Origin of the sequence: Bordetella tumulicola, assembly GCF_965138755.1 — a bacterium.
Lineage (GTDB): Bacteria > Pseudomonadota > Gammaproteobacteria > Burkholderiales > Burkholderiaceae_B > Bordetella_A > Bordetella_A tumulicola.
On the sequence record NZ_CBCSFP010000011.1, the window covers coordinates 57507 to 171573 of the forward strand.

100 protein-coding genes, 5 tRNA genes and 4 pseudogenes (2 of these 109 only partly in view) are annotated in these 114067 nt (G+C 60.0%); 64 read left to right on the top strand and 45 right to left on the bottom strand.

Annotation, left to right across the window (positions count from 1 at the left end):
* On the top strand, positions 1-1240 hold the 3' portion of the coding sequence (lpdA, locus tag ACNAZS_RS21475) for a dihydrolipoyl dehydrogenase (protein WP_415792560.1). Its footprint begins 158 nt before the window's first position; 1240 of the gene's 1398 nt are visible here — the last part of the coding sequence; the start codon falls outside the window, past its left edge; its stop codon occupies positions 1238-1240.
* 148 nt (positions 1241-1388) lie between these two features.
* Positions 1389-2039 carry a VOC family protein gene (locus tag ACNAZS_RS21480; protein WP_415792683.1) on the top strand — a complete coding sequence of 217 codons (651 nt, stop codon included), beginning with the start codon at positions 1389-1391 and terminating at the stop codon, positions 2037-2039.
* Positions 2040-2088: 49 nt separating this feature from the next.
* Here ACNAZS_RS21480 and ACNAZS_RS21485 read toward each other — a convergent pair whose 3' ends face one another.
* Genes ACNAZS_RS21485 through ACNAZS_RS21495 form a run of 3 tightly spaced genes read right to left on the bottom strand, consistent with a single transcriptional unit; the run spans position 2089 to position 5287 of the window.
* Positions 2089-3105: a Bug family tripartite tricarboxylate transporter substrate binding protein gene (locus tag ACNAZS_RS21485; protein WP_415792561.1), complete on the bottom strand. Its 1017-nt coding sequence runs from the start codon at positions 3103-3105 to the stop codon at positions 2089-2091.
* A 51-nt stretch (positions 3106-3156) separates the two neighbouring features.
* Positions 3157-4077 carry a hydroxymethylglutaryl-CoA lyase gene (locus ACNAZS_RS21490; protein WP_415792562.1) on the bottom strand — a complete coding sequence of 307 codons (921 nt, stop codon included), beginning with the start codon at positions 4075-4077 and terminating at the stop codon, positions 3157-3159.
* Between the two features lie 13 nt (positions 4078-4090).
* Positions 4091-5287 carry a CaiB/BaiF CoA transferase family protein gene (locus tag ACNAZS_RS21495; protein WP_415792563.1) on the bottom strand — a complete coding sequence of 399 codons (1197 nt, stop codon included), beginning with the start codon at positions 5285-5287 and terminating at the stop codon, positions 4091-4093.
* A gap of 173 nt (positions 5288-5460) precedes the next feature.
* Here ACNAZS_RS21495 and prpR point away from each other — a divergent pair.
* Together prpR and ACNAZS_RS21505 are read left to right on the top strand one after the other, a co-directional pair.
* On the top strand, positions 5461-7324 hold a 1864-nt coding region (gene prpR / locus ACNAZS_RS21500), incomplete at its 3' end, for a propionate catabolism operon regulatory protein PrpR (RefSeq protein ID WP_415792564.1).
* A gap of 1 nt (position 7325) precedes the next feature.
* Positions 7326-7419: pseudogene (locus tag ACNAZS_RS21505) on the top strand (hypothetical protein); the annotation flags it as partial.
* On the opposite strand, the gene ACNAZS_RS21510 reads toward ACNAZS_RS21505, so the two are convergent.
* A complete protein-coding gene (locus ACNAZS_RS21510) occupies positions 7385-8650 on the bottom strand; it encodes an MFS transporter (protein ID WP_415792565.1) in 1266 nt (421 codons plus the stop codon). The pseudogene ACNAZS_RS21505 and the gene ACNAZS_RS21510 sit on opposite strands and share 35 nt — an antisense overlap.
* A 160-nt stretch (positions 8651-8810) precedes the next feature.
* On the bottom strand, positions 8811-10106 hold the full coding sequence (locus ACNAZS_RS21515) for a phospholipase A (RefSeq protein WP_415792566.1): 1296 nt from the start codon (positions 10104-10106) through the stop codon (positions 8811-8813).
* 238 nt (positions 10107-10344) lie between these two features.
* Here ACNAZS_RS21515 and ACNAZS_RS21520 point away from each other — a divergent pair.
* Positions 10345-10421: transfer RNA gene (locus ACNAZS_RS21520), tRNA-Arg, on the top strand.
* A gap of 84 nt (positions 10422-10505) precedes the next feature.
* On the opposite strand, the gene pntB is transcribed toward ACNAZS_RS21520, so the two are convergent.
* From pntB to ACNAZS_RS21550, 6 genes are all read right to left on the bottom strand, one after another.
* Positions 10506-11918 carry a Re/Si-specific NAD(P)(+) transhydrogenase subunit beta gene (pntB, locus tag ACNAZS_RS21525; RefSeq protein ID WP_415792567.1) on the bottom strand — a complete coding sequence of 471 codons (1413 nt, stop codon included), beginning with the start codon at positions 11916-11918 and terminating at the stop codon, positions 10506-10508.
* 24 nt (positions 11919-11942) lie between these two features.
* Entirely contained in the window at positions 11943-13550 is a 1608-nt protein-coding gene (locus ACNAZS_RS21530) for a Re/Si-specific NAD(P)(+) transhydrogenase subunit alpha (RefSeq protein WP_415792568.1), read from the bottom strand.
* A 54-nt stretch (positions 13551-13604) separates the two neighbouring features.
* Positions 13605-15062, bottom strand: a complete 1458-nt coding sequence (locus ACNAZS_RS21535) for a phospholipase D-like domain-containing protein (protein WP_415792569.1) — start codon at positions 15060-15062, stop codon at positions 13605-13607.
* A 312-nt stretch (positions 15063-15374) separates the two neighbouring features.
* Positions 15375-15450 (bottom strand) — tRNA-His (locus ACNAZS_RS21540).
* A gap of 68 nt (positions 15451-15518) precedes the next feature.
* Positions 15519-16607 (bottom strand): flavin reductase, encoded by a 1089-nt coding sequence (locus ACNAZS_RS21545; protein ID WP_415792570.1) that lies wholly within the window; start codon positions 16605-16607, stop codon positions 15519-15521.
* Positions 16608-16751: 144 nt separating this feature from the next.
* Entirely contained in the window at positions 16752-17693 is a 942-nt protein-coding gene (locus ACNAZS_RS21550; protein WP_415792571.1) for a LysR family transcriptional regulator, read from the bottom strand.
* 105 nt (positions 17694-17798) lie between these two features.
* Here ACNAZS_RS21550 and ACNAZS_RS21555 point away from each other — a divergent pair, with 105 nt between their 5' ends.
* From ACNAZS_RS21555 to ACNAZS_RS21605, 11 genes are all read left to right on the top strand, one after another.
* Complete coding sequence (locus tag ACNAZS_RS21555) at positions 17799-19163, top strand: LLM class flavin-dependent oxidoreductase (protein ID WP_415792572.1); 1365 nt, start codon at positions 17799-17801, stop codon at positions 19161-19163.
* Positions 19164-19176: 13 nt separating this feature from the next.
* A complete protein-coding gene (locus tag ACNAZS_RS21560; protein ID WP_415792573.1) occupies positions 19177-20541 on the top strand; it encodes an acyclic terpene utilization AtuA family protein in 1365 nt (454 codons plus the stop codon).
* Between the two features lie 16 nt (positions 20542-20557).
* Positions 20558-20869, top strand: a complete 312-nt coding sequence (locus ACNAZS_RS21565) for a DUF4387 domain-containing protein (RefSeq protein ID WP_415792574.1) — start codon at positions 20558-20560, stop codon at positions 20867-20869.
* 93 nt (positions 20870-20962) lie between these two features.
* Positions 20963-22138, top strand: a complete 1176-nt coding sequence (locus ACNAZS_RS21570; RefSeq protein WP_415792575.1) for an ABC transporter substrate-binding protein — start codon at positions 20963-20965, stop codon at positions 22136-22138.
* Between the two features lie 18 nt (positions 22139-22156).
* Positions 22157-23020, top strand: a complete 864-nt coding sequence (locus ACNAZS_RS21575) for a branched-chain amino acid ABC transporter permease (RefSeq protein WP_415792576.1) — start codon at positions 22157-22159, stop codon at positions 23018-23020.
* Between the two features lie 7 nt (positions 23021-23027).
* Positions 23028-24029 (top strand): branched-chain amino acid ABC transporter permease, encoded by a 1002-nt coding sequence (locus ACNAZS_RS21580; RefSeq protein WP_415792577.1) that lies wholly within the window; start codon positions 23028-23030, stop codon positions 24027-24029.
* Positions 24026-24823, top strand: a complete 798-nt coding sequence (locus ACNAZS_RS21585; protein ID WP_415792578.1) for an ABC transporter ATP-binding protein — start codon at positions 24026-24028, stop codon at positions 24821-24823. The genes ACNAZS_RS21580 and ACNAZS_RS21585 overlap by 4 nt, the downstream gene beginning before the upstream one ends.
* Positions 24810-25523, top strand: coding sequence for an ABC transporter ATP-binding protein (locus ACNAZS_RS21590; RefSeq protein ID WP_415792579.1), 714 nt, complete (start codon positions 24810-24812; stop codon positions 25521-25523). Before ACNAZS_RS21585 ends, ACNAZS_RS21590 begins: the two co-directional genes overlap by 14 nt.
* Before the next feature lie 24 nt (positions 25524-25547).
* Entirely contained in the window at positions 25548-26348 is an 801-nt protein-coding gene (locus tag ACNAZS_RS21595; protein ID WP_415792580.1) for an N-acyl homoserine lactonase family protein, read from the top strand.
* Between the two features lie 63 nt (positions 26349-26411).
* Positions 26412-27815, top strand: coding sequence for an MmgE/PrpD family protein (locus ACNAZS_RS21600; protein WP_415792581.1), 1404 nt, complete (start codon positions 26412-26414; stop codon positions 27813-27815).
* Positions 27816-27844: 29 nt separating this feature from the next.
* A complete protein-coding gene (locus ACNAZS_RS21605) occupies positions 27845-28741 on the top strand; it encodes a LysR family transcriptional regulator (protein WP_415792582.1) in 897 nt (298 codons plus the stop codon).
* 18 nt (positions 28742-28759) lie between these two features.
* On the opposite strand, the gene ACNAZS_RS21610 is transcribed toward ACNAZS_RS21605, so the two are convergent.
* From ACNAZS_RS21610 to ACNAZS_RS21620, 3 genes are read right to left on the bottom strand one after another with little or no spacing between them, the layout of a single operon-like run.
* On the bottom strand, positions 28760-29668 hold the full coding sequence (locus tag ACNAZS_RS21610) for an NAD(P)-dependent oxidoreductase (protein WP_415792583.1): 909 nt from the start codon (positions 29666-29668) through the stop codon (positions 28760-28762).
* Positions 29661-30749, bottom strand: coding sequence for a Bug family tripartite tricarboxylate transporter substrate binding protein (locus ACNAZS_RS21615; RefSeq protein ID WP_415792584.1), 1089 nt, complete (start codon positions 30747-30749; stop codon positions 29661-29663). Before ACNAZS_RS21615 ends, ACNAZS_RS21610 begins: the two co-directional genes overlap by 8 nt.
* Positions 30750-30787: 38 nt before the next feature.
* Entirely contained in the window at positions 30788-32263 is a 1476-nt protein-coding gene (locus ACNAZS_RS21620) for an aldehyde dehydrogenase (protein ID WP_415792585.1), read from the bottom strand.
* A gap of 183 nt (positions 32264-32446) precedes the next feature.
* Between ACNAZS_RS21620 and ACNAZS_RS21625 the strand changes: the two genes are divergently transcribed.
* Complete coding sequence (locus tag ACNAZS_RS21625; RefSeq protein ID WP_415792586.1) at positions 32447-32719, top strand: hypothetical protein; 273 nt, start codon at positions 32447-32449, stop codon at positions 32717-32719.
* A gap of 66 nt (positions 32720-32785) precedes the next feature.
* Here the strand turns inward: ACNAZS_RS21625 and ACNAZS_RS21630 are convergent, their stop codons facing one another.
* The 3 genes from ACNAZS_RS21630 to ypfJ form a co-directional block, all read right to left on the bottom strand.
* Positions 32786-33550, bottom strand: a complete 765-nt coding sequence (locus tag ACNAZS_RS21630; RefSeq protein ID WP_415792587.1) for a DUF1828 domain-containing protein — start codon at positions 33548-33550, stop codon at positions 32786-32788.
* On the bottom strand, positions 33547-34083 hold the full coding sequence (locus ACNAZS_RS21635; protein ID WP_415792588.1) for a hypothetical protein: 537 nt from the start codon (positions 34081-34083) through the stop codon (positions 33547-33549). The genes ACNAZS_RS21630 and ACNAZS_RS21635 overlap by 4 nt, the downstream gene beginning before the upstream one ends.
* Positions 34084-34184: 101 nt before the next feature.
* Positions 34185-35042 carry a KPN_02809 family neutral zinc metallopeptidase gene (gene ypfJ, locus ACNAZS_RS21640; RefSeq protein WP_415792589.1) on the bottom strand — a complete coding sequence of 286 codons (858 nt, stop codon included), beginning with the start codon at positions 35040-35042 and terminating at the stop codon, positions 34185-34187.
* Between the two features lie 43 nt (positions 35043-35085).
* Between ypfJ and ACNAZS_RS21645 the strand changes: the two genes are divergently transcribed.
* The 4 genes from ACNAZS_RS21645 to bamC all read left to right on the top strand — a co-directional run bounded on the left by ACNAZS_RS21645 (position 35086) and on the right by bamC (position 38515).
* The gene (locus tag ACNAZS_RS21645) at positions 35086-35712 is read left to right on the top strand and encodes an L-threonylcarbamoyladenylate synthase (protein ID WP_415792590.1); all 627 of its coding nucleotides are present in this window, start codon (positions 35086-35088) and stop codon (positions 35710-35712) included.
* 26 nt (positions 35713-35738) lie between these two features.
* Positions 35739-36386: a site-2 protease family protein gene (locus ACNAZS_RS21650; protein WP_415792591.1), complete on the top strand. Its 648-nt coding sequence runs from the start codon at positions 35739-35741 to the stop codon at positions 36384-36386.
* A gap of 84 nt (positions 36387-36470) precedes the next feature.
* Positions 36471-37373, top strand: a complete 903-nt coding sequence (dapA, locus tag ACNAZS_RS21655) for a 4-hydroxy-tetrahydrodipicolinate synthase (protein WP_415792592.1) — start codon at positions 36471-36473, stop codon at positions 37371-37373.
* 11 nt (positions 37374-37384) lie between these two features.
* Positions 37385-38515 carry an outer membrane protein assembly factor BamC gene (bamC, locus tag ACNAZS_RS21660; protein WP_415792593.1) on the top strand — a complete coding sequence of 377 codons (1131 nt, stop codon included), beginning with the start codon at positions 37385-37387 and terminating at the stop codon, positions 38513-38515.
* A gap of 103 nt (positions 38516-38618) precedes the next feature.
* On the opposite strand, the gene ACNAZS_RS21665 is transcribed toward bamC, so the two are convergent.
* The 3 genes from ACNAZS_RS21665 to mutS all read right to left on the bottom strand — a co-directional run bounded on the left by ACNAZS_RS21665 (position 38619) and on the right by mutS (position 43013).
* Complete coding sequence (locus ACNAZS_RS21665) at positions 38619-38858, bottom strand: endopeptidase (protein WP_415792594.1); 240 nt, start codon at positions 38856-38858, stop codon at positions 38619-38621.
* Between the two features lie 304 nt (positions 38859-39162).
* Positions 39163-40362 (bottom strand): JmjC domain-containing protein, encoded by a 1200-nt coding sequence (locus ACNAZS_RS21670; RefSeq protein WP_415792595.1) that lies wholly within the window; start codon positions 40360-40362, stop codon positions 39163-39165.
* The gene (gene mutS / locus ACNAZS_RS21675; protein ID WP_415792596.1) at positions 40359-43013 is read right to left on the bottom strand and encodes a DNA mismatch repair protein MutS; all 2655 of its coding nucleotides are present in this window, start codon (positions 43011-43013) and stop codon (positions 40359-40361) included. Before mutS ends, ACNAZS_RS21670 begins: the two co-directional genes overlap by 4 nt.
* A 124-nt stretch (positions 43014-43137) precedes the next feature.
* Between mutS and ACNAZS_RS21680 the strand changes: the two genes are divergently transcribed.
* From ACNAZS_RS21680 to ACNAZS_RS21710, 7 genes and pseudogenes are all read left to right on the top strand, one after another.
* Positions 43138-43410 (top strand): metal/formaldehyde-sensitive transcriptional repressor, encoded by a 273-nt coding sequence (locus ACNAZS_RS21680; RefSeq protein WP_415792597.1) that lies wholly within the window; start codon positions 43138-43140, stop codon positions 43408-43410.
* Between the two features lie 46 nt (positions 43411-43456).
* Positions 43457-44112 (top strand): CDF family Co(II)/Ni(II) efflux transporter DmeF (dmeF, locus tag ACNAZS_RS21685; RefSeq protein WP_415792598.1); only part of this gene is annotated, 656 nt, incomplete at its 3' end.
* A 6-nt stretch (positions 44113-44118) separates the two neighbouring features.
* Positions 44119-44410 (top strand): annotated as a pseudogene (locus ACNAZS_RS21690) (cation transporter); the annotation flags it as partial.
* Between the two features lie 117 nt (positions 44411-44527).
* Positions 44528-45304, top strand: a complete 777-nt coding sequence (locus tag ACNAZS_RS21695; RefSeq protein WP_415792599.1) for an IclR family transcriptional regulator — start codon at positions 44528-44530, stop codon at positions 45302-45304.
* 213 nt (positions 45305-45517) lie between these two features.
* On the top strand, positions 45518-46759 hold the full coding sequence (locus tag ACNAZS_RS21700) for an aromatic ring-hydroxylating dioxygenase subunit alpha (RefSeq protein WP_415792600.1): 1242 nt from the start codon (positions 45518-45520) through the stop codon (positions 46757-46759).
* Positions 46756-47256: an aromatic-ring-hydroxylating dioxygenase subunit beta gene (locus ACNAZS_RS21705; RefSeq protein WP_415792601.1), complete on the top strand. Its 501-nt coding sequence runs from the start codon at positions 46756-46758 to the stop codon at positions 47254-47256. Before ACNAZS_RS21700 ends, ACNAZS_RS21705 begins: the two co-directional genes overlap by 4 nt.
* Entirely contained in the window at positions 47253-47612 is a 360-nt protein-coding gene (locus tag ACNAZS_RS21710; RefSeq protein ID WP_415792602.1) for a non-heme iron oxygenase ferredoxin subunit, read from the top strand. The genes ACNAZS_RS21705 and ACNAZS_RS21710 overlap by 4 nt, the downstream gene beginning before the upstream one ends.
* On the opposite strand, the gene ACNAZS_RS21715 is transcribed toward ACNAZS_RS21710, so the two are convergent.
* The 3 genes from ACNAZS_RS21715 to ACNAZS_RS21725 form a co-directional block, all read right to left on the bottom strand.
* Positions 47609-48853, bottom strand: a complete 1245-nt coding sequence (locus ACNAZS_RS21715; protein WP_415792603.1) for a Zn-dependent hydrolase — start codon at positions 48851-48853, stop codon at positions 47609-47611. The genes ACNAZS_RS21710 and ACNAZS_RS21715 overlap by 4 nt on opposite strands.
* A gap of 212 nt (positions 48854-49065) precedes the next feature.
* Positions 49066-50895 (bottom strand): PhoX family protein, encoded by a 1830-nt coding sequence (locus ACNAZS_RS21720; protein WP_415792604.1) that lies wholly within the window; start codon positions 50893-50895, stop codon positions 49066-49068.
* A 379-nt stretch (positions 50896-51274) separates the two neighbouring features.
* Positions 51275-51829: an NADPH-dependent FMN reductase gene (locus tag ACNAZS_RS21725; RefSeq protein ID WP_415792605.1), complete on the bottom strand. Its 555-nt coding sequence runs from the start codon at positions 51827-51829 to the stop codon at positions 51275-51277.
* A gap of 361 nt (positions 51830-52190) precedes the next feature.
* On the opposite strand from ACNAZS_RS21725, the gene ACNAZS_RS21730 reads away from it, so the two are divergent.
* The 5 genes from ACNAZS_RS21730 to ACNAZS_RS21750 all read left to right on the top strand — a co-directional run bounded on the left by ACNAZS_RS21730 (position 52191) and on the right by ACNAZS_RS21750 (position 57890).
* On the top strand, positions 52191-52745 hold the full coding sequence (locus tag ACNAZS_RS21730; protein WP_415792606.1) for an antibiotic biosynthesis monooxygenase: 555 nt from the start codon (positions 52191-52193) through the stop codon (positions 52743-52745).
* A gap of 148 nt (positions 52746-52893) precedes the next feature.
* Positions 52894-54192, top strand: a complete 1299-nt coding sequence (locus ACNAZS_RS21735) for an imelysin family protein (protein WP_415792607.1) — start codon at positions 52894-52896, stop codon at positions 54190-54192.
* A complete protein-coding gene (locus tag ACNAZS_RS21740) occupies positions 54183-55694 on the top strand; it encodes a di-heme oxidoreductase family protein (protein ID WP_415792684.1) in 1512 nt (503 codons plus the stop codon). Before ACNAZS_RS21735 ends, ACNAZS_RS21740 begins: the two co-directional genes overlap by 10 nt.
* Positions 55695-55714: 20 nt before the next feature.
* A complete protein-coding gene (locus ACNAZS_RS21745; protein WP_415792608.1) occupies positions 55715-56788 on the top strand; it encodes an imelysin family protein in 1074 nt (357 codons plus the stop codon).
* Positions 56778-57890 (top strand): DUF1513 domain-containing protein, encoded by a 1113-nt coding sequence (locus ACNAZS_RS21750; protein WP_415792685.1) that lies wholly within the window; start codon positions 56778-56780, stop codon positions 57888-57890. The genes ACNAZS_RS21745 and ACNAZS_RS21750 overlap by 11 nt, the downstream gene beginning before the upstream one ends.
* 4 nt (positions 57891-57894) lie before the next feature.
* Here the strand turns inward: ACNAZS_RS21750 and ACNAZS_RS21755 are convergent, their stop codons facing one another.
* Entirely contained in the window at positions 57895-58515 is a 621-nt protein-coding gene (locus tag ACNAZS_RS21755) for a TetR/AcrR family transcriptional regulator (RefSeq protein ID WP_415792609.1), read from the bottom strand.
* A 126-nt stretch (positions 58516-58641) separates the two neighbouring features.
* On the opposite strand from ACNAZS_RS21755, the gene ACNAZS_RS21760 reads away from it, so the two are divergent.
* The 3 genes from ACNAZS_RS21760 to ACNAZS_RS21770 all read left to right on the top strand — a co-directional run bounded on the left by ACNAZS_RS21760 (position 58642) and on the right by ACNAZS_RS21770 (position 61970).
* The gene (locus ACNAZS_RS21760; RefSeq protein WP_415792610.1) at positions 58642-59622 is read left to right on the top strand and encodes an NAD-dependent epimerase/dehydratase family protein; all 981 of its coding nucleotides are present in this window, start codon (positions 58642-58644) and stop codon (positions 59620-59622) included.
* 44 nt (positions 59623-59666) lie between these two features.
* The gene (locus ACNAZS_RS21765) at positions 59667-60986 is read left to right on the top strand and encodes a flavin-containing monooxygenase (RefSeq protein ID WP_415792611.1); all 1320 of its coding nucleotides are present in this window, start codon (positions 59667-59669) and stop codon (positions 60984-60986) included.
* Between the two features lie 147 nt (positions 60987-61133).
* Positions 61134-61970 carry a mechanosensitive ion channel family protein gene (locus ACNAZS_RS21770; protein WP_415792612.1) on the top strand — a complete coding sequence of 279 codons (837 nt, stop codon included), beginning with the start codon at positions 61134-61136 and terminating at the stop codon, positions 61968-61970.
* A gap of 138 nt (positions 61971-62108) precedes the next feature.
* Here ACNAZS_RS21770 and ACNAZS_RS21775 read toward each other — a convergent pair whose 3' ends face one another.
* Positions 62109-62870 (bottom strand): IclR family transcriptional regulator, encoded by a 762-nt coding sequence (locus ACNAZS_RS21775; protein ID WP_415792613.1) that lies wholly within the window; start codon positions 62868-62870, stop codon positions 62109-62111.
* Between the two features lie 181 nt (positions 62871-63051).
* On the opposite strand from ACNAZS_RS21775, the gene ACNAZS_RS21780 reads away from it, so the two are divergent.
* Positions 63052-64044 (top strand): Bug family tripartite tricarboxylate transporter substrate binding protein, encoded by a 993-nt coding sequence (locus ACNAZS_RS21780; protein ID WP_415792614.1) that lies wholly within the window; start codon positions 63052-63054, stop codon positions 64042-64044.
* A 119-nt stretch (positions 64045-64163) separates the two neighbouring features.
* Here ACNAZS_RS21780 and ACNAZS_RS21785 read toward each other — a convergent pair whose 3' ends face one another.
* Positions 64164-64946 (bottom strand): RNA methyltransferase, encoded by a 783-nt coding sequence (locus ACNAZS_RS21785; protein ID WP_415792615.1) that lies wholly within the window; start codon positions 64944-64946, stop codon positions 64164-64166.
* Positions 64947-65098: 152 nt separating this feature from the next.
* Here ACNAZS_RS21785 and ACNAZS_RS21790 point away from each other — a divergent pair, with 152 nt between their 5' ends.
* From ACNAZS_RS21790 to ACNAZS_RS21800, 3 genes are all read left to right on the top strand, one after another.
* Positions 65099-65881: an inositol monophosphatase family protein gene (locus tag ACNAZS_RS21790; RefSeq protein WP_415792616.1), complete on the top strand. Its 783-nt coding sequence runs from the start codon at positions 65099-65101 to the stop codon at positions 65879-65881.
* A 181-nt stretch (positions 65882-66062) separates the two neighbouring features.
* A complete protein-coding gene (locus ACNAZS_RS21795) occupies positions 66063-67649 on the top strand; it encodes a TerC family protein (protein ID WP_415792617.1) in 1587 nt (528 codons plus the stop codon).
* Positions 67650-67669: 20 nt separating this feature from the next.
* On the top strand, positions 67670-68536 hold the full coding sequence (locus ACNAZS_RS21800) for an undecaprenyl-diphosphate phosphatase (RefSeq protein WP_415792618.1): 867 nt from the start codon (positions 67670-67672) through the stop codon (positions 68534-68536).
* Positions 68537-68638: 102 nt separating this feature from the next.
* On the opposite strand, the gene ACNAZS_RS21805 is transcribed toward ACNAZS_RS21800, so the two are convergent.
* The 3 genes from ACNAZS_RS21805 to ACNAZS_RS21815 are packed head-to-tail and all read right to left on the bottom strand — an operon-like array spanning position 68639 to position 70696.
* Positions 68639-69409 carry a UDP-2,3-diacylglucosamine diphosphatase gene (locus ACNAZS_RS21805; protein ID WP_415792619.1) on the bottom strand — a complete coding sequence of 257 codons (771 nt, stop codon included), beginning with the start codon at positions 69407-69409 and terminating at the stop codon, positions 68639-68641.
* Entirely contained in the window at positions 69402-70049 is a 648-nt protein-coding gene (locus ACNAZS_RS21810) for a peptidylprolyl isomerase (protein WP_415792620.1), read from the bottom strand. Before ACNAZS_RS21810 ends, ACNAZS_RS21805 begins: the two co-directional genes overlap by 8 nt.
* Positions 70046-70696 (bottom strand): tetratricopeptide repeat protein, encoded by a 651-nt coding sequence (locus tag ACNAZS_RS21815; protein ID WP_415792686.1) that lies wholly within the window; start codon positions 70694-70696, stop codon positions 70046-70048. Before ACNAZS_RS21815 ends, ACNAZS_RS21810 begins: the two co-directional genes overlap by 4 nt.
* Positions 70697-70912: 216 nt before the next feature.
* Between ACNAZS_RS21815 and cysS the strand changes: the two genes are divergently transcribed.
* The 6 genes from cysS to ACNAZS_RS21845 all read left to right on the top strand — a co-directional run bounded on the left by cysS (position 70913) and on the right by ACNAZS_RS21845 (position 76617).
* The gene (gene cysS / locus ACNAZS_RS21820; protein ID WP_415792687.1) at positions 70913-72373 is read left to right on the top strand and encodes a cysteine--tRNA ligase; all 1461 of its coding nucleotides are present in this window, start codon (positions 70913-70915) and stop codon (positions 72371-72373) included.
* Between the two features lie 15 nt (positions 72374-72388).
* Positions 72389-73033, top strand: a complete 645-nt coding sequence (locus ACNAZS_RS21825) for a DNA-3-methyladenine glycosylase family protein (protein WP_415792621.1) — start codon at positions 72389-72391, stop codon at positions 73031-73033.
* Between the two features lie 36 nt (positions 73034-73069).
* Positions 73070-74035 carry an acetyl-CoA carboxylase carboxyltransferase subunit alpha gene (locus ACNAZS_RS21830; protein WP_415792622.1) on the top strand — a complete coding sequence of 322 codons (966 nt, stop codon included), beginning with the start codon at positions 73070-73072 and terminating at the stop codon, positions 74033-74035.
* Positions 74036-74042: 7 nt separating this feature from the next.
* A complete protein-coding gene (gene tilS / locus ACNAZS_RS21835) occupies positions 74043-75050 on the top strand; it encodes a tRNA lysidine(34) synthetase TilS (protein WP_415792623.1) in 1008 nt (335 codons plus the stop codon).
* Positions 75051-75189: 139 nt separating this feature from the next.
* Positions 75190-76455, top strand: a complete 1266-nt coding sequence (locus ACNAZS_RS21840; protein WP_415792624.1) for an aspartate kinase — start codon at positions 75190-75192, stop codon at positions 76453-76455.
* A gap of 69 nt (positions 76456-76524) precedes the next feature.
* Positions 76525-76617: transfer RNA gene (locus ACNAZS_RS21845), tRNA-Ser, on the top strand.
* 125 nt (positions 76618-76742) lie between these two features.
* On the opposite strand, the gene ACNAZS_RS21850 is transcribed toward ACNAZS_RS21845, so the two are convergent.
* The 4 genes from ACNAZS_RS21850 to ACNAZS_RS21865 all read right to left on the bottom strand — a co-directional run bounded on the left by ACNAZS_RS21850 (position 76743) and on the right by ACNAZS_RS21865 (position 80256).
* Positions 76743-77948, bottom strand: coding sequence for an MFS transporter (locus ACNAZS_RS21850; RefSeq protein ID WP_415792625.1), 1206 nt, complete (start codon positions 77946-77948; stop codon positions 76743-76745).
* A gap of 131 nt (positions 77949-78079) precedes the next feature.
* Positions 78080-78580, bottom strand: coding sequence for an arsenate reductase ArsC (locus ACNAZS_RS21855; RefSeq protein ID WP_415792626.1), 501 nt, complete (start codon positions 78578-78580; stop codon positions 78080-78082).
* Positions 78581-78699: 119 nt separating this feature from the next.
* Positions 78700-79026: an ArsR/SmtB family transcription factor gene (locus ACNAZS_RS21860; protein WP_415792627.1), complete on the bottom strand. Its 327-nt coding sequence runs from the start codon at positions 79024-79026 to the stop codon at positions 78700-78702.
* A gap of 18 nt (positions 79027-79044) precedes the next feature.
* On the bottom strand, positions 79045-80256 hold the full coding sequence (locus tag ACNAZS_RS21865; RefSeq protein WP_415792628.1) for a glycosyltransferase family 9 protein: 1212 nt from the start codon (positions 80254-80256) through the stop codon (positions 79045-79047).
* 167 nt (positions 80257-80423) lie between these two features.
* On the opposite strand from ACNAZS_RS21865, the gene ACNAZS_RS21870 reads away from it, so the two are divergent.
* Both ACNAZS_RS21870 and ACNAZS_RS21875 read left to right on the top strand, forming a co-directional pair.
* Positions 80424-80500: transfer RNA gene (locus tag ACNAZS_RS21870), tRNA-Arg, on the top strand.
* A 189-nt stretch (positions 80501-80689) separates the two neighbouring features.
* Positions 80690-81550: a polysaccharide pyruvyl transferase family protein gene (locus ACNAZS_RS21875; RefSeq protein ID WP_415792629.1), complete on the top strand. Its 861-nt coding sequence runs from the start codon at positions 80690-80692 to the stop codon at positions 81548-81550.
* 72 nt (positions 81551-81622) lie between these two features.
* Here ACNAZS_RS21875 and ACNAZS_RS21880 read toward each other — a convergent pair whose 3' ends face one another.
* The gene (locus tag ACNAZS_RS21880; RefSeq protein WP_415792630.1) at positions 81623-82441 is read right to left on the bottom strand and encodes an AraC family transcriptional regulator; all 819 of its coding nucleotides are present in this window, start codon (positions 82439-82441) and stop codon (positions 81623-81625) included.
* Between the two features lie 188 nt (positions 82442-82629).
* On the opposite strand from ACNAZS_RS21880, the gene ACNAZS_RS21885 reads away from it, so the two are divergent.
* The 12 genes from ACNAZS_RS21885 (at position 82630) to ACNAZS_RS21940 (ending at position 93700) form a co-directional block, all read left to right on the top strand.
* Positions 82630-83904 (top strand): MFS transporter, encoded by a 1275-nt coding sequence (locus ACNAZS_RS21885; protein ID WP_415792631.1) that lies wholly within the window; start codon positions 82630-82632, stop codon positions 83902-83904.
* 106 nt (positions 83905-84010) lie between these two features.
* A tRNA-Arg gene (locus ACNAZS_RS21890) sits at positions 84011-84087 on the top strand.
* 153 nt (positions 84088-84240) lie between these two features.
* Positions 84241-85152, top strand: coding sequence for a LysR substrate-binding domain-containing protein (locus ACNAZS_RS21895; protein WP_415792632.1), 912 nt, complete (start codon positions 84241-84243; stop codon positions 85150-85152).
* 314 nt (positions 85153-85466) lie between these two features.
* Positions 85467-86471 (top strand): TRAP transporter substrate-binding protein, encoded by a 1005-nt coding sequence (locus ACNAZS_RS21900; protein WP_415792633.1) that lies wholly within the window; start codon positions 85467-85469, stop codon positions 86469-86471.
* A 140-nt stretch (positions 86472-86611) separates the two neighbouring features.
* Positions 86612-87088, top strand: coding sequence for a TRAP transporter small permease (locus tag ACNAZS_RS21905; RefSeq protein WP_415792634.1), 477 nt, complete (start codon positions 86612-86614; stop codon positions 87086-87088).
* Positions 87081-88358, top strand: a complete 1278-nt coding sequence (locus ACNAZS_RS21910; protein ID WP_415792635.1) for a TRAP transporter large permease — start codon at positions 87081-87083, stop codon at positions 88356-88358. Before ACNAZS_RS21905 ends, ACNAZS_RS21910 begins: the two co-directional genes overlap by 8 nt.
* A 150-nt stretch (positions 88359-88508) precedes the next feature.
* Positions 88509-88934, top strand: coding sequence for a carboxymuconolactone decarboxylase family protein (locus tag ACNAZS_RS21915; RefSeq protein ID WP_415792636.1), 426 nt, complete (start codon positions 88509-88511; stop codon positions 88932-88934).
* Positions 88931-89839, top strand: a complete 909-nt coding sequence (locus ACNAZS_RS21920; protein ID WP_415792637.1) for an NAD(P)-dependent oxidoreductase — start codon at positions 88931-88933, stop codon at positions 89837-89839. Before ACNAZS_RS21915 ends, ACNAZS_RS21920 begins: the two co-directional genes overlap by 4 nt.
* Before the next feature lie 76 nt (positions 89840-89915).
* Complete coding sequence (locus ACNAZS_RS21925) at positions 89916-90893, top strand: Bug family tripartite tricarboxylate transporter substrate binding protein (protein WP_415792638.1); 978 nt, start codon at positions 89916-89918, stop codon at positions 90891-90893.
* A gap of 18 nt (positions 90894-90911) precedes the next feature.
* The gene (locus ACNAZS_RS21930) at positions 90912-91850 is read left to right on the top strand and encodes a ketopantoate reductase family protein (RefSeq protein ID WP_415792639.1); all 939 of its coding nucleotides are present in this window, start codon (positions 90912-90914) and stop codon (positions 91848-91850) included.
* 94 nt (positions 91851-91944) lie between these two features.
* Positions 91945-92682, top strand: a complete 738-nt coding sequence (locus ACNAZS_RS21935; RefSeq protein WP_415792640.1) for a cyclase family protein — start codon at positions 91945-91947, stop codon at positions 92680-92682.
* Positions 92683-92728: 46 nt separating this feature from the next.
* Positions 92729-93700, top strand: a complete 972-nt coding sequence (locus ACNAZS_RS21940; protein WP_415792641.1) for a Bug family tripartite tricarboxylate transporter substrate binding protein — start codon at positions 92729-92731, stop codon at positions 93698-93700.
* A gap of 38 nt (positions 93701-93738) precedes the next feature.
* Here ACNAZS_RS21940 and ACNAZS_RS21945 read toward each other — a convergent pair whose 3' ends face one another.
* The 9 genes and pseudogenes from ACNAZS_RS21945 to ACNAZS_RS21985 all read right to left on the bottom strand — a co-directional run bounded on the left by ACNAZS_RS21945 (position 93739) and on the right by ACNAZS_RS21985 (position 106907).
* Positions 93739-95847 carry a TonB-dependent siderophore receptor gene (locus ACNAZS_RS21945; protein ID WP_415792642.1) on the bottom strand — a complete coding sequence of 703 codons (2109 nt, stop codon included), beginning with the start codon at positions 95845-95847 and terminating at the stop codon, positions 93739-93741.
* 151 nt (positions 95848-95998) lie between these two features.
* The gene (locus ACNAZS_RS21950) at positions 95999-97687 is read right to left on the bottom strand and encodes an AMP-binding protein (protein WP_415792643.1); all 1689 of its coding nucleotides are present in this window, start codon (positions 97685-97687) and stop codon (positions 95999-96001) included.
* Between the two features lie 32 nt (positions 97688-97719).
* Positions 97720-98916 (bottom strand): acetyl-CoA C-acyltransferase, encoded by a 1197-nt coding sequence (locus tag ACNAZS_RS21955; RefSeq protein ID WP_415792645.1) that lies wholly within the window; start codon positions 98914-98916, stop codon positions 97720-97722.
* 40 nt (positions 98917-98956) lie between these two features.
* A pseudogene (locus ACNAZS_RS21960) lies at positions 98957-99469 on the bottom strand (3-hydroxyacyl-CoA dehydrogenase); the annotation flags it as partial.
* Between the two features lies 1 nt (position 99470).
* A pseudogene (locus tag ACNAZS_RS21965) lies at positions 99471-101350 on the bottom strand (3-hydroxyacyl-CoA dehydrogenase/enoyl-CoA hydratase family protein); the annotation flags it as partial.
* Positions 101351-101428: 78 nt separating this feature from the next.
* The gene (locus tag ACNAZS_RS21970) at positions 101429-102718 is read right to left on the bottom strand and encodes an OmpP1/FadL family transporter (protein ID WP_415792646.1); all 1290 of its coding nucleotides are present in this window, start codon (positions 102716-102718) and stop codon (positions 101429-101431) included.
* Between the two features lie 88 nt (positions 102719-102806).
* Positions 102807-104765, bottom strand: coding sequence for a 3-hydroxyacyl-CoA dehydrogenase NAD-binding domain-containing protein (locus tag ACNAZS_RS21975; protein WP_415792647.1), 1959 nt, complete (start codon positions 104763-104765; stop codon positions 102807-102809).
* Positions 104765-106138, bottom strand: a complete 1374-nt coding sequence (locus ACNAZS_RS21980) for an acetyl-CoA C-acetyltransferase (RefSeq protein ID WP_415792648.1) — start codon at positions 106136-106138, stop codon at positions 104765-104767. Before ACNAZS_RS21980 ends, ACNAZS_RS21975 begins: the two co-directional genes overlap by 1 nt.
* A gap of 109 nt (positions 106139-106247) precedes the next feature.
* On the bottom strand, positions 106248-106907 hold the full coding sequence (locus ACNAZS_RS21985) for a TetR/AcrR family transcriptional regulator (RefSeq protein ID WP_415792649.1): 660 nt from the start codon (positions 106905-106907) through the stop codon (positions 106248-106250).
* 258 nt (positions 106908-107165) lie between these two features.
* Between ACNAZS_RS21985 and epsC the strand changes: the two genes are divergently transcribed.
* Positions 107166-108113, top strand: a complete 948-nt coding sequence (epsC, locus tag ACNAZS_RS21990) for a serine O-acetyltransferase EpsC (RefSeq protein WP_415792650.1) — start codon at positions 107166-107168, stop codon at positions 108111-108113.
* Between the two features lie 15 nt (positions 108114-108128).
* The gene (locus tag ACNAZS_RS21995; protein WP_415792651.1) at positions 108129-109001 is read left to right on the top strand and encodes an NAD-dependent protein deacetylase; all 873 of its coding nucleotides are present in this window, start codon (positions 108129-108131) and stop codon (positions 108999-109001) included.
* A gap of 131 nt (positions 109002-109132) precedes the next feature.
* Here ACNAZS_RS21995 and ACNAZS_RS22000 read toward each other — a convergent pair whose 3' ends face one another.
* Positions 109133-109981 carry an inositol monophosphatase family protein gene (locus ACNAZS_RS22000; protein WP_415792652.1) on the bottom strand — a complete coding sequence of 283 codons (849 nt, stop codon included), beginning with the start codon at positions 109979-109981 and terminating at the stop codon, positions 109133-109135.
* Positions 109982-110074: 93 nt separating this feature from the next.
* A complete protein-coding gene (locus ACNAZS_RS22005; RefSeq protein WP_415792653.1) occupies positions 110075-110986 on the bottom strand; it encodes a DUF72 domain-containing protein in 912 nt (303 codons plus the stop codon).
* 150 nt (positions 110987-111136) lie between these two features.
* Here ACNAZS_RS22005 and ACNAZS_RS22010 point away from each other — a divergent pair, with 150 nt between their 5' ends.
* Together ACNAZS_RS22010 and ACNAZS_RS22015 are read left to right on the top strand one after the other, a co-directional pair.
* The gene (locus ACNAZS_RS22010; RefSeq protein ID WP_415792654.1) at positions 111137-113215 is read left to right on the top strand and encodes an ATP-dependent helicase; all 2079 of its coding nucleotides are present in this window, start codon (positions 111137-111139) and stop codon (positions 113213-113215) included.
* 75 nt (positions 113216-113290) lie between these two features.
* Positions 113291-114067: the 5' portion of a magnesium and cobalt transport protein CorA gene (locus tag ACNAZS_RS22015; RefSeq protein ID WP_415792655.1), read on the top strand. It continues 228 nt past the right edge of the window; only the first 777 of its 1005 coding nucleotides appear in the window; its start codon is at positions 113291-113293; its stop codon lies off the right edge, out of view.

Here is a 114067-nt window from a genome sequence, read left to right on the forward strand (position 1 = left end):
GGCGTTGATTCATGCCGCTGGCGAATTCGAGCGGGCACGCGAGTATGCCGACGCGTCGCCACTGGGTATTTCGGTACAAGCGCCAGCCATCGATATCAGCCAGACCGTGGCCTGGAAAGATGGCATCGTCAGCCGATTGACGGGCGGCGTGACAGCCTTGCTCAAGAAAAACGGCGTGCAGCTGGTACGCGGCTGGGCGCGTGTGCTCGACGGTAAAACCGTTGAGGTCGATACCGAACAAGGCGTTCAGCGTATCGAGTGCGAACATCTCCTGTTGGCCGCTGGATCAGAGCCCATGCCGTTGCCATCGATGCCGTTTGGCGGCCGGGTGATTTCGTCGACGCAGGCCTTGTCCCCATCTCGAATTCCCGACCGATTGGTCGTCGTCGGGGGCGGTTATATCGGGCTGGAGCTTGGCACCGTTTATCGCAAATTGGGCGCCGAGGTGACGGTGGTCGAGGCCCAGGATCGCATTTTGCCAACCTACGATGCCGAATTGACCAAGCCGGTGGCCACCGCGTTGACCCGCATGGGGATTGTGCTGTCTCTGGAACGTAAAGTCCTCGGGCTCACGGCGGCCGGAGATGGCGTGCGCGTGCAGGATGCCTCGGGGCTCGAGACGGTGTTGCCGGCAGACCAAGTATTGCTGGCCATTGGGCGTCGGCCCCGTACACAAGGGTGGGGCCTGGAAAGCCTGCACCTGGATCGTGCCGGCAATGCGCTGCGGATTGACGATCAGTGCCGCACCTCAATGCGTAATGTCTGGGCGATTGGCGATATCGCCGGCGAGCCTATGCTGGCACATCGTGCGATGGCGCAAGGCGAAATGGTCGCGGAAGTAGTGGCGGGGCAACGACGTCGTTTTACGCCCGCCGCGATTCCCGCCGTGTGCTTTACCGACCCGGAGATTGTTACCGCCGGACTGGCTCCCCAGCAGGCTCAGGGGGCGGGGCTGGATTGCCTGGTAGGTCTGTTTCCGTTCGCCGCCAATGGTCGTGCCATGACGCTGGAGTCCACCGAGGGGTTTGTACGTGTAGTGGCGCGCCGTGACAATCATCTGATCGTGGGTTGGCAAGCGGTGGGACGTGGCGTATCCGAGCTGTCGGCGGCGTTTGGGCAGTCACTGGAAATGGGTGCGCGGCTGGAAGATGTCGCGGGGTCGATTCATGCGCATCCCACTCTCGGCGAAGCCATACAAGAAGCCGCATTGCGCGCGTTGGGTCACGCCCTGCATATTTAAGGGCATGTCACCCGGCGCGTCGCTTCAGATGATCGTCGACAATGTCGCGGGCACGGTGGGTAATGCCGTCCCGTGGCGCGGTGGGNGGCAGGCCTTGGCCTGCCGCTCGAGGCAGGTTTGGGCGGACGGCGCAACTAAGGGATTTTTCATGCAGTCTTTTCTTGATCATATTGCCGTCGCGGCGGCAGACCTGGATAGCGGCGTTCGTTTTGTTGAACAGGCCTTGGGCGTGACGCTACAGCCCGGCGGACAGCATCCGCGGATGGGCACACACAACAGATTGCTGCGGCTGGGACCCGACATCTATCTGGAAGTCATCGCGGTCGACCCCGATGCAGCCACGCCGCAACGAGCACGCTGGTTTGAACTGGATCAGATCACGCCGCAATCGCCGCCGCGCCTGGCGACGTGGGTTGTGCGCACTGACGATATCATTGCCGCTCAGGCGGCGTGTCCCTGGGACACGGGTCCGATCGAGGCCATGACGCGAGGGGCGTTGGCCTGGCGCATTACGATCCCTGATGATGGCAGTCTGCCGGACGGTGGCGCGACACCGACCTTGATTCAATGGGATGCCACACCGCATCCGGCGACGGTGCTTGAGGATATGGGCTGCCAGCTTCAGGCGCTGGAGGTCTTTCACCCCCATGTCGACCAGATGCGCAGCGCACTGGATACGTTGAATTTTGCCGGCAACGTGCAGCTGCATGCTTTGCCAGCCGGCGCGCCACCGCACTTGTTGGCGCACATTCGTACGCCGCAGGGGCTACGGACGTTGCCGGCTGGTTTTTCGTATTAGGTGTTGCCGGTCTCGCGCAGCACAGCGTTGCACAGATCGGCACACGCGATCACTTGGCTTGGATATTGGCGTTTTTGACGATCGTTTCGTAGGTCTTGAGGTCGGCAGCGATTTGCTTGCCGAATTCCTCCGGCGTATTGCCGGATGCGGTAATGCCTAGCCCGGCCAGTCGCTCTTGCGTGTCGGGCGCATGCACAACCTCATTGATCGCGCCTTGCAACTTGGCGATGATGTCCGTCGGAGTTTTGGCGGGAGCCAGGATCCCGACCCACGAGTTGACGACGAAATCCTTGACGCCGGATTCCGCGGCGGTAGGCACATCGGGGAGCGAGGCGAGTCGTTTGTCCGTGCTGACAATGATCGCTTTGAGTTGCTTGCGTTCGACATAGGGATAGGCACCCGCGACTGCGGTGTACAACAGTGGCAGCGTGCCACCCACGACATCGGCCATGGCCTGACCGCCACCCTTGTAGGGGATGTGCACCAAATTGATTCCCGTACGCTCGCGCAGCAGTTCGCCCGCCAGGTGAGGCGTACTGCCTACCCCGGCGCTGCCATACGACACACCGTTGGGTTGTGTTTTGGAGTAGGCGATCAACTCTTCAAATGTATTGACGGGAAGCTTCGGATTGGCCACGAGGATCAACGCGGCATCGCCGATTTTGCTAACCGGTGCCAGATCTTTCAACGTGTCAAAAGGAATATTCTTGCTCACGTGCGGGTTGATGACCAATGTGCCATCAAAGCCCACGACCAGGGTGTACCCATCCGGTTCGGCCTGGGCCGCCATTTGCGTGCCGATGTTGCCCGAGGCACCCGGCTTGTTGTCGACGATGATTTGCTGGCCCAGTTTTTGACCGAGCTTGTCGGCAACGATGCGAGCCCCCGTATCCGTGACGCCGCCGGGCGAGAACGGCACAATGAGACGGATGGGTTTCGACGGATATTGCGCGGCGGTTTCTGCGGCATGCGTTGCCGGGCTGATGAACGCGAGCGCGGCGCATAGGGGGGCCAGGGCGCGGCGCAGCAGACGCGAATGCATCGAGGCGGGGTGAGAGTGGGGCATGGTCAATGTCTCCTGCTTTATGTTGTTTTGAGTCGTGTTTTATTGGTTGTCTTACAGGGTGCTTCGCTTGGCGTGTTGGCGCCTTAACCAGGCGATACTGCGTCCGCCCAGCGCCTTGCCTAGTTGTGCTTCGGCAAAATCGATCGCCTGCAACAAGCCAGGGATCGAAATGTTTGTTTTGAAACCGCTACGCTCGGCCATCAGTACCAGGTCTTCGGTGGCCGCATTGCCTGCCGCACCGGGGGCAAAGGGACAGCCGCCGATGCCTCCCACGCTGGCATCAAAGCGTCGAACACCTGCCTGTATCGCGGCCCAGGCATTGGCGCTGGCCATGCCGCGCGTGTCATGAAAATGTGCAGCCAGTTTATGCAGGGGCAGTGTCTTGCCCAATGCTTCAAAATGGCTCTTGACCATGCCCGGCGAAGCAGAGCCGATGGTGTCGGCGATGACGATTTCTTGGGCGCCCGCCCGGTTCATGCGCTCGGCCAGATCCACTACGGTTTCCAACCGCGTCGGCCCTTCGAAGGGGCAGTCAAAGGCCACGGCCACGTAGGCGCGCGTACGCAGGCCGAGTTCATGTGCGGCGTGCAGGGTTTCTTCGCAGACGGCCGTCGCACGTGCCAGGTCCATATTGATGTTCTTTTCGTTCATCGTTTGGGTGGCTGACAAGACGACCGCTACTTCGCGCGCGCCGGCAGCGTGTGCGCGTTCCAGGCCCTTTTGATTGGGAACCAGGGCCGACACGCGCAGTTCGGGGTGTTGGCGATTGACGCCGGCAATCACGTCGGCGGCGTCCGCCATTTGCGGGACGGCTTTGGGCGACACAAAACTGGTGGCCTCGATGCTGGCGACGCCCGCTTCGTGCAATAACTGGATCAGTTTCAGTTTGGCCTCGGTCGACACCGGAACCTGCTGGTTTTGCAGGCCATCACGCGGGGCGACATCCGTAATGATCAGGGTATCCGTGGACATGATGGGCTCCTGATCAGGCAATCGCGCCGGCATCGCGCAGGGCGGCGAGGCGTTCGCTGTCGTAGCCGGCCAGCTCGCCCAGTACGCTGTCCGTGTGTTCCCCCAACGTGGGCGGGGCGCTAAAGGTTTCGGGGGACGCGGCAGAGAGTTTGATGGGATTGCCGGGCATCTGGATCGTCTCTCCGGATTTCAGTGGGACGTCTACAACCATGTCGCGTGCGCGCACTTGCGTGTCGTTCAGCGCTTGCTCGAAATTGTTGACGGGGCCGCACGGTATGCGCGCCGCGGACAGTTTCTCCAACCAATATGCCGTGGGCTGTTTGCGGAACTCGGCACTGATCGTGGCGTCAATTTCCGCTTTCGCTGCGAAACGACCGGGTTGCCGGTCGTATTCGGGTTTGCGCAGGCTGGGCTGGTCGATAAATTCCAGAAAACGCTGCCAGAAGGGATCGCCGATGCATGCCACGATGACGTAGCCGTCCTGCGTCGGATAGCTGTTATAAGGCACGTGCACAAAATGGCCGTTGCCGATGCCCTCGGGCACGATGCCCGACATCAGTTGCATGGTCGCCATGTAGTTCAGGAGCGAGATCTGGCAGTCGAGCATCGAGACGTCGACATGCTGACCGCGTCCGGTGCGCGTACGCTCGGCCAGCGCCGCCAGGACCCCCATGGCGCCAAACACGCCACCGCCCAGATCCCCGATCGGAATTCCGCTGCGAGTGGGGCCGGTTTCGGGGGTGCCGGTGATTGACATGCCGCCCCCCATCGCCTGCACGACCTGATCAAAGGCGGGGCGTTTCGTGTTGGGCCCCGTACTGCCAAAGCCCGTGACCGAGCACGTGATAATGCCCGGGTTGATTTCCGACAGCGCGGCATAATCGATGCCCAGTCGTTGTGTGACACCGACGCCGAAGTTATCGAACACCACATCGGCGTTGCGCACCAAGTCTTTAAACACCGCGAGGCCGTCGGCGCTTTTCAGGTCGATGCATACGCTGTGCTTATTACGGTTTAGCGTGAGGTAATAGGCGCCCATGCCGTCGCGGGAATAGTCGGGATCATGTTCCAGCAAGCGGCGCGTGCCCTCGCCACTGACGGGTGGCTCGATTTTGATGGTGCGTGCGCCCATGTCGGCCAGCAGCATGGTGCCGTAGGGGCCCGAGAGCATGTGAGTCAAATCCAGCACGGTAATGTGTTCGAGCGCCAAGGCGAGTCTCCGAGGTATGGCGTAAAACTTCTTATATAGCAAACTACGTGCCAGATGTTCCGGGTTTATAAGTTATTGAATTTAATAGAGGTTTATTTCCTTTGTTTGATATTTTCGTTTCATGAGACATAATTGAAACGTTCTGATGTCTCGCTGAAACGTTATCAACTGCCATGAGCTACCCCAACTCGACTCCCCGCGCCGATTTACCGCGTTTGTGTTTTGTCAGCTACCGAAAGATCCGGGAGTTCGCCATGCCGGTCGTGGCCGAGTACACCGGCCGTGCCCAGATCGAGGTCGTGGATGGCACCTTTGGAGGGGCGCTTGCCATTGCCCAGGATCGACTCGACCGCGGCTTGGTGGATGCGTTTGTCAGTGCCGGGTCTAACGCCAGCATTCTGCGGGCGGGCCTGCAGGCGCCGGTGGCCACGATCCAGTTGGGCGGCTTTGACATTCTGCAGGCCCTGATTCAGGCACGGCGGATCGCGGATCGGGTGGGTGTGGTGATGTACGGGCGCACGATTCCAGAGTTGGACGCCGTGAAAGACCTGCTGAATATCGAGATTGTGCAGCAGGCCTATCAAACGCCCGACGACGCGCGCCAGCGATTCGAGCAACTCCGCCGCGAGAACTTCCAGGTCATCGTGGGCTCCAGTCTGGTGGTCGAGCTGGCGGAGCAGGCCGGTTTGCACGGTTTGCTGGCATATTCGCTGACCAGTGTGCGCAAAGGCATTGACGATGCGATCGAACTGGCCCGGGTTGCGCGTCTGGAGGCCGGCCGCTACGAGCAGCTCAATGGCGTGTTGCATAGCTTGCAAGACGCCGTGCTTGCCGTGGACCGCGAGCATCGCATTATTGCTCTGAATCCGCCGATGCAGCGATTGCTGGAGTTGGATACCGATGCGTTGAAAGAAAAACCGCTGGATCAATTGCGCCCAGAGCTGACACTGCGTGCCACGCTGGACACCGGTCAGCAAGAAAGCGCCGGCTTGCAGCGCTTGGGCGGGAGAGACTGGGTGGTCAACCGTACGGCCATTCGCGAGCGCGGCGTCATTGTGGGGGCGGCGCTCACGCTCTATGACGCAGGCCGTATCCATGAGGCCGACACAAGCCTGCGGGTGCAACAGCGTCGTCGGCAAAACACGGCGAAATACCAGTTTGATGAACTGATCGGCCAAAGCCCGGACTTTTTACGGGCGGTACAGGCCGCGCGCCGTTACGCACAGACCGACTTAACGGTGTTGATCGCGGGCGAGAGCGGTGTGGGCAAAGAGCTCTTTGCACAAGCAATCCATAACGAAAGCCGGCGTGCGGATCGGCCGTTTGTGGCGGTGAACTGCGCCTCTTTCCCCGAGTCCTTGCTGGAAAGCGAGCTGTTTGGCTACGAAGAGGGCGCGTTTACGGGCTCTCGACGTGGCGGTAAACACGGCTTGTTCGAGGCCGCGCATACCGGGACGTTGTTCCTGGATGAAATCGGCGATATGCCATTGCCCTTGCAAAGCCGCCTGCTGCGCGTGCTGCAAGAACGCGAAATCACGCGTGTCGGTGCGACCTCGGCCATCCCCGTTGACGTGCGCATCATCGCTGCCACGCATCAACCGCTGCACGACATGATTGGCCAGCGACGCTTTCGGCAAGACCTGTATTACCGCATTAATACCTTGCGTCTGGCGTTGCCTGCGCTGCGTGACCGGGTCGAGGATATCGGGCCGCTTTTGCAGGCCCTGGTGAGCCGTTGCCTTGAGCGCCTGGGGGCAAACATCGACGGCCACACTGCCGACCTCATTGCGCCGTGGTTGCCGCAAATCAAGCGCTATCGTTGGCCAGGGAATGTACGCGAACTGGAAAACATCAGCGAACGAATCGCCGTGTTTCTATCGCAGTATGCGCATCCCGACGAGATCGATTATCACGCGTTGCGGCATGACTGCCCGGAGCTTTTTAGCGATGCATCGATGGTGGACGCCGATACGGACGGAGCATCATTGCATACGCGTGCCATGCAGGCGCTGGAGGCGTGCGGTGGCAATCGTCAACNGGCGGCGCGCCGCCTGGGCGTCAGTCGCTCGACCCTGTGGCGCTGGATGAACGGTCCGCTCAATGCGCCAGCTTCGGTGTCGCCATCAACGTGAAACCTTGCACGGGCAAGCGCAGCGCAATAACGGCAGCCGCCAGCAAAATAGCCCCCGAGGTACCAAAGGCCACCCAGTGCGTGCCGAAGGTTTCGTAACCCCACCCACCCAGCCAAGAGCTGATCATCGCCCCGACCTGATGGCCCAGATAGGCGCTGCCATACAGCACGCCGACGATGCGCACGCCATAGATGTCAGCCAGAATGGCCGATGACATTGCGATACTGCCTGCCCACACCAGGCCGCCGATGGCGGCCGTGATATAGAGCTCCCAATGAGAGCCGACCACCATGAGCGCAAAAAAACCCAGGCCGCGGATCAAATAAATCACGGCCAAAATTTTTCGTCGTGGCAGCACGTCCGAGAGACGGCCCATCACCAGGGTGCTGAAAATCGCGACTAATCCAATCAAACCGATGCCCAGCGAACTCGTCTTGGCGTCATACCCGTGGTCCATCAGCATGGGCATGCCGTGTGTGCCAAGCAGGTTCATGCTAAAGCCGCAGGCAAAGAGTCCCAGGGTGATCTTCCAGAAGGGCGCCGTGCGGATGGCCTCGCGAAAGCTCAGGCTTTGAGCCGGCGCGGCGCGGCGGTTGCTGGGTTTGGATGCGATATCTTCGGGCCTCAGGTCCGCATGTTCAGGCGCCTGGTCACGAATCACGTATAGCGCAATAGGAACCGTGATCGCCGTAAACACCACCGCAAAGCCCAGCAGCGTCGTTTGCCAACTGGTCGCTTCGATGGCGAAGGTCAGTACCGGGGTCATGATGGCGATCCCGGCCATGGATCCGGTCGACAAAAAGAACAACGCCATGCCGCGTTGTCGTGTGAACCACTGGGTCAATACCGGCGTCAGGGTGACAGGACTGGTAAAGCCCAATCCGATAGACAGCAGCACACCGAAAGAGAAAAAGAAGCTGATCGGGTCGCGCGCATTGACGCTCCAGATGATCGACCCGATCACGATGGCGGTGCCCAGAAGCAAGACAAAACGCGTACTGAAGCGGGCCACCATCATGCCGGCCAGTGGCATGGCCAGTCCGTAACACAGCATGCCGATGGCCACGATGCCCGACAGCAGGCTGCGGCTAAAACCCAAGTCTTGCGCAATGGGCAGAAAAAATGGGCCTACGCCCATGCGCATGCCCACTGTCAGCAAAGTCAGCAGGGTGGCCGCCGCAACGATGTTCCACCCAAAATACCAACTTCCTATCTGTGTCCTGGCCAACATCGTCTCCGTATTCTGTCAGTGGCCCGCCTTAAAGGCGATTAGCCTGAACGGGATTGTCGACGATTTCAGGCAAGCGTGCTTGAAGGCGTACGAATATCGAACTTTTCGAGCGTCGTGGTTCCAGTGGCGAGCCAACAGCAGTTAGCCCGCCATCGCCATGTCAAGGCACCAGTGACAAGCCAATGCGGAATTGCGACTCATTGCGCTGGTTGTAGCCCAACAACGTTTCCCCATACCCGTTGAAATACTGCAGGTGCAAGTAGCCGTTCATATTTAGCCACGTGCGCTTGAGCGGCCAGGCAAAATCGATCTGCGTCGCGCGATGACGGCTCGCGCCCTGGCGATACATGGCGGAGACGACGGCGCCGTTATCTTGCGCCCAGCGTAGATTCCAGTCCACGTTCCCGGCATAGTCCCGGTAGTCCGAGTTCTCGTCCTCGACTGCAAAATAGGCTTTTATCTTGGGTGCGAATGTCAGCGTGCTGCCGCTTGCAAAGCGGTAGTTGAGGGCCGGCTGCACATACGCATCATTGAGTGAACGCGAATCTTCGCCGTCCTTGCCGTTTGACATATGCTCAATCCCGGTATTGAGCCCCACGCGCCACTGTTGGTCATCCGAGCTCCAGATATTCTCGGACAGCCAGAACAGACTAGGATTGAACGTCGTGTCGATGAACGGCATCGAGTCGTCTTCCAGATCCCATAAGGACTGTTGTGTATAGCCAATGTAGAAATTCTGCCCAAAGGTGGGCGCGCGGCCGCTCGTCGGGTTGAACAAGCGATATTTGGCGCTGATCTGAAAGCGCGCCGTGGTGGTGCCACGCGTGCCGATATCAAAGTAGATCGGCTGGTACTCAGAGAGCGCGCCGCGGAACGCATCGAACGCGGTCGGCTGATTTCCCAGGTGCGCAGTGGCCGCCGCGTCAGGCGACGGCCCCCCATCGGGCATTGCGCCGGTCGCGGTGACGGCGGCCACGGGTAGCGGTTCGCCCGTGCTGGCGTCGACCACCGGACTCTGCGCGGGGGTGCTGGCCAGCGTGCCGGTTTCCCGGCCGGTGACATCCAGCGCCATCATGGTGGGCTCGCCCTCGACGGACAGCGCTTGCAGACCCATGGCGTCACGCGGCACCACCGTGCTCCAGGCCACGCGGGCAAAATTGTTCACGGGAACGTTCAGGGGCGCCTGCTCGCTGGCCAGGGTCGCCACGCTGCGGATGACCGAACCGTTTGCGCTGCGCCACTGTACGACTAGTTGATTAGGCGGCCGCCAGTGGGTGGCCACATTTCCATCGTTGAATAGGACAGCCTGGATTTGGACTGTTTCGCCCGGCGCGGCCGAAGGCCGTTCCAGTTGATAGGTAATCCCTGCTGTCGCCGGCATGGCGGCGGCGAGCAAGGTTGCCAAAACCAGGGGGCGTAGCACGGGAGACAACGGGGTAGGGATATCCGGGAACATGATCGAGAAACGATATAACGACGAGGCACTGTAGCATTGCAGCCGCGACCTACTGCAACCGCATGTAAATTGTAAGGGTTGTGTCTTTATTAAAAGGTGTGTTGTGCCTGATTTTGGCCCAGGCGGGGCTGAATCGGCGCGGGCTACTTGCCGACGTGTCCGAAGTGCCGCATGGGCACAGTTCCGATGGCAGACACGCTACAATTGCCGCGCGTTATCATACGCACGGCAAAAGTCCCCGCCCTTAGCTCAGTTGGATAGAGCACTCGCCTTCTAAGCGAGCGGTCACACGTTCGAATCGTGTAGGGCGGACCAGATTTGGCACGGGCTCTTCCCGTAATCGGCGCAGGGGCATTCATCAGCGATGATCGATTACCCCGTTCCGGCTGCGTAAGGGGCCTAGCCCTTCAGCGCCACCAGCACTTCATCGAGCATCTTCTTGGCATCACCAAACAGCATGGCGTTGTTCTCCTTGTAGAACAGCGGATTGTCCACGCCCGCATAACCCGAGGCCATTGAGCGTTTCATCACGATCGAGTTCTTGGCCTTCCAGACTTCAAGGACCGGCATGCCGGCGATCGGGCTGGCGGGATCTTCGGCGGCACTGGGGTTGACGATGTCATTAGCGCCAATGACGATCGCGACGTCGGTGTCGGGGAAATCGTCATTGATCTCGTCCATCTCCATCACGATGTCGTAGGGCACTCTGGCCTCGGCCAGCAAGACGTTCATATGGCCCGGCATGCGGCCCGCAACGGGGTGAATGGCAAAACGAACGTTCACGCCTTTTTCGCGCAGGGTCTGCGTGATCTCGTTCACGGTGTGTTGCGCTTGCGCCACCGCCATGCCGTAGCCCGGCACGATGACGACATTCTTGGCGTCGCGCAACAGATCAGCGGTCTCGGCGGAACTGATCGGCGCCACTTCGCCTTGCGGTTGCGCGGCATCGCTCTTTTTGGCGGGCGTGCCACTGCCCGAGCCAAAACCGCCGGCGATCACGCTGATAAAGTTACGGTTCATCGCCTGGCACATGATGTACGACAGGATGGCGCCCGACGAGCCTACCAGCGCACCCGTGACGATCAGCAGGTCATTGCTCAGCATGAAGCCGGTCGCGGCCGCTGCCCAACCCGAGTAGCTGTTGAGCATGGAGACCACCACGGGCATGTCGGCGCCGCCAATGGCCATGACCATATGTATGCCGAAGAGGAGGGCAATGACGGTCATCACGATCAGCGGCAGCATGCCGGCCTGGACATCGGGGGCCGCCAGAAACTCGCGGCCGAACCAGATCACGACCAGCAGCGCAATGAGATTGAGCCAGTGGCGCGCGGGCAGCAGCAGCGGCTTGCCGCCAATCCGGCCGGCGAGCTTGCCGAACGCGATCAGGGACCCGGAGAACGTGACTGCGCCAATCAGGATGCCGATGTAAATCTCCACCTCGTGGATGATTTTCTCTGCGCCTTGATACTGCATGGTGGGGTCGATGTAGCTGGCAAAACCGACGATGCACGCAGCTAGACCGACCAGGCTGTGCATCAGCGCGACCAGCTCCGGCATCTGCGTCATTTTCACGACTTTGGCGGCATACAGGCCGATACCGCCGCCGACGACCAGGGCGATGACAATCCAGGCGATCCCTGACGGGCTGACGCTTGGGCCAAAGATGGTCGCCAGCACGGCCAGCGCCATGCCGATCATGCCGAACAGATTGCCGCGACGGGAGGTTTCTGGATTAGATAGACCACTCAGACTGAGGATGAATAAGATGGCGGCCCCAAGATAGGCGACCGTGGCGAGGCTTTGGGACATGGAAGGTGTCTCTCTTCTTTGTTGTTATTTGCGGAACATCGCGAGCATGCGACGCGTGACGGCAAAGCCGCCGAACATGTTGATGGCCGTCAGGACAAGGGCAGCAAATGCCAGCCAATGAATCAGGCTATCGGGCCGGTCGTTCACGCCCGCCGTAGGGGGCGCGATCTGCACCAGCGCACCGATGGCAATAATGCTGGAAATGGCATTGGTCACGCTCATTAACGGGGTATGCAGGGCGGGCGTGACGTTCCACACCACCATGTAGCCAATGAAGCACGCCAGGACAAATACCGTAAAGTGTCCGAGGAAGGCCGTCGGGGCATAAGCGCCGATAAACCAAAACGCCACCGCGGCGACCGCGAAAATAATGGCAAGCGTCTTGGCGGGTAAGGGTCCGCTCTTGCCATGGCCATGAGCGCCCTTTTTTTCGGGAGCCGGCATCGCCGGTTTGGCGGCCGGCGCCGGCGCGGCCGTCTTGAGGGGCGGGGCCGGCCAAGTGATGGCACCTTGGTGAACCACGGTCAGCCCCCGGATCGCATCATCGTCCATGTTGATGACGGCTTGCCCGTCTTTGGCCTTGCACAACTCTTCGGTCAGGCGCAGTAGATTCGTCGCATACAGGGTGGACGATTGTTTCGCCAGCCGCGAGGCCAGGTCCGTGTAGCCGACGATGGTGACACCATGGCGCACCACGGCCTCGCCCGGAACCGTCAGTTCGCAGTTGCCGCCCTGTTCGGCAGCCATATCCACGATGACGCTGCCGGGCTTCATCGATTGCACCATCTCGGCGGTGATCAGCTTGGGCGCGGGTTTGCCCGGGATCAGCGCCGTGGTGATGATGATGTCCGCCTCTTTCGCCTGCTGGGCGTACATCTCGCGCTGCGCGGCCTGGAAGCCTTCGCTCATGACTTTGGCATAGCCACCGCCGCCCGCGCCTTCTTCTTCGTAATCAACTTTGACGAACTCGCCGCCTAGCGATTTGACTTGGTCGGCGACCTCGGCACGGGTGTCGTTAGCGCGTACGACCGCGCCCAGGCTGGCCGCTGTACCAATGGCGGCCAAGCCTGCTACACCTGCACCCGCAATAAACACTTTGGCCGGCGGGACTTTGCCCGCTGCCGTGATCTGCCCATTGAAATAGCGTCCAAAAGCGTTCGCCGCCTCGATGACTGCGCGGTAGCCGCTGACGCCCGCCATGGACGTGAGTGCGTCCATTTTCTGGGCGCGCGATAGCGTACGCGGCAGGCAGTCGATGGCGAGCACGGTGGCTTTTTTGGCGGCCAGTCGCTGCATCAGATCCGGATGCTGGGCCGGCCAGACAAAACCGATCAAAATCCCGCCTTCGCGCATCAGGGCGACTTCGTCAAGGCTGGGTGGACGCGTCTTGAGGATAATGTCGGACGTGGCCCAGAGTGCTGTGGCATCCTCAATGATGTCTGCCCCGGCGGCACGGTAGGTCTCGTCGCTGAAGTTGGCCGCGTCGCCCGCGCCGGACTCGACGGCGACCTGGAAACCGAGTTTGATCAGTTTTTCCACCACATCGGGCACCGTCGCGACACGCTTTTCGCCTGGAAAAGTCTCGCGAGGAATACCAATCTGCTGCACGGAAGAAGCCGAGTCTGTCTGCATGCGGAACCTTTGGGAACAGGAGCTACGAATAGGAGAAACTATAAATAGAGAAAGCTACAAATACGGTGACGCGAGCCAAATAACTTTGTTGCGCAGACGCTTGAGAAAGGGCTGTCGATTCAGGTCTTCCAGCGTTACTTGTCGGGCGCCCACGATATGTTCGTCGATGCGAGAGCCGATCCATTGCGCCAAATCGTGATCGTAGACTTCGGTATCCAATTCGAAATTCAGCCGCAGGCTGCGGGGATCCATATTGGATGACCCGATATAAGACCACGCACCGTCGACGGTCATTAATTTGGAATGATCAAAGGGCCCGACGGCGCGCCATACCCGGCAGCCCGTACGTACGATCTGATCCAGTTGGGCCATCATGGCATAGTTGATCAGGCGCAGATTGTTGCGGGCGGGGATCACGACATCGACGGTAATGCCGCGTCGCGCGGCCGTCGCCAACGCAAGAATCAGGGGTTGGTCTGGCAGAAAATAAGGCGACTGAATACGAATGTGTCGCTGGGCCACCGCGAGTGCGCCAAGCAGCATGTTGCGGGTGGCGACCACGGCACGATCGGGCCCCGAAGGAACGCAACGCATGGGGACGCTGCCCACCGCTTGGGAGGCGGGCGCGGGAAACCACGGATCCCCCTTCAGCAATTCGTGCGTGGTGAAATTCCAGTCGTGGGTAAAGACCGCCATCAACTGCGCCACGACGGGGCCTTCCAACTGGAAATGAACATCGCGATTGGTTTTGTCGCCTTCCAGGGCACGCACAAAAGCCGCGCGTACGTTCATGCCTCCGGTAAACCCGAACGTCCCGTCGACGACCAGGACTTTGCGGTGGCTACGCAAATTGGCGTAGGGCATACGCAACACGCCCAGCGGGTTCGTCATGAACAGGGCGACACGCACGCCTGCGCGGTGCAACATGCGCGCGATGGGCGGCCGAGAATATTTACTGCCGATCGCATCGATCAATACGCGCACCTGCACGCCGCGCTCGTGGGCCTCGATCAGGGCTTGCGCCATTTCGCGGCCGATCGGATCGCTATCGAAGATATAGCTTTGCATGGCGATGCAATGGCGCGCCTGACGGATGGCCTGCATCATGGCGGGATAGGCTTCATCGCCACCGGCCAGGGGCCGCACGCTATTGCCGCCTACGACGGAGAATTGGCTGATCTGGTCACCCAGGGTTCGCAGCGAGGCAAATTGCGCGCTGGAATAGGGCACCACATCGTGCAGGGATTCTTGTTCGGGGCTGTGGTAGTTCAGGCGCGCTTCGTCGCGTTGTTGCGACACGCGCGTATGGCGGATGCGGTTGATCCCGGCCACAAAATAAAACATGGCGCCAAACAAGGGGGAAAACAATGCCACCCCTACCCAGCCAATGGCCGCGCGCACGTCTTGTTTCGTCATGGCGGCATGAATAGCAGCACCCGCGCCGGCCACCAAGCTCACCCCGAAAAAAATGTGGGGCCAATATTCTTGCCAAAGCTCGTCGAAGCGGTCCATATAGACTTGGAAAACTCCCTTGTGATGCCATGCGCGCCACGCATAGCGAGTGCGTAAGGATACCAAGCCTCGACGCTGAACGGGCTTAAAGCTTCTACGTTAGATGACGACGGGTAACCGCGCGAGCGATTGAAGGTGGTGACGGTGTGCAATGGCGTGCGCGTTTTCATTTTGTGCGCAGCAACAGAAAGGCTCCGACGCTGCGCCTTTGGCTTGTTGCCGCCCCGAAAGGGGGGCTTTGTCTGGGTGCGATCCGGCAACAAAAAAGCCCCGTTTCTGACCGAAACCGGGGCTGGAATGCGTGCAAGGGAGTGGGGTGGCTGATGGGGCTCGAACCCACGACAACCGGAATCACAATCCGGGACTCTACCAACTGAGCTACAGCCACCACTGTCCTGCAAAGAGGCCGAATGTTAGCACAGAAGAAAATGGTCAGGCAAATCCGTCACGTACCGCTCAGATGCCACGATCCCGGCGGCCCGAATAACCCAATCGCAACGATAACTCGTGGGCGGCTTCGCGCAGGGCGTTGGGAACGGGGCCATCCCAGTCCGGGCTGAGCCGGTCGGATTCGCAGGTGGTGGAGATTGCCAGTGTCATGTTTCCCCGCGCATCATAGACGGGCGCGCTAAAGGCATTGACCGTGATCTTGTGACGTGGGGACGAGGCGGAGCCGACGGCACGCGCGAGCCCGTAGCGTTGGGCGTCGGCCAGGTGTTGAGAAAATTTGCCGTTATCCTGTTGGCCGCTGCGCATCCGCGATTGGAGTTCTTGCTCGATGGCGGTTTGCGTTTGGTCTGGCGGCATGAATGCGGCAAACGCCCGGCCGGTGGCGGATTGGGTCAAGCTGACGACCACCCCGGCTTGCAGGTAAGGACTGACCGGCTGCTTTGAGGGTTCCCAACGTACGATTGTCGCGCCCTGGTTTCCCCAGACTGCCAGGCCGACGGTACGCTGGCCGATGCGTTCACAGATTTCCGGCAAGGCCGCCGTCGCGATGCGCTGTGTTTCTAGCGCCGCCAGTCCGCCGGTTCCGATTTCCGCGTGGCCGACTTCGCCCAGATCGTGGGCATATGTCATCAAGTATTTCCCATCGGCAAAGGCCAGGGAGCGATGGCTGCTGCGGGAAATTTTCTCGACTTGACCGATATAGACGACATGGTCGCCGCCGGGATAGGCGGCGATTTTCACACACTCCAGATGGGCGGCACAGTCTTGAATAATCGGCACTTCTCCCAGCCCCGGCGTAATCGGGACTTCGCGGAACTTGTCGGGGCCGGATTTGGCGAACTGATTCGAGACGTGAATCTGGTGGTCCGCCAGGATATTGACCACAAAGCGTTCGCAATCCCGAAAGACGGGATAACTGCTGGAGGTGGTGGACTGGCTCCACAGAATCAACGGTGGATCGAGTGATACCGAGCTAAAGGAATTCGCGGTGACGCCGAAGGTCTCACCTTGCGCATTGCGTGTGGTAATGACGGTAACGCCGGTAGGAAAGGCGCCTAACGCGCGGCGAAACTCACGGCTATCGAATGGTGTCATGCTGGCATCCTGTCTCAGGGAACGCCCGGGGAAGGTCGATGGTCATTGTCGACCTGATTGTTTTGTCCTGGGCAACGAGACACAGTCTAGGGATGCCGGTACGGGCTCACAAATTGCGTTCCCGTATGGATTTATTCCCAATCATTATGAGTGGGGTGCGTGGGCGAGTTGTTCCCGAAAGTGCTTGCGCAGGTAGTCCTTGAAGGCGACCGCCGCCGTGGAGAGATCGGCCCGACGGGAAATGACACAACCCCAGTGACGGGTGGCGTCCAGATCCGTGACATCAATGAGTGCGCGTCGGGATTGGCCGTCGCGTTGAACCATGGTGCGAGGCAGAAAAGCGACGCAATTGCCGGCGTCAATCATCCCGAGCAGCATGGGCAAGGTCGACGCCGTCGTGGGCTCGAAGGCCAGGCCCAGCTTTGCGAACTCGTCTGTCAGGTGTTTGCGCAGCGACAGGTAGCGGTCCAGAAACATGACGCGATAGGGCGCAATCATAGACAGCGTGACGTTGGGGATCTGGGTGAGTGGGTGCCCGGCGGGCACGACCAGCAGCACCTTTTCTTCGGCCAGTGATTGAAAGCGCAGGCCACGGTGCTTGCTGTCGAGCGCCGTCACGCCGAAATCGGCCGAATCCTGGGCGACGGCCTGCATGACTTGCGCATAGGGCAAGTCACGTAGCACGACGTGGACGTCCGGATAGCGTTCTTGGTAGTCATGAATCAACGGGGGCAGGACCGTGGCCGCCAGCATGGGTGTGCTGGCGATGACGATGCGGTTTCGCTGCGCGACCGCGCTGTGTTGAAAGTGGCGCATGACATCCCGCAGACCAGAAAGCGCCTGCTCGGCGGCGTCTCGCAGACGTACGCCGTCCGGCGTAGGGGCGACCTGGCGCGTCGTTCTTTGCAGCAGCTTGACGTTCAGCTTGTCTTCCAGGCGCTTGATCCGGTTGGTTACGGCCGGCTGAGAAAGATGAAGCTTGCGGGCAGCATCACTAAAGCTGCCTTCCTGGACGACCCAAAGGAAAGTTTCCAGCTCCGACAGGTCCAGTCGCGTCAGTGAGGGACGGTCAATTGATTTATTCATGATGGTTATAGATGTATCACGCGGCGGAAATTGTGCATATCAGCGTTGACACCAATACTGGCTGCACTTCGCACGCTTTCTGAATGATTTCACATCGGACGCACTATGAGCACATCTGAACGGCAAATGGCCCTGGTTGCATTTCTGCAAGCCCAGAATTGTTCCAACTACGTTGGTTCGTGGCGCAACCCGTCGAGCATGACGGACTACCTGACGCCGGAGTACTACCAACGGATTGCGCGTACGCTGGAAGAGGGGCGGTTCGACATGGCCTTCTTTGATGACCGCCTGGCGATGCCGGACATCTACGGTGGCGATCACCTCGAAACGGTTCGTCATGGTGTACGGGCGATCAAACTGGAGCCGACCTCGGTGCTCATGGCAATGGCGATGGCGACGAGCCACCTGGGCCTGGGCGCGACCTATTCGACGACCTACTACGAGCCATTTCATGTCGCTCGTTTATTTGCGACGCTGGATCTGATGACGAAAGGCCGTGTGGCCTGGAACGTGGTGACATCGATGAACAACTCGGAGGCGGCCAACTTTGGGCACACCGAGCATCTTGAGCATGACCTGCGTTATGACCGCGCCGACGAATTCATGGAAGTCGTCATGGGGCACTGGGATACCTGGGAAGACGACATCATTGTCGCCGACAAGGCCGCCAATTTCTTTGCGGACCCGGAGAAGGTGCGTCGCTTGAACCATGAAGGGCGATTCTTTCACTCACGTGGGCCCTTGACCGTGCCCCGTTCGCCGCAGGGCCATCCGGTGATCCTGCAAGCAGGCCAGAGCGGTCGAGGATTGGCCTTTGCCGCGCGTTGGGCAGAAATTGTTTTTGCCAAGTACCCCACCCTGGAAGGAGGCGTCAAGCAATACCAGGCCCTCAAGGAAGGCGTGGTCAAGGCGGGGCGCAATCGCGATGACCTGAAGGTTGCCGCCGAAGTGAAGATCATTGCGGCGGAAACGGAAAGTCTGGCCAACGAAAAGCGCGAGATGATCGCCAGTTTGTCCAAGCCGATTGACGGCCTGACCATGATTGGCGAAACCATGAATATTGACTTTTCCGGTCGCCCATACGATCAGCCCTTTACGGATGAGGAACTGGCTGTCATGTCGTGGCAGAGCCTGCGCGACAAGGTCGTTCAGGTCAGCGGCAAGAAAAACCCCTCGGTGCGGGATTTTGTCGAGGCCTCCGGTCGCGGCACGTTGAACGACGGGCCGGTGTTCTGCGGAACGGGCGAACAAGTGGCGGACATGATGGAGGAGTGGTTCAGCAAGGCCTGCGACGGCTTTGTCTTGTCAGCGACGTCGGTGCCCGGCACCTATGAGGAAATCGTGCGTCTCGTTATCCCCCACTTGCAGAAGCGCGGTCTGGTACGCAAGGAATATGGCGCCAGCACCTTGCGCGGGCACTTGAATCTGCGTCGCCCGCGTGCCGGCGACTGGAAAACCAATAGTCGTTAAGAGGCCACGAGTGATGACAACAGACAGTGTGCGGATGATGTCGGCCAGTGGCATTCTGGGCTATGGATTCCCGGAGGCTTCCATTCAGGCCGCAATGAAACTCAAGCCGCATATGGTGGGGGTGGATGGCGGGTCCAGCGATCCCGGCCCGCATTATCTGGGATCGGGCAAGACGCTCAACTCACGTCTGGCCATGAAACGCGATCTGTCGCTGTTGTTGCGCGCGGCGATCGAGAATGGCATTCCGATGATGGTGGGGACCTGCGGGGGCGCAGGCGGCGAGCCGCATCTGCAGGCCTGCGCCGACATCATTCGAGAGATTGCCCGCGAACACGATTTGCACTTCAAGATGGCGTTGATTCATGCCGAGCAAGAGCCTGAGGTGCTGCGCCAGGCGCTCGAGGAAGGGCGCATTCACCCGCTAGGCAATGCGGCGGACCTGACGGCGACCCAGCTTGATTCGGCCGTTCGTGTGGTGGGAATGATGGGGCCGGAACCCTATCGCAAGGCGCTGGCCGACGGGGCGCAGGTCATTTTGGGTGGGCGCGGTACGGACCCGGCACCGTGGGTAGCGTTGGCGATGCACCATGGCATTCCCGCCGCACCGGCCTGGTACGCGGGAAAAATGCTGGAGTGCGCCTGCAACGCGGCAATCCCCAAGAAGCACGACTGCTTGATGGTGACCGTCGGGCAAGACTATGTCGAGGCCGAGCCCCTGAATCCGGAATTGCGTTGCACGCCGTTATCCGTGGCTGTTCAGGCGTTGCACGAGAACGCCAGCCCCGTGTTGCGCTATGAGCCAGGGGGCGTTGTCGATACCCGGGAATGCCAAATTCAGGCCATCTCTGACCGGCGTGTACGTATTACCGGGATGCAGTGGGAGCCCAAGCCGTACACCGTCAAACTGGAGGGAGCCTGCCGCGCCGGTTTCAGCGCCATCACGTTCGCCGCTACCCGTGATCCCGGGCTCATCGGACAGATCGATAGCTTTTTGGATTTTGTGCGCAGTTCGACATCGGTGAAAGTCGCCGCATTAGGAATCTCTGCCGAAGATTGGCGCCTGGTGCTGCGTGTCTATGGGGCAAAGGGCGTGATGGGCGCATGGGAGCCGAACGCTGATTTTTTGCCTCAAGAAGTCAGCATCATCGCCGAGGTCGTCGCGAAGACACAGGACACCGCGAATGCCGCGCTGTCGTTGGCGCGCGTGACGTTGCTGCATTCGGATTTTCCGGGCCGCATGTGTCGCGAGGGGAACATGGCCTTCCCGTTTTCCCCTTCAGATATCGAGCGTGGCGAGATCTACGAATTTTTCCTGCAACACGTGATGGATGTGTCGGATCCGCTCAGTCTATTTCCCATTGAATACGAAGTCGTTTGATCTGTAGAGAAACAACATGCCCAAGCTTAAAGATATTGCGAAGGCCTGCAAAAGCAAGAACGCAGGACCTTTCGCTGTCACGCTCGACATCATGTTCGACGACGTTGCATTGTTCGAGCGGGTGCGCTCGACCGGCGTGATCAGCGCATCGCTGATCGCGAAGCTGTATGGCGTGCAAGAGTCGGACGTGTTGTTTACCGAGTATCCGCCCGCCATGGCCTGGAAGGCTACGCTGCCCAGGCCCGTCGCGTCCGGCGCGGTGGGTGATGTCGATGTGTATGGCGCTCAGCAACATGCTCCCTTGTTGGATATAGAAATTCCCCTGTAGTGCTGGGCCGACGCTACCCGGTTTACCGGGGTAGTGGAGGGTCCAGCAGGGCTTTGTTGTTTCGAAAACGTGATAAGAATCAGGAGACAAAAAGTGATACGTCTATTAAAAGTACTGCTGCCGGTGGCTGTGATGTTGCCGGGCGCCGTGATGGCGCAAGACACGTTGAAAATCGGGGGGCTCGTGACCCTGTCTGGCGCGGGGGCGGCCTGGGGACAAGCGTTGCTGTATGGCGCCGAACTGGCCGCTGATGATGTGAATGCGCAGGGTGGCCTGGAGGTCAATGGCAAAAAATACAAGGTCGAGATCATCCCCTACGACGACAAGTACCAGGCGGCCGAGGCGGTCACGGCGGCGAACAGGCTGGTCAGCGATGACAAGGTGAAATACATCATCGGCCCGATGGGCTCGGCGCCGGCACTGGCCGTGCAGCCGATTACCGAGCGTGAGAAGGTCATCGTCATGACATTGGGGTTCACCCGCAAGGCGTTGAGTCCTGAAAAGCCTTACTCATTTCGGCCTAATCTGACGACTGAAGAAACGTCGTATCCGATCATCGCCTGGCTGGTCAAGCGCTTTAACCTCAAGAAAGTCGGTGGCTTGTTCCCCAACGATGAGTCCGGCCAGCAGATTGCCGGCGACCTGGCCAAAGCCTACGAGCAAGCGGGCGCCGCACTATCAAGCAAGGAGTTCTTCGAGCGCCAGCGTGTTGATATGGTGCCCTTGTTGACCCGGATGTTAAGTGCGGGTATCGATGCGATTGAACTCGATGGCAACTCGCCCGCCACCGCAGGCATGATCGTCAAACAGGCGCGTGAATTGGGGTTCGAAGGACCTATCGTTCGCAACGGAGGCCCGGCAACACCCGAGATTGTGGCGGTCGCGGGCAAGGCGGCAACCGAGGGCATGATGGTGACGTCGCTGCAAGATCCCGACAATAAAGCGGTCGCGGATTATGCCAAGCGCTATGCGGAAAAGTACAACAAAAAGATGAATGGCTTTAGCCCCGCGTTCTATGACGGCACGCATATGTTGTTCAAGGCCATGCAAAACGCCGGGACCGTGACCGATAGCACCAAGGTGCGCGACGAACTTGAAAAGCTCAACGGCTATGAGGGTATCCAGGGCAAGCTGACCTGGAGCGGAAAAGCGCGCTACGGCATCGACCACCAAGTCGCATCGCCGTTCTTCATTTCTGAGGTGAAAGACGGCCAGGAAGTGACGGTAGCGCGCTGCGACGTCAATCAGTGCGTTGATATCAAAAAATAATTCCGCGGAGCAAATTCCATGTCCAACCTGCTTGCTCAGGCACTGGTCAATGGCGTGATCATCGGCTTGCTTTATATGCTGATGGCGGTGGGCTTCACCCTGGTTTTTGGGGTGATGCGCATCGTGAACTTCGCGCATGGCGAGTTTTATATGGTGGGGGCCTTTGCGACCTATGTCTTGATGGCCCATTGGGAGTTCCCGTTTTTGGTGGCCATGTTGGGGGCGTTCGTGGTGACGATGGCCTTCGGCTGGATCGTCGAGTGGACGGTGCTCAAGCCGTTCAGGCACGATGAGTTGAACGGCATGATTGCCACGATAGGGGTGGCCATGATTCTGCAATCGGTCGCCTTGCTGGTGTTCGGGCCGGATGCGCAGATCATGCCTCAGGTGGCCGAAGGCGTCTATCGCCTGGGGCCGGTCATCATCCCGGCGTCCCGCCTGTACGTGGCCGTGTGTTCCGTGATTGTGTTGGCGGTCTTATATGTCTTTCTCATCCATACCCGGCAGGGCAAGGCGTTGCGAGCCGTGGTCCAGGATATGGAGATCGCCATGGCGCAGGGGATCAAGGCCAAGTTCATGTATCCCCTGGGCTTCAGTCTGGGGGTAGGCTTGGCCGCGATCGCGGGCGCGTTGATGGCGCCGCTCTTTTCCGTGTCGCCCTTCATCGGCAGTACACCGCTGCTCAAGGCGTTCATTGTGGTCATTCTCGGCGGGCTGGGCAGCATTCCGGGGGCGGCGTTGGCCAGCCTGCTGCTAGGGATAACGGAAAGCCTGGCGAGTTCTTTGATCAGTAACAGCCTGGCGGAGATTTTGATTTTCGTTGTGGTGATGGCCATCCTGGTGGCGCGCCCCGCCGGATTGCTGGGCAAATCGGAGGCATGAAATGACCATGAGCAAGACGCTATTGTCGCCGATGCCGCCGTCTGCGGGGGCCATGCTGATCCGCGGCGCTGCCGCGCCCCGAGCACTCGGTCTGCCCGCCTTGGGTGCGCTGGCACTACTGATTTGTATACCGTTTATCTTGAATCAGGCCTTTAGTTATCACCTCGCGATCTTCATTTGTATTAACGCCATTGTGGTGACTTCATTGTCTGTCCTGGCGCGCTCGGGGCAGATTTCGCTATGTCACGGCGCATTGGTGGGCATTGGCGCTTATGCGTCGGTGGCCTGTGTGAAAGGCTTGGGGTTGCCCTTCTTGGTGGGCGTGTTTGCCGCAATGATTGCGGCGGGGGGCGTTGCGTACCTGCTGGGTCGTATCGTCCTGCGCCTGCAGGGAGTGTATTTCGTGCTGGTGACCTTTGCGTTCAGCGAGCTGGTCCGGCTGGTTTTGCTTGAGTGGGGTGATGTGACGGGCGGCGCCAACGGCGTCACCGGTATCCCCGCCGCCAGTATTGCCGGCTACGTGTTTAACGAGAAACCCGCGTTCTATGCCCTGGCGGTCGTCGCGACCATTGGTGCGTTGGTATTTTTCCGGTTCTTCTACGCTTCGCCGGCAGGCGAGGCGGTAGATGCCGTCGGCGAGAACCCCGCGTTGGCCGAGGCAAGCGGTGTGGGCGTGCGTCGTACGCAGTTGTATGCGTTCACGCTGGCGAGTGCCTTTGCGGGCCTGGGCGGCGCGTTATTGGCGCATTACCTGGGTTATATCTCGCCCGAGTCATTCAATATGCATTATTCGATCGCCTTGATCATCATGATGGTGGTCGGTGGACGGCGGTTTCTATTCGGTGGACTGATCGGGGCGTTGGTGATGACACCGCTACCTGAATTTTTCCGAGGTGCAGTCGAGTCGCAGGATATTTTCTACGGTGTGGCATTGATTTTGATACTGCGCTTTATGCCACAAGGCCTAGCCGGCGTGCGTCTGCCGTTCATGAAAAGGAGGCCGGTATGACATCCGCTACCAATCAGCAACCGCTGTTGCAGGTGCGGGGCTTGAGCAAGCGGTTCGGCGGCTTGCACGCCGTCAGCGATTTGTCCCTGGACGTTGGGCACAATGAAGTGGTGGGCTTGATCGGCCCCAACGGTGCGGGCAAGAGTACGGCCTTTAACCTCATCAGTGGCACATTGAGCCCGACAGCAGGTCAAGTGCTATTGGCAGGCGAGGACATCACTGGCAGGGCGCCCAGCACCGTGGTGCGTCGTGGTCTGGCCCGGACGTTTCAGTCTACGTCTGTCTACCCGAACTGCACTGTGATACAGAATTTATTTCGTGGGGCGCTGTCGACCTTGCCGGGGTCGATCTGGACGCAAGTCGTGAGTACACGGGCACGCAAGGCGGCGCTGCGGCGCGTGGCAAGCGACGTTGACGAGGTTCTTGAGTTGACCGGATTGGCCGCCTATCGCGATGTCTTGGCAGGTGGGCTGCCTTATGGTCACCAGAAACTGTTGGGTGTGGCCATAGGCTTTGCGACACAGCCCAAGATCCTGCTGCTGGACGAGCCGGCGGCAGGATTGAACGGCGAGGAGTGCGCGGAACTCGGCCGGTTGCTGCAACGCTTGCAGGCGCATCGAGGGATTTCCGTGCTGTTTGTAGAGCATCATATGGCCGTGGTGATGGCTCTATGCCAGCGCATCTATGTACTCGTGCAGGGGCGCAAGATTGCCGAAGGCACGCCACAGCAGATCCAGTCCGATCCCGCGGTGATCGAAGCCTATCTCGGAGCGCCCGACTATGCCCACGCTTGAAGCGAAGTCCATTTCCGTCAGCTACGCAAGCGTGAAGGCGGTGCACGATGTGTCGTTTCGCGTCGATGAGGGCGAGGTGGTTGCCCTCGTCGGTTCCAACGGAGCGGGTAAGTCCACCATTCTGAAGGCGATGATGGGACTCAAGCAGTTGGCAGGGGGCGACTTATGGTGGCGGGATCATTCCATCGCGCGCATTCCGGCGGCTAATCGCGTCTCCAGTGGCATAGCCCTGTCACCCGAAGGCCGGCGCCTCTTCCCCAGAATGACGGTATTGGACAACCTGGAGGTCGGCGCGCACACCGTGAAAAGTGTCGCCAGCCGCCGCAGAACCCTGGACCTGATCTACGGACTCTTTCCCCGTGTGCATGAGCGGCGTAGCCAGCTCGCGGGGTCGCTATCAGGCGGAGAGCAGCAGATGGTCGCGATCGGCCGGGCGTTGATGGCGCAACCCAAGTTGCTGTTGCTGGATGAGCCCTCGTTGGGACTCGCGCCTAAAGTGATCGCCGAGATTGCCCGAGTGGTCGAAACGTTGAATCGCGAGACCGGGCTATCAATTGTCCTGGTGGAACAGAACGCCAGGCTGGCATTGCGTTTGTCGCATCGTGCCTATGTGCTGGAACGCGGCGAAGTGGTGCGTACGGGCACAGGACAGGAATTACTGGACGACGATTTCGTCAGACAGGCTTATCTGGGTGTGTAAGGGCGCAGGAGGAGGCGTCCCATTATGAGTGAATCGCTACCGATGTACGAAGTGTATGCGCTGCGTTATGCGCGTATGACCCGCCCGGCATCCCATAACTTCATCCTTCACGACGCCCATGATGGGACCGTGGATATGGATTTTTATGTCTGGTTGATCAAAGGGCAGGGCAGAACGATTTTGGTCGATACAGGATTTGGCGAGCGAGGCGCGACGCAGCGTGGTCGTCCGCTAGACTGTTGTCCAATTGACGCGCTCAAGCATTTGGGTATCGAGGCCGGTGAGATTCACGATGTGATCTTGACCCATTTACATTGGGATCATGCGGGCAATCTGGATAAGCTGCCCAATGCCATCTTCCATCTCCAGGAGACAGAGGCGGCGTTCGCGACAGGTCGATGCATGTGCCAGGCTGTGTTACGCAAGCCGTTTTCAGCCGACGATGTCTGCGATTTTGTGCGACGTTTGTACGAGGATCGCGTTGCGTTTCATGATGGAGACGATACGTTGTTTCCCGGGGTCGAGGTCTTGCATATCGGCGGCCACACCAAGGGCCTGCAGGCGGTTCGTGTCCATACGGCGCGCGGCTGGATCGTGCTGGCTTCCGATGCGGCGCACTATTACGACAACGCTACGTTGAAAATCCCGTTTCCGGTCGTGGTGGATGTCGAACAGATGCTGTTCGGCCACCAGCGCCTGCTTAAGCTGGCCGGCTCTGTGAGCCATTTTGTGCCGGGGCATGATCCTCTGGTGCTGCAGCGTTACCCCAATCTCCCTGACGTTCCCGTGCCCATTGCCGTCTTGCACGAGTCTCCGAACGCCTAGTTTCCTGATCAACAGGCGTACCCTCTACGGCTACGCTGCTCCTTACGATGGACGAATCGCATCATGCACGCTGCTTCGAATTTGCGGGCCCCCTCTTCCAGTCTGGCGTTGGGTCTGACGCGCTTTGCGCGCGGCCTGACCCTGGATGCGTTGCCAGACTCAGTACGCGAGAAATCGTTGCTGCACATTATCGATGCGATTGGGCTGGGTATTGCCGCGCATCAGTTTGATTTCTCGGGTCCGGGATTGGCCGGCATACGGGCGGCGGGCGCACCGGGCGAGGCGACGGTGATCGGTGGGGGGGCGGCATTGCAGGCCCGGGATGCGGCCATGGCGAATGGCTATTTGATGCACGGCCTGGATTTTGACGATACGCATCCGGGCGCGATTGTTCATCCGTCGGTGGCGTGTTTACCTGCGGCGTTGGCCCTGGGCGAGACGCTGAATCTGCGCTGGGGCGACGTGTTGGTCGCCTATGTGATCGGTATGGAGGCAGCTATCCGTCTGGGTCGATCGGTCAATGGCGGTTTTCACCATGGTGGATTTCATGCTACCGGCCTGGTGTCGCACTTTAGTTCGGCGCTCGTGGCCGGAAAATTGTTAGGATTGAGTGAAGAGGCGCTAGTGGCCGCTCAGGGGATCGCCGCCAGTACCGCGGCGGGCCTACAGGTTTTTCTGGAAGACGGTGCCTGGACAAAGCGGTTGCATCCGGGGTGGGGAGCATTCTCCGGGATTACCGCAGCGCAGATGGCCAACGCCGGATTTCATGGTCCACGTAGGCCCTATGAGGGAAAATTCGGCTTGTACGAAAGCCACATGCAAGACCGCGCCGATCAGGTGGACGCGGACTCCGTGATTGCGGCGCTGGGCCATGAATGGACGTTGCTGGAAACATCGATCAAGCCCTATCCCGTATGCCATTTCATCCATGGTTGTGCAGAGGCCGCGCTGCGTATTCGCGATCGGATCGGCGAGCATGCCGAGATTCGTGCCATTGAATGCGAATTGCCTGCGGCCACCTTGCCGATTGTGGCGGAACCGGTCCATATCAAATTGAATCCGCGCAGCGACTATGACGCAAAATTCAGTGCGCAGTTTGTCGTGGCGGCGTGCCTGGTACGGGGTCGCTTTACTTTGCATGAATTGCATTCGGACCAATTGACTGCCCCGGATATTTTGGCGTTGGCAGCACGCAGCACATGCCGCGCACAGGAAGAAACCGCTTTTCCCAAATATTTTTCGGGTGCAGTGACCGTGACCATGCAAGACGGCACATCTGTGCATGAGGCGGTGCCGGTGAATTTGGGAAGCGGCGAGCGTGCATTGGGTCAGGCTGATATTGTTCAGAAGTTCACGGCGAACGCCAGTCTGACGTTACCGCCAGTACGGACGGCCTTGATTCTGGATGCGTTCCTGTCGGCCGACGCATCGACACCTGTACGCGATTTGATGAAACTGTTAGGCTGAAGATCTTCATTACAGAAAAAAAACACACTATGGATATGCGCCAACTGCGCTATTTCGTCACGGTTGCGGAGGAGCTTAGTTTTCGGCGCGCCGCCGAACGTCTGCATATCTCGCAGCCCCCATTGTCGCTACACATCAAGACACTGGAGGATGAGATAGGCGTGCAGCTTTTGCACCGCACGCGTCGCGAAGTCAAGCTGACGGAATCGGGACAGGCGTTTCTGCGTGAAACGCGGGTTTTGCTGGACCAGATGCAACTGGCGGTGAACGCCGCGGTGCGTGCGGAACAGTCAGACGTTGGCGTATTGCGAGTCGGATTGGCGACGTCGGCGCTTTTTCATGTGATGTCGCAGGTCAAGCGACTGATCGAGACACGATTTCCGCAAGTGACCTTGTCGATGGTGGATATGGCGTCGGCGGATCAGGTCAAAGAGGTGTCTCTCGGTCTGCTGGATCTGGGGATCGTGCATGCACGATCCGTCCGCTCGGAGGTGCAGCGTCAGTTGATCTATCAGGAGCCCCTGGTTGCTGTATTGCCCAGTCAACATGCATTGGCGCATACGCCCGGCTTTAAGCTCGCCATGCTGGCCGACGAGCCTATGGTGGCGTTGCGACGCGACTGCGGGCCGGCGATCTATGATTCCATCGTGGCCTGTTGTCACGAGGCGGGATTCAGCCCCGACATCAAGCATATCGCACGCAGTCCGTTGACCATTTTTCAAATGGTCAAGTTGGGGCTGGGGGTCTCGATTGCGCCCGCCTCCTATGCCAACACCGGATTTTCCGGTGTGATCTTTCGAGAGTTTCCACAAACCGCGGGTCAAGTCCGCCTGGAGATGATCTGGAGCGACAAACACGCCAGCGATCTGACACGCAGGGTGGTCAGTGATGTGGTGCCGCGTCTGGCAATCGGCACCACACCGTAATCGACACGAGGTCGTTGTTCACACCTGAGCGGGCAAATCCACTTTGACGCGGCCGTCAATCAATTGAATGACGGCAGGGTGGTAGTTCTGCGCAAAACCCGCGTCGCGTGCTTGGCACATGACGTTGTAGGTATACGTGCCGATCCGTGGCACGAATGCGCCTTCTTTTGCCAGATCCAGAGCGAGCGCGCAGTCCTTGATCGCGTAGGTCATGGGAAAGGTTTTTTCCGGGAACGTATCTTTGGCGAGCGACTTCATCCCGTGGTTGCGTAATGCAAAACTGTCAGCGGATCCTTGGGACAGCAAGTCCAACAATTTATCGGCATCCATGCCCGCGCGCCGACCGATCGTGATGGCTTCGGATAGTGCGTTCACTGTCATGAACACCATATAGTTGTTCAGAATCTTGATGATTTGGCCATTGCCGATATCGCCACAATGCAAGACGTCAGAGCCCATGCACTGCAAATAGGGCCGAACGTGCTCGAAATCCGTCTCCGATCCGCCGACGCTGATGAATAGCTTGCCGTCAATGGCGGCCTGTTTGGTGCGGGCGACGGGCGCATCGACGAAATGGACGCCCGCGTCGTTGACGAGCTTGGCCAAGGCGCGTGTGCGCGCGACGTTACTCGTACTCATGTCGACGATCATCGCCGGTTTTCGTGGCGCGGCCAGAATGGCGTTGGCCACGGTTTCCACTTGGTCGATGGACGGCAACGATAGAAAGATGATGTCCGCTTTTCCAGCGACCTCGCCGACATCTTGGGCGACGCTGGCGCCATGAGATGATGCGTCTTGCAGGGCGGCTGCCGAGGTGTCGAAGACGACAACCGGCTTACCACCCTTTTTCAGCAGATTGGCGCACATGGGTCCGCCCATCACGCCCAGTCCAATAAAACCTAATGTGTTGATTTTCTGGTCACTCATGCCTGGCTCCTTCGTTATCAGGTACGGGGGTCTCGTTGCTTGCATTCTTGGTGTTGTCACGTGCTTTGATGATCTTGATGACTTTGTCGTAGGTCTGGTATTCGTTGGCCTGGAACGCGGTGAATTCCTCTGGTGTCGAACCGACGAGCATGAACGAAATAGCGTCCAGCCTGGCTTTGACCTCGGGGTCTTTCAATGCGGTTTTCGTTGCCTCGTAAACCTTTTGAATGGCTTGCTTAGGTGTGCCGGCGGGGGCCCAGATACCGTACCAGCTAGGCATGTCGAATCCCGCGTAGCCTGCCTCGGCGACGGTGGGCACGTCCGGGATGACCGGCACGCGCGTATTGCTGGTCACGGCCAGGACGCGGAGCTTTCCGCTTTTGACATGGGGATAGGCCGATGCCATGGGTTCAGTCATGGCCGTCACTTGTCCGCCGATCAAGTCGATGAGGGCAGGCCCGCCTCCCTTGTAGGGAATGATCTGCATGTTGATGTCCGCCTGATCGTTGACGAGCTCGCAGGCCAGGTGGCCCGCCGCGCCAAAGGCGGCGATGGCCCAGGTCAATTCGCCGGGCTTTTGTTTCGCGGCGGTCACGAGGTCTTTAAGTGTTCGGTACGGACTGTCTTGCCGCACCAGAATCAATTGAGGCTGTGCGCCGATTTCGGTGATGGGCGAGAAATCCTTGAGGGCGTCATAGGTCACGGTGTCCAGCAGCAACGGGTTGGCGACCTGCAGAGACGCATTGAGCAGCAACGTGTAGCCGTCTGGTTTGGATTCCTTGACGTATCGGGCGCCCAGAACGCTGCTGGCTCCTGGTTTGTTCTCGATGATGACAGGTTGGCCCAGTGATTCCTGCAATGATTTTCCCAGGCTGCGCGCGACGGTATCGACGGATCCGCCAGGCGGGAAGGGTACGACCAGGTGGATGGGGCGGGTTGGCCAGGCATCCGTGGTTTGCCCGGCGTGAACAATGCGGCCAATAGGCAGCGTTGCCGCGAGCGCCAGACCTGTCACCGTGGCTTTCAAGAGATGCCTGCGAACTATCGATCGTGGCGGTGCGGCCGGTTTTAGCGTTTTCAAGTTGTCTCCTTTGGACGAGTGGCTTGAGCTCGATTGGCTCAGGTCCGGATAGCGAAGGGGTCGCGGACCTCTTCGGAAAAATCGATCATGACGTTGCGTGTGGTCAGATATTCGCGTAGCCCGGCTTCGCCGCGTTCGCGGCCAATGCCGGATTGTTTAAAGCCGCCGAAGGGGACTTGTGCGGCGATCGCGCGATAGGTGTTCACCCAGACAGAGCCCGCCTGCATGGCGCGAGAAACGCGTAGCGCGCGTCCCAGGTCCCGAGTCCAGAGTCCGGCTGCCAACCCGTAGCGAGTGCCATTGGCAATGCGGATGGCTTCGTCTTCGGTGTCAAAGGGAATGACGGCCAACACCGGGCCGAAGATTTCTTCCTGAGCCAAGTGGCTGTCGGGAGCGACATTCGCAAAAATAGTGGGTTCTATGAAATAGCCGGACTCAAGACCGCTGCCTTGTGCGCGTTTGCCCCCGGTCATCAGTTGGGCGCCCGCTTGGGTCGCCGCCTCGATGGTGGCCAGGATCCGGTCAAATTGCGGCTTGTTGGCCACGGTGCCCATCTCGGTGCCGGTGTCGAGCGGATTGCCCATGTTGATGCCGCGTGCGCGTTCGATCAGGGGCGTCAACACTTGTTCGAGGACATTGCGTTGGACCAGTAGTCGCGAACCGGCCACGCATGTCTGGCCCGTTGCGCCAAAGATGCCGGCCAGGGCGCCGACAACCGCCTTCTTTAAATCTGCGTCGTCAAAAATGATGTTGGGAGACTTTCCGCCCAATTCGAGCTTGACGGGGGTCAAGCGGCGGCCCGCGAGCGAAGCGATTTCCGCACCCACGCCCGGGCTGCCGGTAAAGCTGATCAGCGAGACGTCGGGGTGATTCACCAGCGCCCGGCCCGTATCGGCGCCCCCCGTAACCACGTTGAATACGCCGTCAGGAAAGCCCGCGGCATGCACGAGTTGGGCGAATTCCAGCGTCGATGCCGAGGCATGTTCACTGGGCTTGACGACGACGCAATTGCCCGCGGCGAACGCGGGCGCCAATTTATTGGCCAGTAACGCCAGCGGGGAATTCCAGGCCGTGATCAGCGCGACGACGCCATAGGGTTCCAGACTGAGATAGTCCAGCGTATCGGGCTGATCCAGTGGGATCTGCTGTCCGTATAGTTTGTCCGCATAGCCCGCGTAATAACGTAGCTGGCGACCTACCCATATCATCTGCGGGCGGGTTTCGCGTACGATTTTGCCGTTATCTGTAGTTTCAATACGAGAAATCCGATCGGCATTTTGCTCGATGAGTTCCGCCAGGCGCAGCATGAGCTGGGCACGTTTGATGCCAGGGGTGGCGCGCCATGTCGTGTCAAAGGCTTGTTGCGCAGCGGTGACGGCGAGCGCGACGTCCTGTTCGCAGGCGTCGGGAATTTCGGCCCATGCATCGCCGGTATAGGGGTTGTAGGTCGGAAACGTGCGGCCCTGACTGGGCGGTACGTTTTGGCCATTGATGAACAAGTCATAGTGCTGCATCCGGGTTGTCTCCACCTTGAGGCATGAATCAAGTCATGCACCAAGTGTGGAATCACCCGTCGGAGGCGTCCAATACCGAATTACGATTTCTGTGATAGCAAAGGGTTGATACAGCTCCTGTTACAAAACTTATCGGGCTTGTCACGATATGCAGGGTATGCTGGCCTTAGAGAGGGCCTTCGAGTGCATCAGAACAATTCGGTTTATAAGGGATATCGGTTGACCGCCAAAGTCATCCGGGGCGTCCAAGACAACGCGGCAAACGGGTCGGGTTCACCTGTCTTTACTGCATCGGTATTTGTGGTGCAGGCTGACTCAGTCCAGGAAACCGGTGATGAATATGCGGTACCCACTTTTGCGGAGGGCAGTTTTGTATTCAGTCCGCGCGAAGCCGTCCATCAGGCGATCAGTCATGGACGCGCTATCGTCGATGCCCTGACTGGAGTGGAAGGATAGGGTTTGCGTGGTCGAGTGCCGGATTTGGCGGCCTGTCTTGGCCGCATATCTTAGTTAGCGAAATCCTTAGTTAGCGAAGATCTCGCTCCAACTGCGAGCCTTGCCTAGCGGCCGGACGATGGCCGATTGCTCCAGGATGGAGACGGCCTTGTTGAATTCCTCGGCGGCGGCGCCGTCTTCGAGGATCACCAGCCGACTATTTTCAGCGTCGACCATTTTGACATCCGACATCTTGCCGTGGGTTTGATAGACCTGCGTCCAGTCGATTTTCTTGCCTGCCTTGAGGGCGATTGGCTCGATAAAGGTCAGGGATGCTCCGGCAGCACTGCGTACGGCATAAGCAAACTCGGCCGTGTGGCCGCTGCTGCTGCTGGCTTTGGCGCCTTGCATCAGGCGGTCGGCGCCAACCGCTTCGGCCAGGGTGCGGCCAACTTCCGCGCGAAATCGCAACCGGCTGAATTTCGGCATCCACTGTCCGCATTGAAAGGTGAGGGCCGTAGTGAGCTTGATGGCATCCCACAGGGCATCCTGCAATTGCGCCAGCGGGCCCGAGGCGGTGATGGCGCCGCTATGGTCGAAGCCGGCAACGCTGAGGCCCGGCGTTTGATTCAATTGATCCAGGCGTTTGGCGTTGAGATCAACACCATAGGTCGCGGCGTGCATCGCGGCTTCGCCGGCATCGGTCAGAAAGAACGATTCGTCGTCGGGATGCGCGATGAGGAAGGAGGCATGTTGGCCGTCCAGTCCCATGGCAACGGGAGTGATCGCGCGTATGGCGCGTTCACCGGCGGGCACGATAGTCCAGCCGGCAGGGGGTAAAAACGCGGTCATATGAGAAATTCGATTTGGCGTCCCTTCAGGGGATGGGCAAAGCCTCCCGCCAGGGTCAGGTTAGCGCGTTGGAGAAAATAAGGAATCAAGGAGGCAATGTCGTTTAACGCGGTCTCGAGCGGCTCGGCGTAGCCTTCGCCCTCGTGGTGCCACTGATGCAAATGGGTGCGATGATTCAGCACGTTGCGATAGAACGGGAGGTCCTTGCCGGCCAGGTTCGTGTGGTAGGCATCGTTGGTATCGACGCCCAGTACACGGTGCGGTCCGACGAACAGGCTGGCCGAGCATGCCTCGGTCACCGTCATGATGGCTTGACCATGAACGGCAGTGCGTGCCGGGCGATACAGTGCGCGAAAAATGATGTCGTCGCGTGTCTCGCCGCGCAGACGGCAGGACGAGACGTACTCCATCCATTGGGCTTGTCCGGGCGACGGGCGAGGCGCCCAGGTCACCGCTTTGGCGGTTTCCTTGGGCTCTGCCAGGATTTCGCGGACTTCCGCCGGGGTAATGAGGGGGGCTTGCTTAGTGGCCATGCACCGGTAGTGGCTGTGTTGTTCAGATGGCGCGCCAACGTGGCGCACCAAGAGGGCCGTAATATTACAAGAACATGGCGATCCCGGCAGGCTGTGGGGGGTTAGAGGCTCTTACTCGAGAACGTATCGCATTGACGCAGGTCGCCGCTGTCCAGGCCGCGCTTGAACCACGTCACGCGTTGTGCCGACGAGCCATGCGTAAAGGCATCCGGCACTACGTGGCCCTGGCTTTTCTTTTGTAGTGTGTCGTCGCCAATGGCCGTGGCCGCGTTCAGGCCTTCTTCGATATCACCTTCTTCGAGGATGTTGCGCGCCTGGTCTGCCTGGCGCGCCCACAGGCCCGCGAAGCAGTCCGCCTGGAGTTCCATGCGTACCGACAAGGCATTGGCCTGGCCGGGGTTGCGTTGACGCAGTTGGTCGACCTGATCGGAAATTCCCAACAGGTGTTGGACGTGATGGCCGACTTCGTGGGCGATCACGTAGGCTTGGGCAAAGTCACCCGGCGCGTTCAATTGACGTGTCATTTCGTCGAAAAAACTTAAATCGATATAGACTTTGCTATCGCCGGGACAATAGAACGGCCCCATGGCGGCTTGGCCGGTGCCGCAGGCGGTTGGTGTTGCTCCCCGGAACAGGACCATTTTTGGGGCGACGTATTGGCGATTGAGGTTTTGCTGGAAAATCGTGCTCCAGACATCCTCTGTCTCGCCCAGGACTTTGGCGACAAAGCGGGTTTGCGGGTCGTCCGCAGGAGGCTGCGTTGAGGTTTGTTGTTGTTGGACTGGCGCTGTGCCGTCGGCCATTTGCAGTACGACCGAAGGATCTACCCCAAAATAAATGGCGACCAGAGCCAGTACGATAGTGCCGATACCGATAGAGCCGCGGCGCCCTCCGAAACGGGGGCCGCTCGAACGGCGATCTTCGATATTTTTACTTTCCCGCGAATCGTCCATGCGCATGTTGTTTCTCCTGAGCGAGCGCTAAGGATGCTAGGATAAACCTATGGCACTATTTTTATCTATTCATCCTGACAATCCGCAACCGCGCCTGCTCAAGCAGGCCGCGCAGTGGCTCAATGAAGGCGGGCTGGTGGCGGTACCTACCGACTCTAGCTATGCAGTGGTTGCCCACCTTGATGACAAGACGGCGGCCGATGCACTGCGCCGGTTGCGCGGGTTGGATGAGCGTCACCATTTGACACTCTTATGTCGTGATCTGGCGGAAATTGGCCATTTTGCGCGCGTTGACAACCGCCAGTACCGGCTGCTCAAGGTCGCGACACCCGGTCCCTGGACTTTCATTCTCGAGGCGACGCGCGAAGTGCCACGCCGGGTCTCTCACCCGTCTCGCAAAACCATCGGTATCCGGGTGCCGGAGCACGCCGTGACGCTGGCCTTGCTGGAGCAGGTCGGTGCGCCGTTGCTATCGACGACGCTGATTCCCCAGGATGAAGACGAGGCGCTCAACGATGCCGAGGAAATTCGCGAGCGTTACGCCCACGAATTGGCCGCGGTCATCGACGCGGGCGCCTGCTTGCAATCTCCGACCACGGTCATTGATTTGACCGGCGACGAGCCCACTGTGCTGCGCCGTGGCCGGGGTGACCCCGCTACGCTGGGCCTGGCCTGATCTAGATAGCTCAAACACGGCGCCTCATGTCCGATCTTATTCAGTCTCTCGCGATCTACGCGATTCCCGTCATTTTTGCGATCACCCTGCACGAAGCCGCCCACGGTTACGTGGCGCGGATGTTCGGTGACCCCACGGCCGAGCAGGCCGGTCGCATTACGCTGAACCCCATACGGCACATTGATCCCGTTGGCACCATTCTGGTTCCGGTCGCGATCCTGCTGATGTCCAAGTTGATGGGCGGGCCGGGTATGTTGTTTGGTTGGGCCAAACCGGTGCCCGTTGATTTCGGGCGTCTGCGCCGGCCCAAGCAGGACATGCTATGGGTCGCCCTGGCCGGTCCCGCCGCCAATTTGTTGATGGCCATTTTGTGGGTCATCTCCATGCGCCTGTTCCTGGCCGCCGGTATTGAGGAAGGTTATTGGTATCAGGTAGGTATGGCGGGCATCAACGTCAATCTGGTACTGATGGCACTGAATCTGTTGCCTATCCTGCCGCTGGATGGCGGGCGCGTCGTATTCAGTCTGCTGCCCAATCGCTGGGCGTGGCAATACGGGCGGATAGAGCCCTACGGATTATTGATCGTGGTGGTGCTGCTGGCCACGGATGTGCTATGGACGCTGATGCGGCCTTTCATGGAATTGGGGACGGCTGTCGTATCTTGGTTCTTGTAATTGCCAATATTCCGGTAAACTCAACGGTTCGATTGATCCAGTTTCTTGTCCGGGGCATACCGCCCCGGGTCCGGAGCCCTTTTCATGGCATCCCCCGATTCCTCAATGATTACTTTTCAGGGCAGTATGGTGGCGCTGGCCACCCCTATGCAGCCCGATGGCAGCCTGGATTACCCGGCGTATCGGTCCCTGATCGATTGGCACGTTGCCGAAGGGACTAGCGCGCTGGTCGTGGTCGGCACCACGGGCGAGTCACCCACCGTGTCGATGGAAGAGCACGCCGAATTGATCCGGGTCGCCGTAGAGCACGCGGCCGGTCGCATCCCGGTGATCGCGGGCGTGGGGGCAAACTCCACCGACGAGGCGATTCATCTGGCCCGGCACGCCAAACGCGTGGGCGCGCAGGCGGGCCTGTCGGTCGTGCCGTACTACAACAAGCCATCTCAGGAAGGGCTCTACCAGCATTTTCGCGCCATTATCGAGGCGGTTGACCTGCCGACGGTGCTGTACAACGTGCCGGGCCGTACCGTGGCTGACATGAGTAACGAAACGGTGCTGCGTTTGGCGCAAATCCCGGGCATCATCGGCATCAAGGACGCCACCGGCGATATCGGCCGCGGGGCGTTGTTGCTGCGCGAGGCGCCTGCTGATTTTCAGATATTCAGCGGGGATGATCCCACGGCGGCCGCGCTCATTCTGCTGGGCGCGCGAGGCAATATTTCCGTGACTGCCAATGTCGCTCCCCGGCTCATGAATGATCTCTGTACCGCTGCCCTGGCGGGCGATGTACCCAAGGTGCGTGAACTTAACGCATACCTGGCTCGTCTTAACAAAGCCTTGTTTGTCGAGGCCAATCCTATTCCTGTGAAATGGGCGCTTGCCCAGATGGGCCGTACTGCGTTGGGTTACCGGTTACCGCTGGTAGCGCTTGGCGCGCAGCATCATGATACGGTTCGCCTCGCACTCCAGGAAACGGGTCTGCTCTAAATTAAGTGAGGATGCGTATGAACCAACGTCATGCCGCTGCGTCGGCATTGATGGCTCTGGCATTGCTGGCGGGTTGCAGCGATGTGAATGAATTTCTCGGCAACGAAGATTCGGTCGACTACAAAAGCACGCGACGCGGCGAGCCGCTGAGCATTCCCCCCGATTTGACTCAAGCGTCTAGCGATCCCCGTTATCGTGCCCCCTCATCGGGCAGCACGACATTTTCGGAGTATCAACAGCAGGGTCAGCAGCAGGTGGCAAGCTCGTCGCAGACCAGCAACGTGCTGCCACAGCGCGACGACATGCGTGTCGAGCGTGATGGGGATTTGCGCTGGCTGGTGGTTGATCGCGCTCCCGAAGACGTCTTCCCCAAAGTCGTCGACTTCTGGACAGATACGGGCTTTAGCGTCGCGACCAATGACCCCAAGGCGGGCCTGATCGTGACCAATTGGGCGGAAAACCGCGCCAAAATCCCCGAAAGCTGGCTACGTCAGGCGCTGGGTGCCGTGCTGGACTCGGTGTGGGATAGCGGCGAACGCGAGAAGTTCCGAACGCGTCTCGAGCGCGTCAATGGACGCACCGAGATTTATATCTCGCATGAGCAAATGCTCGAGAAGCGCGTTGGGGCTGACGAGGGTCAGGTTCAGTGGGAGCACGGCAAAGAAGACCCAGGTCTGAATGCCGCGATGCTGGCTCGCCTGATGGTGTATCTGGGTACCGACGTCGACAGTGCCCGCAAGCTCGTGGCACAGGCCGAGGCTTCGCCTCAGTCGCCGGTGATTCAACAGGACGTGCGCGCCGATGGTGCCATGCTCATCGTTGACGAGTCGTTTGATCGCGCTTGGCGCCGCGTGGGCGTTGCCCTGGACTCGGGTGGCTTCGCTGTCGATGATCGCGATCGCTCCGCAGGTGACTATTTCGTGCGCTATGTGGATACGGATACCGGCGCTCAGCAAGAGGAACCGGGCTTTTTCAGCCGGATGTTCTCGGGCGACAAACCGGCCCAGGCGACGCAATACCGCGTCCATCTGTCCGAATCCGGTGGACAAACCCAGGTCACGGTGCTTAATGCCAACGGTCAGCGTGATAGCAGTTCGACGGCACAGCGCATGTTGGGCGTCCTGAAGGACAAGATGCTCTGATTTCCAGAAGCGTCATCTGCAAATAAAAAGGGCTGCGACATTTGTCGCAGCCCTTTTTATTTGCCCCTGGGGCATGGCGCCCCAGGGGACTGATCGAATGCTATTACGATCCCGGCGTCGTGCTACCGCCCGGAGCGGGCGTGCCCGACTCGGGAGCCGGCGCAGGCGTGCTGGAGCTATCAGGCATCGTCGGTGCAGGCGTAGGCTCGGTGGGAGCCGGGGTAGCCGGTGCCGGCGTCGAGGTCGAGGGCTCGGAGCCCGGTGCTGCGGTGTCTTCTTTCTTGTCGCAAGCGGTCAGCGCGACGGCGAGTACCGAAGCAAGAATCAAGGTTTTGCTGATCATATTCAGACTCCTGTGAAATGACGATGATGCGGACCCTACTGGGAAACCAGAATCCCATTAGGGGAAACCAGTAGTCAGGCTACAGGAATCAGGCTGCCACTTGAGTGTGAAAATTAAAGCGGTAGCATCTAAAACGTAACAATCCTTACTAATACGTGTAGGATATTTCTTGATGTGTCAAAAATGCCGGCGCCTTGGTTTTACGAACGAAACGGATACGATTTGATGTTGGTCTGGCGCAAAAGCAGGCCCTTTACTCTGTACGGCAGTGCCGTTCGTTAAACGGCCTGTTTTGATCGGGGCTTTACCGCTGGTTGGGCCGGTAATGCAGCCAACCTGCGTCCAGCCAATCTGTCAGGCACTCGCGGGTCTCGTCATCGAGTCGGCGGCAGCGAGAATCACCACATTGCAATCGACGGTCATCGGCCAGAGCGCGTAACGCAGGATGTGCGACGACGGTAGCGGTTTCGCCATTGATGAATAGTTGCCGGCCGCGATACAGCATGCGAGTGCGGCGATCCAGTTCCAGGTAGCCGTTCTCGGGCCAGTCCGTGACCAGGTCGACGATATCGTCTGCCGAGGGATCAAAGACGCTCAGATTACTTGGCTCGGTCAGCCAGCATCCCAGAAAGCGCGATGCGAGTGCGTCATCGAAACGTACTTTGGCCAATGTGTCCAGCGTGGCTTGCACCAATCCGTCGGGTAATGCGGCGGGCGTTTTCACGGCGGGTTGACCGGGGTCGCGATAGACGGCGTCCAGTCGCGGGCCGGGCAGCGCGGGTTCGCCGTAGGGGCCGCCGAGCAGGCCCACGCGCGCCATGGCTTGGTCGGCCGCAGCCTCGAGCAGTCCGCGGGCCAGGATGGCTTGCGTCGGTGCACGAAAGCCAATCGAGATCGTCATGCAGTCGCCGCCAATGGCAATGCCGTCATGCGCCACTTGGGGCGGCAGATACAGCATGTCGCCGGGTTCAAGAATAACGTCCTCTTCGGGGGTGAAGTTCTCGAGGATTTTCAGGGGCAGGCCGGCCTGCAGGGTCAGGTCTTTTTGGCGACCATATCGCCAGCGACGACGTCCTGATGCCTGTAGCAAAAACACATCGTAGCTGTCGAAATGCGGACCTACGCCACCGCCGTCCGAGGCCACGCTGATCATCACATCGTCCAGGCGCGCGTCGGGGATAAATCGAAACGCCTGCAAGAGCGCTGAGGCGGCATCGTCGTGCAGATCGACGCTTTGCACCAGCAGCGTCCAGTCGGGCTCGGCAACTTTGGGCAGACGGGCAAAGGGCCCGTCCTCCATTTGCCACACGCCCTGTTCACGCCAGATCAGGCGAGATTGCACATCGTCGCGACGAGACAGTTTCTTGACATTGGCAATGCTGATCGGTGGCTTGAAATGGGGAATAGCCTGGCGTATCAGCAGTGGTTTGCGCTGCCAATAGCGACGCATAAAGTCAGACGCGCTGAGGCCGCCCAGCAGGGTCAAGGGTTCGTCGATATTCATGGCAGGCAGGCTTTCAGGCGATAAAGAGCTTCCAACGCTTCGCGCGGCGTCAGGCTGTCGGGGTCAATATGGGTAAGTTCGTCGCGCAGGGTATCCAGGGCGGCCGAGGTTTCGGATTGGTCGCTCGCTGCGCTGGCTTGCGCATCGGCATCGAGCGCGGCTGCAAATAGACCCAGTTGCGGTGTGGGGGCACCCTGCGCTTCCAGGCGCTCGAGTTCACGCGAGGCGTGGCGGATGACAGCGGCGGGGATCCCTGCACGCTGTGCGACTTGTATTCCATAGCTGCGGCTGGCGGGGCCCTCGTGGACTTCGTGCAAAAACACGATGCCGCCAGCCGATTCGGCCGCGGCCAAGTGCACGTTAGCGGCGGTGGGCTGCTCGGCGGGTAAACGTGTCAATTCAAAGTAATGCGTCGCAAATAGCGTCAGCGCCTGGTTGTGCGTGATCAGACGCAGGGCGATGGCCCAGGCAAGCGCCAGACCGTCATAGGTCGATGTGCCTCGGCCGATCTCGTCCATGAGAACCAAACTGTGCGGTGTGCTCGCCGCCAATATCGCAGCTGCCTCCGTCATTTCCATCATGAAGGTCGAACGCCCGCCCGCCAGATCGTCAGCCGCGCCGATACGCGTAAAGATGCGGTCCAGTTTGCCGATCGTGGCGCGTTGCGCGGGAACAAAGCTACCTGTGCGCGCCAACAGCGCAATCAAGGCTATCTGTCGCATATAGGTCGATTTACCGCCCATGTTGGGACCGGTAATCAACAGCATGCGACGCGTCGCATTCAGCGAGCAACTATTGGGCGTAAAGCGCTCAATCGTGTGCTCGACGACGGGATGACGGCCGGCCTCGATGTCGATATCCGCTTGTTCGGTGAGTTCGGGGGCGACCCAGCCGTGGCGACGCGCATGCTCGGCCAGCGCGGCCAGCGTATCCAGTTCGGCCAAGGCGCCAGCACAATCCGACAGCGGGCGTACGTATTCAGCCAGCACGTCCAGGATTTGCTCGTATAGCCATTTTTCGCGTGCAAGCGAGCGATCTTGCGCCGACAACACCTTGTCTTCCCATGATTTCAGTTCGGGCGTGATGTAGCGCTCGGCATTTTTGAGGGTTTGACGGCGACGGTAATCTTCGGGCACTTTGTCCACTTGGCCCTTGGTGACCTCAATGTAGAAACCATGCACGCGATTGAATTCGACGCGCAGATTACTGATGCCGGTGCGTTCGCGTTCGCGGGCTTCAAGCTGCACGAGAAAGTCGCCGCCATCGGCGGCCAGCGCCCGCAACTCATCCAGATCTGCATCAAAGCCCGTGGCGATCACGCCGCCATCGCGTATCGCGACGGCGGGCTCTTGGGCAATGGCTCGACCGAGCAGGTCCGCGATTTCAGGCGGCAGCGACAAATACGCGGCCAGATCCGCCAGACGCGGTGTACCTGCCATGGGGAGGATCAATTCGCGCAACGCGGGCAGGGCAGCCAATGCGTCTCGCAGGCTGGCCAGTTCGCGAGGGCGCACCGATCGCAGGGCCAAACGTGAGGCAATGCGTTCGACGTCTGGGAAAGCGTCCAGGGCGTCGCGTAGGGTCTCCAGCAAGTCTGCCGCACCGAAGGTTTGTGCGACATCCGGCTGGCCGGCCAGCAGGGCGGTGATGGCCTGTTGCCGTGCTTGTGCCGGCGCGTTGTCGCGCAGTGGATGATGCAGCCAGCGCCGCAGCAGGCGACTGCCCATCGGCGTTTGGCAAGCGTCGAGTAACGAAAACAGAGTGGGCGATTCCTCGCCGCTCAGTGTTTGCGTGAGTTCCAGATTGCGGCGCGTGACGGGGTCCATCAGCACATACTGGCCGGGCCGGTCGACTGCGATACTTTGCACATGCGCCAGTGCCTGCGATTGTGTGCGTGCGGCATAGCGCAGCAACGCACCGGCGGCGCAAATGGCCGCGGGCATGTCGTCCACATCAAAGCCCGACAAGGTATCGGTCTTGAAATGGGCCAATAGATGGGCGCGTGCGCCATCGCTTTCAAAATGCCAATCGGGGACGCGCGTGCGTGCGCCATCGAACGCCAGTGGCAGCTCGGCGCTGTCGGCGTAGACCAATTCGGCGGGGGCGACACGATGCAGTTCGGATTCGATCTGGGCGGGGGCGCATTCGGTCACGCGGAACTCGCCGCTCGCCAGATTCAGCCAGGCCAGGCCCGCCCGCTGATTACGCGCCTTGCCGCTAATGCATACCGCCGCGAGCGCACGATCGGCCTTGGCGGGCAGCAGGGCCTCGTCGGTCAGCGTGCCCGGGGTCACGATGCGCACGATGCGACGCTCGACCGGACCCTTGGCGGCGGCCGGGTCACCGATCTGCTCGCAGATAGCGACGGATTCGCCTTGGGCGACCAGGCGTGCCAGGTATTGCTCCATGGCGTGCACGGGCAGACCCGCCATCGGAATGGGGGTGCCGTTCGATGTGCCTCGCTTGGTCAGTGTCAGGCCCAACAAGCGAGCCCCGCGTTCGGCGTCTTCGTAGAACATCTCATAGAAGTCGCCCATACGATAAAACAGCAGCAAGGGCCCCGCCTCGGCTTTAAGGCGAAGATATTGCTGCATCATCGGGGTGTGGCCGGGCAGTGCGTCGGCGGCGGATTTTTTTGTGGCGGAACTCATGCCGTCATTGTATCGGGAGGGCGAGCGGGTGTGGCGTCGGTAGCGTTTTTAGTCTTGCAGTACGCAGGATTTGAGGGCCGCACTATAATATAGTCCCCTAGGTTATATTTGATTGCTCATTGCCATGGCCCATACCTCCCGCCAGAAAGACAAACTGATCGCCCGTGTGCGCCGTATCAAGGGGCAGTTGGAGGGTATCGAGCGCGCTTTGGAGGCAGACGCGGCATGTGTTGAAGTGCTGCGTCAAATAGCGTCCGTCCGCGGCGCGGTCGGCGGGCTGACGGCGCAGATGATGGAAGACCATCTGCGCGAGCATGTCCTGGTTGCGGAAACGGATAAGGAGCGCCATCAAGGGGGCGAGGACATGATCGAGGTCATTCGGGCCTACATGAAATGAATCGGTTGCTCGCTGGCAGTTTTTTCGAGATACCAGGAACGCCCTGATGACAACTTACAACCCTTCGACCCCCAGTCACGATCACTTCTTTCTTGGCAGCGATCACCAGCGTAATGAGCGCAAGGTGTGGCTGGTGATCATCCTGACGGCCAGCATGATGCTGGTCGAAATCATTGCCGGCACTATCTATGGCTCGATGGCGCTGGTTGCCGACGGCTGGCATATGTCCACCCATGCCGGCGCACTGCTGATTACGGTGCTGGCGTATCGCTTCGCACGCCGAAATGCCCGCAACCCGCGTTTCACCTTTGGTACGGGAAAGCTTGGCGATTTGGCCGGTTTTGCCAGTGCGGTGTTGCTGGCCTTGATTGCATTGCTGATTGGTTGGGAGAGTCTGGTTCGCCTGACTCAGCCTATCCATATTGACTTCGAGCAGGCGATTGCTGTGGCGGCCGTGGGGCTGGTCGTCAATCTGGCCTGCGCCTGGCTATTGAGAGACGACCACGCGCATCATGGTCATCATCACCATCATGGTCACGACCATCACCACCACAGTCACCATGAAGACCATCATGCGCCAGGCAAAGGCCGTGACAACAACCTGCGCGCGGCTTACTTGCATGTGCTGGCTGATGCGCTGACTTCCGTTCTGGCGATCGTCGCGTTGCTGCTGGGTAGGAGCTATGGCTGGTCGTGGGGGGGNGGNCNCGCGCTGGTGATCGCCCGGTGGTCATGGGGTCTGATCCGGGATTCGGGTAGCGTGCTGCTCGATGCGGGTGACGAGGGGCAGGAGGTGCAGCAAGAGATTCGGGAGGCGATAGCGCGCACGGGAAGCCAAGTTACGGATCTGCATGTCTGGCAGGTTGGCCCCGGTCATTTCGCGGCGATTATCGCGTTGATCGCCGAGGGACCCCAGGAGCCAGCGGATTACAAGGCGCTGCTCGCGCATATTCATGAACTGTCGCATGTCACCGTCGAAGTGCAGCATGGGGCAGCATGAGCATCGGCACGACGTCGAGAACCTGGCCTAGGTGAATCAACCGCGATGGCGTGACGCTGTGATCGCCCTTCCGGTATCATCGCCACGACAATCTCCTAACCGCAGGACGACATCAACGTGGCAGAGCAGAAACCGGTTTCACGCCGTCAAGGGATTCAGTCCGTAGAGATTGGCCTGCGTGTGCTGGCCGCGCTGGCCGCGCAGGACGGGCCTGCTGCGCTCGGGGTGGTTGCCAAGGCTTGCGGTCTGTCTTCGTCGCAAACGCATCGGTATTTGGCCAGCTTGGTGACAACCGGCATGGCGGTCCAGCGTCAGGATTCCGGACGATATGACTTGGGCGATGGCGCGCTGCGGTTGGGGTTGGCCGCGCTATCGCGTACCGATCCGTTTAATAGGGCAAATGAGTCGATCACGGCTTTCGTCCGGGATACTGGGCGAACGGTGTTGTTAGCCGCGTTGGCGCCTACGGGCCCGGTCATTGTGCGCCTTGCGATGGGGTCGCCGCCTGTGATCACCTCTTTAATGGCCGGGTCTCCATTGCCTTTGTTGCGCTCCGCGACGGGGCACGTGTTTCTGGCGTTTCGACCAGAAAGCGTGACGCGCGAAATGGCTCGGCACGAACTCAAGGCCGTTCGCGGCTTGAAAGCGGTTGACGTCAAACGGATCAAGCAGCAAGTCAGAGCAGAGGGCTATGCCTCGGTGAGTGGTTCCTTGATTCCCGGTCTGCGGGCGGCGGCGTTGCCGATTTTTGATATGCAGGGCGAGGCGCTGTTTGTCGCGACGCTGATCGCCAACGAGGCCTTCGAGCCTGATCATGATGCTGCGTTGCGAACGCAGTTGGCGCACGTGTGCCGGCAAATCAGCGATGCCATCGGTGGCCAAGTCCCTGTGTAGTTTCACCGTCTGATTTTCTTTTCTTGCGTGGCACGGTCGCCAACCATGGCGACGCGGCATTGCTTTGCCCATGGATATGATCTATCGTTTTTTGAATGCATATTATGCAATTCATTTGACATTGAGGAATATCGGAAATACAGTGATCTGCTTGGAGACATGCCGTTCGATGAGGCGGTATTCACGCGATCAATCACCGACAGAGGGGCTGCTATGACTGCCTTGTCGTACCCCGCGCAGGCCCGGGCCTGGCCGGCTGACGCCGATGCCGCCGTGCCTTATTGGGTGTATTCGGATCCCGCCATCTATCAGGCGGAATTGCAAAAAATCTGGTACGGACCACATTGGCTTTATGTCGGGCTGGAGTGTGAAATTCCTGACGTCGGCGACTGGAAAACCACGACACTGGGCGAGCGGCCGGTCGTGATGGTGCGTAGCGCAGAAAATGAGATTTCCGTGGTGGAAAATCGCTGTGCGCATCGTGGCGTGAAGTTCTGCCAGTCCCGGTTCGGGCACTCGGAGGAACTGGTCTGTCCGTATCATCAATGGTCCTACGCCTTGAATGGCGACTTGCAAGGGGTGCCGTTTCGTCGGGGCGTGCGGCGCCAGGGAGGCATGCCGGCGGATTTTGATCTGGGCGCCAACGGCCTGAGCAAGCTGCGCGTAGAAGCCGTCAACGGCGTGGTGTGGGCAACATTTTCCGCCGACACGCCCTCGTTTCGCGAATACCTGGGCGAGCGTTTCTGGAAGCACTACACGCGGGTCTATGACGGTCGCAAGCTGCAAGTGCTGGGGTACAACCGCCAGCACATCCCGGGTAATTGGAAGCTGATGCAGGAGAACATCAAGGACCCGTATCACGCGGGTTTGCTGCATGTGTTCTTCGCGACTTTCGGTTTGTTCCGCGCGGATCAAAAATCCGCCGTGGATATGGACGACACGGGACGCCACGGTATTTTGATCAGTCGAAAGGGCGAGCAGCAGGCCAACGATGTCACCGGGGACATGCGCAATTTCCAGGGTGACTTGGCCTTGGCTGATCCGCGCATTCTGGACGTCGTGCAAGAATTCCCCGGCGAAGAGACTGTCGGTATGATCACCGTTTTTCCGAGCGTGATCCTGCAGCAGCAGGTGAATTCGCTGACGACCCGTCAAATCGTGCCCAAGGGGCCTGGTGCTTTCGATTTTCATTGGACGCACTGGTGCTATGCCGACGACACACCGGAAATGCGCTTGCGTCGCACGCGTCAGGCCAATATGTTCGGGCCGGCCGGCTTCGTGTCGGCCGATGATGGCGAGGTGATCGAGATGACGCAGCAGGGCGCGTCGGGGTCGCCCGAGGCGAATATGATTCTGCAGATGGGCGGGCGTGACATCATGCCCACCGATCATCAGGTGACGGAGACCGCCGTCCGAGGCATGTATCGATATTGGCGAGAGGTGATGGGCCTATGACGACGAGCCCTCAAGCGCCGGTTTCCATGATGCCGATCACGCGTGATGCCGTACGCGATTTTTTCGATGACTACTATGCGGCGCTGGACGATGTCAGGTTGCACGACTGGCCGGATTTTTTTACGGCGTCCTGCATATATCGCGTGATCCCGCGCGAGAACTATGAACGTGGCTATCCGCTCTGTACGATGCAGGCCGAGAGTCGCGGCATGTTGCAAGACCGTGTTACCGGCCTGACGCGCACACAGATGTACGCGCCGCGTTACTACCGGCGTTTTCCGACGGCGCCTCGCATCGTGGCCGAGACGGATAACGGGGTGCGTGCGCGGCATAGCCTGCTCATCATCCAGACATTGCTGGATAAGCAATCCGACGTTGTGCTGGCCGGCGTTTGTCATGACCACATTGTGGTGGACGAAGGCCGGCTACGGCTGGCCGAACGCATTGTCGTATTCGATTCCGAAATGATCCCCAACAGCCTGGTGTATCCCGCATGACACACGCTACCCATCTATTCCCACTGACCTGGATACCGACGACGGTGACGCCCGCCGATCTGGAAACCTATGGCGCTGCGCCTGCCGATGTGGGGGGCGTGCGCGTGGCGCTTTATGCGGTCGATGATCAGTTTTACGCCACCGCGGATCTCTGCACGCATGGGCACGGCAGCCTTTCCGAAGGATTTCTGGACGGAGAAATCGTCGAGTGCCCGCTGCATCAGGGCTTGTTCAATGTGAAGACGGGGGAGGCCGTCGGCGCACCGTGTACGGTCGCCGTGAAAACCTACCCCGTCAAATTACAAGACGGGGCGTTGCATGTTGCCCTGCGGTTGGATGACGACGACGCCTCTTAAAGCACCCGGTCCAGCCGTTTGACGGTCTCGTACATGACTTCGACGCCGATGGCTGCCTGCTCGGGCTCCAGCCATTCCTCGGGCGTGTGGCTGCGACCATCCAGGCAGGGGACAAAGATCATGCCGAAAGGACCGAGGTGGGAGACAAACATGCCGTCATGTCCGGCGCCGCTGGGTAGCGAGCAAAATGATTTGCCCAGCGCTTGAGCGGTCTCGGCGATCACTTGTTGCACGGTATTGGCGCACGGCGTGGCCGGTACATGGCTCACGACTTCGGTATCGATTGTCAGGCCGAGTTGTTCGAACTCAGGAGCTAATCGCGTGACGAGATCGTCGCAAAAGGTCGCAACCGCGGCCTCGTCTGCGCTACGGCATTCCAGGAGCAATTCCACATAGGCCGGCACGGCGTTGGCGGCATTGGGACGAATGCGCTCGACCCGACCGATCGTGGCGACTAGCGGCATATCGGGTGTGCTGGCGGCGAGGGCGGCCCGATATGCGCCATCGATCAGGCGGGCGGCGCCGACCAGGGCATCGGCGCGATCGCGCATCGGGGTTTGACCCGCGTGGTCGGCGCGTCCTGTCACGGCGACGCGCGTGCGGCGAATCGCGGCAATGCCCGTCACCACGCCGATATCCAATTGGCGCGTTTCCAGCGTTTTGCCTTGCTCGATGTGGAGTTCCAGAAATCCCGCGATGCTGTTCGGGCCGCGTCGGGCGGCGTCGAGTTGATCGGGATCGCCGCCCACGCCGCGCAATGCCTCGCCCAGCGTCGTGCCGTCCGCGCGGGTGGCTGCCAACATGGTGTCGTCGAGCTTGCCGGCCAGTGCACGGCTGCCGATGCATGACAGGCCGAATTCGCTGGGTTCCTCGGCGAGAAAGTCGATGACCTCAAGGTTGTGTTCCAGCTGTTCGCCGCATTCTTGCAGAGACTGCGCCACTTCCAGTGCCGCGATGACGCCCAGGATGCCGTCAAAGCGGCCGCCCGACGGGACGCTGTCGGAGTGCGATCCGAGCAAAATCGGTGGGAGCGACGGGTTGCGGCCGGCGAGACGACCGATGAGGTTACCGCCGGTGTCGATACTGACGGTCAAGCCGGCCTGCTCGAATTGCTCTGCCAGCCACTGGCGACCGTCGAGAAATGTGGGTGTGAAAGAACGGCGTGTCCAGGGGCGGTCGGGCTCGGTCTTGGTCGCGAGTGTGGTCAGGCGCGACCATAGGCGTTCGGCGTTGGTACTCATGGGTATCTCTAAAATAAAAAGGGTGCGTTGGCACCCTTGGGGTCTTGAATCACTGGCAATAATGAAAGGTTACTGCGTTCTTGGGCCAGGCTGCTCGGGGGTCCGTCGATTTGATTTTTGTGCAGGCATTTATTTCGTAATCGGACCACGCAAAAAAGGGATGGCGCCTCGCGGCGCCATCCCTTTTGACCTGCTATCGCGAGCGTGTTGGCTTAGGCGCCGACAGGCTTGCCGTCTTGGCGACGTACCACGATCGTGGCCGAGCGGGCGTCGCCGCCTTCCGGACGCACGGTGTTCCACGCCATATTGGGGTGCTGAATGTTGATAAAGAATGCGGTCAAGTCCGGCGAGTAAGCAATACCGGTGATTTCGCAGCCGCCAGGGCCTACCAGGAAGCGCTTGGATTCACCCGTTTCTTGGTCAACGTAGTACATGGAGTTGTTGCCGAACCCGGTAGCGCCCGAGTCGGTTTGAACCCACAGGCGGCCCTTGGGGTCAATGCGCAGACCGTCGGGGCTGGAGAACGTGTCGCCGTTGATGTTGCCGGTGACGTTCTCGGGTTGACCTTCGGATTCGGCATGACCCGCCAACAGCAGCATTTCCCATTGGAACGTCGTGGCCAGCGCGGAGTCGCCGGACTCTTGCCAACGGACGATATGACCGTGCGAGTTGTTGATGCGGGGGTTGGCGGCGCTGGTGCGCTTGCGGCTGCTGTTGTTGGTCAGCGTGCAGTAAACGCGCTTGTCCACCCCGACAGTGACCCATTCCGGACGATCCATCAGGGTGCCGCCAGCGACGCGTGCAGCGGCTTTGGTGTTGATGAGTACGTCGGATTGCGTCTTGAAGTCAATGATCGACGATTCGGGCAAGGTGCCCGGGGCAACCTGCGTGAAGTTGCCCGGATCGACGGCGCCGACGGTCAGGCCGTTTTTGCCCGCGGTCAGTTCAACCCAGTTACCCGAGCCGTCATCGTTGAAGCGAGCGACGTACAACGTGCCTTCGTCCAACAGGCTGCTGTTGTTGGCACGGTTGGCGGGGTCGTAGGACTTGCTGGGAATGAACTTGTAAATGCAACCCGGCGTGCCATCATCGCCCATATAGAAGGCGACACGGTTGTCGTCGTTCAGCATGTAGGCGGTGTTTTCGTGGTCGAAACGGCCCATGGCGGTACGTTTGACCGCCGTGGCGTTGGGCGCGTAGGGGTCGATCTCGACGATCCAGCCGTAGCCTTCTTCGGCTTGGGTCGGGTCCCAGTAGTTGTCGGTCGTTTCTTCGCAAGTCAGGTACGTGCCCCAGGGGGTCGGGCCGCTTGCACAGTTGTTCAGTGTGCCGACGACGGTCGAGCCAACCTTGGCGGCAGCGGGGCCGCTGACGTTGTAGACGGTGTTGCCGGAGTAACGCTTGTTGTAGCTCGAATTCGTGTTGACCGACCACTTGCCATCGTCCGAACGCACGATTTCGATGACGGATACACCGACGTTCGACAGGTTGGTCTTGGTGGGCTCAGTGTCCAGGTTCAGCGTGGCGCCGTCGACGTTTTCGTGGTTGAGAACCAGCAAACCGCCCTTGTTCGGGTCTACGCCTTCCAGGGGATAGAAGTGCATTCCGTCGTGTTGACCGCCAGCCTGCGTTTCCGTGACGGGATAGGATTGGGGGGCGCCGGTATAGCCTATCGAGCCGATGGCGCATTTGTCGCCAGCCGAATAGAGGACTTCAACCAGGTAGCCTTCAGGCACCGTGACGGTATCCGCGGTGATCAAATCGTCCAGGGGCTTGAAGGTGACGTCGTATCGGGTGTCGGGTGTTTCGCCGCCGCTACCATTATCGTTGTCGCTGTCGTCATCATCATCGTCACTGCTACTGCCACAGGCGGCCAGCGAGCCACCGAACACGGACAGTAACGACAAACCAATACTGTTCCTCAATAACGTGCGGCGAGCCGGGTTGGCCGCAACGATATCCTCAAGCATCTGACCCGGGACGATGATTTCGCCACGTGCGTCGCGGCTCGGGGCACGCAATTTATCTGTCAAGTACGACATGTAGACCTCGTAGAGTGTGATTTGTTTCTTCAGGGAAACGTCAGGAACGGACGAGAGACTACGGGGGGAGTGTGACGGACGTATTGCGATCGACGAAAAACTTGTGCGGAAGGGCTTAAAAATCGCTAGCTGACACGATCAACGTGATGGAGACAGCCGTCGCCTGGCGAATCTGCTTGTTGAGCATTTCTTTACCAGGCCTTGTAAGTGATTGCAGTGCAAGGACTTTTCGTGCTTGTCCGAAAACTATTCAAGGGGTTGTCCACATTGAACGTGGATAAGCTTGGGGGAGCGATAGTTTATTGTTCTGCCATGTGATGGGAGGGCAAAGCGCATCGCTTTGCCCTCCATCGATATCCCGGCCGGTGGCGTTGCGGTATCAAGCCGCCAATTTATTTACCCAGGCGAGGTAACCGTCGAGCCAACCTTGCAGGAACTTGCGCGTGCCTTCGTTGGTGATGGTGTATTGATCGTCAATGAGTCCATCGGTGGTTTGCAGGAAAACCTCGGGGGTGGTGAACACGCTGACGCCTTCGGCGGCGAGGATGTTGCGCAGATGCTGTTGGGCCATGGCGGTGCCGGCCGCACTGGGCGACGTGCCAACGATGCCGCCGGTTTTACCGACCCACGAGTTTTGTCCCCAGGGACGCGAACCCCAATCGATGGCGTTTTTCAGTGCTGCGGGGATAGAGCGGTTGTGCTCGGGCGTGACGAACAACAGGCCGTCGGCATCTGCGATCAACGCCTTCATCTTGGCGGCGGGCGCCGGCAGGTTGGTTTCCTGGTCTTGGTTGTACAGCGGAATATCGCCCAGGCTGGCGTATTCGAACTGAACATTATCAGGGATCAATTTTTCCAGGGCACGGGCTAGGCGCAGATTGATAGATTCGGCCCGAAGGCTGCCCACGAATACGGCGATTTTGGTGTTGCTCATTGCACATGCTCCAGGGTAAGGGGAGCGCCTAGTGTAGGCCTGAGATTTGGCGGCCTCAAGACAGATATGGATCGGCGGCGATGGCTGAGGCTCATATATAAATAAAAGAACAATATAGGGCGGCGCGTCTGGTGGGGCAGTGGTGTTTGGAATATGGAATGCACCGCAATGGTGCATTTATGCTTCGGATTTGCCCGTAGACGGAGCAAGTCGGTGCTGCGCCAGCGTGATTTCCCAGCCAATGTGACGGACTTACGGCGTCGCAGTCGGGCGAAACTCGAGTTGGCATGCTGTTTGCTAGGGTAATTACTAAGAGGCCGGATGGATGCATACCGACCCGCACGCAGCAAGGAGTTTTCGTATGTCCGCTCATGTTCCCGCCCCTGTCACCATGCTTGTGACGCGCCACATATCACCCGAACGTTATGGGGATTTTCTGAATTGGATGCGGCAGGGGGAAATCCTGGCCGCCGGTTTTCCGGGGTTCCTGGGCTCAGGCGTATTGCAGCCGCCCGAGGGCGGGGACCAATATCAGATTGTGCTGCGTTTCGATGATGCGGCAAGCCTGGCCCGCTGGGAAAATTCATTACCCCGCCGGATGTGGCTCGAGCGGGGCGCCAGCCTGGTACACGCCAGTCGTATTCATCGTGTCAGTGGAATGGATGCCTGGTTTGGGTCCGCGCGTAGCGCGCCGCCTCGTTGGAAACAAGCCATCAGTATTTGGCTGGCGTATTTTCCGATGCTGCTGCTATTCAGTGTGTTGTTGAATGAGGAGTTGAGCACCTTGCCCGTATTTTGGCGGGTGTTTGTCACGACGGTTTGCATGACGCCGGTGCTGTCGTTCATTTGTATTCCGGTCATTACCCGCTTGCTACGAGGATGGTTGCAGCCCGCGGCTCGAGGGATGTCGCGATGACCTGTCAATTCTTACAGGTTCAGGAGAAAATTCTGACACTTGACTGAACCTTAAACGAAAATTGTTTACACTTACGCAGATCCTGTTCGAAAACAAAAAAGGCGCGGCCAAGCGGGGCGCGCCTTTTTCAACAATGGAGATTGTTCCGATGCGTAAGGTGCTTTACGGCATGCTGCTGGTGGCTGCGTTGACGGGAGGCGCCGCCCAGGCGGCGGCTGAGCCCAAGGCGGTGGTAACGACCTATTCCGATATCGCGTTAGCCGGCTACGAAGACTCGCTTGTCTCTGCCAAGGCATTGCGCACTGCCATTGATGCGTTGATCGCGAAACCCGGCACCGAGACGCTGCAAGCCGCGCGCACCGCATGGCTGGCGGCCCGGGTGCCTTATCAGCAAACCGAGGCCTTCCGTTTCGGCAATCCGATTGTGGATGACTGGGAGGGCAGCGTAAACGCCTGGCCGTTGGACGAGGGTCTGATTGATTACGTGGACGCGTCCTACGGGTCGGACAGTGACCAAAATGCGTTTTACGCCGTCAACGTGATTGCCAACGCCAAGCTGTCGGTGGGTGGCAAAACGATCGACGCCACCACGATCACTCCCGAGCTGTTGGCCGAAAATCTGCACGAAGCCGACGGCAACGAGGCTAACGTGGCGACGGGCTACCATGCCATTGAGTTTTTGCTGTGGGGTCAGGATTTGAATGGCACGGGGGCCGCACCCGCCGACCGCACAGGGTCGCCGCAGGAACGCCACTCGGGCAATCGTCCACATACTGATTTTGATCCGGCCCAGTGCACGGGCGGAAACTGCGAACGTCGTATCCAGTATCTGCAGGCCGTAACGGATCTGCTGATTTCCGATCTGGAGGAGATGGTCGACAATTGGAAATCTGACGGAGAGGCGCGCAAGGCGGTCGAAAGCGACCCCAAGGCGGGACTGGTTGCCATGATGACGGGCCTGGGCAGCCTGTCGTATGGCGAGTTGGCGGGCGAGCGCATGAAGCTCGGTCTGATGCTGAACGACCCCGAAGAAGAGCACGATTGCTTCTCCGACAACACGCACAATTCGCATTACTACAACCAGATCGGTATTCGCAACGTCTATCTGGGCGACTACCAGCGCACGGACGGCAAGACCGTCTCGGGCGCGAGCGTGTCCGACCTGATCAGGGCGCGGGATCCCAAGCTGGATACCGAAATGCGCGGCAAGCTCGACGCGACCGTGGCGGCGATGCAGGCAATGCGCGACCGTGCAGACAAGGTCGAAACCTATGACCAGATGATTGCGCCGGGTAACACCGAGGGCAACGCCATCGTGCAAGCCGCGATTGACGCCCTGATCGATCAGACTCGTAGTCTGGAGCGCGTGATTGCCACGCTGGAGCTCGGTGACGTGGCGCTTGAAGGCTCGGATAGTCTGGACAAACCGGAAGCCGTATTTCAGTGAGCAAGATCGTTGTCGTATTAGCGGCGCTGGCAGCGGCCAGCGCCGTTGCCGCCTCTGGCGGACGGGATGACCTGACCGATGAGGATCGCGTCCGGGTGGCCAAGGTCACGGCGCCGACCAAGGACTTTTCGGGTCCGGAGGCGTTCGAGACCTTGCCCGCAGGGGCGGGCACGACGCGCAAGCTGATCAATGCCGACATTTTTTCGCATCCTTCGGCCAACCTGACTTTCGAGGGGCGTCAGCAATTCCTGGTGGGCAATGGCTTGTTCCGCAAAGACTGGGTCTCGTCCCCGTCGTCGACGCAGGCGTCAGACGGTTTGGGTCCCATGTTTAATGCGCGTTCGTGTCAGGGCTGCCATACCAAAGACGGTCGTGGCACGGTGCCGGGTTTTGATCCGCTGGAGCGTGGCGATACCGTGGCGCTGTTGCTGCGCTTGTCGGTGCCGCCCGATACGGACGAGCAGCGCCAGCAGTTGGCCTCGGGCCATTTGCCGTTGGTGCCCGAACCCGTCTACGGTTTGCAGCTACAAAATTTCTCGGTGGCCGGCGTCCCGAGCGAAGGCCGCCTGGAAATCGATTATGCCCCGGTGACGGTGCAGCTCAACGGTGGCGAGAGCGCTACCCTGATGAAACCCACCTATCGCATCGAGGATCTGGGTTACGGACCGATGCGCGAGGATGTGCAGATATCGCCACGCATTGCGCAACCCATGATCGGGCTGGGCCTGCTCGAGGCCATACACCCGGCCGATATTTTGGCCAATGCGAATGCCGATCACGGCGATGGAATCAGCGGCCGGCCGAATTGGGTGCATGACCTGCGCACGGGCAAGCGCACATTGGGTCGGTTTAACTGGAAGGCCAGTCAGCCAACGGTCGAGCAGCAAAGTGCCGCGGCGTTCTCCAACGACATGGGCTTGTCGAACCCATTGTTTCCGGCGCATGACGGTGAGTGTACGCAGGCGCAGCCTGGCTGCCAGAATAAGCCGCACGGTGCCCAGCCGCATCTGGGCGAACACGAGGTCCCGGCCGAATTGATGGATTTCGTGACAACGTATTCGGTCAATTTGGCGGTGCCACAGCGACGCGACGTGAGCGACGCTCGGGTGCTGGCGGGCAAAAAGCTTTTCTATCAGGCAAATTGTGTCGCCTGCCACGTGCCCAAATACGTGACGCGACGCGACGCTGCCCGCCAAGAGCACCGCTTCCAGTTGATCTGGCCCTATACCGACATGTTGTTGCACGATATGGGTGAGGGTCTGGCGGACAAGGTGTCCGAGCATGACGCCAGCGGTAGCGAATGGCGTACTCCGCCGTTGTGGGGCATCGGCCTGACGCGCACCGTGAATCCGAATGCCACCTGGTTGCACGATGGCCGTGCGCGTTCGCTGTTAGAGGCCGTCTTGTGGCATGGTGGCGAGGCCCAGGCTGCGCGAGATCGTGTGGTGGCGATGACGCCCGACGAGCGTGCGGATTTGATTCGATTCCTGGAGTCGCTGTAAGCGATCGACGAGGAGTAAAGATGTTGAAAGCGAAATACGTGTGGTCGGCAGCGATGGTGATGCTGGCGCCCTGGTCTGCCTTGGCCCAACTGCCCACGGATCTGGGGCAGCGCCTGGCCGAGGGCTACGCACGCCCGGCCTTCACTAAGCTGGCGGAGCAGGCGACCCAACTGGAGCAGGCGTTAACGACCTGGTGCCGCAGCGAGGGCCAGGCAGACTCGATGCCGGTCCGGCAAGCCTTTGCCAGCACGGTGCAAGCGTGGGCGGGCGTCGAGTTTTTGCGCTTTGGCCCGCTGGTCCAGGGCAACCGTTACGAAAAGATGGCGTTCTGGCCGGATACGCGTAGCGTCATGCAGCGGCAGTTGCGTGCCTTGTTGGCCACCGAGGATCCTGCCGTGGTGGCGCCTGGGGCATTGGCGTCGCGTAGTGTCGCCACGCAGGGCCTTCCGGCGCTGGAGTATGTGTTGTATGACAAACCCGGCCTCTTGAAATCGCCTTCGGGTAAGGGCTCGACTTATGCCTGCAGCTACGCCGTCGCTGTGGCGGCCAACGTCGTGGCCGTGTCTGGCGAACTGAAGCAGGCATGGAGCGCGCAGGGCGAGTATGGCAAGCACTTTACCGCGCCGTCGCCAGACAACGACTTGTATCGCAGCCAGCAAGAGGTGGCTGGCGAGGCGATCAAGGCGCTGTCCACCGGTTTGCAGTTCGCGCGTGACGTCAAGCTATTACCCGTGCTGGGCGATGCCATGCCGGCTGCGCGCGCGTCGCGCGCGGCATTTTGGCGTAGCGAAATGACGATTCCCACCTTGATCGCCGGCGTGAAAGGGATGCGTGCGTTTTATGACGCCGGTGGCTATCGTTATCCCGATGGCGACGAGTGGATTGGGTCGTCCCTGACGGGCGAGCTGGATCGCGCGGCAGGGGCGCTGGAACAAGAGGACCAGCCGTTGAAACAGGCATTGTCCACCGAGGCAGGGTGGCAGCGACTGACATTGACGGGGCTGATCCTTAAAAATGCCAAAGATATCGTTGACCAGAATTTTGCGCCCGCCATGGGCGTGACGATAGGATTCAATGCGCTTGATGGAGATTGATCGCCGCCGCTTCTTGACGCTGGCCGCATTGGCCGGTTTGTCCCCGGCAGTGCTGCGCGCCGCGCCGCATTTGTCAGAGGACGATGGGCCGTTGTATTTGGCCGCGCGTCGCGCCAACGGTCGCTACGAGGCCGTGGTGCTGAATGCGCAAGGGCGAGCCCAACAGGTCATCCCCATGCCGGATCGTGGCCACAGTTTTGCGCTGGATCCGGCGCGGGGGCGTGCTGTGGCGTTTGGCCGTCAGCCAGGGTTTTTTGCGGTGGCCTTTCGCATTGATGGTTCCCAACCTCCGGTCGCGTTGCAGGCAGCGGATGGACGTCATTTTTTTGGGCATGGCGTGTTCTTGCCCGATGGCCAGCGCATGATCGCCACGGAGAACGACTACGAAGCCGGTCACGGCGTGTTGGGGATTTATGATGCTTCGCCAGGGGGCGATTACCGTCGCATCGGTGAGTTCGAGACGGGAGGCATTGGCCCGCACGAGGTGGTGTTGATGCCGGATGGCAAAACCCTGTGCGTGGCCAATGGCGGCATTCTGACGCATCCGGACTACGGCAAGCTGGCGTTGAATCTGGACACCATGCAGCCGTCGTTGGCCTATATCGATGCGACAAGTGGCCGATTGCTTGAGCGCGTCACGCTGTCGTCGCAATGGCATCGCCTGTCGATTCGTCATTCGGTGTTGGCGGCCGATGGCGCTGTATGGTTTGGTTGCCAGCATATGGGGCCGGCCAGCGAGCAACCGCCGCTGGTGGGACGACATCGCCGGGGACACGAGCCCGAGTTGTTTGCCGGCCCGAGAGACGTGCTGCGCAACTGCCGCAATTACATCGGTTCGGTATCGGCAGATTCGGCAGGGCGGGTGATCGCGACGAGCAGTCCGGTGGGTAATCAGGTGATCTATTGGGATGCAGATAGTGGTCGCTCGCTGGGGGTGACCCATTTGGCGGATGGTTGCGGCGTCGCGCCCCTGGGGCCGTCACGTTTCCTGATCAATAGCGGAATGGGAGCGCTCGTGCAAACGGGCCCCGATGCCCCCGTGCAATCCATTCTGGCGCCGTCGTCCAGCCTATCCTGGGATAATCACTTTCGCCGTTTGTAATGCGTCATCGGTAGGGCCGCGCCTGCAGCCCCCCGATCAGGGTGTGTACCATTTTGGCGGCGAGGCGACGACGTGCGGCAGGGCTGCTGCCCTTTTCCGCTCTGTACCAGATCAGCGACCATTGCAGTCCTCCCAACGCGGTTTTGACGGCAATGGAAGCGTCCACATCGGCCAGTGAGTGATCGGCCTTGGCGGCGTTCATTTGTCGCTTGAATAGCTGCTCGAAACGATCGCGGCTATCGATCAGTTCATCCAGGACCTGGCGCTGCGTCGGCGTCAGCGCGCCAAAACGGTGTAGCTGCACGCCCTGTATTACCACGCTTTCGTACGCGTGGTGTTCGAGCAATGCCATCGCATGCGCCATCAGCATGGCCTCCAGTACGGCCATGCCATTGCCGCGTGTGTGCAGCGCGGGCTCGACCGCGTCAAACAACAGCGACATCCCGTGACGATGCACATCGAAAAACAAGTCGATCTTTGACGCGTAGTAGTGGTAGATGCGGCCCTTGGTGGCACCCATGCGACGCGCGACATCGTCCAGCGTCGTGGCGTGGAAGCCTTGTTCCATGAAGCATTCCGCGGCAGTCCGCAGGATTTCCTGAGTAGATATAGCTCGGCGTTGCATAACAGTCTCGACGGTGCCCGAACGGGTGACTCCAGTTTACCCGCGCGGGGGCGGGATGCTTGATATCCCTGCTTGCACAAAATTAACATACTCAGTAGGATGTTTTTAATCAAAAACAGGAGATACATGATGCGCGTGCTGGTGACCGGAGCGGCAGGCTTTCTGGGGACGAGGCTCACGCTCCAGTTGCTGGCGGCGGGGCAGTTGACCGTGGGCGAGGGCGCGCCCCAGCGTATTACCGAGTTGCTATTGGCGGATCGGCAGGCGGTGACCTTGCCGCCGCATGGCGGTGTGCCCGTGCGCGTCGTACAGGGGGATCTGTCCGATCATGTCTTTGCTCGCGACTTGGCCGCGCAGGGATGCGATTCGATCTTTCATCTGGCGGCGAGCCTGACCTTCGAGGCCGAACAAGATCATGCGCGCGCCTACGCGATCAACGTAGAGGCGGTCCGTCATTTAATCGAGGGAGCCGCTCGCCCGCCACGCTTTGTTTTTGCCAGTTCGATTGCCGTGTTTGGGGGCGCGTTGCCCGATATCGTCGATGACACTGTGCGGGCGGAGCCTGATACGACCTATGGCACACACAAAGCCGTGGTGGAGTTGATGCTGGCCAATTACAGCCGCAAGGGAGCCGCCGATGGTCGCGCGCTGCGACTGCCTATTGTCTTGATCCGACGCGGCGTCGCCAGCCCCGTCGTGTCGGACCGTGTGGCGGCCATCGTGCGCGAGTCGCTGGCGGGCAATGAGGTGGTGTGCGGTTTGGCACCTGACACCCGCATTCCGGTGGCGTCGGTCGGTGCTGTTGCGCGGGCGTTAATTCAACTGCACGATGCGCCGGCGGCCAGCTTGCCTCACGCGCGGGCCATGAATTTTCCTGCCCTGACCGTCAGCGTGGCGGACATGGTGGACAGCGTACCTACTCATGTCGGTGCGGCCGCTGCGGGACCCATTCGCTATCAAGCTGACCCGGCGTTGCAACGCATCGTCGATAGCTGGCCCAAGGTCTTTATATCAAAACATGCGACGTCAATGGGGCTGAGTGCCGATGCGGATTTTGATGCCATTGTTCGGCAGTATCTGGCCGATACGCCTGCAGCCGCGCATTGAGCGCGATGTGCTGAACCTTCGTTGCTCCCCGATAGGTGAAGTTGATGAACGCATCTCGTCATGACGTTTTGCCCGTATGTATTATTGGTGCCGGTTCCTCAGGCGTGACGGTCGCCAAAGCGTTCAAAGCAAAAGGCATCCCGTTTGAGTGCTTTGAGATAGGTTCGAACGTGGGCGGCATGTGGCGGTACGAGAACGACAATGGTTTGTCGTCGGCCTACCGCAGTTTGCATATCGATACCAGCCGCCAGAACCTGGGTTACCCCGACTTTCCCATACCGGATACGTACCCGGACTTTCTCTCTCACACAGAGGTGCTGCAGTACCTCGAAGCCTACGCGGATCATTTTGGTGTACGGCCGCATATTCAATTCAACACGCGTGTGGACCGGATTGAACCCACCGATGACGGCAGTTGGACGGTGACATTACAGGGCGGAACGATCCGGCGGTATCGCGCGGTGGTCGCGGCCAATGGACACTTGTGGGACCCGCGCTGGGCCGAGTTTGAGGGGCAGTTCAACGGTGAGCAGATGCACTCGCACCACTACCGCACGGCTGAGCCGTTTAAGGGCAAGCGCGTGCTAATTGTGGGGATAGGCAATTCGGCCGTGGACGTCACGGTGGATTTGTGCAAAACCGCCGATGCCACTTTCCTGTCGACGCGCCGTAGCGCCTGGGTCATGCCGAAATACATTATGGGCCGACCCCTGGATCGCTGGCTGGGTTTTTTTGCAGGCCGCTTGCGTCTGCCTACACCCGTCGCGCGCACGATCGTGAAATGGCTGGCGTATGGCGTCACCGGCGACCAGGCCCGATTTGGGATCCCGAAGCCAGAACATCCTGTCTGGCGTGAGCACGCGACGTTGAGTCAGGAGTTGATCCCTTATTGTGGTCACGGCTGGATCAAGGTCAAACCCAATATCACTAAGCTCGAGGGTGATACCGTGGTGTTTGATGACGGCTCGCGCGAAGCGATCGATGTGATTATTCATGCGACGGGCTACAAGACAAGCTTTCCCTTTTTGTCGCCAGATATTTTCTCGGTGAATACAGGACGCGTGAATTTATATCGCCGTATGCTGGTGCCGGATTATCCGGGGCTATTTATGCTGGGGCTGGTGCAACCCATTGGGCCCACCATTCCGTTGGTGGAGTTGCAGGGGCGGTGGCTGGCGTCGGTGTTGGCCAACGAAACCATGTTGCCAAATCGTGCCGTCATGCAGCAAGAGATCACGGCGCACCATCATCATCAGGCGAGTCGCTATCTCGACGCCGCGCGATACGCGCTGGAAGTGGACGCACGGGCGTATCGCAAGCAGTTGGTCGGTGATATGGCTCGCAAAGCGTCGCTGGCCTCGTGATGTCCCGACGTGTTGCCGAGATCACCGGAGACAAAAATCCCCCAGCGACACTGGGCATCGTCATGGGGATTTGATACAGTTCTCGACTAGCCAACCCCCGAGTGCACGGGTAACGTGGCGCGCTTTGATCAACACGCTAGGAACGACATGCAAGAGTATTTGGTGAATCTCGAGGCCCTGATGCCACGCCTGACCGAGGCCGCGATCAATATCGCCATGGCCTTGGCGATATTGATTATCGGTTGGTGGATATCGTCATTGCTGGGTGCTTGGGTGCGCCGCGCGGCGACGCGCTCGCCGCGTATCGATGCCACGATTGTGCCGATGTTTCATAGCGTGGTGGTGTGGGCCGTCCGCATTTTTACGGTGATCGCGGTATTGGCGCGTTTTGGCGTCCAGACCGCCAGTTTGATTGCCGTCCTGGGCGCGGCCGGTTTGGCGGTCGGGTTGGCGTTGCAAAATACCCTGCAAAATATCGCCGCCGGCATCATGCTGTTGATCTTGCGTCCGCTACGCACCGGTGAATATGTGGCGCTGAGCAGTGGCGCCGAAGGCACGGTTGAGGAAGTCGGCTTGTTCTTGTGCCGTCTGGTGCAGGTCGACGGCATTCATATTACGCTGCCCAATAGCGTGGTCTGGGGCGCGACCATCACGAATTACAGCCGCAACGTGACGCGTCGTCTGGATATCCCTGTCACGATCCATTATTCGGATGACCTCAATGGGGCACTGGAGAACCTGGCCAAGGTGGCCGCGGCACACCCCATGGTGCTTAAAGACCCGGCACCGTTGATCAAGGTCAGCGAGTACACGGATACTGGCACGGTGATCAACGTGCGCATCTGGTGCGCCGCCGCGCAATACTGGGATCTGCGCTGGGATATGTTCCATCAGATTCGCCAGGCCTTGGCGGCGTCTGGCTTCAAGGCGCCGATCCCGGTACGCGAAATCCAGGGTCAACCCAAAGACGCAAGCGCGGCCTGACCAAGTGACATCCGAAGACACGGGCGCGGACTGCTATTAGAGGCCGCTCAACGAAACAAGAGTAGCCTCATCACACGCCGCCCAAAGAAACAGGAGCGGCTTCATCAGTCGCCGCTCGACGAAACAAACGCGGCTCGATCAGGCGCCGCGTAATGACAGGCTGGCGAGTTCGGCGTGGATCCAGCTTGCGATTTCTCGTTGTCGAAGCGCAGGCATGCGGTCAATGATGGCGGTCACGCTGATCGCCAGCATGGGGTTGCCCTGAGGGTCGAGCAGTGCGCAGCCCACTCCTAGCGCTCCGCGTACGGCGTGATTGCCGACGACGGCATATCCGCGAGAGCGGGTATTCTCGATCAGGCGGAGCATTTCGTGCGGCGTCATCCCACCGTATTCGTCCAGGTACTCCGAATTGCGTTCGACGATGCCGTGCGCCACTGGATTCGGCAGGGCTGCGAGTATCGCCATGCCGCCCGAGCCCACGCCAAGCGGTTGCCGCTTGCCAGCATAAGTCGCCAGGATCTGAACGGGATAGCTGCCTATTTCGCGATGCAGGCTGACCGAATTGTCGCCATCGCGCACCACCAGAAACACCGCGTCGCCGGTGCGTTCCGCCAGTCGTTTCAGGCTGGGCAATGCCTGGCTGACACGCGGGTCGGGTGTGGGCGCATTAGGCCGGGTTGCCCATTGCGCCTGGTATTTCTTGGTGCCGGGAACGGGCAAGACCAGGCCAGCGTCCAGCAGGGCGGCCAGCAATCGGTAGATCGTCGGACGCTGAATAGCGGTCAATCGGGCAATGTCCGTGATGCTGAGGCCGGTCGAGCCATGGTCGCGCAGGGCGGCTAATACGGCCAGCCCGCGACGCAGGGTGCGCGGACCAGAAGAACTCTCTGAAATCGACATACAACGCTCAAAAATAACAATAACGAAAGGCCGGGTTTGCGGTTTGTCAGCATAAGGGTAGCAAACACAGTGTCCGTCCTGTGGACTTTACCTTGGCCGGCGTGTGGCTGCTAGTGGTAAATTGTGGCGGCATTACAGACCATAACGTCCGTTGAACGGACACTCTCACAGGAGACCCGACATGATCAAAGGTCAAAAGCCCCGTTTTATTCGCCATGCCGCGTCGCTACTTGCCGGTGCCCTGGGTTCTATGGCGATCGCCGCCAGCGCCCAAGCCGCCTACCCAGACAAGCCCGTGCACATCGTGGTTGGTTTTTCGGCGGGGGGCACTACCGATGTGATCGCTCGCATCATGGCTAAAGAATTGACTCAAGCGTTAGGTGAGTCCTTCGTCGTTGAAAATAAGCCCGGTGCGGGCAGCAACATTGCCACCGACTATGTAAAGCGCGCAAAGCCCGATGGCTACACGCTGCTCTTCGTCGCGGTGACCAGCACCATCAACCAAACGCTGTACCGGAACGTTTCATTCGACTTGACCAAGGACTTTGACGCCATCGCCCTGGGCGCCAAAGTGCCGAATATCCTGGTCGTGAACCCCAATGTACCGGTCAAGTCGGTGCAAGAGCTGGTTGATTACGCCAAGGCAAATCCGGGCAAATTGGCGTTTGCTTCCTCGGGCAGCGGCACGTCTATTCATATGGCCGGCGAGCTGTTCAAAATGCGTACCGGCCTGGATCTGTTGCACGTCCCGTACAAGGGCAGCGCACCGGCTGTGACCGATTTGATCGGTGGCCAAGTGCAGCTCATGTTCGACAACATGCCGGCGTCATGGCCGCATGTGAAGGCTGGCAAACTGAGAGCCTTGGCCGTCACTACCGCCCAGCGTTCGCCGTCGGCCCCCGATCTGCCCACGATGCAGGAACTGGGTTACGACAAATTTGACGTGTCGTCGTGGTTTGGCTTGATTGCGCCGGCCGGCACGCCGCCCGAAGTCATCGAGAAACTCAACGCCGTCATGGTCAAGGCGCAAGACAACCCCGAAGTGAAAGCAGCTTTTGCGGGCCTTGGGGCTGTGGGTGAAAAAACCACGCCTGAAGAGTTTGGCGCGTTCATCAAGTCGGAAATCGAAAGCTGGGCACCGGTGGTCAAAGCCTCGGGCGCACAAGTCGATTAATCTCCGTGACTGATAAGCCACACCTCGACGGGGGTGGCGCTTAAGTCATCAGGCGGGCCATATTTATGGCCCGCCTGATTGTTTTGAGAAGGTGGCATGATCGCCACTCGCGTGACGGACTATTTATTCTGCGCCGCGGTCTTGCGCAGCATGGCCGTACATACTCCACGCAGCATGTCGACTTCGTCCCGACTGAGCCCGCTGCGGCCGAACAGGTGCCGCATGCGGGGCATCAGTTTTTTGGGATGCGCCGGATCCAGGAATTCGACCTGGATCAGCGCTTGTTCCCAATGGGCCAGGAAGGCCTGCACGGCGTCACTGGTAGCGAGTGCCGAGCCTGGATCGGGCTGTTGCGCGGTCGAGACGGGGAGCAGGGCTGTCCCTTGCTCGATCAGTAAGGCATAGCGCAGTTCCCAAGCGGCGAGTTGCAGCGCCTGGGCGACATTTAGCGAGCTGTATTCGGGGTTGGCGGGGATGTGGCAGATGCGTTGGCACAGGGCAATCTGGGTGTTGGTCAGCCCGGCGCGCTCCGTCCCCAGGACCACGGCCGTGCAGCCGGATCCGGGGCTGGCAAGGTGGTCGCGGGCCAGTTCGGCGGCTTGCCGGATATCGCAAGGAGGAGGACCCAGGTCTCGCACTCGTGCCGTCAGGGCGAATGCCAAGGTGACGGGGGCGAGGGCTTCTTCGAGCGTATTGCAGATCCGGGCTCGTTCGAGGACGTCCACCGCGCCACTGGCCAGCGCCACCGCCTCGGGCTGTGTGGTCATGTCCGGATAGCGAGGGTCGACCAGGACCAGATCCTGGAACCCCATCGTCTTGATGGCGCGCGCCGCCGACCCGACATTTCCGGGGTGGCTGGGCTGTACCATGATGAACTGAACGCGTGAAAATGCTTGAGTCATTTAAAATACCCGGTTTGGCCTAGTGCCATCCTGATTTTTCGGGGTCCGCTGCGCAATTGCAGCAGGGCCACCCATGTGATCGCTCAGGGGCGTTTTCTGGTACAAAACCCCAGACATCCCCTTTGCGTCTTACTGCATACGTACGGAATTTTATGCACCCGATGCTCAATATCGCCATCAAGGCGGCCCGGCGTGCCGGCACCATCATTAATCGTGCCAGCCTGGACTTGGAACGAATCAGCGTAGCTCGAAAGGGGCCGCGCGATTATGTCACGGATGTCGACCGTGCCGCCGAGGAGTCCATCGTCGAAACGCTGCACGCCGCCTATCCCGACCACGCGATCCTGGGTGAGGAGTTCGGTCTGCAGGGCCCTGAACAAGCCGAGTTCCAGTGGATTATCGATCCCCTGGACGGCACGACCAATTTTATCCATGGTTTGCCTAACTACGCCGTCTCGATTGCTCTGACGCAGCGTGGCCAGGTGACGCAGGCCGTGGTTTATGATCCGTCTCGCAACGAGTTGTATACCGCCAGTCGCGGTAGCGGCACGTTTCTGAACGACCGTCGCGTGCGCGTGTCGGGCCGTATACGCTACGCCGAGGCCTTGTTGGGCGCCCACTGGCCCCGTTCGGGCGAGGGAGATACCAACGGTGGCCGTTTTGCCCAAATGACGGAAAACTGCAGCGGCGTGCGCCGCTTGGGGTCGACCGTGCTGGATCTGGCCTATGTCGCGTCAGGTCGTCTGGACGGTTTTTGTGGACTTAAGCTCAAGTCCTGGGATCTGGCCGCCGGCAGCCTGCTGGTCCAGGAGGCCGGTGGACTGGTCGCGGATCTCGACGGCGAGCAAGGCTGGATGGACACCGGCAATGTCCTGGCCGCGAGCCCCAAGATCTTTACGCAGATGCTGGCGGCCCTGCAACCCAAGCAGGGCTAGCCGTTTTCCAGAGCGTGTGGGGCATGTTTTGGCGATGACGCCAACGTGCTGCTTCGCACGCCGCTCGGCGCTGTCGCTGGGGCCTTAGACGCGCCATTTGTGACGCATTTGTCTGTATGTTGCCGGCAAGTGACGCCATTTCCCTGTACGATTGGCAGTTCCGTAATTTTTGGAGCTTTCGATGGAGTGGCTGCAGGATCCTGCCGCGTGGGTCGGCCTGCTTACCCTGGTCGTTCTTGAAATCGTCCTGGGGATTGATAACCTCATTTTCATTGCCATCCTGGCGGACAAGTTGCCTCCGGCGCAGCGCGAGCGCGCGCGCATCGTCGGCCTGTCCCTGGCGCTGCTCATGCGTCTGGGTCTGTTGTCGGTCATGTCATGGCTGGTCACACTGACGGCACCTCTGTTTTCTATTGGGCCACTGACCTTTTCGGGACGGGACCTGATCCTGATGATGGGGGGACTGTTCCTGTTGTTCAAGGGGACACTCGAGCTACACGAACGCATCGAAGGCAAGATCGAGCATGCATCGGGACCACGTGTATATGCCAGCTTTTGGGTTATCGTGACCCAGATCGTCGTGCTGGATGCGGTGTTCTCGCTGGATTCAGTAATTACTGCCGTGGGGATGGTGGATCATTTGGCCATCATGATGATAGCGGTGACCATCGCTATCGGCATCATGCTACTAGCCTCCAAACCGCTGACCCGATTCGTCAATGCACACCCGACCGTGGTCGTGTTGTGCCTGGGTTTTTTGCTGATGATCGGCTTTTCGCTGCTGGCCGAAAGTTTCGGCTTCAAGGTGCCCAAGGGCTATCTCTATGCGGCCATTGGTTTCTCCGTCGCCATCGAGGCGCTCAATCAGGTGGCGCGTCGCAATATATTGCGATTGGACGCGACCCGTCCGATGCGTGACCGCACGGCCGGGGCGGTGCTGCGCATGTTGGGCAAGCGCCCGCCTGCCGACGGGGACGATACGATGACGCTTGGCCCGGATCAGCCCGCTGTGCAGCCCTTCGGCGTCGAAGAGCGCAACATGGTGAGTGGGGTGTTGACACTGGCCGAGCGTCCGATTCAGTCGATCATGACGCCGCGCACCGATGTGTCGTGGATCAATATCGACGACGATGCGCAGACGATCCGTGCCCAGTTGACCGAGGCGCCACACAGCTTTTTTCCGGTGTGCCGAGGTTCGCTGGACGAGGTGATCGGCATCGGGCGCGCCAAGGACCTGGTGGCAGACTTGATCACCGACCGCAGCATTCGTCGTGACCGGCTACGTGATCCGATCATTGTCCACGAGTCCATTGGTATCCTGCGCTTGATGGATACACTGAAACGCTCGCGTGGCCAATTGGTGCTGGTGGCCGATGAGTTTGGCGCGATCGAAGGCCTGGTGACCCCAATCGACGTTTTCGAGGCGATCGCCGGTGAGTTTCCGGACGAGGACGAGTCGCCCGATATCACCCCGCTCGAAGACGATATATGGCGCATCGATGGCGCTGCCGACCTACATCATGTCGAGCAAGTGCTGGAAACCGAAAATTTGCTCGACGACTCGCAAGACTATTCCACGTTGGCGGGCTATTTATTGGCGCGTTTTGGCCATCTGCCCCAACCGGGTGATAGTTGTGACTACGAAGACGCGCACTACCGCTTCCATTTCGAGGTCTTGGCGCTCGATGGGCGTCGTATCTCCTCAGTGCGCGTTAAGCGTGTTTCATTGGTTCCGTCCGAAGACGAGTCCGACGGCGACAATCATTAACCTTTCTTTTTGCTCATACTGTGACCGATAGTACGCTACACCTGATCAAGGCATTCTTCCTCGGCATCATCGAGGGGTTGACCGAATTTATCCCCGTGTCCAGTACGGGGCATCTGATTATCTTCGGTGACTGGATCAGCTTCAGCTCGAGCACGGGCAAGGTATTCGAGGTGGTGATTCAGCTGGGGTCCATCCTGGCGGTGATGTGGGTATTTCGTGCGCGGCTGTGGCAATTGATCCGCGGTACGTTGACCGGCGTACCGACCGAGATGGCCTTTACTCGGAACCTTCTAGTGGCCTTTATTCCGGCCGCCGTCATCGGTGCGATTTTCATCAAGTCCATCAAGCAGGTGTTTTATCATCCGGGCGTCGTTGCCGTGACATTGGTGCTGGGCGGCCTGATCATGTTGTGGGTCGAGCGCAAGACGCACGAGACACCCGGAGACACGCCGGGGGCAGCAGACGACACGGCGTCGGACGAGCGCGCCTCGGCCCGCACGCTGGAGCAGATTACGTGGAAGCAGGCGCTGGGTGTCGGCGTGGCGCAGTGCGTGGCGATGATTCCGGGTACGTCCCGTTCGGGCGCGACGATTATTGGCGGCATGATTGCCGGTATCCAGCGCAAGACGGCGACAGAGTTTTCGTTTTTTCTCGCGATGCCGACGATGCTGGGTGCAGCGGCTTACGACCTGTACCGAAATATCGATTTGTTGAGCCAGCACGATTTGTCCGCCATCGCCGTGGGCTTTTTGGCGGCGTTTCTCAGCGCATTGGTGGTGGTGCGGGCCGTATTGCGCTTTGTGTCAAACCACACGTATCGCGTGTTTGCGTGGTATCGGATTGCGTTAGGGATTGTGGTGGCCGTTTGGCTATCCCTGTTCGCGTAGGCGTCGTCTCAGGTTTCTGGGCGAACGTAAAAACCAAGCACACGTAAAAAAAGCCGGATCGTAATCCGGCTTTTTTTATTGTGCCGACACGACGGACGGCGATCAGGCGTTATCCAGATCGTAGGGAGTCAGTCCGTCGCGGTCGATGATCAGCCAGCCGCCACGGGGCGGGTTGGCGTGATCGCACTCCCAGTCGGGCAATACCCAACGTTCGCAGCGGCGTCCATCGATTTCGAGGACATGCCGGGCGGGGCGATGCGTGTGACCGTGCACGAGAATATTGACCTCTGCCGTCCGAAAAGCCGCTTCGACAGCTTGTGCATTGACGTCCATGATTTCGGCGGACTTCATCTGGTTCGCCGATTGGCTTTCTCCGCGCGCTTGTTGTGCCATGGTCATGCGCTCCGGGATGCTCTTGGCCAGGAATTCTGCCTGCCACCGAGGGTCGCGAACCATCGTCCGAAACTGCTGATAAGCCGTATCGTCCGTACAGTACTCGTCGCCGTGGGTCAGCAGAATGCGGCCGTAGTCCGTCTCCAGCAGTGCAGGTTCAGACAGTAGGTGTGCGCCGAGTGCGTGAGCCAGATCCGTGCCGATCAGGAAATCGCGGTTGCCTCGTCCTAGCCACAGTGGAATGCGCGCAGCGGTACGCTTGAGTCCCTGCAAGGCCGTGGCCAGCCAGGGCGGCGCCACCTGGACGACGTCGTCGCCGATCCAGGCATCAAAGATATCGCCCGGCAAGAGCAGGGCGGCGGCCTCGTCGGCTGCCGCATCCAGAAAGCCCAGAAACGCCTCTGCCGTGGCCGGCGTGGCCGGCCCCAGATGGATATCCGAAGCTAGCCAGACCGGGCCCTGCAACTTGACCTTATTCAATGATTTCGGCCTTCTCGATGATCACGTCTTCAGTGGGGACGTTTTGGTGAAAACCGCTGTTGCCGGTTTTCACTCCCTTGATTTTTTCGACCACGTCGATGCCGTCGGTGACTTCGCCGAACACGGCGTAGCCCCAGCCGTTGGGCGTGGGAGCGGTGAAGTTCAAGAAGTCGTTATTGCCCACATTGATAAAGAACTGGGCAGTCGCCGAGTGCGGATCGCTCGTGCGGGCCATGGCCACGGTGTATTTGTCGTTCTTCAGGCCGTTGTTGGCTTCGTTTTCGATGGGAGCCTGGGTGGGTTTTTGCTTGAGGCCGGCTTCGAAGCCGCCGCCCTGGATCATGAAACCATCGATGACGCGATGGAAAACGGTGCCGTTATAGAAACCGCTCTTGACGTAGCCGAGGAAATTTTCCACTGTCTTGGGCGCTTTTTCCGCATTCAGCGTGATGACGATGTCGCCCTGGTTGGTTTGTAGCTTGACGCGAGGATTGGTGCTCATGGTTTTAGTACCTTCTGTCGTAGAGGGGGTGGATGGGGTTGCGGGCTGAGCGCCGGCAGTGACCGGCACGATCGTGGCCAGGGCAACGCTGCAGGCTGCCAAGCGCAGCAAATGAAGGGGAGAGTAGCGCGAAATCATGGGTGTTGTTTTTCCTTTAGCATGTTTTCGATTTCACGTGCCTTGGTGTCCATGCCAGGCACGCCTTCTTTCGCGGCGTCGCGGTACGTACGTAATGCCATCATGAGCTGAATATCGCCCATGTTGGCCCGCGCAGCCGGATAGTCGGGATTGGCGCGCAACGCCATTTCGAGTGCGTCGTGCGCTTGATCCAGGTCGCCCTGCTGCGCGTACAACGCAGCCAGATTGTTCCAGGGTTCGGGCAATTCTGGAAATTGTGTCGTCATTTCGGTGTAAATATCCACGGCCTCGGTCGTGCGGCCCAGTGCCGCCAGCGCCCGCGCGTGCTGGAACATGAGTTGCACGTCAGTGCCGCGCTGCCCCTCGATCTCGGCCTGGCGTTTCTCGATCATCGACAAGGCTTGCTCAGCGTGGCCATCATTGAGGAGTCGTTCAATATGACTGGTAATCTGCGAGGGCGTGGGATCCAGGCGGGTATCCACACCGGGCTTGAGCGCTTCGAGCAGATTGGCCAGGCCTTTCCAGCCGCCCTCGGGGCGGGGGGGATCCAGTTTTGTGCGTGTCTGGGTGTCGTTGTAGGGCAGATCACCACTACCGCCCATCGCCTGACCCAGGGCAGCGCCGCTTGGCAAGGCAACCAGTACCATGACCAACAATGTCGTACGAGAAAGGCGATTAAAGGTCACGAAGGCATCCGTTTAAAAATGGACCGCGTTGCGCGCGTAACGAGGCCGCTTGCTATACTTGACGACCGCCATTTTAGCCCCGGTTGCGTTCGTGGCTGATCCGCCGATGTTTCTGGCACCGGTGTGGACCGACCCGCGGGACTGACACCGCAAATTATCGAGGCCCATTCAAGCGTCATGCTGCACATCTACAACACGTTATCGCGTACGAAAGAACCTTTCCAGCCGGCTCAGCCGGGCCAGGTGCGCATGTATGTCTGTGGCATGACCGTGTACGACTATTGTCACCTGGGCCACGCGCGCATGCTGGTCGCTTTCGACGTCGTGCAGCGCTGGCTGCGCAGCAGTGGTCTGACGGTCGATTATGTACGCAATATTACCGACATCGACGACAAAATCATCCGCCGCGCGGTGCAGACCCAACGTCGCATTGGCGAGGTCACCGAATACTACATCGCCGCCATGCATGCGGATGAGCGCGCCCTGGGGGTGCAATCGCCCGATCGCGAACCGCGCGCCACACAGTACGTGGGCGAGATGCTGGACATCATCGGCAAGCTCGAGCAAAACGGCCTGGCCTATCGAGCCGACGATGGCGATGTGAACTACGCCGTGCGAGGTTTTGAGGGTTATGGAAAATTGTCGGGCAAGGCATTGGATGATCTGCGCGCCGGCGAGCGCGTAGCTGTCGGTTCGGCCAAGCGCGACCCGCTCGATTTCGTCCTCTGGAAATCCGCAAAGGCCGATGAACCCGAGGACACGAAATGGCCGTCGCCTTATGGCCTGGGTCGTCCCGGCTGGCACATCGAATGTTCCGCGATGAGCAAAGCCCTGCTGGGTTTGCCCCTGGACATCCACGGGGGCGGTCCCGATCTGAAATTTCCGCATCACGAAAACGAAATCGCTCAAACCGAAGGCGCATTTGGCGGCACCCTTGCCAACATCTGGATGCACTGCGGCCCGCTGATGGTCGACTCGGACAAGATGTCCAAGTCCCTGGGCAATTTCCGCACCATCCGGCAGACCATTGCGCAAGGCGAGCCCGCGGCCGATCAGGCGGATTACGCCATCAACCCGCGTGAAGCCGAGATGTTGCGCTTTTTTATCGTGCGCAATCACTATCGCAGCCCGCAAAACTACGCACCGGACAATCTGATCGATGCGCAAAATGCGCTGGATCGCCTGTACCAGGCTTTGCTGAATGTGGCGCCCGACGACAGTCCTGTCGACTGGGAGTCCCCGCAGGCACAGGCCTTCAAGGCCGCGATGGACGACGATTTCAACACTTCGGGGGCGCTTGCCGCCTTGTTCGATCTGGCCTCAGATGCCAACCGCACGCGCAGCACGCACAGTGCCGGTCAGCTCAAAGCGCTGGGCGCCGTGCTGGGGCTGTTGCAACAAGACCCGGCCAGCTACTTTCAGTGCGCCACCCGTTATTCGATGGCCAGTATGAGTCAGGCAGACGCGGCTGCCGACGCGCTGAGCGCCGAGCAAATCGACGCACTGATCGCAGCCCGGGCCGCCGCCAAAGTGGCGCGTGATTACGCCGAGGCTGACCGCATCCGCACGCAGCTACGCGAGGCCGGCATCGAGCTCGATGACAAATCCGGTGGTATCACGCAATGGCGTCGCGCCTGAGGAGCCCCCACTGTCATGTCTACTGCTGATATCGCCATTGCCAAACCCGATTACTGGGAAGAAGCCGTCGCCCATCTCATGCGCCGCGATCGCATTCTGAAAAAAATCATTCCCCAGCATGGCGAGATCTGGTTGACGTCGCGCGGCACGCCCTTTGTGACGCTGGCGCGTGCGATCCTGGGCCAGCAAATCTCCGTCAAGGCCGCTGATACGCTGTGGCAACGGTTTCTGGATACCGTGGGCAAGCGTCCTACCCCCGCGAGCGTACTCAAGGTCGGTGTGTCGGGCATGCGCGAGGCTGGTTTGCCGCAACGCAAGTGCGAATACGTACAAGATTTGGCCGCGCATTTTGGCGAACGTCGCGTGCACCCCGAAAGCTGGGCTGCCATGGAAGACGAAAGCGTGGTCTCTGAGTTGGTCGCCATCCGTGGCATCGGTCGCTGGACGGCCGAAATGTTTTTGATCTTTCACTTGCAGCGCCCCGACGTTCTGCCTCTGGACGATTTGGGGTTGCTTAAAGCGATCTCGTTACACTACTTTAGCGGTGAGCCTGTCTCGCGCTTCGAGGCCCGAGAGGTCTCGTCGGCGTGGCAGCCTTGGCGTACCGTGGCGACCTGGTACCTGTGGCGCAGTCTGGAATCCCAAGCGGTTCAGCACTGATGCAGCACTTGGCACCCAACAACGGAACCCTATTCCATGCGCAATACCTTCCTTGAATTTGAACAACCAATGGCTGAGCTCGAAAACAAAATCGAGCAACTGCGCTATGTCCAGGCTGATTCCGCCGTCGACATTTCCGACGAGATCAGCCGGCTGCAGCAAAAAAGCCAGACGCTGGCCAAGGAAATCTACGGCAAACTGACGCCGTGGCAAACCGCGCTGGTGGCACGCCACCCGCAGCGTCCCTACACCCTCGATTACGTGCGTGAGATCTTCACCGACTACCACGAACTGCACGGCGACCGCATGTATGCGGACGACCAGTCCATCGTCGGCGGGCTCGCGCGGTTCAACGGCGAATCCTGCATGGTCATCGGCCACCAAAAGGGCCGCGACACCAAGGAACGCGCCGCGCGCAACTTCGGCATGCCTCGCCCGGAGGGCTATCGCAAAGCCCTTCGCCTCATGCGCGTTGCCGAAAAATTCAAATTGCCCGTCTTTACCTTCGTCGATACCCCGGGCGCCTACCCCGGCGTCGGTGCCGAAGAGCGCGGGCAATCCGAAGCCATTGGGCACAACATCTACGCTATGGCCGAGCTCAAGGTGCCTGTGATCACCACGATCATCGGCGAGGGCGGCTCGGGCGGCGCCCTGGCCATTGCGGTAGGCAACGCCGTACTGATGCTGCAATACTCCACTTACTCGGTGATTTCTCCCGAGGGCTGCGCATCGATTCTGTGGCGTAGTCCCGACAAGGCATCCGAAGCCGCCGCGGCCTTGGCCATTACGGCCCCTAGTCTGAAAGACCTAGGCTTGGTCGACCGCATCGTCAACGAGCCCGTCGGTGGCGCTCATCGCGACCCGCGCGTCATGGCACGCCTGCTGCGCCGCGCGCTGGGTGACGCTCTGCGTCAATTCCGCGGCATGACTGCCGAGCAACTGGTCGAACAACGCGTACAGCGCCTACTGTCCTACGGAAAATTCCAAGAAGTCCGTAGCTGAGATCGCCGTGTTCCCGTGTCCCGATTTGACCGATGCCCTGCGCAGCCTGTTGCAGGGCGCGGCAAATCCCGTGACACACCTGGCCGTTGCCACCAGCGGCGGCGTTGACTCCGCCATGCTGGCCGCCCACGCCGCCAGCGTCGCGCGAGAGCAGGGCATCCCGCTCGTCCTGTTCCACGTTCACCATGGCTTGCAGCCCGCAGCCGACGGTTGGGCCAACCATGTTCAATCCCTGGGACAGATTCTGAACGTACCTGTCGCTATCACACACGCCCAAGTCGATACCGCTAGTGGCCTGGGCATCGAAGCCGCCGCTCGCGAGGCCCGCTACGCCGCGTTGGCCGCCTTGGCCCGGCAACACGGCGTCCCGCATATCCTGCTCGCTCATCATCAAAACGATCAAGCCGAAACGGTCCTGCTACGCCTGCTACGCGGCACCGGCCCCGACGGCATGGCCGCCATGTCCCCCAGCATGCAACGCGATGGCCTGACTTACCATCGACCCTGGCTAAGCCAACCCCGTGCCCGCATCCTGCAAGCCGCCCAGGCATTCGCCGAGCGCCACGCCTGGCAACCTGTCCAGGACCCCACCAACGCCGACCCTCGCTACACGCGAGCCGCCGTCCGCGAGCTCCTGTCCCCCGTCCTCGACGCCCGCTGGCCCGGCTGGCAATCCCGCCTGGCCAGCCACGCAAGACGCGCCGCCGAGTCCACCAGCATCCTCGATGACGTCGCCGACGATGATCTGGCGACGCTAGACCCCTCCCCAGACGGATTGAGCTTTTCCCTGGCCAAGTGGCGCGAACTCCCGCCCCCTCGCCAGTCCCTGGTCCTGCGCCACTGGCTACGCCGCCACGGCGCCGGCATGCCCACCGAAGCTCGACTGGCAGACCTGCTACGGCAACTCCGCCAACTCCACAGCCTAGGCCACGATCGCCAAATGACTGTCGCCCACGCCCAACATCAAATCCGCTGCCATCGTGGCCGAGTACGACTAGAGCGCCGAAAAAAATAGCGTAAGACACGGCCTGTACGCCAAAATAGCGCCACACTGTCCCCCACAAAACGCCGCTCTCTGCGCAAATCCTAACCACGCGCTAAAATACTAGGCTTTGCCCGCCCTGACGGGGCCGGCTTTCCAGCCAGAGTACGAGATGTCCCTGATCGTTCACAAATATGGCGGTACCTCGATGGGCTCCGTTGAGCGCATCCGCAATGTTGCGCGCCGCGTCGCCAAATGGCATGCCGCCGGCCACCAAGTGGTCGTCGTGCCGTCCGCCATGGCCGGCGAAACCAATCGCCTCTTGAGCTTGGCCCGCGAAATCACGCCTCAGCCGGATCCCCGGGAGCTCGACATGATCGCCGCTACCGGTGAACAAGCCAGCAGTGGGCTGCTCGCCATTGCCTTGCAGACCCAGGGCGTATCTGCTCGCAGCTACACCGGTTGGCAAGTTCCTGTGCGCACCGATTCGTCCTTCACCAAGGCCCGCATCACCGCCATTGACGGCGATCGCATTCGTGCCGACCTTGATGCCGGCCGCGTCGTCATCGTGACCGGCTTTCAGGGCATCGATCCCGACGGACACATCACCACCCTGGGCCGAGGCGGCTCGGACACCTCCGCCGTGGCCGTCGCTGCAGCCCTCGAGGCCCACGAGTGCCTGATTTTCACCGATGTCGATGGCGTCTATACCACTGACCCGCGCGTCGTACCCGAAGCGCGCCGCATGTCGGTAGTATCCTTCGAAGAAATGCTCGAAATGGCCTCGCTGGGCTCCAAGGTGCTGCAAATTCGCGCGGTGGAGTTCGCCGGCAAATACCGTGTCCCCACGCGCGTGTTGTCCTCGCTGACCGACCCGCTCATTCCGCTCGAAGAAGAAATCACTTCGGGCACGCTGATTACTTTTGAGGAAGACGAAAAAATGGAAGCCGCCGTAGTCTCCGGCATCGCCTTCAGCCGCGACGAAGCCAAGATCACCCTGCTGGCCGTGCCTGATACCCCGGGTGTGGCGTACTCCATCCTGGGCCCGGTCGCCGCGGCCAATATCGATGTCGATATGATCGTGCAAAACCAGTCCGTGGCGGGCACCACCGACTTTTCGTTCACGGTCAATCGCAACGAGTTCCAGCGCACCATCGAGTTGCTCAAGCGTGACGTCATCCCGACCGTCAAGGCTCGCGAACTGGTCACCGACGACAAGGTCGCCAAGGTGTCCATTGTCGGTATCGGCATGCGTTCGCACGTGGGCGTGGCCAGCCTGATGTTCCAGACGCTCTCCAAAGAGGGCATCAACATTCAGATGATCAGCACCAGCGAAATCAAGACATCGGTGGTCATCGACGACAAGTACATGGAACTGGCCGTGCGCTCTTTGCACAAGGCTTTTGAACTGGACCAGTCGCCCACCGAAAAGGCCTGATTGCGCGTGAGTTTTGGCATGCGCCATCGGTGCATGTCATAAAAATCATGCTAGAATTGCAAGTTCTGCGGAGACGTGGCCGAGTGGTTGAAGGTACTCCCCTGCTAAGGGAGCATGTGGCTTAAAACTGCATCGAGGGTTCGAATCCCTCCGTCTCCGCCAGAAGAATCAATATTCAGACATTACTCAAAAACCCGCATGAACACTGGTTCTGCGGGTTTTTTGTTGTTTCTTGATAACGCGCCTTTGATACCTGTCAGGGTGTGTCGATTCGGGTACCAGTCTTCTCAAGCGCTGCTTGATGGTACTGCCCGCGCCAGGCGCAGAAACCCCAGCGCTGCGAAACTGATCAGTCCCAGAGCGGCTGTTATCAGAAGCGCATTTACCCCCCATTTTTCGAGACACAAACCGAAGAGCCAGGGGGCCGCCGCCTGAGCAATACGCGCGGGCACCATCAATATCCCTTGCCGCAGGCCATAGCCCTGTGGGCCGAACAGCGCGAGGGGTAATGTGCCTTTTGCAATGGTCAGAATGCCGTTTCCGCCGCCGTGCAAAATGACGAACGCCGAAGCGGCAGGGGCGCCCAATACGAGCAATGTTGCCACGCCCAATGGGTGGCCCAGCGAAGCAAGCCTGGCAGCCAGGAGGGGGTGCATGCGCCGAAGCAACGTGAATTCGAGCGCACGGGCCCCCACCTGTGCAGGGCCCACCAGTGCACCGGCGGCGACCGCGGCCGCCAACGTCGCACCGCTGGCCATCAGGACACCCGGCAAATGGGCTGCCATGGCCGTGCTGGTGAACCAGGTGATAGCAAACACAATGGCCAACAAGATGGACGGCCATAGCGTGGTGGCACCTGCTGTCGATACCGCATCGGCCGTCGTTTTGGGAGTCGTTTCGTCTGGTGCCGGCGCCCGATCGGCGGGATGCGACGGATTGGGTAATAGCGCGTTCAGAGGCAGCGCGACCCCAAGATGCAGCGCCGCCCATGTCAGGCAGGTGCCCCGCCAACCCCAATGCAATTCAAGGTAGGTGGACAATGGCCAGCCCACGGTGCTGGCAAATCCTGCGAGCAGGGTAATGCCGGAGATTGCGCTGCGCGAGTCCTGTCGATAGAGGCGTACCAGGGTGGCAAAGGCGGCCTCGTATAGTCCGCTGCCCATGCCGATACCCAGCAGCGCCCAGGCCAAAAACAGGCTGATTGGCCCCTGAGCGCCTGCCAGGCACGCCAGTCCGCCTGCGAACAGAACATTCGTTGCCATCAATACGGGGCGGCCGCCCCAGCGGTCGATGGCAAGCCCCGCGTAGGGGCCTACCAGTGCCGAAATGAGCAGCGCGACCGAAAATGCGGCAAATACAACCGGCGCATTGATGCCCAACTCACGTGCCATGGGAACGGCGAGCATGGCCGGCAAATAGTAACTCGACGCCCAGGCCAGCGTCTGTGTGACCCCAAGGGCGAGAACAACGTTTCGACGGCCAGCCAGACGCATCAAATTGACCACGGGTTGATTAGGTTGAAGGGCAAAGCATCGCCACTGACTTGTATCACTGTCAAGGCCGTGTCCTGCTCGTGTCCGTCGCACTCACCGAGGTGATCAGAATCACCCAGGGCATTGTTACGCTATTCCTGCGTACGACCGATGCCGTGCAGTTCGCTGTGCAGCGACATGGCGTCCAGCCGATCGAACGGCAGCGATTGGAACAGTTCGATGCGACGCTTCAACATACGCGCCGTGTCGTGAAAGGCCTTCAGACGTTCTTCTTCAGTCCCCTCATGGGCAGCGGGGTCGGGCAGACCCCAATGCGCGGACATCGGGTGTCCTGGCCAGACAGGGCAGACCTCGCCGGCGGCGTTATCGCAGACGGTAAAAATGAAATCGAACTCCGGCGCGCCGGGGGTGGTGAATTCATCCCAGCTCTTGCTGTGATAGCCGTCTGCGGGTAGCGACAACGTTTTCAGCGTGTTCAGGGCCATCGGGTGAACCTCTCCCTTTGGGTGGCTGCCCGCAGAGTAGGCGTGAAATCGCTCACCGGCCAGGCCGTTCATGATGCCTTCGGCCAGGATAGAGCGGGCGGAATTTCCGGTGCAGATGAACAATACGTTGTAAGTCGATTTCGACATGGGTAGTCCCCTAGAAGCAGCGGATAGGTGATTTCGCCTCGCAATGGGTATCGCGTGGCGGTGGGTTGATGGGATTGAAGGTGAGGCAGCAGGCGAAGCGTTTCACGGTTGGTCCTTCGTCAGCAGGAGGGGCGGGTCTTGGAATCGCTGGCTTCGCATGTTTCATCTTGGCAGCAGTGCTCAGTCAGATAGCCCAGCAGCCCATTCATGCGCGAGAAATCGGCGCGATAGATCTGATTGCGGCCTTGCTGTTCGGCGTTGACCAGATTCGCATGCAATAGCTCCTTCAGGTGAAATGACAGCGCATTGCGAGCTACACCTAGCTGGTCCGCCAGGACACTGGGGATAAGTCCTTCTGGGCCCTTCACGACGAGGGCGCGGAATATGCGCAGGCGTTGCGTGTGAGCGAGCGCGCTCAGGGCCGTGATGGTTTGTTCTTCGTTCATAGATCAATAATACAACTGTTATTGAATCAATGGCAACGCTGAAAACGTAATACGGACGGTCGCAAACGGGCGCTGCCTCCTTTGGCACGCAGTCTTGCGCTGCGTGCCTGAGGCCGACACAGTCGGTGTTACCTGTCTGCCTCGGCTTCCTGCGTCGCCTGCCGTTTTCAGCGCGATCCATTCAGGGCGATTTACGGCAGTCAGCGCCTGAGACACGTTCAGACCCAACACGACATGCGATCCGGCACCGGGCGGTACGAATTTCAATGATTTCTGTGTCTGGGCCATCACCACCACCGGTACGTTCAAGGCGGCAGCCATATGCATCGGCCCAGAATCTGGCGTCACCAGGAGGCGCGCCTGAGCCAGCATGGCCGCAAATATTCGCAGAGGCTGAGGCGGGCAAAGCATGCCGTGCGGCAGTACCCCCAGGGCATGCCGCATGTGAGGGACCATCGTCTTTTCTTCGGGGCCAACAAAAACCACGAACCGCTTTCCCATCTGATCCAGGCCTCGTATCAACGCCAGCCAGAAAGAGAGGGGGCAGACTTTGTCTGCATGACCCCCCACAAAAACAGCAACGAACGGCTCTACCTGGCCGTCGCCGTTTGCCACCAGGCCGAGGGCCTGCAATTGGCCGAGCGCGGCCGTCGTTTCCTCATTGGACGCGACCAGTTGGGTCCTGACGGGGCCGATCATTCCCAGCGCTCGCGAGAATGCGGTGCCTGTATCGTAGGCATGGACGATGGGGGCGGTGACCGGAACGTCATACCAGGCAGCGCCGCGTTTTGGCTTGCCCATAACGTAGCGGGCACCGACCAGCCTCGAGGCAACCAGGCCACTCAACGAACTGTTTGCCAACTGCACCGCCAAATCGTAGCGTTGCGCCCGCAAATTGCGCATCATCGAGACGGCACGCCAAGGCCGCAGGATCGCGGACCTGGACATCGCGGCGATGTGATCGACAGGCAGATTCTTGAACAGCACCGCGGTCTTGTCGGTGACGAGGAAGTCTATTGTCGCCCCCGGAAACCGCTCGCGCAGCGGTGCGATGATGGCGGTGCTAAGGATCGCGTTGCCGATGCGGTAGTTAGGACGGATGACAATGATCCTGGAAACGCCTTGTAGCGCTGTAACGGGTATCTCTTGTCTAACCCTGGCAAAGGTACCTAGCAGGCCAAAAACAGTTCTCTTGGCGATTTTTTCTGCCTTCTTGGCAACCCTCTTCATCGCAATTTCCTGCGCCATTGTCAATTTGGCATACAGCACGCGAGAGTGCCCGAGAACTATGACAATAAGAGTGCCGATTCGGGTTCGAACAGCGCAGGTTTTGCAGTACCCTGACAATCGGGATTTGCCTGGTATGCAAAAAGAGTGCTATAGTTTCTTTCTTTGCAGCGCCCGTAGCTCAGTTGGATAGAGTACTTGGCTACGAACCAAGGGGTCGTGGGTTCGAATCCTGCCGGGCGCACCAAATTTAAAAAGGGTCTCCATTGCGAGATCCTTTTTTTTTGGGGGGCTTTCCCCTATGTCTCTACCCACGCAGTAAGTTAGTAAAAAACCCGCCAGACATCGGCGGGTTTTTGCGTCTGGGAGTCAGCGACTGTTACGAGGAGTGGCGTAAACACGCGGACGCCCTCAATTGCGCTAATAATCTCTTCCCATGACTTCGATACGTTCGCCACAAGCCGCTCATTTGCCCCTGGCTGATGGTCATACCGTGCCTGTTTATCGCTGGGTGCCCAATCGGCCCAATGCCTCTAATTTTGGTGATGATCTCGGGCCGATGGTCGTGCGCGCCTTACTTCAGCGGCTTGGGAAACACCATCTACAGGTTATTGATGCGCCACCGAGAGGCCGTTCTAAATTGTTGTCGGTCGGTTCGATTATTCACAATGCGCGCAAGGATGATGTGGTCTGGGGGGCTGGTATCAATGGCAAGTTGTGGCCAACGCATGTGACGGACAACATGGGCATCGTTGTCACCGCAGTGCGTGGCCCCCTTACGCGAGAAGCGCTCAAGGCACGCGGAATCGCATGCCCAGAAATCTATGGCGACCCCGGCCTATTATTTCCTCGTCTGTATGCTGCCGAGATCGAACAGGCCATTGAAAAACGCCGCAGCGCAGGCCCCACCGGGGGAGTCGTCTATATCCCGAACTTGAATGATGAGCGGCTCATATCGACGGATCATCTCGCCCTGACTGCCGATATTCGTATCGTGAGCCCAGGACAGGCGCCCTGCGATGTCGCGGCAGAGATCGCAGTCGCGGATCTCGTGTTGGCCAGTTCGCTGCACGGCCTTGTCCTGGCCGAGGCGCTTGGTATGCCGGTTCGCCCGATTGCCAGTCTGTTTGAACCGGCATTCAAGTATCTGGATTATTTTCTAGGTACAGGCAGACCATCTGCAGTATTTTCGACGTCAATTCCGCAAGCGCTAGAATCCCCCGATCTGGCTGAGCCGGTCTTCGATTCCCGTGCGCTGATGAATGCTTTTCCGCATGACATGCTGGATATCGCTTAGGGTAGGTGACGGGGGCTTCGAATGGCTCGAGCCACATTGGCGCACGACTATCTGGCGCACATTTTTTTTGGGCTAAGCCAACGCCGGATAGCCGGTCCGCAGATACGTCTGTGGCGGTACGCCCAGTGCTCGTCGGAACATGGCGCTGAAGGCGCTGGGGCTGCGGTAGCCGAGTTCGGCGGCGACGCGCGCAATCGGTTGGCCCAGCGATAGGCGATGCAGGGCATCGGCCAGACGCACCTGCTGCACCCATTGCCGATAGTTCAACCCCAGTTCCGCCTGGAATAGCCGGATTACGGTGCGGCCACTGGCACCCACTTCATCTCCCCAATCGTGTACGGTGCGATTCAGGTTGGGTTGCGCCAGAATGGCGCGGCAAACAGTTTGCAGGCGTCGATCATGTGGCCAGGGAATCTGAATCGGAATGACGGGCGCGGCCTGCAGCTCGGTCAGCAGCAGGGTCGCGATTTGGCCGCCGCGGCCCTCGAGGGCGTATTCAACGGGTTCGGCAGCCAGGGCCAGAATCAGCTCGCGCAGCAACCCTGATACCTCGATCACCTGGCAACGGTTCCACAGCGCGTGGGCCGCATCGGCATGCACATACAGGGTGCGCATCAGTACGGTGCCTACCATCTGAATGCCGTGCGTGGTACCCGGCGGCACCCACAGTGCGCGCAGCGGTGGCAGGATCCAGAAGCCGTCGGGCGAACTGACGCGCATCGCGCCTTCAACGGCATAGATCAATTGGCCTCGCGGATGGCTGTGCGGGCCTGTCGTGTCGCTCGGGACAAAGTCCTTGGCCATCGCCGTGACTCTGCGCGGCACATGCTGATAGTCATTGGCATCAAGGCTGCGCGTGGGGTCCAGCGACGGAGGCGGGCGACGAGGCATGTTGACGATGTCACTTTTGCGATAAATATTGGCACTTTCGTGTGTTTCGGACTTTATACACTGTTTGTGGGCACCATTCATTCAGTTGCGCGTTCGCGTGAGAGATCTAGTATTAGGTGCAGGAAGGGCAGGTGTTTCATCGCCTGTCTGGTTGATGGTTGTCTTTCTTTGGTATTTGCTGCTACGTCATGACTTCCCCGCAAGCTGTCAGTTCCGACCCCGTTTCCGTCGTGTCCGCGTCCGTTAAACCGACGTCATCGACCTCGTATAAGGTCCTGGGCGCCATCAGTGTGGCCCACATGATGAATGACATGATCCAGTCGATCTTGTTAGCCATCTATCCCATGCTGAAGGATTCGTTTAACTTGAGCTTTGGAGAGATCGGGCTCATCACGCTGACTTATCAGCTTGCCGCCTCACTGCTTCAACCGTGGATCGGTTTGTATACCGATAAACGACCCACAACGTATTCGCTGCCCGTCGGCATGGCCTTTACGTTGGTGGGCTTGGTGTTGCTGGCGTATGCCCCGTCTTTGCCCTATTTGTTGGTGGCCGCCGCCATGGTCGGCACAGGTTCGTCGATATTCCATCCCGAGTCCTCACGCGTTGCCCGCATGGCGTCGGGCGGTCGACATGGCTTGGCGCAGTCGCTGTTTCAGGTAGGGGGCAATGTGGGCTCGGCGCTTGGCCCCTTGCTCGCCGCGTTGATCATCATTCCGCACGGGCAAACCAGCGTGGCCTGGTTTTCTCTGGCGGCCTTGTTTGGCATTGTCGTGCTGGTCGGTATCGGGCGCTGGTACGGTGCAAATCGCGCGTTGCTCAAACCCAAGGCCCGAACAGCCGGGTCCGTCACGACGCTCAGGCGCGGACAAGTCCTCGGCGCGTTGGGGATTCTGGGGATACTGATCTTCTCCAAGTATTTTTATCTGGCTAGCCTGAACAGCTATTTCACGTTCTACCTGATCGACCGCTTTGATTTGTCGGTACGCAGCGCGCAACTGTATTTGTTCCTGTTCCTGGCGGCGGTCGCCGTGGGGACGGTGGCGGGTGGCCCAGTGGGTGACCGCGTCGGCCGCAAGCTTGTCATTTGGGTCTCGATTTTGGGCGTTGCGCCGTTTACCTTGCTCTTGCCGCACGCCAATTTGTTTTGGACTGGCGTACTGGTGGTGATCATCGGCGTCATTCTGGCCTCGGCGTTTTCGGCTATCGTGGTCTACGCGCAGGAATTGGTCCCCAATCGGGTGGGCATGATTGCAGGCCTGTTCTTCGGGTTGGCCTTCGGCATGGGCGGGCTGGGTGCCGCCGCCTTGGGCAAGCTGGCGGACGTCACGAGTATTACCTACGTCTACCAGGTCTGCGCCTATTTGCCTCTACTGGGACTGGTCGCATTTTGGCTGCCGGATATCGAAGGCAAAAGACGCCCTCGTGTGACTGTTCCCCCCCAAGGTGCATCCCCGAGGTAGAAAACGACGGTACCGACGACGCGCATCGTCTTTCTGGCAGAGACGCCGCCCCAGCGACTCCACTGGACAACTCAAAAATATCAGTTATAATTTCGCCTCTTTATCAGCGCCCGTAGCTCAGTTGGATAGAGTACTTGGCTACGAACCAAGGGGTCGTGGGTTCGAATCCTGCCGGGCGCACCAAATTTAAAAAAGGGTCTCCATTGCGAGGCCCTTTTTTTCGTCTGTTGCACGATGGCGTTGTCGTGAGTATTGTGTCTCAGCCCCTAGAGGCTAAAGAGCCGGCTTTTGAAATAGCGTCAGGCCTTTCGAACAGACCAAGGAGACAACGCGTTCATGCTACCCGATCTGACTTCGCTCGTTTTGCTGCGCCACGCTGTCGATACGCGCAGCTTGTCCAAATCGGCCGAGCGCATGCATATCACGTTGTCGGCTGCCAGTCGTCGTATTTCGTTGTTGGAACATCAGTTTGGCATTGAGTTCTTTGGCCGCCCTCCGGGTGGCGGTATCGAGCCCACGCCCGCGGGCGCCATCGTGGCGAGAGGGGTCGACAAGGTTTTGCAAGAGGTCGACCGGATGCAGCGAGAGCTGGCCGAGTATGTCGGCGGCATACGAGGTAGTGTGCGGCTGTATGTTAATACAACGGCTATGGCGCAAGGCCTGCCGCAAGAGCTGGCACGCTTCAGCGCCTCGCGTCCGAATATCCGGATCGATGTGCGTGAACGACGCAGCGCCAGTATTCCGTCTTTCATCCACGAGGGGGCAGGCGATATCGGTATTGTGATGGAGGGCGCGCTCATCGATGATCTGGCGGTGCGCGAATACAAGGTTGATCGGTTGTGTGTCATCGTTCCCGAGGACCATCCCCTGGATGTCGAGAGCGTCGCGTTCGAGGAGTTGCTGGATTACGACTTCATCGGGCTCGATACCAACGCCTTGCAGACAGAGCGCATGCTGTCGGCCGCTACCGTCCATGGTAAGAACCTGAAGCTGCGCGCGCAGACACAGAGCTTCGAAGCGCTGTGCCGGATGGTCGAAGCCGGTATGGGAATAGGCGTGCTGTCGAGCGCGGCCGCGCGTAGCTATATTCCGAGCCTGCGCATCAGGATGATCGCGCTGGCTGATGCGTGGGCCGAGCGCAAAATCCTGCTGTGCACGCGCCCTGGCGAGCTCGAACGACCCGCCGAGGAATTACTGTCGTTTTTGATCAATTCGCAAGTCGCCAGTGTGTTGCAGGGCGACGGCTGACCTGGCCGGCAACCCGAGGCCACACCTCGGTGCAATAGCCCTTCGAGTTTCGTTAATGGCTATTGATCAAATCGCACTTGTCGCGGGATTAGACGTCGATATACTGCCTGCAGAGACAACGATTTTCGTCATGCCAGATTCAGATTTCTGCAGCGCCCGCAGCGACGGTTGCGGTGTTCGCCGACGAAGATCAAATCACTAACGGACATCCACGGCCGGGAGTCCGATTTCCCCAACGCATATATCAGGTGGCGCATTGCCGCGCCCGCCGTGTGTCGTCTGGAAAAAACGAAAACGATAAATAAGGAGGAGTCATGAAGGTATTGAATGCCCTATTGTTGTCCGTCGGCCTGGCATTGGTGAGCCAGCAGGCTGTCGCTCAAGAGTTTAAATTCCGGTTTTCGGCGGATTCGGCCACCACCAATGTCAAGGTACAAGCCTTTCAGAAATGGGCCGACCTGGTCAAGGAAAAATCCAACGGGCGAATTTCGATTCGCGTATACCCCAGCGCCCAGTTGTACAACGATGTCAACGTGATTCCCGCGGTGGGATCGGGAACAGTGGATATCGGTGCGCCCCCTAGTGGCCTGTTGACGACGGTGATACCCGAGGCGTCGGTCTTTGAATTGCCCTCTATGTGGGGGATCAGCTATGACCAGTATCGTCGGGTGTTGGCGGGCGAGTTTGGCAAGGAACTGTCCCAGCGCTTTGAGGAAAAACTGGGCGTCAAGATCCTGGGCTACTACAACATGGGCGCCTGGGTATGGGGCACTAATAAAAAGTCCACCCTGATTCAGGCGCCTGCGGATTTCAATGGCAAAAAAATCCGTGTGGTGGGAAACCCTCTGGTTGAGCAGACGTTTAAGGCCTTTGGCGCGCAGCCGGTGCAGATGGCGTGGCCCGAAGTGCCAACCGCCTTGTTGCAGGGCGTGATTGACGGCCTGGAGACGACCCTGTCCGGCCTGGACTCGGTAAAGGGGTGGGAATTGGTCGGGAATCTGACCTATGCCAATTACAAGTACACCCCCTACGTTGCGATCATGAACCTGCGTTCCTGGAAAAAATTGCCCGCTGATTTGCAGCAAGTCATGCTCGATACCATGGAGGAATCCGTGCGTTGGCAAGACGCCGAGTTGGAGCGCATCCATAAGGCAGCCCTTGAGCGCTTTCGCGAGAAGGGCGTAAAGGTCAAGGTGCTGCAGCCCGCTGAGGTAAAGGCATTCTCCAAGGCGGCCGACAAGGCGGGGGCGGCCTACATCAAAGCAGAAAATCTCGAGCAGGCTGAGGCGAGTGCGCGCGCTAGCGCAGGCGCGCCGTAACGCACAGCCAGGCGGTGTGCTGCGCACACCGCTTCATCGATATTTTTACCGCCGGGCCGCCCCAAGGTAAAAACGCCCCCTTGGGGGGCAGCAAGCCGAAGGCGCGGCGTGGGGGCATTTTTTATTTTTTGAGGTATGACATGGTGTCGGATACGTTGCGCGATAGAGGTCTGCTGGTGCTTGGCGCGATTGCGCTTGTCGCTACGCTGATGGGCGCGTTGGCGGTGGTGTCCCGTTACTTGTTTTCGTCGGCCGTCAGTTTTTCGGACGAAGTCGTCACGTACTTGATTGTCTGGGGCACGCTGATTGCCTTTGGCATCGGTGAGTTTTTGAATGAGCATCTGCGCGCAACGGTCCTGGTGGAACGATTGCCGCCGTTTTGGCAGAACGTATCGTCGTGGCTGTCATTTGTGCTGACGTTGTTGTTTGTCGCCCTGATCGTGTATTTCGGTGTCGAGGTAGCCTGGCAGCGCCATGTTTTCAACGAGGTCTCGCCGACGGCTTTGCAGTTCCCACAGTGGGTGGCGCGGGCGGCGGTGCCGGTTGGTTTCGCGATTGCGGGTGTTGCCTTGTTTGCTCGCGTGCGCCGCATGACAAAGGGGCTTCGTCGTGATTGACTACTTGCCTGTTGTTTTGTTGATGGTGTTGCTGGCTATCGGTGCCCCCATTTATTTGTCGCTGGGCCTGAGCGCATTACTCGGTTTTTATATCGCCGAACTGCCGCTGGTGGCGTCGGCCGAGATTATCTATAACAGCCTGACACCGTTCACGTTGATGGCGGTGCCTTTTTTTGTGATGACGGCGAACCTGATGACCGCGGGCGGGATTTCAGATGCGCTGGTCAAGTTCGCGCGCGTTTGGGTGGGGCATGTGTGGGGCGGCTTGGGGGTAGCCACTATTTTGGCGTGCGCCATATTCTCGGCCATCTCCGGCTCGAGTGTGGCCACCGCGCTGGCGATTGGCTCAATCGCCATTCCTGCGATGGTGGCCGCGGGCTACGATCGATCCTATGCCATGGGCGTGACGGCCGCCGGCGGCACGCTGGGGATTTTGATTCCGCCCAGCATTCCCCTGATTCTCTACGGCTTTATCACCGATCAGTCGGTGGTGGCGTTGTTCTCTGCCACGTTGATTCCCGGCTTGCTCGCGGTGCTCAGTTTATTGGTGTGCGCGATGACCATCGCGCGACTCAAGAACTATCCCCGCCGGCCCAGAGCATCATTGCCAGAGAGGATGGCCGCGCTAAAGGAAGCGTTGCCCAGCCTGTTGTTGCCGGTGATGATACTAGGGGGCATTTATGGCGGTATCTACACACCCACCGAGGCGGCCATTGTGTCGGTGGTGTACGCCATTCTCGTGAGCCAGATTTTCTACAACAGGATGCGCTTTCTCGAGATCCTGCGCATTATGGGAAAGTCCATGATCGATACGAGCGCGATCATGATCATTCTGGCTGCGGCGATGCTGCTGGGCCATTACCTGAGCATTGTGGATCTGGGCCACAGGGTGGCGGCCATGGTGCAGGACATGGGCCTCAATCCCTGGCAATTCAATCTGGTGATCATGGGCATCCTGTTGGTGCTGGGTATGTTCATGGAAGCCACATCCATGCTGTTGATCATGGTACCGATGCTGTTGCCCGCCATGATTGCGTTGGGCGTGAATCCAGTGCACTTCGCCGTGCTGTTCGTCATCGCTATGGAGATCGGCCTGATCACCCCACCCATCGGGATGAACCTGTATGTCGTTACGCGTTCTGGCCAAGGCACGCTGCAGGAGGCCATTCGTGGCAGCGTTCCCTACGTCGGCATGTTGATCCTGCTGGCGCTGATTGTGCTGGCTTGGCCCACTACTGCGCTGTGGCTGCCGCAGTGGTTTGCCCGCTAATACGAACACGCAGGCTACGGCACACGGGTACGGAGAACCTTTGCGATATGCGAATTGCGCACCGGCGATACCCACCATGCCGAACCCCCAAGCGAATGAGACGGCGGTCCCGAGTGGACTTCAATCCTCTTTTCTATGTGAGTCAATCATATGAAGCACGAAACATCATCCTACCGCAGGAACGAAAATTTCGAGAAAGGTCTGAAGATACGAGAAGAGTTACTCGGTAAGGAGAAAATCGATACGGCGTTGTGGGGCGCTGACGCGTTTAACCAGCCGATGCAGCAATTGGCCACCGAGTACTGCTGGGGCGAGATCTGGAGTCGTCCGGGCCTGCCACGCAAGATTCGCAGCTTGCTGAATATCGCCATGCTAAGCGCGTTAAACCGATCGACGGAACTCGAAATCCACGTGCGTGCAGCGTTGAAAAATGATTGCTCGACCGAGGAAATCCAGGAGGCCTTGCTGCAGGCGGCCGTTTATGCGGGCGTGCCGGCCGGTGTCGAGGGTTTTCGCGTTGCCAGTCGAGTCATCCAGCAAACCCTCGAACAAGCGCCACAGGAGGCGAAAGTATGACGACCCCTCAACCCGTCGGATTTATCGGCCTGGGAAGCATGGGCGGAGAATTGGCTTATCGGCTCGCCAATTCGGGCTTGCCGCTGGTGGTCCATGATGCACAGCCACAAGCGTATTCACGCTTTGAAGGTCTGGATGTTGTGCAGGCGGCGACGCCCGCCGAAGTCGCGTCGCGTTGCGAAATCGTGTGCGTGTGCCTGCCCACGCCGGATGTCGTGCGCCAGGTGGTGACGGGTGCAGATGGCTTGGTGCAGGGCAAGCGGCTGCGCACGTACATCGACATGTCGACGACCGGACCGACTACGGCCAAGAGCATGGCGGCGGCACTGGCTGACGGGGGCGTGCGTTCCATTGATGCCCCGGTCAGTGGTGGCGTGGCGGGCGCGCGTGCAGGCACATTGGTGCTCATGGTCTCGGGCGCGCCTGACGTGGTGGCCGAACTGGACCATATCTTCAAACCACTGGGAAAAATCAGCATCATTGGGCCTGAGGTTGGTCAGGGTCAGAGCATGAAGCTGATCAACAATCTGATGGCGGCTGCCCATCTGGCGCTGGCAGCCGAGGCGACGGTATTGGGCGTGAAAGCAGGCTTGCAGGCCGAGGTCATTCTGAATACGCTGAATTCGGGCTCGGGCAAAAACTCGGCGACCGAAGACCGCTTTCCCAAACATGTGCTGCCGCGTACGTTCGACAATGGTTTTGCCAATGCCCTGATGCGCAAGGATGTCCGCTTGTGCATGGACATGGCCGAGGAACTCCAAGTGCCGCTGTGGGTGGGTACGGCCGTTGATCGTCTGTGGATGCAAACGGTGTTGCAAGTAGGCCCCAAGGAGAACTCCACCACGATTGTGAAAACGCTGGAGCAATGGGTTGGCGTACAAGTTGGTCAGGCCCAAGGCGCGTGAGTCGCAGGGCTGCATGACGTGACGACGACGGGCGATACGCCCGTCCCGCAGTTTCAACTGGAGGAGGACGACAATAATGCTGCTAACCAAATTTTTGCGTGCGGGCCTGACGACGCTGGCGTTGTGCGGGATCATCACGCCGGTATCTGCCGAGGATTGGCCCAAACAATCCATCAATCTGATTGTCGGCTCGCCACCAGGAGGCTCGACGGATTATCTGGCGCGCTTGTTGGCCGAGCCGTTGGGCGCGGAGTTGGGGCGGTCCATCGTCGTGGTGAACAAACCCGGCGGGTCGGGTAATCTGGGTAATGGATTTGTGGCCAATGCGTCCGCCGATGGCTACACGCTGCTGTTTGGCTACAACGGCTATCTGGTCAGCAATCCGCATTTGTTCAAGAACCTGGACCTGGATCCCGTCAAACGGTTTACCTCAATCGCCTTTGTCGCGAACTCTCCCCAACTGCTGGTGATCAGCAACAAGGCGCCGTACAAGGATTTGGCGGGCTTGATCAAGTATGCCAAGGCGAATCCCGGCAAGGTGAACTATGCCTCATCCGGGCACGGTTCGGTTCCGCACGTGGGCGCCGTTATGTTGGAACAGATGGCCGATATCTCCATGACGCATATTCCGTTCAAGGGAGCGGGGGATGCGATGCAGGCGTTGGCGGCCGGTACGGTTGACGTCTATATCACGAGTCCGGCAGGGGCGATGGGACAGGTCAAGTCGGGACTGGTGCGCCCCATCGCGGTATCGGGCAAAAACCGACTGGATGCGTTGCCCGACGTACCGGCGACGGCGGAGCTGGGCTTGCCGGGCTACGATCTGGAGTCGTGGTTCGCTATCTATGGTCCCGCCAACCTGGCGCCGGACATCGTGAACCGCCTGAATACCGCCTTTAATCGCGTCCTGGATACCGATGCTGTCCGCAAGGGGGTGCAAAGCGCCGGAATGTCGGTGGGCACGATGTCGCCCGACGAGTTGCGAGGTTATACGCAGTCGGAGTTTGAGCGTTGGGGCGCCATCATCAAAAAAGCAGACATCAAACTCGATTGAGTTCCGAAGGAGGCAACGATGGCAAAAGTATGTATTGTGGGCTGCGGTGCAATGGGGTCGGTGTACGCCGGCCTGATGGCAGCAGCGGGTCATGAGGTCCATGCCGTGACCCCTTGGCAGGGGCATGTCGACGCGATCAATGCCCATGGGCTGCATGTGTCAGGGTATAGCGGTGACCGGGTCGTGCGCCTGGCCAGTGCGGCGACGACCGTCGAGGGCATCGGTCCGTGCGACGTGGTCATCATCGCGACCAAGGCATTCGATGTCGAAGCGGCTGCCCGTTCGGTGGGGCCGTTGATGGGCGCGGATACCGTGGTGCAAACGATTCAGAACGGCGTGGGCTCGCCCGACATCGTGGCGCGCCATGTGGATCCGTCGCATCTGGCTGTCGGCGTGGTGGGCGGTTATGGCGCGTCGATCCGGGAGTCGGGACATGCGCATCACAATGGCCTGGCCGTGACGTGGTTCGGTGCTTATGCGGGTTTGCCGCGGCGCAGCCTGGAAGCCTCTGCGGAAGTCTGGCGTTCCTCTGGTTTCGACGTGGCGCTGCACGACGACGTCGCCAGTATGGTCTGGAAAAAGGTCATCATGAACGTGGCCTATTCGGGAACGGCGGGCCTGACGGAATTGACCATCGGACAGATCATCAATCATCCTTATGCCTGGGAGGTCGCCTCGGGATGTTCGCGCGAAGCCGTTGCGGTGGCCCAGGCTCTGGGTGTCGATCTGGGCTTGCCCGATCCCATTGCGCATGTGCGCGCCCTGGGCGGAAAAATTCCGGATGCCCGGCCGTCGATGCTGCTGGATTTGCAGGCTGGTCGGCGTTGCGAGGTCGATGCTATCAACGGCGCCATTGTTCGCCTGGGTCGAGAGCTAGGCGTACCCACGCCCGTCAACGATGTGGTCGTGGCGCTGATTCGCGCCAAGGAATCCCTGCAGGTGTCCAGTGACGGTTAGCGAGACGAGGCGTCCGAGAGGGCGTGTGCCCGGCTGCTCTCATTCGGGACGCATCTTTTCACTTTCATTGGCGTACAAGGACTAGGAGATCGTCATGTGTGATAACCCTCATCAGATCGGTACCGGGTGGAAAGGCTGGTGTGCACTGCCGTCATCGCAACCGGCAGTGCCGACGGGTCCGTGGCGTGACCTGACGTACCCGCTAGGGCATGCTGTGCCACGCGCGAGCGTGTTTCCTCAACCGGTGTTTCGGCGTATTAAAAGCTTGCCTGATGACCCCTTGAACGTTACCGAGATGCAGATGGTGGTGCACGTCGGCACGCATGTGGATGCGCCGCGACATTTCTTTGTCGATGGCCCGGCCTTTCACGAGATCGCGCTGGACCGACTATGCGGCCCGGGTGTTGTGCTGCGTATTGATCGTGGTGCGGGCGAGGCCATCACGGTAGAGGACTTGCAGCCCTTTGATGTCGAGGTGCGATCGGGCGATATCGTGGCCATCGATACAGGATGGAGCCAGTACGCGGGCACGCCGCAATATCACGACCATCCGTACCTGGCGCCCGATGCGGCGCGCTGGCTGGTCGATCACGGCGTGAAACTTGCCGCGTTCGATGTGCCTACGCCGGACCTGCCGGTTTCCCGAAGGCCGGATCACTATGATTGGCCGGCCCATCATGTCTTGCTGAGTCACGGCGTGCTCGTTTCTGAGAACGTATGCGGCCTGACCGGCCTGGCGGGGCAGCGACTCGAGTTCGCCTTTGTGGCGCTCAATATCGAAGAGTCCGACGGTGCACCCGCCCGCGTGATGGCGCGGCCTGTCCAGGCATGAATTGCATACGACAAGTCGAATAACGACAAATAACGAAGAGGTGACAATGACATTCCGTAAATTTTTGGTGGGTACGGCGGCGGCATTGGCCTGCGCCCTCTCTGCGGTGCCGGCCTGGTCGGCGAATTACCCCGACCATCCCGTGAAATTGATTGTGCCGCAGTCGCCGGGCGGGGCGTCAGACGCGCTTGGCCGTCTGATTGCCCAGGGGCTGACGGATGCTTGGGGGCAGAGCGTCGTGGTGGAAAACAAAGCCGGCGCGGGGGGCAACATCGGGCTGGACGCGGTGGCCAAGGCACCTGGCGATGGCTACACGCTGTTGCTGACCTATGAGGGTACGCAGGCCATCAACGTGAGCCTGCGCGACCTGCCCTTTGATCCTATCAAGGACTTTACGCCCATCGCGGCGGTGGCGACCGTGCCGTTCATCGTGGCCATCAACAAGGACGTCAAGGCCCAGACGTTTCAGGAGTTCGTCGCACTGGCGCGTGCCAATCCGGGCATGACCTTTGGGTCGGCCGGCAGCGGTACGGTGAATCACTTGCTGGGAGAAATGGTGAATCATGTCGCTGATACCAAGTTGACGCATGTTCCTTACAAGGGGGCCTCGCCTGCCTTGACGGATTTACTGGGAGGGCGGTTGGATGTCGTGTTCAGCAGTGTGCCCTCGATCGCTCAACAGGTGGATGCGGGCGCCCTGCGTGGGATCGCCATTTCCAGCAATACGCGGTCGTCGCGATTCCCGAATATCCCCACGATTGCCGAGTCCGGTTATCCCGATTTCCATGTGGCGCCATGGTTTGCCGTGTTTGGGCCGGCAGGTGTGCCGGACGATATTGTGAGCAAGATCAATCACGATGTCGGGGCCTTGTTGGCAAATCCGGAGTTCAGGAAAACTCTGGCCAAGCACGCTGCCGAGCCGTTGCAAACCACGCCGGAGCAATTGGGAGAGATGCTGCAGTCCGACGTGAACAAGTGGGCGGTGGTGGTGAAACAGTCGGGTGCTCGCGTCGATTGATGGCGGCGGCCAGTCAAGATACGGCCGCCCGGATTGCATCAGAACCGATACGCCGCACTTAGCGTTACCGTGCGGCGCTGGCCGTAAAAGCAATCGCCGCGTTTCAGGCACGTGACCTCGTAGGTTTTGTCCGCGATATTGTTGACGTTCAACGCGTAGCGCCACGGACCGCTATCGTAGGCCAGCATCGCATCAAACAGCGTGACTGAGGGCGTTTCGGGGGCATTGCCATCTGTGAATGAACCGAGGTAGCGCACGCCTGCACCCGCCGAAAACCCGGACAGGTTGGCGACCGCAAAGCGATACTTGCCCCATAGTGACGCCATGTGTTTGGGCACGGGCTCCAACTGGGGATCGATGTCGGTGTAGATGTAGTTGGCGATCACATCGATCTGCTTGGTCACGCTGCCACGTAGTTCTAGTTCGACGCCACGCGTACGGGTTTTGCCGGCCTGGATTTGATTGTTGGGGTTGGAGGGATCCGGTGCCTGGCGGTTCTTCTCGCGCAGGTCATAAGCAGCCGCCGTGAACTGCAGGTCCTGGTTCGGGGGCATGTATTTCAAGCCCAGTTCCCATTGTTTGCCGCGCATGGGTTTCCAGCGATTGCTGTAGAAGTCCGTGCCGCCGATGGGCGTAAAGGATTCGCTGTAGCTGATGTACGGCGAAAGGCCGTTGTCGGCCGCGTAGAGCAGGCCAAAGCGCTTGGTGGTGGCATTGTCGACTTCGCGATCGCTGCCTTCGATGTCCGTTTGCGCCCGATCATGACGGATGCCCGCCAGGAATATCCAGTTGCGATAACGCATCTGGTCCTGCGCGTAAAAACCCATTTGCTGTTGTACGGTCTTGGGCGTATCGGCGAGGTCATACTCGGGGATGTTGCCGTAGATGGGGTGATACACATTCAACGGACTGCCCATGCCCGAGACCTCCTGCCCGGTCTCGCGATAACGGCTGTAGTCAAAGCCGAACAACACCGTGTGCTCGGTCTGCCCCCAGTTCAGTTTGCCTTCCAGGTTTTGATCGACCAACAAGGTGCGCATGCGGGGCTTGTGGACATAAAAGTATCGATTGAGCGTGGTCTGCTCGGGGTCGATGTAGGGGGCTTCGGGATTCCAGTAGGAGTCGGGATAGAGGGATTTGTAGTCGACCTTGCTGATGGTGTTGCGAAAGTTCTGACGTACCGTCCAGCGGTCGTTGAATTGGTGTTCGAACAGCCAGCCCACGCTGAATTGCTCGGTGTCATAGGCATCAAAGCCTGGTTCGCTGACAAAGCGGCGCGTCGGGATCTGGCCGTTGGGGTTGTCGCTGACGGTACCTTGCCAGGGTAAAAATGATTGGGTGGTTCCCGCCTTGTCTTTTTGGAAATAGCCCTGAAATGTCAGCGATGTAGCGGCGCTGGGTTGCCAAGTGAGCGAGGGCGCGAGCAGTAGCCGGTCGTCGGTGGCGTATTGCACTTGTGTATCGCTTTCACGGGCTACGGCAATAATGCGGTACAGCCATTGGCCGTCTTCAGTGACCGGGCCGGTCAGGTCGGCCTGGATTTCTTTGCGATTGTGATTGCCGAGAATCACCCCGATTTCGTGCTGGGCTTCGGGTTGGGGACGTTTGCTCACGAGGTTGAGCACGCCACCGGTGCTGCCCTGGCCATACAGCATCGACGACGGACCGCGCAGCAGTTCCAATCGTTCCAGCGCATAGATTTCGGTGCGGGGGTTGTTGTAGCTGAAAAACTGGCGCAATCCGTCCAGGTACTGAACGGGCTCGACACCTCGCACGCGAACGTAGTCGGCTCGGTTGTCGACCCCATAGGCGTTGGGGCGTACGCCGGCCGCATAGTTCAGGGCATCTTGTACGTTTTGAGCACCTTGGTCGACGAACTGATCGCGCGGGATCACGGTGATAGCTTGCGGGGTTTCGAGCAGGGGCGTGTCGGTTTTGGTGCCAGTGGCGCTACGGGTGGGCACGTAGCCATAAACGGGGCTGGTCGCCGTCGCCTGCGAACCGGTGATGGTCACCGTGGGCAGGGTGGCCGCGGTGTTAGCGTTTTCTTGGGCCTGTGCGGCAAAGGAGGGCAGGCTGGCGGCTACGATTGCCAAAGTAAGGGGGGAGACCTTGCGGGCTGGTACAGCGGGCGAAGGATGTTTCAAGGGGATTCCTAATTTATGCGAATATGTTTGATAATAAAAATGAGTCGCATTTATTTTATAGAATAATATGGCAATTGTCCGGCGCGACAGACGCTTGTTTACCCTGATAGCTCGGGTTGCCGGGTCAGGGCCCGGCGAAGCAATGTGACGGCTATCGCGGCGCCGCAGCGGATGATTGTGTCGCGGCGGGCCGGAGTTCTCGTCTCAGGATTTTGCCCACGGCGCTGCGGGGCAATGCATCCCGAAATTCGACGTGACGCGGCACCTTGTAGCCCGTTAAATGTTGGCGGCAATGGGCGATCAAGGTCTGGGCATCGAGGGCGGGATCATTGCGGATGACGAAGAGCTTGACGGCTTCGCCAGAGCGTTCGTCCGGGACGCCGACGGCGGCGACTTCGCGTACGCCGGGATGCAGAGCGGCGGCGTCTTCGACCTCGTTCGGATAGACGTTGAAGCCCGACACCAGGATGAGATCTTTTTTGCGGTCGACCAGATAGACGTCGCCGCGTTCATCAACGTAGCCGATGTCGCCGGTACGCAGAAAACCGTCGGGATAAAAGACCAGTGCGGTTTCCTCGGGGCGATTCCAGTAGCCGGACATCACCTGTGGGCCGCGCACGCAGAGTTCGCCGGTGTCGCCTTGGGCAAGCTCGCGGCCATCGTCGTCGCGGATGGATAATTCGGTGGACGGCACCGGCAGGCCGATGGAGCCGGTGAAGGTCTCCACATTCAACGGGTTCAGCGTCACGGCGGGAGAGGTCTCTGTCAGTCCATAGGCCTGGCATAGCGAGACACCGGTGACGTCACGCCATTGTTGCGCGACGGCGCGTTGGACAGCTATGCCGCCCGCCAGGGTGATGCGCAACTGAGAGAAATCGAGCTTGGCAAAGTCGGGGTGATTCAGCAGCGCGCGAAACAAAGTGTTGACGCCAGTGATCACGGAAAACGGCGTGTTGCGCAGGGCTTTGATCAGGGCAGGCAGATCGCGTGCGTCCGGAATCAGCAGGTTGCGCGCACCCAGTTTGATGGAGATCAGGCAATTCGCAGTCAGGGCGAACACGTGGTAGAGCGGCAAGGCGGTGACGATGCATTCGACCCCCTCGCGCAGATGGTTGCCTACCCAGGCGTGTGCCTGGTGCAGGTTAGCCAGCATGTTGCCATGGCTCAGTACCGCGGCTTTTGCCACACCCGTCGTCCCGCCGGTGTATTGCAGAAAGGCCGGATCGGCACGCGTCAGCATGGGCGGACGTAAAGGCAGGGGATGACCCTCGGACAGGGCTCGACGTAGACGTACGGCGCCGGGCAAGGACCACGTGGGGACTTTGTGCTTGACATGGCGCACCACCAGATCGATGACACGCCCTTTGAGGGGGCCCAGCAGTTCGCCGATCGAGGTAGTGACAATGTGCCGCAGTGCCGTGTGCGGCAAAGCCTGTTGCAGCGTATGCGCAAAGTTGTCGGCCACGACGATGGCCTGTGCGCCGGCGTCACGGAGTTGATGCGCGAGTTCGTGCGCGGTGTAGAGCGGGTTGCAGTTCACGACGACACAACCCGCGCGCAATGCCCCGAACAGGCAGACGGGATATTGCAGCAGATTGGGCAACATCAGCGCGACACGATCACCTTGTCGCAGACCACGCGATTGCAACCAGGCGGCAAAATCGCGTGACAGGCGATCAAACTGCGCATAGCTCAGGGTCGTGCCCAGGCTGGTATAGGCGGGCCGGTCGGGGAAACGCCGATAACTGTCATCCAGGATCGTGAGCAGCGATGCGCAGTCCGAGATGTCGATGTCGGCGGGTACGCCAGGCGGGTAGTGATCGAGCCAGATGCGTTCCATAGGAGACTAAGCGATGGATCTGGAGGAGAGGGTTATAGCGCCTCGAAAATGCCCGCCGCGCCCATGCCTGTGCCCACGCACATCGTCACCATGCCGTATTTGCCGCCCGTGCGCCGCAGGCCGTGTATGACCGTGGCGGTGCGAATGGCGCCGGTGGCGCCCAAGGGGTGGCCGAGGGCAATGGCGCCACCCAAGGGGTTGACCTTGGCCGGGTCGAGATCCAGATCGCGCATGACGGCCAGTGATTGCGCGGCAAAGGCTTCGTTCAGCTCGATCCAGTCCAGGTCTTGCTGGGCAATGCCAGTCTGGGCCAGCGCCTTGGGGATCGCCATTTTGGGGCCGATGCCCATGATTTGCGGAGGAACGCCCGCGACGGAGAATCCGACAAAACGGGCGAGCGGCGCCACGTTGAGTTCGCGCAAGACGCGTTCGGACACCAGCACGACGGCAGCAGCGCCGTCCGACATCTGCGAGCTGTTGCCCGCAGTGACGGAGCCGCGTGCCGCAAAGACCGGTCGCAGTTTGGCGAGAGCAGCGGCATCGGTGTCAGGGCGGGGACCCTCGTCACGCTCGGCGCGTTTTTCGAGGGTGCGTACAGACCCTGCTTCACCGGGCAGGTGGTGCACTATTTGATAGGGTGTGATCTCGGCATCGAAATGCCCCGCCGCGATGGCGGCGCAGGCTTTTTGATGCGAGGCGAGGGCAAATGCATCCTGATCTTCGCGCGAGACTTTCCATTGCGCGGCGACTTTTTCGCCCGTCAGGCCCATGCCGTAGGCCATGCCCAGGTTTTCATCGTGCGCGAAAATTTCCGGATTGATGGCGACTTTATTGCCCATGATTTGCGGCATGGCGCTCATGGATTCGGTGCCAGCGGCAATCATGACATCGGCAAGGCCCAGGCGGATCCGTGCCGCAGCATCCGCGACGGCCTGCAGGCCCGAGGCGCAAAAACGATTGACGGTGACACCGGGAACATTGTCGGGCAGGCCGGCCAGCAGCAGGCTCATGCGCGCCACGTTCATGCCTTGCTCGGCCTCGGGCATGGCGCAACCGACGATGACGTCTTCGACGCGCGCAGCGTCCAGAGAGGGGACCTGTGCCAACGCAGCGCGCAGGACGGCCGCCAGAAGATCATCGGGACGGGTCGTGGCGTACTGGCCGTTGCGCTTGCCGACAGGCAGGCGGGTGGCGGCGATGATGTAGGCGTCTTGAATCTGTTTGCTCATCAGATGCTCCGATCTTTACGAGGCGATGTGGGTGACGGCGTCAGTTGCGTAGCGGCTTGCCCGTTTCCAGCGTGTGCTGGATGCGGGCCTGCGTTTCGGCGGTGCGAAGCAACGCGACGAACTCGCGGCGTTCAACGGCGAGCAACCAGTCCTCGTTGACACGCGTGCCGGCCTCGACTTCGCCACCGCATAGCGCGACGGCTGCACTGCGTGCGACTTTGTAATCGTGGGCGCTGATCATGCCGCCTTCGCGCATGTTGATCAGCACCATTTCAAAGTTCGCAATGCCTGTGCGGCCGGCGACGGGGATATGGGTCACGGGAAGTGGTGGCGTATGGCCGACATCGGCCGCCGCACGGGCCTGTCGAATGGCGACCCAGAGCAACTCGTCGGGATGAAACACGATCTTGTCGTGCGCTTGTGCGTAACCCAAATCGATCGCTTGCAGCGCGCTTTTGGAGACCTGCGCGGTCGCAATATTCTGGAACACCGGTTGCAAATACGGAAAGACCTCGCTGGGTGTCGCCGTGGTCGCCGCGAGCGCGGCGGCGCGNGCGGCGAGGGCCGCACTTCCGCCGCCTGCGGGGATAAGTCCCACACCGGCCTCAACCAGTCCGATGTAGCTTTCCAGCACCAGGGCGCGATGGCTGCAATGCATCAGGAATTCACAACCGCCGCCGAGTGCCATGCCCTGCACGGCAGCAACGGTCGGGACGCGAGCGTCGCGCAGGGAGAGCGACGCTCGCTGGAATTTTTCTACCGTGGCCTCCAGTACGTCGAACTGGCCCGCGGTGCACGCTTGCACGACTTGGGACAGGTTGGCGCCGACGGCAAAAGGCGCGTCATGCCACAGGACCAGGGCATCCAGGTTTTGTTCGCAGTGGGCGACGGCATGCAGCACCCCATCCAGGACTTCATCACCGATGCTGTGCATTTTGGAGGTGAATGACAGGATGCCGACGCCAGGGTCGAATTCGGGCAGATGCCACAAACGCACGCCCTGGTTTTCCCACAAGGTGGCGCCGCGCGGTGTCGGCATTTCGCCCACCAGCGTTTCGGGAAAGAGCTGGCGTGCATAGACCGGCAGCGTCGAGCGCGGTTGTTGCTTGCCGTCTCGCGCCGAGTACGAGCCTTTTGCGTCGTGCACACCTTGGCGATCGCTTTCTTGTACCCAGTCCGGCAGAGGGGCATCGCTCATGGCCTGTCCGGCGGCGATGTCTGCCGCGACGGCCTCGGCGATGGGACGCCAGCCCGCGGCCTGCCACGTTTCGAAGGGACCTTGTGACCAGCCAAAGCCCCAGCGCATGGCCAGATCCAGATCGCGCGCGTTGTCAGCGATGTGCCCGAGTTGGCAGGCGCTGTAATGAAAGATATCCCGGAACAGGCTCCACAGGAACTGCGCCTGAGGGTGCCTACTGGCGCGCAGCGCGGCAAAGCGTTGTGCGGGGTCGCGCTGTTTCAGGATGGCGTCGACCTCGTCGGCGATAGTGCCCGCCGAGGGGCGATAATCGCCCGCGGCCGGGTCCAGTACCTGAATCTCTTTGTTGACCTTGCGATAGACGCCAACGCCGCTTTTTTGGCCTAGCGCGCCACGTTCGATCAGCGCGTTTAGCCAGGCGGGCAGTTGAAAGTACCGGTGCCAGGGGTCCGACGGGAGTTTGTCGCGCATGGTGGCGACGACATGGGCGAGCGTATCCAGGCCGACGACGTCGGCGGTGCGGTAGGTGGCGCTTTTGGGGCGGCCTATTTTGGGGCCGGTCAATGCATCGACTTCGTCAAAACCCAGGCCCAGGCGTTCGGTATGGTGCAGAGCGGCCAAAATGGAGAAAACACCGATGCGGTTGGCCACAAAGTTCGGTGTGTCCAAGGCGCGGATGACTCCCTTGCCCAGACTCGTGGTCAACCAGCTTTCCAGATGGTCGACCACGTCCGCGCGGGTGTGGCGCGTGGCGATCAGTTCAACCAGACGCATGTAGCGTGGCGGGTTGAAAAAGTGCACGCCGCAGAATCGGGCGCGCAGATTTTCGGGCAGATTATCGGCCAGCTCACCGATCGCCAGGCCGGAGGTATTGGACGCCAGGATCGCATCGGGCGAAACATGCGGTGCGATGCGTTCGTATAGCGCGGTCTTCCAGTCCATGCGCTCTGCAATCGCTTCGATGACCAGGTCGCAATCCGGCAGGTGTGCGAGATGGTCGTCGTAGTTGGCGGGCGTGATCAAGGCCAGGCGGGACGGGCTCGCCAAGGGAGCGGGCTCCAGTTTCTTCAGCCCGGCCAGCGCCTTGTTGGCGATCCCGTTGCGCTCGCCTTCCTTGGCCGTCAAATCGAACAGGATGACGGGAATCCCCGCATTGGCCAAGTGGGCGGCGATCTGTGCGCCCATGACCCCGGCGCCGAGCACGGCGGCGTGTTTGACAATGAACTTGCTGCTCAAAGTTGTCTCCTCGGTAGGCAGCGCGCTGCGCTGCCGGCTTGCAGTTGCGGTCCCGCTACGGCGCACGCGTCGCGGCAATCAGAAGCGAGTCGACACCTGGATGCCCAGGATATTCCCGCTGCTGTTGTACTGCCCCGCGACGCGCCCCTTGGACAGTGCGTCGCCAGAGTCCGTGTCGATGTTGGCATCGCGCAGGTACAGATAGGTATAGCCTACGTCGATTTGCGTGTCTTTGCTTACCGCATACTGTACGCCTGTTGAGAACCACCAGCGATCCGTGTCAGGCAGTGAGGTAGGGCGATCGGCCGGGTTGTGCACGGGCGATTGATCCCAAGCGACACCAAAGCGCCATTTCCATTTCGGGGCAAATTTATAATTCGCGCCCAGGGCGACTCGCCACGTATCGCGAAAATCCAGCGGCAACGTATCGGTCGGCCCGCCGTCATTTTCAATCTTCAACTCGGACAGCGTGCTCCAGCCCGTCCACGAAATATCCCCCAGCAATTCCCAGCGTTCATTCAATTGGTGTACGGCGCTGAGAATCAGCGAGTCCGGCAGGCTGACGTTGGTGCTGGCGTCATAAGACAGAGATCGTCCTGGCGCAAAGCCATCAATGTCGGTATCGCCGTCGGGGCTATGGCGTATCTTGGATCGATACGCGAGCCCGATACGCGTGTCTTCGGTGGGTTGCAGCATCAGGCCAATGTTCCAGCCCCAGGCATCGCCTTTCAGATTCAGGTCGGCATCGCCGGGCAGGTAGAGCGCGCCGGGGACCACGGGCACGACGACTTTCTTTTTGTATTGCGCATCAATGTGTTGCCAGTTCAGGCCTGCCCCTATCGAAAACTGTTCGCTGACCTTGTAGGCAATCGAGGGGTTGATATTGATGGTTTTGATGTCGAATTTGTTGGAGTGATATTGACCTACCCAATCATCATCGTACTCGGTCATCAAGCCAAAGGGTGCACCGACACCGAGTCCGACGAACCACTTCTCGCTGACCTGCCAGGAAAAGTACGCATTGGGAACGATGCCCAGGTTGCCAGCGTCACCACCATTTCCGCCGGTGGGGGCGCCGCCGCCGAGCGCGGTTGGATTGCGGCTATCGCCGTTGTCGCTGAATTCGAACGACGGCAAAATGGCGTTCACACCGGCAGAGATATTGAAGCCTGGCAAATAGGTCATGCCAGCGGGATTGTAGAAAATGGTGCTGGCGTTCTCAGCGATGGCAGCCGAACCGGCATAGGCGTTGCCCAGCCCACTGGCATTTTGTTCCATCAACTGAAAGCCGGCGGCGTGCACGGTGCTCACGCAGCCAGCGGCAATGGCGACAGACAAAGTTTTCAAAGCCCACGGTGTGTTACGCATGATTGACTCCCTCTCCTTTATTCATGGTGAACTTCCTCTCCTCAGGTGTAGCGGTGGGACTGCAAATGGGACCTGTACGTTGGTCTTTTTATGTCGTCGTGTTGCGCAGCTTGCTATCTCGATAATGAAGGGGCCCGCCGGTGAAGGGCGCAAAGCCTGTGCCAAAAATCACACCGGCATCGGCCAGATCGGCATCGGCGATGACGCGCTGGTCGACTTGCTGTTGTGTGCGGGTAATGAGGTGTCCGATCAGTTGTTGAGCCAGGTCGGGCGGCGGAGTGCCCGAGGCATTTTTTTGAGCTTTGCCGTCTTTCCAGAGATAAAAACCGCGGCCCGTTTTGCGGCCCAGGTCGCCGCGGGCAATGCGTTCGGCCAGGCAACGTGGCGGTTCGGCTTGTTGGGTCAATTGCTGACCGGCAGCCATGGCGATGTCCAGGCCGACAGTATCGGCTAGCTCCAGCGGCCCCATGGGCATGCCAAAGTCCGTCATTGTGCGGTCGATGGTTTCGGGCGCGAGGCCCTCATCTACCTTTTGCATCGCGGCCAGCATATAGGGTGCCAAGACGGCATTGACCAGGAATCCCGGGGCATCGCGTACCGGCAGCGGCAGCTTGCCCAATTGCCCGACAAAGGCGCAGGCACGCGCCTGGTTGCCGTGTTCATCGGTGTCCGTCTGTACGACTTCTACCAGGGGCATTTGCGCGACGGGGTTAAAGAAATGAATGCCCACAAGCCGATGGGGCGCGGTCAGCCCCGTGCGCAAGGTGGCGAGTGACAAGCTCGACGTGTTGGTGGCCAGGATGGCGTCGGGCTTTAGCTTCGGCTCCAGGGATCGGTATAGCGCGTGTTTGGCGGCGGCTTGTTCGGTAATCGCCTCGATGACGATGTCCGCGCGTGTGACGCCGTCGCCTGCCGGATCGGGAATTAATCGGTCTGCAGCCTGCTTGGCCGCATACGGGTCTTTGAGCTTGCGCGCGAACAGCGTAGCGGCGCGGCCGATGGCAGGGGCGATACGGGCGGCATCCTGATCTTGTAGCGTCACGGTCATGCCCTTTAGGGCGCACCAGGCCGCAATATCTCCGCCCATGGTACCTGCACCGACAACATGTACATGACGCACGGGTGGCACGCCGTCGACGGCCTTGCCGCAGCCTTTCAGGCGCTCCTGCAAGCGGAAAACACGCAACAAGTTTCGCGCCGTATCCGAGGTCAGGATGCGATCAATGATCTGCGGCGCCTGCAAGGCGTTGCCGTTATGCTCCGACCACAGCGTGACAATTGCCGATGGGGCGGGATAGTGTCCTTGCGGGTCTTTGTCGCGGATCTGTTTATAGGCGCGTTTGGCCACCAGCGATTTGAACGGTCGGCTATTTAGCCAGCCGATGATGCCGCGTGCGCGATGCGCAGGTTGGCCCGACAGCACATGTTGCCGGGCCGCGCGGTTGGCGAGTCGCAGGGGTACCCGGGCATCGACCAATCCCAGTGTTGCCGCCTTGCGCGCGTCGGCAGGGCGCCCCGTCAACATCATGTCTAATGCGGCGGGCGGACCGATCAGGGCGGGCAGCCGCTTCATGCCTCCCCAACCGGGGAAGATGCCCAACATGACCTCAGGCAGCGCCAGGGAGGTCCCGGGCACGTCGACGGCGAGCCGATAGCGGCACGCCATGGCCAGCTCCAGCCCGCCACCGAGGCAGTGGCCCTGAATCAGCGCCAAGGTCGGGTATGGCACCGCAGCCAGTCGATTAAACAAGTGCCAGCCGCGTTCGACCAGCGAGTGGGCATCCTGGGGCGTATTGAGTTCGGCGAATTCGTCCACATCGGCGCCGGCGATAAAACCGGCGGCCTTGCCTGAGTGGATGATCAGACCTTTGGGGGGCGCGGCTTGCAGACGGTCCAGCGCCTGAGCCAATTCCGTCATGACGTCTGCAGACAATGTATTGACGGCGCGGTCGGCGCGATCAAGCCTCAGCCAGGCCAGGCCATCGTCATCGCGTTCCAGGTGCCAATGACGCCATGAGGGCTGCAAAAGAGCCATGGTGGAAGTCATTATCGGGCCTCCGTTTCAAGCAACATGGCGCCGCCTTGCCCGCCGCCAATGCAAATACTTGCCATACCGCGCCGCAAGCCGCGCGCGCGCAGCGATTGCAGCAGGTGCAGGACGATACGCGCGCCAGAGGCGCCGACCGGGTGGCCCAGCGCGATCGCGCCGCCTTCAACGTTGAGCCGTTCCTGATCCAGGACGCCCAGTGCCTCGGTGCCGAAGTGCTCGCGGCAATACGCGTCATCGTTCCAGGCGGCGAGACAGGCCAGGACCTGCGCCGCGAAGGCCTCATTGATTTCCCACAAATCCAGATCATTGAGCCCCAACCCATGTCGCTGCAGGATGGGCGTGGCTGCGTGGACGGGGCCGAGGCCCATCTGCGCGGGGTCCAGTGCGGCCCATTGTGAATCGACGATACGCCCCAGGGGTTGAAGATTCCAGCGTTTCACGGCGTCTTCCGAGGCCAAGAGCAGTAGCGCCGCGCCGTCCGTCACCTGCGAACTGTTGCCGGCGGTGATGTTGCCCCAGGGTTTGTCGAACACCGGGCGCAGTTTGGCCAGACGCTCGGGTGTCGAGTCGTCGCGCACGCCGTCGTCAATGGGATAGAGCGTGCCCCGGGAATCGATCAGCGGCACGATTTCGCTGGCAGTGGCAGTCGTAGCAGCAGTGGGCGTGGTGGTCGCGGATGATTCACGCGATGTATCGAGAGGGACGTCGAGGTCGGGCGCGGGGTTAGTCTGAGACCCCCGGGCGGCGAGCGCGCGGGTATGGCTGCGTGCCGCGTAGGCATCCATTTCGCGACGGCTGATCCCAAAGCGGGTGGCCAGGTTTTCCGCCGTTTGTCCCATTGATAGACCCACGACAGGGTCGGTCAGGCCTTTAAGCAGCCCAATGACCGGCGCCAGTCGCCGAAAAGGAAAACGCCGCAAATTTGCCAGTTTGTCGCCCATGCCACGGGCGCTGGACCAGCTTGCCAGCCAGCGTGTCATCTCGTCGGATACGAGCAGCGGCGCACGCGATAGGGCATCGACACCCCCCGCCAGCACTAACGAGGCTCGGCCCGTTTGAATGTTGGCCATCGCGCTATCCAGCGCCTGCATGCCCGATGCGCAGTTGCGCATGACGGTCCAGCCGGGAACGCGATGGCCGCAACCCAGGCGCAGCGCGATGACTCGGCCGATATTGACTTCGTCGGCCGAGGGTGCGGCGCAACCTACGACAACCTCGTCCAGGTCCGTGGGCGCAAAGGGCTGGCGCAGCAAGAGCGCCTGGCCGGCTTGTACCGCCAGGTCCGCCGCTGAAAAGGGCCCCGGCGCATTGCGTGCCTTGAGAAAGGGAGTACGCGCGCCGTCCACGACGTAAATGGGGGCGTGTGGCATAACAGCTCCTTCGCGTGGTTGTCCTAAGTCGTCTGGCATGGCGCGCCCGTTGTTGTGCGCGGATAGTCGTGCTGAGGGCGGCGTCGTCGCCGCGGGACGTGCGGGCGCGCTACGGAGGCAGCGGCGCGCGCAGGCCCCCAAGCAAAAAACTCATCAAACGCTGCAGCAATCGATCTGGATCGTGTGCCGAATCACTGTCCTCGGCGGCCCAGCCGATGACGGTTCGCAGGACTTCCGTGCCTATGATGGCATACGACGTTGCACCCAACATGAATTGAAAGCGCCAGATGATTTCCGCGCGCGGAACATCGGGCAATGCTTTAAACAGGGCGGCCTGATAGCGCTCCATCACGCTGGCGTATTCCGCCGCGACGAGCGTGCGGATAAAGCCCGTGGGGTCGATCATGGTGCGTTCGAGCAACGGCAGAAAATTTTTGCCGGCGTGATCGGGGCTGGCCGCCAATCGCAGCAGGGTGCCAAAAAAGGCATCCACAATTTGAGAGGGCTTGAGGGGGCTTCCCTGCGCACAGGTTTCCAGTTCATCCAGTTGGCGCAGTCGCTCCTGGTTCAGCACGGCCAGCCTACGCTTGAGGACGGCTTGTACCAGGGATTCTTTGGATCCGAAGTGATAGTTCACAGCGGCCAGATTGACATCGGCCTCGCTAGTGATCTGCCGCATCGAGGTCCCATCGAATCCTTGCTGCACAAACAGTCGTTCTGCCGTATCCAGAATGAGGTTGCGAGTGGAAGGGACACCGGAGTCGGCCATGGTTTGAATGTATTCAAACGTTCGTTTGAAAACAATATATAGGGAGTTCGTCGTCTGATCGAGTCCGCATTAACCCGTAGACGAGTGACAGGCAGAGGAGCCAAAACCCCACCGCGAGGCGGGTCGAGATCAGCAAAACGCGCGCGAGCGGTTACAGTTCATCAATAGTGCGCCGCCGTGGTATGCGACGCCTCCTTTTACAGAGATTCGCCATATGTTTGAATATATACCAGCCGTCATGACCGCAGGATTGCTGCTATGAATGATTCATCTCAAGCCCACTGGAATCTGGACCATATTGTTTCCGGTTTGCGCGATGCCCGTGTCGACTGGCGTGGGCCGCGCGGCCGCTTGCGCGAATCCGGGGGGGATCGCGAGTTTCCGTCGCAGCAAAGCCTGCGCGCCATCGTGCTGCAATTGTGCGGCGCCCTCTTTCCGATGCGACTGGGTCCCATCGATCTGCGTTCGGAAGTCGAGGACTTCTATGTAGGCCACACGATCGGCTCGGCGCTGGACGCCTTGTTGCATCAGGTCTGTCTAGAGTTGCATCACATGGGCCGCAACCAGACAGAACCAGAGTCTGATGAGAGTATGCGCGCGCGCGCGGCGCAGATCGTGCGGCAGTTTGGCGCGGCATTGCCGCAAGTCCGGCGTGCGCTGGATTTGGATGTGACGGCCGCCTACCAGGGAGACCCGGCTGCGCACAGCGTCGACGAGGTATTGCTGTGCTATCCCGGCGTCAGCGCCATGATCCACCATCGTCTGGCCAGCGTGCTGTACAAGCTGGGCGTACCGATGTTGGCGCGTATCGTGGCCGAGATTGCGCATGCCGATACGGGTATCGACATTCACCCCGGCGCCACGATAGGCAAGAGCTTTTTTATCGATCACGGGACGGGGGTGGTGATCGGTGAGACCGCCATCATCGGTGACCGCGTGCGGCTCTATCAGATGGTGACACTGGGCGCCAAACGTTTCCCGCCAGGCGAAAACGGAGAGCTCAAAAAAGGCTTGCCGCGTCACCCGATCATTGAAGACGATGTGGTGATTTATTCGGGCGCGACGATCCTGGGCCGGGTCACTATCGGCCGCGGCTCGGTGATCGGCGGTAACGTCTGGTTGACGCGCAGCGTGCCGGCAGAGAGCAATGTCACCCAGGCCAGTTTGGTCAACAACATGCCCAACTGTGGGCTGGGCGGTGCGTAAAGGGCTGTGGTAACGATGTCAGACCTGGCCGCGCTGGGCGCATTTATCGATCGACATACGCACCTGTTTGTCTTGACCGGGGCTGGCTGCAGTACCGGTTCGGGTATTCCGGATTATCGGGATGACGACGGCCAATGGAAGCGCAGCCCACCCATCGATTTTCAGTCGTTCATGGGCTCGTCGGCCATGCGGGCTCGTTATTGGGCGCGCAGCATGGTGGGCTGGCGCCGGTTTGGCTACGTCCAGCCCAACGCCGCCCATCGTGCCCTGGCCTGGCTGGAGCAACGCGGCAAGATTCGCCTGTTGGTGACACAGAACGTCGATGGCTTGCACCAGGCGGCCGGCAGCACCCGTGTGTTGGATCTGCACGGTCGCCTGGACGAGGTGCGCTGCATGCGCTGTGATTGGCGCGAGCCGCGGGCGGTCTGGCAAGCCCAACTGGACAGCCGCAATCCGGACTGGATGAATTTGGACGCCGCTGATGCGCCCGATGGTGATGCCGATCTCGAGGGTGTCGACTTTTCGCGTTTCGTCATTCCCGATTGCCCCCGGTGCGGCGGCATTGTCAAACCCGATGTCGTATTTTTTGGCGAGAGTATTCCGCCTGATCGCGGCGTGCAAGCACGCACGGCGCTGGAGCACGCCGATGCCGTGCTGGTCGTGGGGTCATCGTTGATGGTGCATTCGGGTTACCGGTATGTGCGGTCGGCGGCGCAGACCGGTCTGCCGATTGCCGCCTTGAACCTCGGGCGCACGCGAGCGGACAGTTTATTCAGTCTGAAAGTGTCGCAACCCTGTGCCGATGTCCTGGACGCCTTGTATGGCCCATTCGGTGCGCAGGCGGCGTTGGCTGCCGGAGAGGTGGCCCCGGATGCCATCTCGAAATGACCCGCACTGGTCAGTCTTTGTCGAAAGTCCTAAGTGCTTGATCACCTTTGTTTTTTTCGTGATGATCCCAAGCTGTCCATAGGGTTGTCCACAGAAACTGGGGATAAATCGCCAGCCTGCGGCTCCACACATCAGGTGGCGGGAAAGTCTTCGCCTAACAGGGCACGGCGCGCGGCGTGCCAACTGCCGACATCGGGCGCGTAGAGTAGCCCTCCGCTGCGATGCGTGGGTTTGTAGGGGCTGGCATCAAAGTGCGCAGAGAAGCCCCCGGCTTCGCGGTGTACCAGCCAACCGGCGGCGTGATCCCACGGGTCGAGCTTGTTGTACAGCATGATGTGGCAATGGCCGTTGGCGGCCAGGCGGTACTCGTGCGCCGCACAGCGCAGCGAGGCGGTTGAGCCCAGCGAGCCCAGATTGCCATTGACGGTGCTGCGCAGCGGCTCGGGTAAAAATCCGGTCGAGATCATGCCATCCATGTCCTGCGGCGGGACGGGGGGCGCGACTTTGAGCGGCGTTTGCGTGCCATTAGCCGTCTCGGACCAGGCGCCTTCGCCGCGCACGGCCATCGTCCACTCGTGGGTCACGGGGTCGTAGATCACGCCCGCCAGCACGTCGCCACGATGACAGACCGCGACCATCATGCCAAACAGCGGCAGGCCCGCCACGAAATTGCGAGTGCCGTCGATGGGATCGATCAGAAACGCCAGGTCGGCGTCGACCAGCATATTCAGCAGGGCGGGATTCCGTGACGCGGCTTCCTCGCCGACCATGACGGCACTGGGTTGTAGCTTGGCTAGACGCGCTGTAATAAAGCGCTCGGCGGCCTCGTCAGCTTCGGTGACCAGGTCTCGCGGTGAGCTTTTGGTCGAGATCGCATCAGCGGACAACCGGCGAAAGCGCGGCATGACTTCGGCTTGGGCGGCGTCGGCCAGGATAGCCGCAATGCGGCGGGTGTCTTCGCGAGTATAGGTGCGGCTCATGCTGGGCTCTGGAGAAGGGTGCACAAATCTAGCATGTTTGACGAGGAAGGATGCAGGTTGTGTCGCGATGTGGCGCATTCATGCGTATGTCCCCTAATGCGCGCCTAGTGCGGCGGCTAAGCCCGTCGCATTGCGCATACCCTGATCTTGATAGTTGGTATTCAGCACGGCGTGCGCCTGACGGACCTGTTGCGCCAGGCGTTTGAGCCGTTGGGCGAGTTCGGCAAGCTCGGCGGGCGAGTATTCGTACTGAAAGCGGCTCGATGAGGCGTTCGAGGCGTTGTTCCAGGTGGTGATATTACGCCCATGCAGGCGCAGCACCGCCAACTCGGGATGTGTGCTTTCCCAGACAGCGGGCACGGTATTGTCAAAGCCCTGAGGGGCGTCGACGACCGTATGCACCATGCCTGCCTCGCGCTCCAGCGCCAGTGTCCAGGCACTGGCCGCGGACGTCTCAAACCAGCTACGATGGCGAAACTCCACTGCCATCAGGTGTTCTTGCATGTAGCGACGGCATTCGTGGAGCCACGCCACGCCGTGCGCGTTCCTGTGTACCCACGGGGCAAACTGAAAGTGCACCGCAGCCAGTTTGCCCGTCATGCGCAAGGGCTCCAGGGCGATCAGAAAACGCCGCCAGAGTTCGCCCCGCAGCTCCGCAGGCAACTGGTGATAGAACACCATGGGGTCGGTCGACATGCCATCCGAATCATCGGCGAGCTCGCGCCGGATATCCATGGGCAACGCTTGCCGTGGCGCAGGATGCCCAGTAAACAGGCGGAAGGCTTTGACATGAAACACGAAATCGTCGGGTGTGCGGGTGGCCCATAAATGGGCCGTCTGGCCGTTCGGCATCCGGTAGTACGTGGCATCGACCTCGACCAGTTTGAATTGCGTCGCGTAGTAGCGCAGACGCGCCTCGGCCGTACGCGCGTGTGGCGGATAAAAGCGCTTGCAAGCGAGCAGCGTCGGGTCGGTCCAGGAGGCAGTGCCGGTCAGGATAGACATAGAGGTGGAGCGCGCAGGTCGGTGCGCGGCGATAGGCGATAGCAGGGAAGTTCCGTTATTATCTGTATAAATATACAGTGATTTTTGAACCTTTGGGGATCGCCGCGCGAGGGCTTTCACGCGTTCGTTCCACCCGTTAATGTTGCCATCATGACCCCCGACACCGATTATCTGTCCGACCTGAATCCGGCCCAGCGCGAGGCTGCCACGTTCGGGGTGGGCAATCCCGAGGCCCCCGCCTTGCTGGTCATCGCGGGCGCCGGATCGGGCAAGACCAGCACGCTGGCGCATCGCGTCGCTCATCTTGTGCTCAACGGCGCCGACCCGCAGCGCATGTTGCTGCTGACATTTTCACGCCGTGCGGCCCAGGAAATGGATCGCCGCGTGGGCCAGGTCCTGCAGCGCGTGATGAAACTGCACGCCACGCAGCAAGCACCTTCGCTGCCATGGGCGGGTACGTTTCATAGTATTGGCGCGCGCTTGCTACGCGACTGCGCGGGTCGCATAGGCCTATCTGAAAACTTCACTATTCATGATCGCAGCGATGCCGAAGACCTGATGGGGATGGTGCGGCACGAGCTCGGTTTGTCCGCGACGGCCGAACGCTTTCCTCTCAAGGGCACCTGCCTGGCGATCTATTCTCGCGTCATCAATAGTCAAGCCCCGGTGGCCGACGTGTTGAAACACGCGTTCCCCTGGTGCGCACAATGGGAGGACGCGCTCAAGCGCCTATTTGCGGCCTACGTCCAGGCCAAGCAGGACCAACAGGTCCTCGACTACGACGATTTGCTGTTGTACTGGTCCGAGATGATGCAAGACAGCGTGCTGGCGCACGATGTGGGCGCGCGTTTCGACCATGTATTGGTCGACGAATATCAGGACACCAATCGTTTGCAATGCGCAATCCTGCTCGCCATGAAACCCGACGGTCGTGGCTTGACCGTGGTGGGCGATGATGCGCAATCGATTTATTCTTTCCGCGCCGCGACCGTACGTAATATTCTGGACTTTCCCACGCAGTTTGCGCACCCTGCTCACGTCGTGACGCTGGAGCGCAACTATCGTTCGACGCAGCCGATTCTGGATGCCTCGAACGCCGTGATCGATCTGGCCAGCGAGCGCTACACCAAAAATCTCTGGACCGACCGCGAATCCTCGAGCCGCCCCGCGCTGGTCACCGTGAGCGACGAGGCCGGCCAGGCGCGTTGGGTGGCCGATCAGGTGCTGGCGCACCGCGAAGCCGGCGCGACCCTGAAATCCCAGGCTGTCCTGTTTCGCGCCTCGAATCACAGTGCCGCGCTCGAGCTCGAGCTCACGCGGCGCAATATCCCGTTCGTGAAGTTCGGCGGCCTGCGTTTTCTTGAGGCCGCGCATATCAAGGACGTATTGTCGATGCTGCGTTGGGCGGAAAATCCGCGTAGCCGTTTGGCGGGCTTTCGGGTAGCGCAGTTGCTACCGGGCATCGGGCCCGCGATCGCAGGTCGCTTGATGCAGGACCTGGCCGATGCGGCCGACCCCATGGCTGTACTGCATGCTTTTAAACCCGGTGCCGCCGCCAAAACCGACTGGAACGCCTTTGTCGAGACCTATGCGGCGCTGCGCAGCGCCGACGCGAGATGGCCCGCTGATCTGGATGTCGCGCTGCGCTGGTATGTGCCGCAACTCGAGCGCCTTTATGACGATGCGCGTGTACGTAAAATCGACCTTGATCAGTTATCGCGCATCGGCGCCGGGTACGGCAGCCGCGAGCGCTTTCTCACCGAATTGACGCTGGACCCGCCCGACGCCACCAGTGCCGAGTCCGGCCCGCCGTTGCGTGACGAGGACTACATGATCTTGTCCACCATCCACTCGGCCAAGGGGCAAGAGTGGAAATCGGTGTTTGTACTGAATGTCGTTGACGGTTGTATCCCCTCTGATATGAGCACGGGCACCGCCGACGAGATCGAAGAAGAACGGCGCCTGTTATATGTGGCGATGACGCGTGCCAAAGAGCAGTTGCAGTTGATCGTGCCGCAGCGCTTTTACGTGCATCAGCAAACCGGGTTGGGGGACCGGCACGTGTATGGGTCGCGCACCCGATTCATACCCGATGCGCTGTTACCGTTGTTCGAGGCGCTGCCCAAGCCGCCGACTTTGGCCGATCTGCCCTTTGGCCGCGGCGTGCTCCCAACGGAGTCGGCGCCGCGCATTGACGTCGCCCAACGGGTTCGCAAGTTGTTTAGCTGAGCTATCATGGCCTGGTTACCCGACGCGCGCCTTGCGCGCTGTCGGGCGTCCGAGCGTGCTATTGCGGAGGCTTGCATGTCGCATAAACACTCCATCCCCGCGTTGCCGCAAAACGAGGTGGTGGCATCGGTAGCGTATGTCCAGGGACAGCGTTCTCATGACGTGCCCATCGATGAGATCAAATTATGTCCCGTCCAAGAAGAAAACCTTCTCTGGATCGGATTGTGCAATCCCGATGCCGATTTGTTGCGGCGCGTAGCGGACGATCTGGGTGTGCGTCCTGGCGCGCGCAACGAAATGCTGGAGACACACCGTCGCCCCAAAATCATTGATTTTGGCCAGTGCGTGCTCGTGGTGGCGATTACGGTCGAGATCAATCAGGGCCGGCCGATTTTCGGCGAAACGCAGGTGGTCATTGGCCGAGGGTTTTTGTTGACCGTGCGGCGCGGCGCCTCGGCGACACATCGCGAATTGCGCGAGCGCCTGGAGTCGGCGCCAGATCTGTTGCGGCGCGGCAGCGACTACATCGCGTCGGAGCTGCTGGATCTGCTGGTCGATCGTTACCTGAGCGCCGCCGCCCAACTCGAAACGGTAGTCGAGGGGGCCGAGCAAAAATTGCTGATCCGGGGCGCCAAAGACTCCGATATTCGCAAGCTCTACCGGCAGCGCCGCGACTTGTTGCGCATCCACGCCGTCATCGCCCCGCTGGCGGAGATCTCGCGCCGGCTGTCCACGATGGAAATGTCGGTGATTGACGCGGACGCGCGGCCCAATTTTTCCGTGGTGGCGGACCGGGTATTGCGTGTCGATGAGTTCGTCAACGGGTTACGCGAGTCATTGGCCTTTGCGTTT

What these genes read in the sequence shown, in the direction of transcription:
- ACNAZS_RS21480 (WP_415792683.1), top strand. Translation starts at nt 1,389, where the DNA reads ATGCAGTCTTTTCTTGATCATATTGCCGTCGCGGCGGCAGACCTGGAT.
- ACNAZS_RS21485 (WP_415792561.1), bottom strand. Translation starts at nt 3,105, where the DNA reads ATGCCCCACTCTCACCCCGCCTCGATGCATTCGCGTCTGCTGCGCCGC.
- ACNAZS_RS21490 (WP_415792562.1), bottom strand. Translation starts at nt 4,077, where the DNA reads ATGTCCACGGATACCCTGATCATTACGGATGTCGCCCCGCGTGATGGC.
- ACNAZS_RS21510 (WP_415792565.1), bottom strand. Translation starts at nt 8,650, where the DNA reads ATGTTGGCCAGGACACAGATAGGAAGTTGGTATTTTGGGTGGAACATC.
- ACNAZS_RS21515 (WP_415792566.1), bottom strand. Translation starts at nt 10,106, where the DNA reads ATGTTCCCGGATATCCCTACCCCGTTGTCTCCCGTGCTACGCCCCCTG.
- pntB (WP_415792567.1), bottom strand. Translation starts at nt 11,918, where the DNA reads ATGTCCCAAAGCCTCGCCACGGTCGCCTATCTTGGGGCCGCCATCTTA.
- ACNAZS_RS21530 (WP_415792568.1), bottom strand. Translation starts at nt 13,550, where the DNA reads ATGCAGACAGACTCGGCTTCTTCCGTGCAGCAGATTGGTATTCCTCGC.
- ACNAZS_RS21535 (WP_415792569.1), bottom strand. Translation starts at nt 15,062, where the DNA reads ATGGACCGCTTCGACGAGCTTTGGCAAGAATATTGGCCCCACATTTTT.
- ACNAZS_RS21545 (WP_415792570.1), bottom strand. Translation starts at nt 16,607, where the DNA reads ATGACACCATTCGATAGCCGTGAGTTTCGCCGCGCGTTAGGCGCCTTT.
- ACNAZS_RS21550 (WP_415792571.1), bottom strand. Translation starts at nt 17,693, where the DNA reads ATGAATAAATCAATTGACCGTCCCTCACTGACGCGACTGGACCTGTCG.
- ACNAZS_RS21555 (WP_415792572.1), top strand. Translation starts at nt 17,799, where the DNA reads ATGAGCACATCTGAACGGCAAATGGCCCTGGTTGCATTTCTGCAAGCC.
- ACNAZS_RS21560 (WP_415792573.1), top strand. Translation starts at nt 19,177, where the DNA reads ATGACAACAGACAGTGTGCGGATGATGTCGGCCAGTGGCATTCTGGGC.
- ACNAZS_RS21565 (WP_415792574.1), top strand. Translation starts at nt 20,558, where the DNA reads ATGCCCAAGCTTAAAGATATTGCGAAGGCCTGCAAAAGCAAGAACGCA.
- ACNAZS_RS21575 (WP_415792576.1), top strand. Translation starts at nt 22,157, where the DNA reads ATGTCCAACCTGCTTGCTCAGGCACTGGTCAATGGCGTGATCATCGGC.
- ACNAZS_RS21580 (WP_415792577.1), top strand. Translation starts at nt 23,028, where the DNA reads ATGAGCAAGACGCTATTGTCGCCGATGCCGCCGTCTGCGGGGGCCATG.
- ACNAZS_RS21585 (WP_415792578.1), top strand. Translation starts at nt 24,026, where the DNA reads ATGACATCCGCTACCAATCAGCAACCGCTGTTGCAGGTGCGGGGCTTG.
- ACNAZS_RS21590 (WP_415792579.1), top strand. Translation starts at nt 24,810, where the DNA reads ATGCCCACGCTTGAAGCGAAGTCCATTTCCGTCAGCTACGCAAGCGTG.
- ACNAZS_RS21595 (WP_415792580.1), top strand. Translation starts at nt 25,548, where the DNA reads ATGAGTGAATCGCTACCGATGTACGAAGTGTATGCGCTGCGTTATGCG.
- ACNAZS_RS21600 (WP_415792581.1), top strand. Translation starts at nt 26,412, where the DNA reads ATGCACGCTGCTTCGAATTTGCGGGCCCCCTCTTCCAGTCTGGCGTTG.
- ACNAZS_RS21605 (WP_415792582.1), top strand. Translation starts at nt 27,845, where the DNA reads ATGGATATGCGCCAACTGCGCTATTTCGTCACGGTTGCGGAGGAGCTT.
- ACNAZS_RS21610 (WP_415792583.1), bottom strand. Translation starts at nt 29,668, where the DNA reads ATGAGTGACCAGAAAATCAACACATTAGGTTTTATTGGACTGGGCGTG.
- ACNAZS_RS21620 (WP_415792585.1), bottom strand. Translation starts at nt 32,263, where the DNA reads ATGCAGCACTATGACTTGTTCATCAATGGCCAAAACGTACCGCCCAGT.
- ACNAZS_RS21630 (WP_415792587.1), bottom strand. Translation starts at nt 33,550, where the DNA reads ATGACCGCGTTTTTACCCCCTGCCGGCTGGACTATCGTGCCCGCCGGT.
- ACNAZS_RS21635 (WP_415792588.1), bottom strand. Translation starts at nt 34,083, where the DNA reads ATGGCCACTAAGCAAGCCCCCCTCATTACCCCGGCGGAAGTCCGCGAA.
- ypfJ (WP_415792589.1), bottom strand. Translation starts at nt 35,042, where the DNA reads ATGCGCATGGACGATTCGCGGGAAAGTAAAAATATCGAAGATCGCCGT.
- ACNAZS_RS21645 (WP_415792590.1), top strand. Translation starts at nt 35,086, where the DNA reads ATGGCACTATTTTTATCTATTCATCCTGACAATCCGCAACCGCGCCTG.
- ACNAZS_RS21650 (WP_415792591.1), top strand. Translation starts at nt 35,739, where the DNA reads ATGTCCGATCTTATTCAGTCTCTCGCGATCTACGCGATTCCCGTCATT.
- dapA (WP_415792592.1), top strand. Translation starts at nt 36,471, where the DNA reads ATGGCATCCCCCGATTCCTCAATGATTACTTTTCAGGGCAGTATGGTG.
- bamC (WP_415792593.1), top strand. Translation starts at nt 37,385, where the DNA reads ATGCGTATGAACCAACGTCATGCCGCTGCGTCGGCATTGATGGCTCTG.
- ACNAZS_RS21665 (WP_415792594.1), bottom strand. Translation starts at nt 38,858, where the DNA reads ATGATCAGCAAAACCTTGATTCTTGCTTCGGTACTCGCCGTCGCGCTG.
- ACNAZS_RS21670 (WP_415792595.1), bottom strand. Translation starts at nt 40,362, where the DNA reads ATGAATATCGACGAACCCTTGACCCTGCTGGGCGGCCTCAGCGCGTCT.
- mutS (WP_415792596.1), bottom strand. Translation starts at nt 43,013, where the DNA reads ATGAGTTCCGCCACAAAAAAATCCGCCGCCGACGCACTGCCCGGCCAC.
- ACNAZS_RS21680 (WP_415792597.1), top strand. Translation starts at nt 43,138, where the DNA reads ATGGCCCATACCTCCCGCCAGAAAGACAAACTGATCGCCCGTGTGCGC.
- ACNAZS_RS21700 (WP_415792600.1), top strand. Translation starts at nt 45,518, where the DNA reads ATGACTGCCTTGTCGTACCCCGCGCAGGCCCGGGCCTGGCCGGCTGAC.
- ACNAZS_RS21705 (WP_415792601.1), top strand. Translation starts at nt 46,756, where the DNA reads ATGACGACGAGCCCTCAAGCGCCGGTTTCCATGATGCCGATCACGCGT.
- ACNAZS_RS21710 (WP_415792602.1), top strand. Translation starts at nt 47,253, where the DNA reads ATGACACACGCTACCCATCTATTCCCACTGACCTGGATACCGACGACG.
- ACNAZS_RS21715 (WP_415792603.1), bottom strand. Translation starts at nt 48,853, where the DNA reads ATGAGTACCAACGCCGAACGCCTATGGTCGCGCCTGACCACACTCGCG.
- ACNAZS_RS21720 (WP_415792604.1), bottom strand. Translation starts at nt 50,895, where the DNA reads ATGTCGTACTTGACAGATAAATTGCGTGCCCCGAGCCGCGACGCACGT.
- ACNAZS_RS21725 (WP_415792605.1), bottom strand. Translation starts at nt 51,829, where the DNA reads ATGAGCAACACCAAAATCGCCGTATTCGTGGGCAGCCTTCGGGCCGAA.
- ACNAZS_RS21730 (WP_415792606.1), top strand. Translation starts at nt 52,191, where the DNA reads ATGTCCGCTCATGTTCCCGCCCCTGTCACCATGCTTGTGACGCGCCAC.
- ACNAZS_RS21735 (WP_415792607.1), top strand. Translation starts at nt 52,894, where the DNA reads ATGCGTAAGGTGCTTTACGGCATGCTGCTGGTGGCTGCGTTGACGGGA.
- ACNAZS_RS21745 (WP_415792608.1), top strand. Translation starts at nt 55,715, where the DNA reads ATGTTGAAAGCGAAATACGTGTGGTCGGCAGCGATGGTGATGCTGGCG.
- ACNAZS_RS21750 (WP_415792685.1), top strand. Translation starts at nt 56,778, where the DNA reads ATGGAGATTGATCGCCGCCGCTTCTTGACGCTGGCCGCATTGGCCGGT.
- ACNAZS_RS21755 (WP_415792609.1), bottom strand. Translation starts at nt 58,515, where the DNA reads ATGCAACGCCGAGCTATATCTACTCAGGAAATCCTGCGGACTGCCGCG.
- ACNAZS_RS21760 (WP_415792610.1), top strand. Translation starts at nt 58,642, where the DNA reads ATGATGCGCGTGCTGGTGACCGGAGCGGCAGGCTTTCTGGGGACGAGG.
- ACNAZS_RS21765 (WP_415792611.1), top strand. Translation starts at nt 59,667, where the DNA reads ATGAACGCATCTCGTCATGACGTTTTGCCCGTATGTATTATTGGTGCC.
- ACNAZS_RS21770 (WP_415792612.1), top strand. Translation starts at nt 61,134, where the DNA reads ATGCAAGAGTATTTGGTGAATCTCGAGGCCCTGATGCCACGCCTGACC.
- ACNAZS_RS21775 (WP_415792613.1), bottom strand. Translation starts at nt 62,870, where the DNA reads ATGTCGATTTCAGAGAGTTCTTCTGGTCCGCGCACCCTGCGTCGCGGG.
- ACNAZS_RS21780 (WP_415792614.1), top strand. Translation starts at nt 63,052, where the DNA reads ATGATCAAAGGTCAAAAGCCCCGTTTTATTCGCCATGCCGCGTCGCTA.
- ACNAZS_RS21785 (WP_415792615.1), bottom strand. Translation starts at nt 64,946, where the DNA reads ATGACTCAAGCATTTTCACGCGTTCAGTTCATCATGGTACAGCCCAGC.
- ACNAZS_RS21790 (WP_415792616.1), top strand. Translation starts at nt 65,099, where the DNA reads ATGCACCCGATGCTCAATATCGCCATCAAGGCGGCCCGGCGTGCCGGC.
- ACNAZS_RS21795 (WP_415792617.1), top strand. Translation starts at nt 66,063, where the DNA reads ATGGAGTGGCTGCAGGATCCTGCCGCGTGGGTCGGCCTGCTTACCCTG.
- ACNAZS_RS21810 (WP_415792620.1), bottom strand. Translation starts at nt 70,049, where the DNA reads ATGATTTCGCGCTACTCTCCCCTTCATTTGCTGCGCTTGGCAGCCTGC.
- ACNAZS_RS21815 (WP_415792686.1), bottom strand. Translation starts at nt 70,696, where the DNA reads ATGGTACTGGTTGCCTTGCCAAGCGGCGCTGCCCTGGGTCAGGCGATG.
- cysS (WP_415792687.1), top strand. Translation starts at nt 70,913, where the DNA reads ATGCTGCACATCTACAACACGTTATCGCGTACGAAAGAACCTTTCCAG.
- ACNAZS_RS21825 (WP_415792621.1), top strand. Translation starts at nt 72,389, where the DNA reads ATGTCTACTGCTGATATCGCCATTGCCAAACCCGATTACTGGGAAGAA.
- ACNAZS_RS21830 (WP_415792622.1), top strand. Translation starts at nt 73,070, where the DNA reads ATGCGCAATACCTTCCTTGAATTTGAACAACCAATGGCTGAGCTCGAA.
- ACNAZS_RS21840 (WP_415792624.1), top strand. Translation starts at nt 75,190, where the DNA reads ATGTCCCTGATCGTTCACAAATATGGCGGTACCTCGATGGGCTCCGTT.
- ACNAZS_RS21850 (WP_415792625.1), bottom strand. Translation starts at nt 77,948, where the DNA reads ATGCGTCTGGCTGGCCGTCGAAACGTTGTTCTCGCCCTTGGGGTCACA.
- ACNAZS_RS21855 (WP_415792626.1), bottom strand. Translation starts at nt 78,580, where the DNA reads ATGTCGAAATCGACTTACAACGTATTGTTCATCTGCACCGGAAATTCC.
- ACNAZS_RS21860 (WP_415792627.1), bottom strand. Translation starts at nt 79,026, where the DNA reads ATGAACGAAGAACAAACCATCACGGCCCTGAGCGCGCTCGCTCACACG.
- ACNAZS_RS21865 (WP_415792628.1), bottom strand. Translation starts at nt 80,256, where the DNA reads ATGAAGAGGGTTGCCAAGAAGGCAGAAAAAATCGCCAAGAGAACTGTT.
- ACNAZS_RS21875 (WP_415792629.1), top strand. Translation starts at nt 80,690, where the DNA reads ATGACTTCGATACGTTCGCCACAAGCCGCTCATTTGCCCCTGGCTGAT.
- ACNAZS_RS21880 (WP_415792630.1), bottom strand. Translation starts at nt 82,441, where the DNA reads ATGCCTCGTCGCCCGCCTCCGTCGCTGGACCCCACGCGCAGCCTTGAT.
- ACNAZS_RS21885 (WP_415792631.1), top strand. Translation starts at nt 82,630, where the DNA reads ATGACTTCCCCGCAAGCTGTCAGTTCCGACCCCGTTTCCGTCGTGTCC.
- ACNAZS_RS21895 (WP_415792632.1), top strand. Translation starts at nt 84,241, where the DNA reads ATGCTACCCGATCTGACTTCGCTCGTTTTGCTGCGCCACGCTGTCGAT.
- ACNAZS_RS21900 (WP_415792633.1), top strand. Translation starts at nt 85,467, where the DNA reads ATGAAGGTATTGAATGCCCTATTGTTGTCCGTCGGCCTGGCATTGGTG.
- ACNAZS_RS21905 (WP_415792634.1), top strand. Translation starts at nt 86,612, where the DNA reads ATGGTGTCGGATACGTTGCGCGATAGAGGTCTGCTGGTGCTTGGCGCG.
- ACNAZS_RS21915 (WP_415792636.1), top strand. Translation starts at nt 88,509, where the DNA reads ATGAAGCACGAAACATCATCCTACCGCAGGAACGAAAATTTCGAGAAA.
- ACNAZS_RS21920 (WP_415792637.1), top strand. Translation starts at nt 88,931, where the DNA reads ATGACGACCCCTCAACCCGTCGGATTTATCGGCCTGGGAAGCATGGGC.
- ACNAZS_RS21925 (WP_415792638.1), top strand. Translation starts at nt 89,916, where the DNA reads ATGCTGCTAACCAAATTTTTGCGTGCGGGCCTGACGACGCTGGCGTTG.
- ACNAZS_RS21930 (WP_415792639.1), top strand. Translation starts at nt 90,912, where the DNA reads ATGGCAAAAGTATGTATTGTGGGCTGCGGTGCAATGGGGTCGGTGTAC.
- ACNAZS_RS21935 (WP_415792640.1), top strand. Translation starts at nt 91,945, where the DNA reads ATGTGTGATAACCCTCATCAGATCGGTACCGGGTGGAAAGGCTGGTGT.
- ACNAZS_RS21940 (WP_415792641.1), top strand. Translation starts at nt 92,729, where the DNA reads ATGACATTCCGTAAATTTTTGGTGGGTACGGCGGCGGCATTGGCCTGC.
- ACNAZS_RS21950 (WP_415792643.1), bottom strand. Translation starts at nt 97,687, where the DNA reads ATGGAACGCATCTGGCTCGATCACTACCCGCCTGGCGTACCCGCCGAC.
- ACNAZS_RS21955 (WP_415792645.1), bottom strand. Translation starts at nt 98,916, where the DNA reads ATGAGCAAACAGATTCAAGACGCCTACATCATCGCCGCCACCCGCCTG.
- ACNAZS_RS21970 (WP_415792646.1), bottom strand. Translation starts at nt 102,718, where the DNA reads ATGCGTAACACACCGTGGGCTTTGAAAACTTTGTCTGTCGCCATTGCC.
- ACNAZS_RS21975 (WP_415792647.1), bottom strand. Translation starts at nt 104,765, where the DNA reads ATGACTTCCACCATGGCTCTTTTGCAGCCCTCATGGCGTCATTGGCAC.
- ACNAZS_RS21980 (WP_415792648.1), bottom strand. Translation starts at nt 106,138, where the DNA reads ATGCCACACGCCCCCATTTACGTCGTGGACGGCGCGCGTACTCCCTTT.
- ACNAZS_RS21985 (WP_415792649.1), bottom strand. Translation starts at nt 106,907, where the DNA reads ATGGCCGACTCCGGTGTCCCTTCCACTCGCAACCTCATTCTGGATACG.
- epsC (WP_415792650.1), top strand. Translation starts at nt 107,166, where the DNA reads ATGAATGATTCATCTCAAGCCCACTGGAATCTGGACCATATTGTTTCC.
- ACNAZS_RS21995 (WP_415792651.1), top strand. Translation starts at nt 108,129, where the DNA reads ATGTCAGACCTGGCCGCGCTGGGCGCATTTATCGATCGACATACGCAC.
- ACNAZS_RS22000 (WP_415792652.1), bottom strand. Translation starts at nt 109,981, where the DNA reads ATGAGCCGCACCTATACTCGCGAAGACACCCGCCGCATTGCGGCTATC.
- ACNAZS_RS22005 (WP_415792653.1), bottom strand. Translation starts at nt 110,986, where the DNA reads ATGTCTATCCTGACCGGCACTGCCTCCTGGACCGACCCGACGCTGCTC.
- ACNAZS_RS22010 (WP_415792654.1), top strand. Translation starts at nt 111,137, where the DNA reads ATGACCCCCGACACCGATTATCTGTCCGACCTGAATCCGGCCCAGCGC.